This is a genomic window from Saccharibacillus sp. CPCC 101409, from assembly GCF_030518235.1.
Taxonomy (GTDB): Bacteria; Bacillota; Bacilli; order Paenibacillales; family Paenibacillaceae; genus Saccharibacillus.
Genome location: NZ_JAULSA010000005.1, coordinates 1 through 115,343, shown reverse-complemented (window position 1 = coordinate 115,343; position 115,343 = coordinate 1). Strand labels below are relative to the sequence as shown.

The following is a 115,343-nucleotide window of genomic DNA, read 5'->3' as shown; positions in this document are numbered from 1 at the left end:
TCAAGATGTTTCTGGGGAGTATCGTAGGGGCCGACAAAGTCAACGTTCTGGTTGCTTCGAAGCTGAACTTCGATCAGGTGAACGCGACGGAAAATACGTATACGCCGGTCGATGCGGATAATATGAAGGGGATCGAGATCAGCGTTCAGGACGTTCAGGAGAGTTATACGGGAGCGGCCGATCCAAGCAGCGGGGTAGCCGGAACGGGTACCGAATCCGTGCCGACGTATCCCGGAGATACGACCTCGGGACAAACCAGCTCCGAAAGTTCCAACAAGATCGTCAACTATCAAGTTAACCAGATTACGAAACAAATCGTGCAAAGCCCATATATCGTGAAGGATTTAACCATTAACGTTGCGATTGAACCGGCTGACGGAGCTACTACCGTCGATGAAAATGTTGAAGGCAATATTAAAACCATTCTGGCTAATATTATCGGGGCTTCCCTTGCCGATTCCGGTACGACATACAACCAAACGCAGCTTCTGGCAAAAGTGTCGATCATCTCTTCGACGCCTGCGGCAGCGACAGCAGCGGCGGATACCGGAATATCGAGAACGCTGCTCTGGGGCATTATCGCAGCGGCGGTCCTGATCGTGGCGGCTCTGGTATTCGTTATCCTGCGCCGGAGAAGAAATGCGAGAGAAGACGAACTGCTTGAAGAAATGGCGCTGCCGATTGCGGCGGAAATGCCGTCGATCAATCTGGATACCGTTAGTGGAGAAAGTCAGATGCGGAAACAGCTCGAATCGCTGGCCAAGAAGAAACCGGATGAATTCGTCAACTTGCTGCGCACATGGCTAGCCGATGAATAGGAGTGAACAAGTGTGGCCAAAGCAAGCGCGCAATCTTTAAGCGGAAGACAAAAAGCCGCAATCCTGCTGATCTCGCTCGGACCGGAAGTATCGGCACAGATCTTCAAACATCTAAGAGATGAAGAAATCGAGCAGCTGACGCTGGAAATCGCAAACGTACGCAAAGTGGACAGCTCCGAAAAAGATACCGTGCTGGCCGAATTTCATCAAATTTGCCTGGCGCAGGAATATATTTCGCAGGGCGGGATCAATTACGCCAAAGAGATTTTGCAGAAAGCGCTCGGCGAACAAAAAGCGCTTGAAGTGATCAACCGCCTGACGGCAACCCTTCAAGTCCGGCCGTTCGACTTTGCGCGCAAAGCCGACCCGGGTCAAATCCTTAACTTTATCCAGAACGAGAATCCGCAGACGATCGCTCTGGTTCTTTCTTATCTCCAGTTCGAACAGGCTTCGACTATTCTTTCCTCTCTTCCGCAGGACAAGCAGGCCGAGGTGGCGCGCAGAATTGCCATGATGGACAGCACTTCGCCGGAGGTCATCGCCCAGGTCGAACGGGTGCTGGAACAGAAACTCTCTTCGACCGTCACCCAGGATTTTGCGACGGCGGGCGGCATCGAATCGATCGTGTCGATCCTGAACGGGGTCGACCGCGGTACGGAACGCACCATCCTGGATTCGCTGGAAATTCAGGACCCGGAACTGGCGGAAGAAATCAAGAAAAGAATGTTTGTGTTCGAAGATATCGTCAATATCGACGATCGTTCCATTCAGCGTATTATCCGCGATCTGGAGAACGCGGACCTGCAGTTGGCGCTCAAAGTGGCCAGCGAGGAAGTGCGCGAAGTCGTATTCAAGAATATGTCGAAACGGATGGCCGAAACGTTCCGCGAAGAAATGGAGTTTATGGGTCCCGTGCGGCTGCGCGACGTAGAAGAAGCGCAAACCCGCATCGTAACGATCATCCGCAAGCTGGAAGAAGCGGGTGAAATCATAATCGCCCGCGGCGGAGGAGACGATATCATTGTCTAATCTCATTAAATCTTCGCAGTACGTACCGAAAGAAGAATTCGTAAAGCTGAACCTTCACCGCCATTACGCGGCGCAGAGAGGGGAAGCGGAATCCGAAGAAGAATTCCGGGTCCCTTCGGTCGATCAGCAGACCGTGCAGCTTAAAGACGAAATGATTAAAGATGCCGCAGAGTTCGCCGACCTGCAAATCCGCGAAGCGGCCGATCAGGCGGAACGCATGCTGGAGGAAGCTCAGCAGCAGATCGAACTGTGGTGGCAGGAACGGCGAGAACAAGACGAGAATCTGGTTGAAGCGGTCAAATCTCAGGGATTTCGCGAAGGGTACGAAGAAGGTCGGATTCAAGCCGAAGCCGAGCTTGCTGTGAAGATCGAGCAGACCGCCGAAGAAGCGGGAACTTTGATTCAAGAAGCGACCCGGTCGAAAGAAGACATTATCCAGGAAGCCGAGCCGTTTCTGGTCGACCTCAGCTTGGCCATCGCCGAGAAGATCGTCGACCGCAAGCTGGCCGAAGACGAAGCGCTGGCGCTTGAACTGATTCGCAAAACGCTGGCGAGAAAACGCGAGCAGGGAACGATCGCGCTCTGCATAGCCCCTTCCCAGTACGCTCTGGTCAACTCGGCGCGCGAAGAGCTTGCCATGTCAATCGACTCCCAGGCCGAACTTCAAATCCTGCCCGATGCGACCGTCAAAGACCGCGGCTGCGTAATCCGTTCCAACTTCGGAAGCGTGGACGCAAGAATCGATACCCAGCTGGCCGAGATCAAACGCGAGCTGCTTCGACTGGCGCTGCACGACGATATGCCGGGCAGTTGATACACACCGCACGCAGCTCCTAGTCCTCCAGGATTCCAATAGGAATTTTGGTAGGCTGCCTGGTGTTTTTTTAATTGAGAAATAGCACTTTTTAGCCTTAGTGGTTTTTTTATAACCGTGTAGAATAATAAATGTAAAGAGCAGCAAGAGAAAAGGAGGCGGCGGCGGTGAAAGAAATTCGGGTCGACAAGTACCTGGATCAGCTCAGGCAGATCGATCCGATTCGAGTAAACGGCAAGGTCACTCAGGTGGTCGGGCTGATGATCGAGTCGGAAGGGCCGGATGCAAGTATCGGCGAAGTCTGCTACATCTACCCAACCAAGACCGCTCCTCCGCTGCAGGCCGAAGTCGTCGGCTTCCGGGACAACAAAGTCCTGCTGATGCCGCTGGGCGAACTGCAGTCGATCGGACCCGGCTGCGATGTCGTCGGCACAGGCAAACCGCTGACCGTACAGGTCGGATCGGAACTGCTCGGCAAAGTGCTCGACGGGCTGGGACGCCCGCTCGACGGTTCGATGCTTCCGGCCAGGATGGCCCACGCTTCAACCTTCAACACGCCGAGCAATCCGCTGCAGCGGCCCCGCGTACACGATCCGATCAGCGTAGGCGTCAGAGCGATCGACGGTCTGCTGACGATCGGCAAAGGACAGCGCGTCGGCATCTTTGCCGGCTCGGGCGTCGGCAAGAGCACGCTGATGGGCATGATCGCCAGAAACACATCGGCGGATATCAACGTTATCGCGCTGATCGGCGAACGGGGCCGCGAAGTACTGGACTTCATCGAACGCGATCTTGGTCCCGAAGGTCTTGCACGCTCGGTCGTGATCGTCGCCACCTCCGACCAGCCCGCGCTGGTGCGGATTAAGGGGGCGCTGATCGCCACCAGCATCGCCGAGTACTACCGCGACCGGGGAATGAACGTCATGATGATGATGGACTCGGTTACCCGGTACGCGATGGCGCAGCGCGAAGTCGGCCTGGCGGTCGGCGAACCGCCGGCGATGAGAGGGTACACGCCTTCGGTGTTCGCCAGCATGCCGAAGCTGCTGGAGCGTGCGGGTACGGGGCCGAACGGTTCGATCACCGCTTTCTACACGGTACTCGTCGACGGCGACGATATGAACGAGCCGATCGCCGATACGGTCCGCGGCATCCTGGACGGGCACATTGTCCTGAACCGTGGTATCGCGAACCGGGGTCACTTCCCGGCGATCGACGTACTGGCGAGCATCAGCCGGGTCATGAAAGATATTTCGCCCGAGATTCAGACGGATGCGGCCAACAACTTGAAGCGGCTGCTTTCGGTTTACAAAGAATCGGAAGACCTGATTAATATCGGCGCTTATCAGCGGGGATCGAGCCCCGAGATCGACGAAGCGATCGAGAACATTCAGCGCATTTGGGACTTCACCAAACAGAAAGTCGACGAGAAGACGACGCTGAACGAAACGATAGAACGTTTAATTCAAGAATTTGCGAGGAGCTGACATAGGGAATGTTGAAATTCAACTATGCATTTCAAAAAGTTGTGGATCTGAAAACAAGCGAGAAAAATCATGCCGAAATGCACCTTTCCTCGGCGCTTGGCGTTCTGCAGGCGGAAGAGCAGACGCTGGGACAGCTGTTTTCCAGCAAAGATGCCGCAGTCGATTCCATTCAGGACCAAACGGTAAATGCGGTTTCAGCTTCCCAGCTCCAGCAAATGCAGGACTACATTCAATATATCGACCAATGCATTTTGAAAAAGCGTCAGGATATTCAAACGGCGCAGGTAAAAGTCGAAGAAAAGAAAGAGCATTTGACGACAAAAATGCTGGATGAAAAAGTATGGCTGCAGGCGCGCGGCAAAGCGCTGGAAGGATTCCAAAAAGAAGAACTGCAGCGCGAACAAGGCGAACTCGACGAAATGGCCACGGTTCGCTACGCGGCTTCCCGCGTCCAGTAAGCGGGATTCGAGAAAGAAAGGAGGCCAAAGCGCGTGGCAAAAGCCCAGGCCGATATCGAGATGAATTTGGAAGAAGAATCGGGCAGCAAAACGGGCAGGATCCTGTTGTTCGCGGCGCCGATCCTGTTCACGGTGGTGCTGGTCGGCGTGCTGCTGACCCTGCTCAATCCGGGGACGCGAAACAATGTGCTGGAGACCGCCAATAAAATACCGGTCGTCGGTTCGCTGCTTCCGAAACCCACTTATACGCCGGCGCAGCAGGCGGAGCGGAAAAAAGAAGAGCAAAGCAAAAGCGCGGACGCCACGATCAAAGAGTTGAAAACGCAGCTGGCGCAAAAAAATACCGAACTCAAAACGGCCCAGAAATCCCAGACCGATGCGCAGACGCAGGCCGACAGTCTCAAAAAAGAGCTGGAGAAAGCCAAAACCGACCAGACGGCGGCCGCAACCGCCGCCGCGGACGACGCGGAGAAGAAAGCGGCCGAGGAAGGACCTAGCAAACAGGTCAAACAATTGGCTCAAACCTATGGAAGCATGAGCGCAAGCAAAGCGGCTCCTATTCTTGAGACGATGACGGACGAGCAAATCGCGATGGTTCTGAATGCGATGGGCAACGACCAGAAATCGTCGATCCTGCAAAAGATGACGGCGGATCGGGCGGCCAACGTATCGCTGATGATCAAAAACGCGAAATCGGCGGCGGCGCTTGAAGCGGCGGCCGACAAAGCCGGAGCGGCCGCTACAGCCACTGCGAGTTCGTCTTCCCAAACGACTTCGCTTTCCACCGGCAATTCGCTTAATCAGGATCAGCTCAGCCAAACGTTCTCGTCGATGGATGCTTCCAACGCGGCGGCGCTGCTGCTGCAGATGGCAACGACCAACCAGGCAAAAGTGCTGACGATTCTGAAATCGGTCGACGATTCGACCCGCTCAAACATTTTGTCGCAGATGGCAAGTTCGGACAGCGCCGCGACAGCGGTGCTGGCGAATAAGCTGATCGGCAGCTGAACTTACTTGAAAGGAGGTGAAACATAAAGAATGGGAATGGTTATTCAAGGCATGATGGCAAGCGGCGCGGCTCCGGCAGGTAAAGGGGCGGTCGTGGCGGCAGGCGGAGCGACGGCAATCTTCGGTCAATCTTTGCAGCAGCTGATGGGCGCGGCTCCGGCCGTTCAAACCGAAGGCGAGGCGGGAGCGGCTTCCGTACCGGCCAATCCTCTTTTGAGCGCTTTGCAGCAGCTGGTCGCGGCGGCGGAGCAAACAACCGACGACAGCGCGGCTCCTGCCGAAACGGAACAACTGGACGCCAAACTGGACGAGCTGCTCAAACAGTTCGATTCGCTGGACGACGCGCTTGCCGAAAACCCGCAGTTGGCTTCCATGCTGCAAAGCTGGATTCAGCAGGCGCAGGCTTTGTTGAGCGGCGGATCCGCGCAGGAAGACGGCGGCGAAGCGGCGGGACAGGAGCAGACGGCGGAAACTCCGGCAATCGAAGCACTGGCCTCCAATCCGGCTACGTTGAAGTTCGCGCTGCAGGATACCGTATCGCAATTGATTCAACTGCAAAAGTCGGCCGATACCGGCAGCGGTATGAAAGTTCAGGCTCAGCAGATGCTGATGGCGCTTGAACAAACAACGGAAGAAGGCGTGCAGCAAACCGGCGTTCAGACTTCTTCGGTCGTAAAACAGAATACCGAGCAGAACCCGGCGCTGATCGTTCAAACGCAGCAGGATGAAAAAGGCACGGTCAAAGGCGAAACGGCCTCGGCCCGCGGCGCGGCAACCGCTCAAAGCGAAACTGCGGCGGGATCGAGTATCGCGGCAGCCAAAACCGCTGAATCGGGCGGTAAACAGTCCGGTTCGGATACGAACCGCGATGGCGATCGGGCATCTGATCCGGTACCTGACGATATTCGTCCACAGCCCATTGTAACGGCGGGCGAACTCGCTCTTCGAGCGGGAAGCGCAGCTCCGGCCAAAGCGGCGGAAGCGGTACCGGTGCATAAATTCGCGCAGGAAGTGCAAAACCTCGTGGTAGACAAGCTGGAGATTTTGCAGAAGCAGGGCTTCACGGAAGCAAAGATCTCGCTGACGCCGGATCATCTGGGTAAAGTCGATATCCGCATTACGATGCACGGCGGACAGCTGGTCGCACAGTTCGTAACCGAACATGCGGCAGCCAAAGATATGCTCGAACAACAGATGTCGCAGCTCAGAGGAACGCTTCAAGGACAGGGATTGACGGTCGAGAAGCTGGAAGTCAGCCAGAACTCGCAGCTTCAATCGCAAATGTTCCAAAACGGCGGTCAAGCCGGCAGCGGACAGCAGCAGGGGAAACGGTCGCGGGCAAGAGAAGAGTCCAATGACGACGCGCTGCTTACGGCGGAACTCGGCGAAGAATTGAGTCAATGGATTCGTCAAAAAGCGGCGGCTCAATCCGGAAGCTCGTTTATCGCGGAAGCTTAAATGAAGAAAGGAGGTCGGGAATATGGCAAACGAAAGCGTTTCGACATCGAATATATGGCCGAACTACTCGACTCAAAACGTGCAAAAAGCGGCGGCAAAAAGCAGCACCGAATCGTCTACGATGGGCAAAGAACAGTTTCTGACCATTCTGGTCGCCCAGCTTAAAAACCAGGATCCGCTGTCTCCGATGGACAATTCGCAGTTCACGGCGCAAATGGCGCAGTTCTCCTCGCTGGAACAGTTGATGAACATGTCGGCCCAATTGACTCAGATGAACAGCTCGATGGGAACCGCTTCGCAGCTGATCGGTCAGAAAATCACCTGGTACGACGGCGATACAAGCAATTACCTGACCGGGAATGTATCTTCCGTTCTTCAGAAAGACGGCAAAATGTACGCGGCGGTAGGCGATTATCTGGTCGCAACTTCGGATATCACTATGGTGGAACCGGCTTCGGCGGGCGCAACCGCGTCCGCAGCTTCGATCAGCCAAACAGCCGCAGCGGCCGATACGGCCAAAACGGACTCCGGCAAATCGACGGAAACAGCGGAATCGGCAGGTGCGGTCGAAGAGAAAACGGCGGCGCAGAGCAGTACGCAAGCAGCGGCTGCGGCAGACGACACAGCGGCCGATACTCAACCTTCCGCGAAGGAGGAAACAGCGGAACCGGCAGTCGATAACGGAGGTGCGCAATGAGCGAACCGATCCGCATAGGCCAGCTTTATCCGGCCAAACTTCCTCCCGCGGCTGCAAGAAATACCTCTTCCAATGTCACGACGACGGACAGCTTTCAGTCCGTGCTCGAAGACAAGCTGCTGAAGTTCAGCGGACATGCCTCCAAACGGCTTGAACAACGAGGGATTCAGCTGAATACCGATCAGCTTCGCAAGATCGGCAGCGCCATCGACAAAGCGGCGGCCAAAGGCTCCAAAGAATCGCTTGTACTCATGCAGGACATGGCTTTAATCGTCAATGTTCGCAACCGAACCGTCGTGACGGCGATGGACGGAAGCTCCATGAAAGACAATGTGTTTACGCAAATCGACAGTGCCGTCATTGTTTCCTAGTACTACCGGCCGGACCGATAGGAAGCCGGGTTGCCGTGGACCGCTTGAAACGGCAAAAAATAGCACTTTTTAGCCTAGGGTTTTTTGAGAAAGTCCCGTAAAATAAAGTTATGCAAAATCTAATGAGCGAAATCATAGGAGGAATCATTCAATGTTAAGATCCATGTATTCGGGCGTGTCGGGCATGAAAGGCTTCCAAACGAAACTCGACGTAATCGGCAACAACATCGCCAATGTCAACACGGTCGGATTCAAATCTTCGCGAGTGATGTTCAAAGATATCCTGAGCCAGAGCGCCTCGAGCGCGACGGCTCCGGTGGATCAGACTTCGGGCGGTTCCAATGCAAAGCAAATCGGCTTGGGCGTTTCCATCGGTTCGATTGACACGATGCACCTGCCGGGCAGCGCAATGACGACCAACAACCCGACGGATATGCGGATCGACGGCGACGGATTTTTCGCGGTAGGACTTACGCCTGATGGAACCGCGGTAGGTGATGCGTTTCTGACCCGCGCGGGAGACTTCCATGTCGACGGTCAGGGCAGCCTGGTGACTTCGGACGGAATGTACGTACTGAATACCGAAGGGGCGGCAATTACGATTCCGACAGGTTCGACATTCGGTATCGGCAGCAACGGAGTTGTATCTATCAAGAGCGCGGACGGCGAAGTTTCGACGGATAATACGCTGGCTCGTGTCGTGGTTCGCAACCCGGAAGGTCTTGAGAAAGCAGGCGGCAATCTGTATCGTGTAGGACTGAACGCGATGCCGGCTGGAGAAACAATTGCGTTTGAAGCAGGAGACGGCAACGCCGGAGCCGGCGCCATCGTAACCGGCCAGCTCGAAATGTCCAACGTCGACCTGACCAGCGAATTCACGGAAATGATTACCGCGCAGCGCGGCTTCCAGGCCAACTCGAGAATCATCACCACTTCCGACGAAATGCTGCAAGAAGTCGTCAACCTGAAACGTTAATCGTAATGAATAGCAGCGGAAGAGAGAGCCGAGCGGCCTCTTTTCCGCTAACTTTACGGGAGGGTATCCATGATTCCAGTGACACGCTTAAACGGTTCGCCTCTGTGGCTTAACGCGCTGCAGATCGAAATGGTTGAAGAAACGCCGGACACTTACGTCACGCTGGTCAACGGCAAGCGGATGATCGTGCTTGAGAAAGCCGCGGAGGTTGTCGGGCTGATGACTGAATATTATGCCGCAATCGGCCTGCACAGCGCTTCGGTGAAAGTGCAGCATACGGGGGAAGAAGAATGAAGAAACTGCTGCCATGGATCATTACGATGTTCCTGGCTATCACGCTGATCGTTGTCGCCGTGTTCCTTGTACTCGGGGGGGGCCACAGCAAAGACGCGAATGCCGCTGCGGGAAAAGAAGAAACGAAGCAGGAAGTGAAAAAACTGACCGCCAAGCAGATCGTGGCGCAAAGTTCCGACATGACCGGGATCAAAACCAATTTGTCCGACCCTTCCTATATCGTGCAGATCGACTTCTCGTTCCAGCTCGACAGCGCGAAAACGAAAGCGGAATTCGATGAAATCAAAGATATCACGATCAAGCCGATCGTTCTGATGACGCTGGCGAGCACGACGCCGGAAAGTGTCAGCACCGCAAAAGGCAAAACGCAGCTGAATACGAAGCTTAAAAATCTGATCAACAAGGCGCTGCCGGAAGGCGAGGTCGTGGACGTCAGTATCACCAACTTCCTGCTGGCAAGCATTTGACGGCGTACAAGCGCCGTCCGCGCATTAATCGGGCCGCGAGCGATAACGCGGCCGTGTCTATGGGAGGGAGGTGAAAGGCTTGGTCGATGTATTATCCCAGAACGAAATCGACGCTCTGTTAGCCGCGCTCTCGTCGGGCGAAATGGACGCGGAAGAACTTAAAAAAGAAGAAACGCAGCGCAAAATCCGTTCATACGACTTCAAAAGAGCGGTTCGTTTTTCGAAAGATCATATTCGAAGCCTTACCCGGATTCACGAGAACTTTGCCCGCTATTTGACGACTTATTTCTCCGCCCAGCTTCGCACCTTCGTTCAAATCAGCGTTGTGCAGGTCGAGCAGCTTCCTTACGACGAATTCATCCGCTCCATTCCGAAAATGACCGTTCTGAACATTTTCGAAGCGGAGCCGCTGGAAGGTCGGATGGTGCTGGAAGTCCATCCGAATATCGCGTATGCGATGGTGGACCGGATGCTGGGAGGCAGCGGGACGGCCCCGGTCAAACCGGGAGCGCTAACCGAGATCGAAACGATGATTATGGAACGGATATTCAGCCGGGCGCTGGACAACCTACAGGAAGCTTGGAAAACGGTCTACGATATTTCGCCGAGAATGGAAGCGCTGGAGACCAATCCGCAGTTTATGCAGATCGTATCGCCGAACGAAACGATCGCGCTGATCTCGCTGAGCACCAAAATCGGCGAAACGAGCGGAATGATCAATCTGTGTATTCCCCACGTGGTCATCGAGCCGATCATGTCCAAGTTGTCCGTCCATCACTGGTTCGTTTCGCAGAAAAAAGCGCGTGCTCCCGAGGAACTCGAAGCACTGCGCGAACGGGTCAATCGCGCCGAGCTTCCGGTTATTGCCGAGCTCGGCGAATCGCAGTTGACCATCCGCGAATTTCTCAGCCTGGCGCCGGGCGATGTGGTTACGCTCAATAAAGCCACGGAAGACGGGCTGGCCATCCGGGTTGGCGAAAGACTGAAATTCATCGGCAGCCCAGGCATGATCAAAGACCGGGTAGCCGTGCAAATCGACGAGATCGTCAATGAAGGAGTTGAGGAATTTGACGAGTAAAGATTATTTGTCCCAGGAAGAGATCGACGCGCTGCTCAGACAGTCCGCTTCGGACGACGAAGAGCCGGCGGCGGCCGCTTCAAGCGGAAACATCGACGATTTCCTGACCCCGCTCGAACAGGATGCGCTGGGCGAAATCGGAAATATCACGTTCGGCAGCGCCGCGACGGCATTGTCCACGCTGCTTGGCCGAAAAGTCGATATTACGACACCCAAAGTTTCCGTGATCACAAGAAGCGAGTTCGAATCCGAATTTCCGAAACCCCACGTCGCCGTGCACGTCAATTACGTCGACGGTTTTCAAGGAATCAATTCCCTCGTAATCAAGACGAGAGACGCGCAGATCATCGCCGACCTGATGCTTGGCGGGGAAGGGGATCCTCAGGACGAAGAGCTGAACGAAATCCATATCAGCGCCGTGCAGGAAGCCATGAACCAGATGATGGGTTCTTCCGCGACGTCCATGTCCACCATCTTCAATCGCTTTGTCAACATATCGCCTCCGGCTATCGATATCCTCGATGTCAGCAACGGAGACGGAGTCAGCAATCTTCCGGTTGAGGAAACCCTGATCAAAGTGTCGTTCCGCCTCCTGATCGGAGATTTGATTGATTCAACCATCATGCAGCTGATTACGATCGATTTCGCCAAAAATATGGTCGGCATGCTGCTGGGAGGCGGGCCGGAGGAAGAAGCTCCGCAGGCCGCCGAGCCGGCTCCGCAGCCGCAGGCTCAGGAAACGCCTCAGCAGCCGGCTCAAACGCCGCCTCCGCAGGCGCAGACGCCGCCCGTTCAGAACAATCCTTACCCGGACCCTTATGCCGCTCAGCAGCAGGGAATGCCGCCATACGGAGCTCCGATGCAGCAGCCTCCGAACGGCTATCCGGGATACGGCGCTCCGGGCCAGCCGGACTACGGCATGCCTTATCCGGGATACGGCCAGATGCCGATGCAGCAGCAGCCTCCGCAGCCGAATCATTTCGGAACGGCGCCGGGACGCGACGTAAACGTACAGCCTGTGCAATTCGGCAATCTGCAGGGGAACGGCTATGCGGCCGGCGGCGAAAATAATTTGGGATTATTGATGGACATTCCCCTCAAAGTAACCGTAGAATTAGGAAGGACCCAAAAGCAGATTAAAGATATTTTGGAATTGTCCCAGGGTTCCATTGTCGAGCTGGACAAGCTTGCGGGCGAGCCGGTCGACATCCTGGTCAACAACAAATTGATCGCCAAGGGCGAAGTTGTCGTCATCGACGAAAACTTCGGTGTGCGCGTGACGGATATCGTCAGCCAGTGGGACCGGATTCAAAACTTACAATAACGTAAATCGACAGGGAGGATTTTTAATCAATGGCAAACCGTATTCTTATCGTGGACGATGCAGCTTTTATGCGGATGATGATCAGAGATATTCTGACAAAAAACGGCTTCGAGGTCGTGGGGGAAGCTCAGGACGGCTCGCAGGCTATCGAAAAATTCAAGGAGCTTAAACCGGATCTGATCACGATGGATATCACCATGCCGGAAATGGACGGAATCGCGGCTTTGAAAGAAATCAAAAAAATCGACGCCGGCGCGAAAGTGATTATGTGCTCCGCCATGGGACAACAGGCGATGGTTATCGACGCCATTCAGGCCGGAGCCAAAGACTTTATCGTCAAACCGTTCCAATCGGACCGCGTGGTCGAAGCCATCAACAAGACGCTCGGCGCGTAAGAACGGGGATGCGCCCATGCTTTTAATGAACGAAGGTCGGCCGGACTTCGCGGCGAATACCGGCGCGTATTCTTACCTGGTATGGGTCATCTTCGTCCTGATCGCGATTGTGGCCCTGATCGTTTTTTTGATCCGGTATCTCGGTAAAAAAAATCGGGGCTGGTTCGGGGGCCGCTCCGTCCGGACGCTCGGCGGAGTCGGGCTCGGCCAAAACAAATCGCTGCAAATCGTCGAAATCGGCGGAAGCGTTTATCTGATCGGCGTAGGCGAGAATATTTCGCTGATCGATAAAATCTCCGAAGCCGGGGAGGTGGAAAAGCTGATCGAGGCGCTGGAGCAAGGCGATGCCGGCCCGAACATCTCTTTGCCCGCCTGGGCGGAGAAATTGACATCCAGATTCCGAAGCGGCGGCGCTTCTTCCGAAGCGGAAGAACTTGAGTCGGCTTCGTTCCAGGAATTGTTCGAAACGCGTTTGCGCGAGGCGTCGGAACGTCGGCGCAAAGTCGACGATCTGCTGGAAAAAGAAGAATCTGCTGACCGATCGAGGGAACCATGAAAAAAAAGTTGATTATTGCTTTTGCGTTCCTGATCGTCGTTTTGTCCATCCATGTGCTGCCGCAGGTTCATGCGGCCGGCACGGACAATCCCATACCGAATATCGATATTCAGGTAGGCGGAGACGATTCGAGCGGAGCGCCCGCAACAAGCACCCTGTCGGTACTTCTATTGATCAGCGTGCTCAGCATCGCGCCGGCTCTGCTGGTGCTGATGACGAGCTTCACCCGCATCGTTATTGTGCTCAGTTTCGTCAGAACGTCGCTCGGTACGCAGCAGATGCCGCCGAATCAGGTGCTCGTGGGACTGGCGCTTTTTTTGACGCTTTTTATCATGTCCCCGACGTTGTCGACGATCAACGATACGGCGCTCCAGCCTTATATCCGCGGCGAAATGACGCAGATGGAAGCGTTGGACGAAGCGTCCGTGCCGATCAAGGAATTTATGTTCAAGCATACCCGGGAAAAAGACCTGCTGCTGTTTATGGATTATACCGGCGCGGAGAAACCGGATACCTTCGAAGATATTCCGCTGACCGTGATGGTTCCGGCTTATGCGATCAGCGAATTGAAAACGGCGTTTCAAATGGGATTCATGATTTATATTCCGTTTCTGGTGATCGATATCGTCGTATCCAGCACTCTGATGGCGATGGGGATGATGATGCTTCCGCCAACCGTAATTTCGCTGCCGTTCAAGATTCTGCTGTTCGTGCTCGTCGACGGCTGGTATCTGGTCGTCAAGTCGCTGCTGCTCAGCTTCGGGTCGGGATAGCTTCGGCACCTTGGATAATCGGGAGGAGAAACGCATGGATGCGAATTTCATTATCGGTCTTGCGGGACAGGCTATCTACGTTGTGCTGAAAGCCAGCGCGCCGATGCTGGTCCTCGGACTCGTCGTCGGCCTGCTCGTCAGTATTTTTCAGGCGACGACGCAGATCCAGGAACAGACGCTTGCGTTTGTGCCGAAGATCGTGGCCGTGATGCTGTCGATTCTCGTTTTCGGACCCTGGATTCTGAATACGCTGGTCGACTTTACGTACAATATTTTAAACAATCTTTACCGGTATGTCGGATAAGGCGGTTCGCAGATGACAACGCTCATGCAGGCTTTTCCGGTATTTATGCTGATCTTCTGTCGGGTAACTTCTTTTTTTGTGGTGGCGCCGCTGATTTCTTCGCGGAACGTACCCAACAATTTCAAGATCGGCCTGGCGAGCTTTGTCGCAATCCTGATCTATCTGAGTTACGGCACCAATCAAAGCGTCGCTTTCGACGGCGGCTATATTCTGCTGATCGTGCGGGAGGTTCTGATCGGGCTTATGCTCGGCTATATCGCTTACCTGATCATTACGGCGATTCAAACCGCGGGAGCCATCATGGATATCCAGATCGGCTTCGGGATGGCGACGGTATTCGATCCGACGACCGGGGCGGTTACGCCGCTTACGGGTAATTTCAAATACATGATCGCGATGCTGCTGTTTCTGGCCATGAACGGTCATCACAGACTGCTGGACGCGATTGTATACAGCTATAATTGGGTACCGTTGGACAATGAGCTGTTTGCGCGGATCTACGACGGAAGCGTTTCGGAATTTGTGCTGAAGTCGCTGGCGGCTTCTTTTCTCGTCGCTTTTCAAATGGCCGCACCGATTATGGTGTCGCTGTTTCTGACCGACGTCGGTCTCGGTTTTCTGGCAAAGACCGCTCCGCAGTTCAATATATTTGTTATCGGCATTCCGATCAAGATTATTGTAGGCCTGATTCTTCTTTTGATGCTGATGCCGAGCCTGACATATATTTTCGACCATTTGTTTTCCCTGATGGCCGAGTCGATGCAGGGGTTGCTGGGAACGATAGGCAGCCGGCCGAAGTAAGACGGACAGCGAAAGGAGCCGGGAGCAGTGGAGCTGAGGCACAAACTCGACCTGCAGATGTTCGCAGGCGAGAAAACGGAAAAAGCGAGTCCGAAGAAACGCCAGGACAGCCGAAAAAAAGGGCAGGTAGCCAAAAGCCAGGAACTGCCCGGGGCCGCGGTGCTGATTGTATCGGTGGCGATTTTGATGGCTTTCGGCAGCAATTTTCTCAAAACGATTATTCAACTGTTTACGGATGTTTTTATCAATCGCATGAACATGGATATCACAACGGCAAACGTGATGAATATGATGACGCAGTATATGGCGCAAATCATGTTGATGCTGGCTCCCGTTTTCGGCGCCGCCGTGCTGATTGCCGTTATTGCCAACTTCGGCCAGTTTGGCCTGATGTTCGTTTCCGAAGGACTCAAGCCGAAGTTCAGCAAGCTTAACCCGATCAAAGGTTTTAAAAATATTTTTTCGATGCGTTCCCTGGTCGAATTTTTGAAATCGATTCTGAAAATGACGGTAATCGGTTTTTTGGTTTATACGACGCTTAAAGCCCAACTGGGCGAGATCGCCAAACTTCACTCCATGACCGCGGAAGAGATTTTCCATTTTGCGTCTTCCGTTACGGTATCGCTCGGAATCAAGATCGGCGCGGCTCTGCTGCTGCTGGGCGTGTTCGATTATATGTACCAGAAGTACGAATTCGAAAAAGGCATTCGGATGTCCAAGCAGGACTTGAAAGACGAATACAAAAAAGCGGAAGGCGATCCGATGATCAAAGGCAAGATTCGCGAACGTCAGCGCCGGATGGCGATGCAGAGAATGATGCAGGACGTTCCGGGCGCCGATGTGATCATCACCAACCCGACGCATTACGCGGTAGCGCTCAAATACGACGGAGACCGCATGCAGGCTCCGGAAGTGGTGGCGAAGGGGCAGGATTTTCTCGCGCTGCGCATTCGGGAGATCGCCAAAAACAACGGCGTCATGATTATGGAAAACAAGCCTCTGGCACGCGCGCTGTTCGCCCAGGCCGAGATCGGGGATACCGTTCCCGGAGATCTGTTCCAGGCGGTGGCCGAAGTGCTGGCTTACGTATACAAGCTTAAAGGGAAAGTGAAGTAAACGAGCGCGGAGGGATGAGAAGATGAAGAAAACGGACATAGTGGTTCTTGCCGGGGTACTCGGAATCATCCTGATGATGATTCTGCCGATTCCCACCTGGCTGCTCGATATCCTGATCGTCATCAATATTTCGGTCGCGATGCTGATTATGCTGCTGGCGATGAGCACCAAAGAAGCGCTGCAGTTTTCGATCTTTCCGGCGCTGCTGCTCATCACCACGCTGTTCCGGTTGTCGCTCAATATTTCGACCACCAAGCTTATTCTCGGCAAAGCCGACGCGGGTTCCGTTGTCGAGACGTTCGGAGCGTTCGTGGCCGGCGGCGAAATCGCGATTGGATTTATTATCTTCCTGATTCTGGTCGCTGTCCAGTTTATCGTTATCGTCAAAGGTTCGGAACGCGTAGCCGAAGTAGGAGCGCGCTTTACGCTCGACGCGATGCCCGGCAAACAGATGAGCATCGACGCCGATCTGAACGCCGGCCTGATCAATGAGCAGCAGGCGCGGGAAAGACGTTCGAAAATCGAGCGCGAAGCGGACTTCTACGGCGCCATGGACGGGGCGAGCAAATTCGTTAAAGGCGACGCGATCGCCAGTATCATCCTTTTGATTATCAACCTGGTCGGCGGTTTTATTATCGGGATGACCATCCACGGCATGGACTTCGGAACCGCGCTTTCGACTTACTCGATCCTGACGATCGGGGACGGCCTGGTCAGCCAGATTCCGGCGCTGCTGATCTCGACCGCTTCGGGTCTGATCGTAACGCGCGCCACCTCGGAAGGCAATCTGGCCGACGATGTGGTCGGTCAACTCTTTGCTTTTCCAAAGCTGCTTTATATCGTAGCGGGCGCTATCGCCCTTCTGGGCATCCTGACTCCGATTCACTGGTTCTCGACGCTGCCGCTGGCGGGACTGCTGTTCTTCTCGGCGCGCCGCATGCAGACCAATCTCAACAAACAGCAGATTTCGGAAGAACTGCAGGAAGAAGAACAGCAGATCGAAGAAGTCCGCAGTCCCGAGAGCGTGGTCAGCCTGCTGCAAATCGACCCGATCGAATTCGAGTTTGGCTACGGCCTTATTCCGCTGGCGGATATGCAGCAGGGCGGCGATCTGCTCGACCGGATCATTATGATTCGCAGGCAGTGCGCGCTCGAATTGGGACTGGTCGTGCCGGTCATCCGGATTCGCGACAATATCCAGCTCAGGCCGAACGAATACGTGATCAAGATCAAAGGAAACGTCGTCGGCCGCGGCGAGCTGCTGCTGAATCATTATCTGGCGATGAGTCCGGGCTTCGACGACGAAAGTATTACCGGCATCGAAACGATGGAACCTGCTTTCGGGCTGCCCGCGCTGTGGATCGACGAGGCGACCAAAGAACGGGCCGAGCTGTCGGGCTATACCGTGGTCGATCCGCCGTCCGTCGTGGCGACGCACTTGACCGAACTCGTCAAGCGCCATGCGCACGAGCTGCTCGGCCGTCAGGAAACCCGCGCGCTGATCGACAACCTCAAAGAAACGTATCCGGTGCTGGTGGACGAGCTGATGCCTTCGATCCTGAATATCGGCGATATCCAAAAAGTACTGGTCAAGCTGCTCAAAGAAAAAATTTCGATTCGCGATATGGTATCGATCTTCGAGACCCTGGCCGATTACGGCACGTACACGAAAGATCCCGATATTCTGACCGAATACGTCCGTCAGGCGCTGTCCCGTCAGATTACCCAGCAGTTCACCCAGCAGGGCGAAACGATGAGGGTAATCACCGTCGGGCCGAATCTGGAACGGAAAATCGCGGAAAGCGTGCAGCAGACCGAGCAGGGCAGCTATCTGGCGCTCGATCCCGTATCGACGCAGACCGTGTACCAGAAGCTGACCGAACAGGTCAACCGATCCATCCAGTCCGGACAGCAGCCGATTCTGCTCGCTTCGCCGACAATCCGCATGTATATGCGCCAGATTATCGAGCGCACCATGCAGGATATTCCGGTGCTGTCGTACAGCGAGCTTGAACCGAGTGTTGAAATTCAAAGTGTCGGAGTGGTGAACTTATGATTGTCAAACGATATGTCGTCGAGACCATGATCGAAGCCATGCAAAAAATCCGGACCGATCTCGGATCGGACGCGGTAATCCTCAGTACCAAAGAAACGAAAGTTGGCGGATTGTTCGGCATGTTCGGCAAAAAAAAGCTGGAGGTCGTCGCCGCGCTGGAAACCGAAAAAAAAGAGAAAGAGCAGGTTCGGGTTCCCGCCGCTCAAGCGGCCGCATCGGGTCCCGTACCGGCTGCGGTTATTCCCCGCAGCGCCGGCGCCGGCGCTTACCGCAGAGCAAGTGCAGCCTCCAATCCGCAGCAAACGGAATCGGCTCCGACCGCTTCCGGCACGCCAGTCGAAGCCAAATCCGGGACGGAACGGAAATCTGTGCCGGGACTTGAGACCCCATCTGTAAAACCTGAGGCCCAATCTTCCGATAACTCCTCTAACGGGAGCGTGCGCCCTCCGCTGGCTCGCCAGCCGGAGCCCGCTGCCGAAGAAACCGATTACAGCAGCCAGTCCGAACAGCAGCGGCGGCTCGAACGCAGTATCCGCGAGCATCAGCAGGCCGCCGGGCCTCAGGCGCGGGAAGAACGTTTGTACGAAGAACTCCGTCAGATGCGCCTGATGATCGACAAGCTGTCCCGGCAAAGCGACGAAGTAGAGCCTCTTCCCGAAGAACTCGATCGTTTGCTCGGACGCCTGCGTAAGCAGCAGCTGGACGAAGAACTGATCGAAGAATGGCTGAGAACGATCCGCAGCCCGGAAGGCGGCCCGTTCTCTCCGAATTGCGCGGAAGAACTCAGAAACGAGATCGTCCGCTTTGCGCTTGAACGGGAAGGCGGAGGCATCGACCCGCAAACGCGGGTGGTTTACGTAGCCGGACCGACGGGAGTCGGCAAGACGACGACGATCGCCAAACTTGCGGCCGAGCAAATGTTCAAGCACAAACGGAAAGTCGGCCTGATTACGGCCGACACGTACCGCATTTCCGCCGTCGAGCAGCTTCGCACCTACGCATCCATCCTGAACGTTCCGCTGGAAGTCGTGCAGTCGCCAGGCGATCTGCAGCGCGCCTTTAACAAACTGGAAAGCTGCGATCTGATCCTGATGGATACCGCGGGACGGAATTACCGGAACGAACTGCTTGTCTCCGAGCTTCAGACTCTGATCTCGCCCGTGGAAAGCAGCGAAACTTACCTCGTGCTGAGCTTGACGTCCAAGCTGACGGACATGGCCGAGATCACCGAGAATTTCAATCATTACCGCCTGGACAAAATCATTTTCACCAAGGCGGACGAGACCGGAAGCTTCGGCAGCATCTTTAGCTTGCTCTATCGCTATCCGCTCAAGTATTCTTACATCACGAACGGACAAAACGTGCCGGACGACCTGCTGCTTCCCGGCGGGAACCTGCTCGTCGACGTTCTGCTGGGAGAGCGAAAGTTATGAGTGATCAGGCCGCGGCGCTCAGAGAAATGATTTCTTCGCTCCGCACCGAGCGCACGGAGCCGACCGCCACGAACGACCGCGGCGGAACATCCGGGGGAACAGCCCGGATCGTCGCGGTGACCAGCGGAAAAGGCGGCGTGGGCAAGTCCAATTTCACGCTCAATTTTGCCCTGGAACTGCAGAAGCTGGGACGCAAGGTGCTGGTATTCGACGCCGATATCGGCATGGCCAATATCGATGTGCTGATGGGGGTACGCTCGCAGTACAACCTGATTCACCTGCTAAAGCGCGAAAAAAGCCTGACGGAAATTATCCAGACCGGACCCAATTCGCTGCCGTTTATCGCCGGAGGATCGGGTTTTACGGAATTGTTTTCGCTGTCGGAAGACGATCTGCTGTACTTTACCAAGCAGATCGAAGAAATCGCGCATGAAATGGATGTGATCCTGTTCGATACGGGAGCGGGTTTGTCGAAAGAGACGATCCGCTTTATCACCGCTTCGGACGAGTGCATCGTGGTGACGACGCCGGAACCGACGGCGATTACCGACGCTTACGCGCTGGTGAAAGTCGTGCACGACATGGAAGACGCGGCTTCGTTCCGGCTGGTCGTCAATCGGGCCTCCGACCGGCGCGAAGCGCAGCAGACCTCGGACAAGATCCGGCTGGTCGCCGAGAAATTTTTACATCTCGACATTCCGGTGCTCGGTTATGTAAGCGACGATCCCCACGTGAGCCAGGCGGTCAAGAAACAGACGCCTTTTTCTATCCGTTTTCCAAACAGTCAGGCTTCGAAAGACATCCAAGAACTGGCGTTTCGCTATACGCAGAATTCGCTGCAGGTTCAAGCCGATTCGCCGAAAGGGATCAAACGCTTTATACGCAGATTATTAAACCGGTGAAACTGATTATTCTGGAGCAGGACAGGAGTTGAAGGTTATGACGCCTTACCGCGTGCTTGTAGTCGACGATTCGGGCTTTATGCGCAAGATCGTATCGGACCTGATCGAACGGGACGTTTCGTTCACCGTGGTGGATACCGCCAAGAACGGGCTCGAAGCCGTCGAGAAAATTATGAAATTGAAACCGGATATCGTCACGATGGATGTGGAGATGCCCGAGATGAACGGCCTGGAATCGCTCAAAATCATTATGCGCCAGTACCCGCTGCCCGTCATTATGCTGTCGGGCATCAACGAAGAAGGCATGCGCGAAACGATCATGGCGCTCGAAGCCGGCGCTTTCGACTTTATCCGCAAACCGTCCGCGTCCAGTTCGCAGGACATCGAAGCGGTCGGCGAAGCGCTGCTGCGGCAACTGCACGCGGCCGTGCACGATTCCGCCTGGGGCAAGCAGAAGTCGGCGGCGCAGCAGCCGAAACCGGGCGATCCCGCCGCTTCGGCGGCATCGCCCGCGGCGGACTCTCCGCCGCAGGAAACAGCGAAGCCGCCGGGCGCCGCCGATCCGGCGGCTTCTCCGGCCAGAACCCCGCGCCCCGCGGAGCCGCGGCCGAAGACCGACGCCGCGCCTCCGGCCGCGCGGCCCCGCCGGGAAGACGCGGCTTCGCCTGCCGCGCCGAAGACCCCGGCGCCCGCGCCTGCGACGCCGAAAACCGGCGGCGCGGCTTCCGTGCCCGCCCCGCGTCCGTCTTCGACGCCGGACAAGAAGCCGGCGTCCCCGGCAGCGGGCCGCCCTTCGGCGGCTCCGGCTTTCACGCCGGCGCCTCAGACCCGGCCGGAGCCCGCACCGGCTCCGGCCAGAAAGCCCGCGGCTTCCGCGCCGAAAAGCGAACCCGCCGCGGAGCGCAGACCCGCCGCCGGCACGCCGGCGCCGGTATCCCGCCCGCTCGCGGGCGGCGACAGCATCGATCAGATCGTCGCTGTCGGCTGCTCGACCGGCGGACCGCGCGCGCTGAAGGAACTGCTGGAGAATATCCCGGCTTCGTTCCCGGCTCCGATCGTCATCGTGCAGCATATGCCGCCGAAGTTCACCCACTCGCTGGCGCAGCGGCTCAACACGCTGAGTCCGCTCGAAGTGGTGGAAGCGCAGCACGGCATGCAGCTGCGCAAGGGCACCGCGTATATCGCTCCGGGCGCTTATCACCTGCTGATCAAGCGCACCGGCGACGGCCGCTATATGATCGAACTGTCCGATGCACCGCCGCAGAACGGGCATAAGCCTTCCGTCGGCGCCATGTTCGATTCGATCCTGCCGCTGAACGAAGTTCGCCGGCACGCGGTCATTATGACCGGCATGGGCAGCGACGGCGCCAAAGAAATGAAAAAATTGTACGATTCGGGAATTTCCACCACGATTGCAGAAAGCGAAGAGACCTGCGTGGTTTACGGGATGCCTCGTTCGGCTGCCGAATTAAACTGTGTCATGCACCTGCTTCCTCTGCCGCAAATTGCAACGAAATTAAACCAGGTCGTCAAATCTTAACTGCACTTTAATGGAGGAGGTGTCTCGCAATGGACATGAACCAGTATTTATCCATGTTTATTGATGAGTCGAATGATCATCTGCAGTCGTTAAACGAAAAAATGCTGGAACTCGAAGGCAGCCCGGAAGACATCGGTATCGTTCAGGTCATCTTTCGCTCGGCGCATACGCTGAAAGGGATGGCGGCGACCATGGGCTTCGAAGATCTGGCCGCGCTGACCCACCAGATGGAAAACGTGCTCGATCTCGTGCGCAACGACAAGCTTAAAATGCAAAATTTTATTTTCGACACGCTGTTCAAAAGCCTCGACGCGCTCGAAGCGATGGTGCAGGATATCACGCAGGGCGGCGAAGGCAAAGCCGACGTTTCCTCGATCGTCGCTTCGCTCCAGGCGATCGTGCGCGGCGAAGCGCCTGCCGGCGAAGCTGCGGCTCCCGCTCCCGCAGCCGCGTCTTCTACGCCGGCTGCGGCGCCTCAGCAGCCGGCGCCGTCCGCCGATCCTTCCGGGCCGGCAATGTCCAAGGAACAGATCCAACTGGACGAATTCCAGCATTCCATCCTGGAGCAGTCGCTTACGGCAGGACATCGCGTACTGTATATCGAAGTCTCCATCAGGGAAGACTGCCAGCTGAAAGCGGCCCGGGCCTATATGGTCTTCGATCTGCTGGAACGCAGCGGCGAAGTCGTCAAATCCCACCCGAGCGTTCAGGATATCGAACAGGAGAAATTCGACCGCAGCTTCTCGCTGTACTTCATTACCGAGAAAGATCCGGAGCAGCTGCGCACCATGATCCTCAACCTGTCCGAGATCGAGGACGCCAAGCTGGCTTCGATCGATGCCGATACGCTGAAACAGCTGGCGGCGGAGATCGAAACGGAAGAAACCGAAGAAGCGCCGGCGGCTGTCGATAGCGCCGCCCCGGCGCCGGAAGCGGCGTCGCCCGCAGCTCCCGAGGCGGCAGCCCCCTCCGACAAGCCGGCCGCCGCGGCGAAGAAAGTGGTGGCTGCGCCGTCGCGGACGATCCGCGTCGATATCGAGCGTCTCGATGTGCTAATGAACCTGTTCAGCGAACTGCTGATCGACCGCGTTCGCCTGGAACAGCTGGCGACCGAGATCAAAAGCCAGGAACTGACCGAATCGGTCGAGCACATGGGCCGCGTCAGCAGCGATCTGCAGAATATCGTCATGAAGCTGCGGATGGTCGCGATCGACACCGTGTTCAACCGCTTTCCGCGCATGGTGCGCGACCTGGCCAAGTCGCTCGGCAAAAAGCTCGATCTGGTGATCACGGGCGCCGAGACCGAACTCGACCGGACCGTTATCGACGAGATCGGCGATCCGCTCGTCCATCTGCTGCGCAACTCGGTCGACCACGGCGTCGAATCGATCGCGGACCGGATCGCGGCGGGCAAGCCGGAGACCGGCACGGTCAACCTGCGCGCTTTCCACAGCGGCAACCACGTCTTTATCGAGATCCAGGACGACGGCCGCGGCATCGACCGCGACAAAGTGCTGGCTTCCGCGATCAAGAAAGGCGTCGTGACCGAGGACGAAGCGCGTTCGATGAGCGACGAGCAGGTGTACCAGCTGCTGTTCGCTCCGGGCTTCAGCACGGCCGAGAAGATCTCCGACATTTCCGGCCGCGGCGTCGGACTGGACGTCGTCAAATCGAAGATCGCGACGCTCGGCGGCCATGTCGCCGTTACGTCGAAGCTCGGCGAAGGCACGCTCTTCTCCGTGCAGCTTCCGCTCACCCTGTCGATCATCTCCGCAATGATGATTCGCCTTGGCGCCGAAAAGTACGCAATTCCGCTGTCGTCCATCGTCGAGACCGGCATCATCCGCAAAGAACAGATCCGCAACGTGCACGGCAGCAAGCTCATTCCGTATCGCGACGCGCACATTCCGCTCATGTCGCTCAGCCGTTTCTTCGATACTCCGAGCTACAGCGAAGACAGCGAGGACGAAACGGAAATCGTCGTGATTCGCAAAGGAGACCGCCTGGCGGCGCTGGCTATCGATTCGTTTATCGGCCAGAGCGAAATCGTCATCAAAAACCTTGGCAAATATTTGCCGCAGGTTCAGGGCATTTCCGGCGCGACCATACTCGGGGACGGTCAAGTGGCCTTGATTCTCGATCCGAACGCGCTTATCAAATGATCGGGGCTGAGAACAAGGCCCAATAAAGGGGGATTTTTTGTGGCAGAACAAATTAAGGTAATCGTGTTTGCTTTGGGTAATGAAGAGTACGGCATCGACGTCGACAAAGTGCGTACGATCGAACGCATGATGCCGATTACCCGCGTGCCCAAAACGTATTCGTTCATCAAAGGCGTGATCAACCTGCGCGGCGTCGTTATTCCGGTGATCGACCTGCGCGGACGCTTCAATCTGGAAGAGACCGATTACACCGACCAGACGCGGATCATTATCGTCGCCGTCGGCGAAATGGAAGTCGGCTTTATCGTCGACGCGGCCAACGACGTCGTCGATCTGGACCGCGACGATATCGACTCGCCGCCCGAAGTGGTCGGCGGCGTCAAAGCGAAGTATCTGGACGGCGTGGCCAAGGTCGGCGAAGACCGTCTGCTGATCATGTTGAATCTGGCGGAAGTGCTGAACCGGGGTGAAGTTGCGCATCTCGAACAGTTAGAGGACTAAATCATGGAGATCTTTTCGAAGCTGGAAGGATTCAAACTCGACGTCCTGAAAGAAGTCGGCAATATCGGCGCGGGCCACGCGGCTACGGCGCTGTCGCAGCTGCTTAACAAACCGATCGACATGGCGGTTCCGAAAGTGCAGATTCTTCCGTTCGAAGACATCGCGGAGAAAGTGGGAGGCGCGGAGAAAATCGTGCTCACCGTCTTTTTCCGGGTGGAAGGCGACGCGCCGGGCAATCTGTTCTATATCATGGCGCCGGAAGCGGGCAAGTCCCTGCTGCAGCGGCTCGGCGCTTTTGTGCCGACCGAAGGCCTGGAGTTGACGGAGATGGAACAGTCGGCGCTCGGGGAGATCGGCAATATCCTGGCCGGCTCTTATCTGTCTTCGCTGGCGGATTTCACCAATCTGGCGATGTCTCCGACCGTGCCGGCGCTGGCGCTGGACATGGCGGGGGCGATTCTCAGCTACGGCATGATCCAATTCGGCGAAATGGGCGATGCGGCTCTGCTGATCGATACGACTTTTGTGCAAGGAAACGATGAGGTGGAGGGGCAGTTTTTCCTCATTCCGGACCCGGAATCGTTTGACAAAATTTTTACCGCGCTGGGAGTTCCGCTTGATAATGATTGAGGGACAAAATCTGGTTAAAGTCGGTATGGCCGATCTGAACGTAGTCGGGGATTCCGGAATTCTTCGTACAACGGGACTTGGTTCCTGCGTCGGCCTTACGCTTTACGATCCGCAGCTCAAAGTGGCGGGAATGGCGCACGTGATGCTTCCTTCGTCGGAAATCGCGCGCGAAAGCCAGATGAATATCGCCAAATACGCCGATACCGCCCTGCCGGTTCTGGTAGATAAACTGGTCGGGATGGGGGCGTCCAAACGCCGCCTGGTAGCAAAAATGGCCGGCGGAGCGCAGATGTTTGCGTTCGCCGGCAGCGGCGACACGATGCGTATCGGTCCCCGGAATGTTGAATCCTGCAAAGAAATGCTGAAAAAACTCGGTATTTCGCTGCTGGCGGAGGATACGGGAGCCAATTACGGCCGAACGATCGAAATCAGTTCGGAAACCGGTATTTTGACTATACGCAGCGTTCAAAAAGGGGTAAAGGAATTGTAGCTGATGAAGGGAACCATACGAATCAATCTGATATTCGCTTTGATCGGATTTGTGGTTACGTTTTTGTTCGCATTCCGCAACAATCTCCCCGTGACCAGCTTGATCCGGGGAGGGATCGGAGCATTCGTCTGGTTTCTTCTGGCGTTTCTTTTTCGCATCGTGCTCGGTGCCCTGGAGCCGCTGCCCAAAGAAAATGCGGCCAGCGGCTCTTCCGCGCCGAACTCGCGTTTGGACGGGGAAGGGGATTTGAGAGGAGCGAAGCTCGATATGGTAACGCCCGACGAGAGCGACGAGCTGAACGATTTGTTGAAGCCGGATGCGGATAAGACTCGGATGACCGAAGAGCGAATGGCCGAAGGGTTCACTCCGTTGAATCCGCCCAAACTGGTATCAAACAAAGAAAGAGATCCCGAGGAACTGGCGAAAGCCGTACGTCATCTTACGGAGGATGAAGGAGGGAGATAACGATGGAGGAACGCAAATCCGGTCAGTTGAACCATTTGGATCTTTGGATCCGCTGGAAAGAGCAAAACGACGTCGAAGCCAAGAAGAAACTGATCGAGAATCACTTATCCATTGTCGATTACGTCTCTTCACGGCTTGCGGTGGGACTCCCGAAAAACGTATCCAAGGACGACCTGGCAAGCAATGGAGTAATGGGGCTGATCGACGCTATCGAGAAGTTCGACTACCAAAGAGGACTTCAGTTCGAAACCTATGCTTCCTGGCGGGTGCGGGGAGCGATTCTGGACGGGCTGCGCCAGGGGGACTGGGTGCCGCGTTCGGTTCGTGAAAAAGCCAAAAAAATCGAAGACGCTTACCAGAAGCTGGAGCAGGAAAATCTGCGCGTCGCTTCCGATCTGGAAATGAGCCAATTCCTGGGCGTGTCCGAAAAAGAATTTCAGCAGATGCTGCAGGACGTGTCGGTCATGTCGCTCGTTTCGCTGGAAGATCCGATCCGGGAAGAAGAATCGGAAACGCGGATGTCGGTCATGGTGGACGAGAAAGCCAAAAATCCGGATCATAAGATCAACGAGTTTTACTTGAAAGAAGCGCTGGCCAAAGGCATTGAAAAGCTGACCGAAAAAGAACGGATCGTCGTTTCCCTGCTTTACTACGAAGATCTGTCGCTCAGCGAAATCGCCGAGGTCATGTCGCTGTCGCCGTCCAGAATTTCGCAGCTGCATTCCAAAGCGATCCTGCGCCTTAGGGGGGCGCTCGACAAGCAGAAAAGTCTGCTTATGCAGGACCGCTAATCGTCGAGAAACGGGAGAAGCACCGATCCGATTGACAGCAAAAGGGGAAAGAGGGGTTGTCCGTGATTGAGCATGTGGCTTTGGACCGGCACCTGGCCGTAACGTTCGAAGCATCCAAAATGTCGGCGCGTCTGCGTTTTACCAAACCCGAAGAAGGGTTTGCGTGCACGGAAGAAGCATTGAAGCGGTTTTTGCAGGATCACGACGTGCGTTTCGGCCTGCTTGACGATGCGATTCGCCAATTCGTCGCTTCGCCGGAACGCTTTTTTTTCGAAGAAGTCGAGATTGCCAGGGGGACGCCGGCGATCGACGGAAAGAACGGCACGATCGAGTTCATGTTCGACAAAGACGACGAAGCCCGCCCGATGGAGAAAGAAGACGGCCGGGTGGATTACAAAGAACTGATCCGGCTCAAAAATGTCGGCAAAGGTCAGCTGCTGGCGCGGCGCCATCCGGCGGAACCGGGAACGCCCGGCAAGGCGGTGACGGGAGAAGAAGTGCCGTTCAAAGCAGGCAAGGAAGCCCGTTTCAAGATCGGCAAAAACGTCGTGACGGACGAACGGCATACCTCTTTGTATGCGACGATCGAAGGCATGGTCAGCCAGACGGACAACGGCAAGATCAATGTATTTAACGTGTACGAAGTGCACGGGGACGTCGATTACGGCAGCGGCAACGTCGATTTTGTCGGCACGGTCGTTATCCGGGGCAGCGTACTCCCGGGATTTCGCGTCAAAGCGGCCGGAGACATCCGCGTCCAGGGCGGCGTGGAAGGCGCGGAATTGTTCGCGGACGGCTCGATCGAGATCGCCGGCGGCATTATCGGATACCATAAAGGCATCGTCAAAGCCGGCGCCAACGTCAAAAGCTCGTTTATCCAGGACGGCAATGTGGAAGCGGGCGGCGACGTCATCGTTTCGCAAAGTATTATGCACTCGGAAGTGCGCGCCGGCCAAAACGTTGTTTGCAGCGGAACCAAAGGCCTGATTGTCGGGGGGAACGTACAAGCGGGGGACGGCGTCACGGCCCGTACGATCGGAAACACGATGGCAACGGCGACCTCGATCGAAGTCGGCGTGCTGCCGCATCTTCGCAACGAACTGGCGGATCTACATAAAAGAATGCGGGAGACCGCCGAAACCATGCAAAAAACGACCCAGGCGCTTGCGCTGCTCGACCAGATGGCGCTTGCGGGCAATCTTGCTCCGGACAAAGTGGCGCTGCGTCTGAAGCTGAGCGTAACCAAGCGCCAGCAGGATCACGATCGCTCCGAAGTCAAAGAGCGGATTTTCGAGATCGAGCAGGTGCTCGAAGACACGGAGCGCGCCAAAGTGGTCGTATCCGGAACGATCTACAGCGGGGCCAAGATCGTAATCGGGCGCTATACCAAGTTTTTGAAAGAACAGGCTTCGCGCGTCACGTTCCGGTATGCCGAAGGGGATATCGTCATGTCGGTCAACCGCTAAACCACGACTTGCCCGCATTCGATCGGTATCGCCATCTTAACGGATCAGGGGAGTGATTCCAGTTATGAAAGCGTTGGAGGTACAATTGGCGGTTCATCGCGCTCCGGAAACAAGCCGCATGCAGCACGACCAGATGCAGCGGCCGCTGATCGATCAGGCGCAGCTTGCGGGACAGTCCGCGCTGGAAAACGAGCGGGCGCGCCATCGAAGCGCGCCGGCCGCGGAAGCGGCGGAAGCCGAAATCCGCAAACAGCAGGATTCCCGGCAGGAGTCGGGCGGACAGGGGAGCGGCGGCAAACGGTCGGAAGAAACGCAGCACGAACATCACGAAGCGGCTCCGCACCCTTTTAAGGGCAAACATCTCGATCTGTCGCTGTAAGAAAGGATAAGGACATGAATGACGCATGGTTTTACGTCGTGCTGCTCGGGGCCGCGGCCGTCGTATACGCCTTTTTGATTCCCAAACCAAAAGGCGGCGGCGCACCGGCTCCCGGCGGCGACAACCGGGTTGTCCGGGAAGTCGAGCAGACGCTTGAGCAGTATATGGCCGAAATGGAAAAAGAAAACGACGACCTGGTCAATCTGCTGGTGCAAATCCGCCAGGAAACCGGAGCCAAGCAGCTGGCGCTCCAGGAGCAGGTTGCGGAGATGCGCGGCCGTCTGGCCGATATGGAGCGCACGTCCGGCAAGCACGAAGCCCGCATCGAGCAGCTTTCTTCCGCCGAACCTCCCGTTTCGGCTTCTTCGGCTCCGCAGGAATCCGCGCGCCGCTTGAGGGACGAACTGATCGAGTCGGCGGCGGAACGCGAGCCCGAAGACAAAGCGGAACCGACCGATTCCGTTCGCGGCCGCTACCCGCAGCTGTTCGACATGCATGAACGGGGCCGTTCGATCGACGCCATCGCCAAAGCGACGGGCATGCAGCGCGGAGAGATTCAGCTTATTCTGCGGCTGGCGAAGAGGGAGGACGTCTAGTGTTTAAAAATCGTTCTTTTATGCTCGGTCTCGGCATCGGCATCATCGCCGGGGCGCTGCTGCTTCAGCTGATGCTGCTGGCGCAAAGCGGCCGTCAGGATCTGCCCGGATCGGCGGAAGAGCCGGCGGCGCGGCAGCAGACCGGAGCCGACGGCGCGGATTCGCCGCAGCAGGGGGAAGAAGCGGGCGCAGATGCCGAAGCGGCGCAGGGCGCCGACTCGCCCGCGAAGCCGCAGTCCGAACCGGCGGACAATCCCGACAAGCCGAAGACGCCGGCCGTCACGGAACCGACGTCGGAGGAACCGGACGCGCCGTCTTCGCCCGAACCTTCCGCACCGGCGGCCCCCGATAAGCCCGAGGAGTCCGTCAAGCCCGCGGAAGCGGACGGCTCGGAGGACTCGCAGCAGCCGGAAGAGCCCGACGCTCCGGCCGCCTCCGGCGATGTGGAACCGCAGCGCTCGGATGCCGCGCAGTCGTCCCGGATTTCGTTCGAGATCCGCAGCGGCATGAATCTTCAAGCCGTATCCAAAGCGCTGCAGGATGCCGGCATCGTCAAAGACGCCGACGAATTTCAGCGCCAGGCGGACGCTGCGGGCGTCTCGTCCCGGCTGCAAATCGGCGATTTCTCGTTTGCGCCCGGCCAGTCCTATGCGGATATTATCAGCGAACTTTCGACGCCGACGAACGAATAAACAAAGCGAAAAAGATCGGCTCAGAGCCGCGGTTCCGGCAGACGGATCGCGGCTTTGCCGCGCGCCGCGAGCATTGTTCGACGCAGGCTGCCGTGATTTCGACCGCTTTGCCGTCGGCGCTTGCTTGCAAAATATTGAGCGTCGGGGATTGCACCGGGCATTCGATTATGATAAACTAAACAACGGTGTTAAAACACACGCCGATTAATTCTGCGGAAGGTGCTTCGCCCAGGGCGGAGTCTCCACGGGAAATGATTTCGGCGGAGGTACATCAAAAAAACCAAACCCATAGGAGGTGTATGGAGAATGGCAGTTATCTCCATGAAACAGCTTCTCGAAGCTGGCGTACACTTCGGTCACCAAACTCGTCGTTGGAACCCGAAGATGGACCGTTACATTTTTACCGAAAGAAACGGGATTTACATTATCGACCTGCAAAAAACGGTCAAGAAAGTCGACGAAGCGTACAACTTCGTTAAAAACCTGGCCGGCGACGGCGGTACGATCCTGTTCGTAGGCACCAAGAAACAAGCTCAGGATTCCGTGAAAGAAGAAGCGGAACGCTGCGGCATGTACTTCATCAACCAACGTTGGCTCGGCGGCACGCTGACCAACTTCCAAACGATCCAAAAACGGATCGACCGTCTGAAAAAGCTGGAGCTTTGGGAAGAAGACGGCACTTTCGAAGTGCTGCCTAAGAAAGAAGTTATCCTGCTCCGCAAAGAGAAAGATCGTCTCGAGAAGTTCCTGGGCGGCATCAAGAACATGAAGAAACTGCCTAGCGCACTCTTCATTATCGATCCGCGCAAAGAGCGTATCGCGGTTGCGGAAGCTCGCAAGCTGAACATTCCGATCGTCGGCATCGTCGATACGAACTGCGATCCGGACGAAATCGACTACGTCATTCCGGGCAACGACGACGCGATCCGCGCCGTTAAACTGCTGACCGGCAAAATGGCGGAAGCCGTTATCGAAGCAAACCAAGGCGAACAAACGACTGCCTAAGTTCCGGATCGCCGGAAACGGCGTCTGACAGAAGCAGAGTTTAAAAGAAGAGGGTGGTTGGTGGTGAATAGCCTCTTAACCGCCCTTTTTTTAGGGATAAAAGCATAAAACCATACTTAATCTTTGGAGGGAATCAACAATGGCAGTAAATGCGAGCGCAGTAAAAGAACTTCGTGAAAGAACGGGCGCAGGAATGCTCGATTGCAAAAAAGCGCTGGAAGAAACAAACGGCGATATCGACAAAGCGGTAGACGTACTGCGCGAAAAAGGCCTGTCCGCAGCAGCGAACAAAGCCGGCCGCGCCGCTACCGAAGGTACGGTTGAATCGTACATCCACGCAGGAGGCCGGATCGGCGTTCTGGTTGAAATCAACTGCGAAACGGACTTTGTCGGCAAAACCGACCAGTTCAAAAGCTTCGCGCGCGATATCGCGATGCACATCGCCGCTGCGAGCCCGCTCTTCGTTCGCCGCGAAGAAGTTCCGACCGAATCGCTCGAAAAGGAAAAAGAAATCCTGAGAGCTCAGGCGCTGAACGAAGGCAAACCGGAAAAAATCGTCGACAAAATGGTCGAAGGCCGCATCAACAAATACTACGAAGAAAACTGTCTGCTTGAGCAGTCGTTCGTTAAAGACCCGGACAAAACGATTTCGCAGCTGCTGAACGAAAAAATCAGCACGATCGGCGAAAACATTTCCATCCGCCGTTTTGCCCGCTTCGAGCTGGGCGAAGGCCTGGAGAAAAAAGTCGATAACTTCGTCGAAGAAGTTATGGCTCAAGTCAAGTAATTTCGAAACAGGTCATTATAGATCAATCACAGCTTCTGCGTATGGGGGGAACACTTGGTGTTCCTTCTTTTTTAACCGGGGTTCTTCCCATGCTCAGGCGGCGGAAAAAAGCGGAGGGTAAAATTGATGCAGCCTGCATTTAAGCGAGTGGTACTCAAAGTCAGCGGCGAGTCGCTTGCGGGACAGAACGGATACGGAATCGACGGATTGACCATTACGGACATTGCCGAGCAAATCAAGGAAGTCGTGCAGTTGGGCGTCGAAGTCGCGGTCGTTTGCGGCGGCGGCAACATCTGGCGCGGCATCGCCGGAAGCGCAAGCGGGATCGACCGCTCGACGGCGGATTATATGGGCATGCTGGCGACCGTGATGAACTCTCTGGCGCTGCAGGACGCGCTGGAATCGATCAATGTGCCCACGCGTGTACAGACATCGATCGCCATGCAGCAGATCGCCGAGCCTTACATCCGACGCAGAGCGATTCGCCACCTGGAAAAAGGCCGTGTCGTAATCTTTGCCGCCGGAACGGGCAATCCGTTCTTCTCGACCGATACGACGGCCGCGCTGCGCGCTGCGGAGATCGAAGCGGAAGTGATCCTGATGGCGAAGAACAAAGTGGACGGCGTATATTCGGCCGACCCGTTCGTCGACAGCACCGCCGAAAAGTACGAACAGCTGACCTACCTGGAAGTGCTGAACCGCAACCTGGGCGTCATGGACTCTACCGCTTCTTCCCTGTGCATGGACAACAATATTCCGCTGATCGTGTTCGCCATTACCGAAAAAGGCAACATCAAAAGAGTCGTTCTCGGTGAAAAGATCGGAACGCTCGTCAAAGGGAGTGTAGACTAATGCCTCAAGCCGTGAAAAAGAATGCGGAAGAACGCATGAACAAAGCGATTCAAGCCCTCCAGCGCGATCTGAGCACCCTGCGCGCGGGACGCGCGGTTCCGGCCCTGCTGGACCGCATCCAGGTCGAATACTACGGAGCGCAGACTCCGCTTAACCAGCTGGCCAACATCAATACGCCGGATACCCGGACGTTGATGATCCAGCCTTGGGACAAGTCTTCGCTGGCCGATATCGAACGCGCGATCCAAAAGTCCGATCTCGGACTGTCCCCGTCCAACGACGGCAACGCGATTCGCCTGGTCATTCCGGCGCTGACGGAAGAACGCCGCTCGGAACTCGTCAAGCTGACGAAGAAATTCGGCGAAGAAGGCAAAGTGGCGATCCGCAATATCCGCCGGGATGCGAACGACGACATCAAAAAGATGGAAAAAGGCGAAATCTCCGAAGACGAATCCCGTGGTCATCAGGAAGACATCCAAAAACTCACGGATAAATATATCGCGGAAGTCGACAAAGTGATCGCTGTAAAAGAAAAAGAGATTATGGAAGTTTAAGACCCCGCGACCCCTCCGATACAAGGTGGGGTTGTGTCTTTTTTCGGGCGGCCGCGGGGAGCTGAAGGCATGGAGGAGAAAACATGATCAATCGGTTTCGCTCATGGATCGGTCCGAAAGAGCGCGAGAACGCTGACGGGCCGGCGGAGCCGTCCGCGGAAAACGTGCCGCAGCATATCGCGATCATCATGGACGGCAACGGACGCTGGGCCAAGAAGCTCGGCATGCCCCGAATCGTCGGGCACCAGAGCGGGATGAAAGCGGTCAAGCGCGCCACGATCGCCGCGGACGAAATGGGCGTGCGCTACCTGACTTTGTACGCTTTCTCCACCGAGAACTGGAGCAGGCCCAAAGAAGAAGTCGACTTTCTGATGCGGCTGCCGCAGGAATTCCTCAAGCTTGAGCTTGAAGAGCTGATTCAGAAAAACGTTCAGGTGCGCATGATGGGTAATATGGAAAACCTGCCCGAGCATACGCTGAAAGCGATGCGTGAAGCGACCCGGAAAACGCAGCAAAACACCGGGCTGGTGCTGAACTTTGCGCTGAACTACGGAGGAAGGCGCGAACTCGTCGAAGGCATTCGTGAGATCGGGCGCCGGATCGAAGCCGGGGAACTGCGCGCGGAGGACGTGGATCAGGAACTGATTGCCGCGCATCTGCAAAGCGGCGGACTGCCCGATCCGGATCTGCTGATTCGAACGAGCGGCGAACTGCGCATCAGCAACTTCATGCTGTGGCAGATCGCTTACAGCGAGCTTTGGTTCACGGACGCTTACTGGCCGGAGTTCGGCAGGGAACACCTTAGAGAAGCGGTAGCCGAATACCAGCGCCGAACGCGGCGGTATGGCGGTTTGAAGTGACGGCCGGCTGCCGGAGTTCGATAAAACCCGGTGGATACGGCGGTTTGAAATAGCGGCGCTGCCCGGACGGAGGATGAAACGGTGAAACAGCGAATTATAACCGGCGTCGTAGCCGGCGTGTTGTTCTTGGGACTGTGCGTACTGGGCGGCTTCGGATACCCGACGCTGATTATGCTGATGGCGCTTGTCGGATATTACGAATTTGCCAAAATGGGCACGGGAGCTCCTTTTCGCGCGGAAGCCTGGATCGGCTATGCCGGCGTAGCGTACCTGACGTTTCCGTGGCAGACATTCGGATTGCATTTTCCGATGCCGCCGCAGAGCGTATTCTGGCTGCTGCTTTTGCTGCTGCTGTGCGCGACGGTCCTGTCCAAAAACGAAATCAATATCAAGCAGACTTCGCTGCTGTTCCTCGGCATCGTATACGTCGGCTTCGGTTTTTATTATATTGCCGCTTCGCGCGAGACGCCGGACGGACACGGGCTGTTCTGGACGTTCCTGCTGCTGCTCAGCATTTGGGGCAGCGACGCGGGCGCTTATTTTACGGGAAAAGCGTTCGGCAGACGCAAACTCTGGCCGGCAATCAGTCCCAATAAAACGATCGAAGGCGCTGTCGGCGGTCTGCTGATCGCCGTCGTGATCGCGCTGGGCTTCTCGCTGGCCGATCCGGAGCTGCTGCACCCCATGCGCGCGATCGTGCTGGGACTTGCCGCGTCGATCGTCGGGCAGATGGGCGATCTGATCCAGTCCGCCTACAAACGCGTCTACGGAATCAAAGATTCCGGCAGTATTCTTCCGGGACACGGAGGCATTCTGGACCGATGCGACAGCTGGCTCGCGGTATTCCCTATCGTACATATCTTGTTTTTGCTTCCTTACTGAGTGTGAGGCGGCCGTAGGGAAGATCGGGAAGGAGAGAAACAAACGATGACAAAAAAAATAGCGCTGCTCGGTTCGACCGGTTCGATCGGCACGCAAACGCTCCAGGTCGTGGACGAACACCCCGAATTGTTTCAAATCGAGGCGCTTGCGGCGGGCGGCAACACGGATTTGCTGCTGGAGCAGATTCGCCGCTTCAAGCCGGTCAAAGTATCGGTGGCGTCGCGCGAAGCGGCGGATCGGCTGAAAACGCAGGTTCCGGCCGGCACGCAGGTGTACTTCGGCGACGAAGGGCTGGTCGAGATCGCGGCGGGTACCGACGCGGATACGGTTGTGACGGCCGTAACCGGCAGCATGGGGCTGCCGGCGACGCTGGCGGCGATCGACGCGGGCAAAACGATCGCGCTCGCCAACAAAGAAACGTTGGTGACGGCGGGACATCTGGTTACGCGCCGGGCGGCGGAAAAAGGCGTGGCTATCCTGCCCGTGGACAGCGAGCACTCCGCGATTTTTCAATGCTTGAACGGAGAAAAGATCGATCAGCTGCTCGGCATTACGCTGACGGCTTCCGGCGGTTCGTTCCGCGATCTCGACCGGAAGCAGCTTGAACGCGTAACCGTGGAAGACGCGCTCAAACACCCGAACTGGTCGATGGGCGCCAAGATTACGATCGATTCGGCCACTATGGTCAACAAAGGCCTGGAAGTCATCGAAGCCCGCTGGCTGTTCGGTTTGGAGTACGAGCAAATTTCGGTACTGCTGCATCCCGAGAGCATTGTCCATTCGTTCGTCGAATTCCGGGATACGGGCATTATCGCCCAGCTCGGCAATCCGGATATGCGGGTTCCGATCCAATATGCGCTTACCTACCCGGACCGGATGTCTTTGAACGCCAAGCGATTGTCGCTGGCCGAAGTCGGGAGATTGAATTTCCGGGAAATGGATTTTGACCGCTTCCCTTGTTTAAGAATGGCCTACGAGTGTGGTAAAATGGGAGGAACCGCTCCGACCGCTTTCAACGCGGCGAACGAAGCGGCAGTCGCCCGTTTTTTGCGGCGTGAAATTTCGTTCCTGCAGATCGAAGAAACGCTGGAAAACGTGATGAATCGGCATACCCCGTCGGCGGACCCGGATTTGGAAAGTATCCGCGAGGTCGACGCCTGGGCGCGCCGCGCCGCGTTCGAACAGGCATAAGCTCCGGGCTTGAACAACAGGGAGGATCAGACCAAATATGATGACACTTCAGGTAATCGTGCTGACCGTGCTGATGTTTTTTATCGTCGTTACGGTGCACGAATGGGGACACTATTACTTTGCCAAACGCGCGGGCATTCTGGTGCGCGAGTTTGCGATCGGCTTCGGTCCCAAGCTGTTTTCTTATAAACGAGACGAAACGCTGTTCACCCTGCGGATGCTTCCGCTGGGCGGGTACGCGCGCATGGCCGGCGAAGATCCGGAGCTCGACCCGATCCAGCCGGGCCAAACGATCGCCGTCCGTCTCGCGGATGGCGGCGCCGTCAAGAAAATCTATCTCGATCAGCTCGACAACCGCAGGAATGTCATGATCGGCGAGATCGAATGGATCGACCTGGAAGACCGGATGCAGCTTCGCCTGAACGTGGACGGCGAGACGCAGCATCTGGACGTGGACCGCAAAGCGGATATCGTCATGCGCGGCCAGGAACTTCAAGTTGCGCCCAAAGACCGGCAGTTCCGCAGCAAAAGCGTCGGCAAGCGCGCGCTGGCGATCTTCGCCGGTCCGCTGATGAACTTTGTGCTGGCGTTCGTCCTGTTCCTGATTTACGTACAGGTATCGGGCGTGCCGGACGAGAACGCAAACGCGGTCAAAGTGTCGAGCATCGTTCCCGATTCGCCGGCGAAAGCTGCGGGGCTTCAAGAAGGCGATATCGTCAATTCGATCGACGGTACTGCCGTAGGACGCGATCTGCAAAAAGTCACAAGCCTGATCGGCGCGGCCGACGGGTCGGAAGTGGAAATGAACGTGACGCGCGGAAGCGAGTCGCTGAATATCCCCGTCACGCCCAAGCTCACCAAGCAAAAAGACGGAAGCGAAGTGCTCCAGGTAGGCGTCGGGCTCGGTCCGATTACCCGCCACGCTTCGATCGGGGAATCGTTCGCTTTTGCGGGGGATGCGTTCAAAAGCGGCAGCACCGCTATTCTCGACGCGCTGCGCAAGCTGGTATTCGAACGCTTCGATATCAATCAGCTGGCCGGTCCGGTCGGCACGCTTCAGTACACCGGCGAAGTCGCCAGCGAAGGCATCGACCAGATGATTCTGTGGACGGCGATGGTCAGCATCAACCTCGGGATCTTCAACCTGCTTCCGATTCCGATGCTCGACGGCAGCCGGCTGATCTTCCTGGCGATCGAAGCGGTGCGCAGACGGCCGATCGATCCGAACAAAGAAGGCATCGTGCATTTCGTCGGTTTCGCGCTGATCTTCCTGCTGATGATCGCCGTGACCTACAACGATATTTTGCGCATTATCAACAGCTGATTCACAGCGGTTAAGAACCGGCCGCGCCGCCCTGGGAGGCGGCGGAAACGGTTCGCTCGATAAACGGAGGGAATCTCATGGCAAGCGATCAGGAAAAACAGGGCAAGCAAAAACAAGAGAATCAGAAACAGGATAAACAGTTCGTGACCGAAATTACGCCGCAGAGCGAAGATTTCTCGCGCTGGTATATCGACGTGATCAAAAAAGCGGAGCTGATGGATTACGCGCCGGTGCGCGGCTGCATCGTGTTCCGTCCGGACGGCTATGCGATCTGGGAAAATATCCAGCAGGAAATGGACCGCCGGTTCAAAGAAACGGGACACCGCAACGCGTACTTCCCGATGCTGATTCCCGAAAGTTTTTTCCAAAAAGAAAAAGAGCATATCGAAGGCTTCAACCCGGAGCTTCCGTTCGTAACCGAAGCGGGCGGCGATATCCTCGAAGAACGCCTCGCGGTGCGTCCGACGTCGGAAACGATGTTCGGCCATATGTATTCCAAATGGATCAAGTCCTATCGCGACCTGCCGGTGCTGATCAATCAGTGGGCGAACGTCATGCGCTGGGAAAAGCGCACGATGCCGTTCCTGCGCACAAGCGAATTCCTGTGGCAGGAGGGCCATACGGCGCACGAGGACGAGCAGGGCGCGCGCGAAGAAACGATGCGCATGCTCGAATTGTATCGCGATTTCGTCGAAGACTTCCTGGCGCTGCCGGTGATCATGGGACAGAAAACGCCGTCCGAGAAATTTGCGGGCGCCGTGGATACGTTCTCGATCGAAGCGATGATGAAAGACGGCAAAGCGGTGCAGGCGGGAACGTCTCACTATATGGGGACGAATTTCGCCAAAGCCTTCGAAATCCAGTACCTGAACCGCGACAACGAGCTTGAGCTGACCCATACGACTTCGTGGGGCACCAGCACGCGCCTGATCGGTTCGATGATCATGGCGCACGGCGACGACCGCGGCCTAGTTATTCCTCCGAAGGTTGCGCCGACGCAGGTCATGATCGTGCCGATCGGTCCTCCGAAAACGCGCGATGTCGTGATCGAGCGCGCCGACGCCCTGTTCGCCGAGCTCAAAGCCGCCGGCCTTCGCGTGGGCATGGACGACCGCGCGGACGTGCGTCCGGGCTGGAAGTTCAACGAGTACGAAATGCGCGGCGTGCCGGTCCGTATCGAGATCGGACCGCGCGATATCGAAAACGGTGTCTGCCTGCTGGCTTCGCGCCTCGGCGGAGACAAGCTGACGGTGCAGCTGGACAATGTCGTGAGCGAAGTGCAAAGCCTGCTGGACGACGTGCAAAAAGGCATTTTCCAACGCGCGCTGGAATTCCGCGACAGCCACTTCCATCCCGTCGACAATCTCGACGAAATGAAAGCCCAGATGGAGGAGAAAAGAGGTTTCTTCCTGGCAGGATGGTGCGGCAGCGAAGCGTGCGAAGATACCGTCAAGGAAGAAACCGGAGCAGGCAGCCGGAACATTCCGTTCAATCCGCAGGAAGAGAAACAGACCTGCGTCGCCTGCGGGGAAGCGGCCAAGCACACGGTCGTATTCGCCAAAGCGTATTGATCGGCAAGAAGACAGGACCGGAGTGAAGCTTCCGGCGGCGGGAATGCAGCGGGCCCGCCGCGGAAGCTCTTCGCTTTTTTAGAATCAAAGGGGGACAGAACATGAGTGAAACGGCGGAGCGCAGACAGCGGCTGGAACTGCTGATGAAGCAGGCCGGGATGCCGGCAAGTGCCGCGGACCCTTATTTCAACGACGGATATATCGACCGGGTAGAGATCAGCCGCTCGAACCGGGACTGGAAGATCGTTCTGGCGAAGGATACGCTGGTGCCGGCCGCGATTTACCGCACGTTCTGCCTGCAAATCCAGGAGAAGCTCGGGCATATCGCCAAGATACGCTTCTTGTTTCAATACAGCGGAGAAGGACGCGAAAGCGAGATCGTGGACGAATACTGGAAAATGTTTATCGAATGGGCGCAGCGCGAAATCCCTTCGGTCAACGGCTGGATGGCGAGAGCGCAGGCCGTAACGGAAGGATCGCACACCACCGTGTCGTTTACCGATGCGACGTCGCTGGAAATGGCGCGCAAACGCAATATAGACCGGGCCCTGACCGATTTTTACGATAAATATTTCGGTCTCAAGCTTCAGGTAAAACTGAATATTGGAGCGGGCGAAGACGCGGCGCAGGCGGCCAAAGCCCAGTTCGAGGAAATGCGCCGGCGCGACGAGCTGGCGGCGATCGAGAAAATGATGGCCGAGATCGACGAAGAAGTCAGCGCGGGCGCAGACAGCGAAAACGACGAAAATATCAAGCTGCAGATCGGCTACGATATCCGCGACGACGCCACTCCGCTGCAGAACGTTCAGGACGAAGAAAAGAAAGTGACGATCCAGGGCATTATTTTCGGCCTCGACAGCAAAGAACTGCGCAACGGCAGCACGCTGTTCACCTACTATCTGACCGATTACAGCGACTCGCTGCAGATGAAGATGTTCGCCAAGAACAAAGAAGACCTCAAAGTGATGAGCCTGCTCGCCAACGGCAAATGGGTCAAAGCGAGAGGACGCGTCGAGTTGGACCGCTTTATGCAGGTGCCGGAACTCGTGATGATCCCTTCCGACCTGACCGAAGTCAAATCGCCTCCGGTGCGGATGGACAAAGCGGACGAGAAGCGGGTGGAATTCCATCTGCATACCAAACTCAGCACGATGGACGCGGTCTGCTCGATCGAAGAATACGTCAAAAGAGCGGCAAAATGGGGACACAAAGCGATCGCGGTCACCGACCACGGCGGCGTGCAGTGCTATCCGGACGCGGCGAAAGCCGCCAAGAAAAACGGCATCAAAATGATTTACGGCCTTGAAGCGAACGTCGTCAACGACGCGGTGGCGGTCGTGGAGCGTCCGCGCGACGAAGAATTGAAATCGGCCGTTTACGTCGTATTCGATATCGAGACCACCGGTCTGTCGATTACGCAAAACAAGATTATCGAAATCGCGGCGGTCAAAATGCAGGACGGCAAAGAGCTCGACCGGTATTCGACGTTCGTCGATCCGCACGAGCGCATCCCCTACCATATCCAGCAGCTTACCAATATTACCGACGACATGGTGCGCGGCGCGCCGGAGATCGACAGCGTGATTCGCGAATTCGTACAGTTTGCCGGGGACGCGATTCTCGTTGCGCACAACGCGCGGTTCGATATGGGCTTTATCCAGGCGACGCTCAAAGGTTTCGACCTGCCCGAGCTGGAGAATCCGGCGCTCGATACGCTGGAACTCGCCCGGCTGCTGCATCCGACGATGAAAAACCACCGGCTCAATACGCTGGCTACCAAATATAAAGTCGCGCTCGAAAGCCATCACCGCGCCATCGACGATACGATCGCGCTGGGCGGCATTCTGACCGGACTGATCGACGAAGCGGTCAAAGAGCGCAATCTGAAAAACCTGAGCCGGCTGAACGATTTCGTCGGCAAAGATCTGTCCAACGCGCGGCCGTTTCACTGCGGCATCTACGCGCTGAACGAGGTGGGCAAAAAAAATCTGTACAGGCTCGTTTCCATGTCGCATACGGAGTACTTCAAAAGAGTTCCGTGCATTCCGAAGTCCAAGCTCGAAAATATGCGCGAAGGACTGCTGATCCTGTCGGGCTGCGAAAAAGGCGAATTCTTCGAAGCCGTGCTGAACAAAACGGTCGAAGAAGCGGAAGACGTGGCGCAGTTTTACGATATTCTGGAGATCCAGCCGCTGACCATGTACATGCACCTGGTGGATAAAGGACTGGTCGGCAGCGCCGAAGAACTCAAGATCGCGGTCGAGAAAGTGTGCAAGCTCGGCGACAAGCTCAACAAGCCGGTCGTCGCGACCGGCAACGTGCATTATCTCGACCAGCGCGACAAGCTGTTCCGCGATATTACGATTCACGGCATCACCGGCTTCAGCCCGCTCAAAGACCAGAACAAGCCCGACGCGCATCTGCGCACGACAGAGGAAATGCTGGAGGAATTCAAGTTCCTGGGCGAAGCCAAAGCCAAAGAAGTGGTTGTGACCAACACGTCCGAACTGGCCGACCGCTTCGAGGAAATCAAGCTGTTTCCGTCCGAGCTGTATACGCCGGTGATCGAAGGCGCCGACCAGGAGATCCGCGACACCTGCTACAATACGGCCAAAGAGATGTACGGGGACGAACTGCCCGAGGTGATTATCGCCCGTCTGGAAAAAGAACTGGAGCCGATTATCAAATACGGTTTCTCCGCCAACTATCTGATTTCCGAACGGCTCGTCAAAAAGTCCAACAGCGACGGTTATCTGGTCGGCTCGCGGGGTTCGGTCGGCTCGTCCGTCGTCGCCATGTTCCTCGGAATCTCCGAGGTTAACCCGCTGCCGCCGCATTACATCTGCCGGAATTCGGAATGCAAGCACAGCGAGTGGTTCCTGGACGGCAGCGTGCGCAGCGGATTCGATATGCCGAACAAAACATGCCCGGACTGCGGCTCGACCATGCTGGGCGAAGGACACGATATTCCGTTCGAGACGTTCCTGGGCTTCAAAGGCGACAAAGTCCCCGATATCGACTTGAACTTCTCGGGCGAATACCAGCCCCAGGCGCATAATTTCACCAAAATCATGTTCGGTCCGGACAATGTGTTCCGGGCGGGTACGATCGGCACCGTAGCCGAGAAAACGGCGTTCGGCTTTGCGAAAAAGTACGAGGAAGAGCATCAGAAGCGCTGGCGCGCGGCCGAACTTAACCGCCTGGCCGCCGGCTGTACCGGCGTCAAGCGCAGCACCGGCCAGCACCCGGGCGGGATCGTCGTGCTGCCGGACTATATGGAGATCGAGGATATCACCCCGGTCCAGTACCCGGCCGACGACACAAGCGCGGAGTGGAAAACGACCCACTTCGATTATCACGCTTTCGACGAAAACCTGCTTAAACTCGATATTCTGGGGCATGACGATCCGACCATGATGCGGATGCTCCAGGATCTCACCGGCGTCGATCCGACGACGATTCCGATGAACGATCCGAAAGTTATGAGCATGTTCAACTCGACGGACGCCCTCGGCGTACGGCCCGATCAGATCCGCACGCCGGTCGCGACTTACGGCGTGCCGGAGATGGGCACAAAGTTCGTGCGACAGATGCTGATCGAAGCAAAGCCGTCCAGCTTCGCCGACCTGCTGCAAATTTCGGGTCTTTCGCACGGAACGGGCGTCTGGCTCGGCAATGCCGACCAGCTGATCAAGAACGGCACCTGCAACATCAAGACCGTGATCGGCTGCCGCGACGATATCATGCTGTTCCTGATCTACAAAGCGGGCATGGACGCGGGACTCGCGTTCAAGATTACGGAAAGCGTGCGGAAGGGCAAAGGGCTGACGCAAGAGTGGATCGACGAGATGAAGCGCTGCAAAGTGCCGAACTGGTATATCGATTCCTGCCTGAAGATCCAGTACATGTTCCCGAAAGCGCACGCCGCGGCTTACGTGATCTCGGCCGTTCGGACCGCTTACTTCAAGCTGTATCACCCGATCGAGTATTACGCGACGTACTTCTCCGTACGCGCGGCCGACTTCGAGATCGAATTGTTCTGCCAGGGTTACGAAGCGATCGGGCGCAAGATCGTCGAGATCGAGCAGAAAGGTTTCCAGGCGCTGCCGAAAGAAAAAGCGATGCTGCCGATCCTGGAGATGGCGCTCGAAATGACGGCCCGCGGCTTTACGTTCAAATCGATCGATCTGTACCGGTCCGACGCGACCAAGTTTATCGTCGACGGCGACAGCCTGATCTTCCCGTTCGCGGCGCTGGGCGGTCTCGGCGATAACGCGGCGAAAGGCGTGGCCGCGGCGCGCGACCACGGCGAGTTCCTCTCGATCGAAGATTTCCAGCAGAAATCGAAAGCGTCCAAAACGATCGTGGAGCTGCTCGGACAGCTCGGCTGTTTCCGCGGTCTGCCGGAAAGCAATCAGCTTTCGCTGTTCTAAAGCCGCTTCGCGGCGCGATTGTAAAGCGCGCATACTTGTCACTATAATGAGATTATGCTATAATTGGTACAGGAATTTGGAGTTACACACAGTAGGCGATAGACCTTTGCGTAGAGAGTGGGGCGACCCACTCTTTACTTTTGGGCTCATATCCCCTGCGCCGCCCATGCGGACGGAACTTGACAACGCTTGGAGGGTGAATGCTTGAGCACACCGAAGATCAAAACAACCGTGGAACAGATGATCGAGCCTTATCTGGCCGAACATGGATTCGAACTCGTCGACGTGGAATACGTCAAGGAAGGCAGCAGCTATTTCCTGCGGGTCTATGTGGACAAAGAAGGCGGAATCGATATCGACGACTGCGGGCAAATCAGCGAGTACATGAGCCAGAAACTGGACGAGAACGATCCGATCGACGAAGCGTACTTCCTGGAAGTATCGTCGCCGGGAGCTGAGCGTCCGCTGAAGAAAGCGGAAGACGTGCTGAAGGCGGTCGGCAAAGACGTTTTCGTAACGACTTACGAGCCGATCGGGGGATCGAAAGAATTCGAAGGCAAGCTGCTGTCGTTCGACGACGAGGAACTTGTTATCGCGTTCGGCAAGAAGCAGGCGGCTGTGCCTTACGACAAAGTCGCCAGCGCCAGGCTGGCCATTATTTTCTAATATAGATAGTCTTGAAAGGGGGAGCGTTAGGCAAATGAGTACGGATTTCATTGAAGCTTTGAACGAGCTGGAGCGTGACAGAGGAATCAGCAAAGAGGTGCTTTTCGAAGCGATTGAAGCGGCGCTGATCTCCAGTTACAAACGCAATTTCAACACGGCTCAGAATGTGCGGGTGGATATGAACCGCAATACCGGGGTAATCAAAGTGTATGCGCGCAAACTGGTGGCGGAGGAAGTTCTCGATTCGAGAACCGAAATCTCGCTGGAAGGCGCCCACGAGATCAACCCGCATCTGCAGATCGACGATATCGCGGAGATCGAAGTAACGCCCCGCGACTTCGGGCGCATCGCCGCCCAAACGGCGAAGCAGGTCGTAACGCAGCGCATCCGCGAAGCGGAACGCGGCTTGATCTACAATGCTTTCGTCGACAAAACGGAAGATATCGTAACGGGCACCGTGCAGCGCATGGATACCCGCAATCTGTATGTCGACCTCGGCAAGATCGAAGCCGCGCTGCCGCTGACCGAATTGATGCCGGGTGAGAAATTCGCGCACAACGAGCGGATCAAAGGGTATATTACCAAAGTCGAGAATACGACCAAGGGACCGCAGATCATTCTGTCCCGGACGCATCCGGGGCTGCTCAAGCGTTTGTTCGAGCTCGAAGTGCCGGAGATCTTCGACGGCGTCGTCGAGATCAAATCGGTCGCTCGCGAAGCGGGCTTCCGCTCCAAGATCGCCGTGTACTCCCGTAACCCGGAAGTCGATCCGGTCGGTTCGTGCGTCGGCCCCAAAGGCGTTCGCGTGCAAACGATCGTAAACGAGCTGCGCGGCGAAAAGATCGACATCGTGAACTACTCCGAGAGCGTGGAAGACTATGTGGCAAACGCCCTCAGCCCTTCCAAAGTGCTCGAAGTGGAAGTGTTCGAAGCCGAGAAGATGGCCCGCGTCATCGTGCCGGATTACCAGCTCTCGCTTGCGATCGGGATCAAAGGCCAGAACGCGCGCCTCGCGGCGAAGCTGACCGGCTGGAAGATCGACATCAAGAGCGAAACGCAGGCCGAGGAAGAATTCGGCAGAGAGCGCACGTACGACGGCGAACTGCCGCAGGACTCGGTGTCCATCGACTAACCGTCGGTTCCGAAGAGAGCGGGAGGTCCACACATGAAAAAGAAAAAAATTCCGCTGCGCAAGTGCGTGGCAAGCCAGGAAATGCTGCCCAAAAAGGAGCTGATCCGCGTCGTCCGCACGCCGGACGGGGAAGTTCAGATCGACCTTACGGGCAAAAAATCCGGCAGAGGCGCTTATCTGCGCGCGGATGCGGAGTGCTTTAAGCTCGCTCAGAAGAACAAAGCGCTCGACCGCGCGCTCAAGCAGCCGGTACCGGCCGAAATTTACGAACAGCTTGCCCGGGACTTTATCCGGGTTGAACAACAATTCCGTGAAATACAGGAGAGAGAAACAGACGATGAATAATGAGCTTTCGGGACTGGGGCTGGCCATGCGCGCCGGAAAGATGGTTACCGGGGACGAAATGGTTATTAAAGCCATTCGGTCGCGCGAAGCCAAGTTGGTCGTACTGGCCGGTGACGCCTCGTCCAATACCCGGAAAAAGTTTCAAGACAAGTGCGGAACGTACGGCGTTCCCCTGCTTATCGGTTTCGACCGCGAGCGTATCGGCGCCAGCATCGGCAAGCCGGAACGGCTCGTACTCGCATTGACGGACCAGGGGTTGGCCGACATGTTCCGCAGGAAACTGGGGACTACGTCGGAGGTGGAGTATATTGAGTAAACCAGAGAACAAAGTTCGGGTCTATGAATACGCCAAGTCGCTCGACATGAGCAGTAAAGAAATCATTACCATTTTGAAAAGACTCGAAATGCCGGTTAACAATCACATGAGCGTGATGGAACCGGAAGCGATCGGCAAAGTGGAACAATTTTTTCGGAACATCAAGTCGAATGCCTCCAAACCGGCATCTCCAAGCAGCAAGCCGCAATCGAACGGCGATCCACAAACAAAAATTTCACAAGAAAAGCAGGTAGGTATGAATAATAAACCTCAAACCCAAAACAGCAGTCAGTCGCAAAGTCAAGGCGGTAACCGTCCTCAGGGCAACCGCAGTTCTTCGGTAGGCGGAGGACAAAATCGTCCGCAAAGCGGCGGCGCAAGCCGTCCTCAATCGAGCGGACAAGGCCAGCGCCCTTCGGGCGGCGGCCAAGGAGGCCAGGGCGGCAATCGCAGCGGCGGCCAATCCGGACAAGGTCAGCGTCCTTCGGGCGGCGGCGGATCTTCGCAGCCGCGCAGTGGCGGTTCTTCCACGCAATCGCGCGGCGGATCTTCCGCAGGCGGCAGCAGCTATGGCGGCGGAAGCCGCAGCGGCGGCCAGGGAGGCCAAGGCGGTAATCGCGGCGGCGGCCAAGGCGGCCGTCCGGGTCAGCGCTCGGGCAGCGGCAAAGGCGGATTCCGCGGCGGCAACGGCGGCGGACGCGGAGGCAGAGGCGGACGCAGTCAGCAGCCGCCAAGAGAAAAAATCGACAATACACCGAAGAAAATTATCGTGCGCGGCACGATGACGGTCGGCGATACGGCCAAACTGCTGCACAAAGACGCTTCGGAAGTCATCAAGAAGCTGATTATGCTCGGCGTCATGGCGACAATCAACCAGGAGCTCGATCTGGAAACGATCCAGCTGCTGGCGGGCGATTTCGGCGTCGAAGTCGAAATCAAGATTCCGGTCGAAGACGACCGCTTCGAGACGCTTGAAGAGAACGACGAAGAAGCCGATCTCAAGGAACGTCCTCCGGTCGTAACAATCATGGGTCACGTCGACCACGGTAAAACGACGCTGCTCGACGCGATTCGTTCGACCAATGTGACCGGCGGCGAAGCCGGCGGCATCACGCAGCACATCGGCGCTTACCAGGTCGAAATCAACAGCAAAAAAATTACGTTCCTGGACACCCCGGGTCACGAAGCGTTTACCGCCATGCGTGCCCGCGGCGCACAGGTTACCGATATGACGATTATCGTCGTGGCGGCCGACGACGGCGTTATGCCGCAGACGGTCGAAGCGGTCAACCATGCCAAAGCGGCGAACCTGCCGATTATCGTAGCTGTCAACAAGATCGACAAGCCGGGTTCCGATCCGGACCGCGTCAAACAGGAACTGACCGAATACGGTCTTGTACCGGAAGAGTGGGGCGGCGACACGATCTTCGTCAACGTATCCGCGAAGCAAAGAATGGGGCTCGAAGGCCTGCTGGAGATGATTCTGCTCGTAGCGGAAGTCAACGACTACAAAGCCAACCCGGACAAGCGCGCCCGCGGTACGGTCATCGAAGCCGAACTGGACAAAGGACGCGGACCGGTCGCGCGGATTCTCGTGCAGCACGGTACGCTCAAAGTCGGCGACGCTTTCGTAGCCGGCAACTGTTTCGGCCGCGTTCGGGCGATGGTCAACGACAAAGGCCGCCGACTGAAAGAAGCGGGCCCGTCGACTCCGGTCGAAATCACGGGTCTGACGGAAGTGCCGCAGGCCGGCGATCCGTTCATGGTCTTCGAAGACGAGCGCAAAGCACGCAGTATCGCCGATAAGAGAGCGATCACGCAGCGCGAATCCGATATGGGCGCGAATACCCGCGTGACGCTGGACGATCTGTTCAAGCATATCAAAGACGGCGAGATCAAAGACCTCAACGTGATCATCAAAGGCGACGTGCAGGGTTCGGTCGAAGCGCTCAAAGGCTCGCTCGCGAAGATCGAAGTCGAAGGCGTTCGCGTCAAGATTATCCACAGCGGCGCCGGCGCGATCAACGAATCCGATATCATCCTGGCGGCGGCTTCCAACGCCATCGTCATCGGCTTCAACGTTCGTCCGGATAACCAGGCGGCGCAGACAGCCGAGCAGGAGAAAGTCGATATCCGCCTGCACCGCGTTATTTACAACGCCATCGAGGAAATCGAACAAGCCATGAAAGGCATGCTCGATCCGATTTACAAAGAAACGGTCATCGGCCAGGCCGAAGTCCGCAATACGTTCAAAGTCAGCAAAGTCGGCGTGATCGCCGGTTCCATGGTTATCCAGGGCAAGATCGCCCGCAACGCGGAAGCGCGCCTGATCCGCGGCGGCATCGTCGTTTACGAAGGCAAGATCGATTCGCTCAAGCGTTTCAAAGACGACGCCAAAGAAGTGGCGCAGGGCTACGAGTGCGGTATTACGCTCGACTACAACGATATCCGGGAAGGCGATATTATCGAAGCCTTCGTTATGGAAGCCGTCGAGCGCTAAAAGTGGGGTGAAAACAAATGGCGAAGATTAGAGTCGGCCGGGTTGCCGAAGAAATCAAAAAGGAACTCAGTCAGCTGATCCAAAGCGAACTGAAAGATCCCCGCATCGGGTTCGTCACCGTCACCGACGTAGAGGTGACGGGCGACCTGTCCGAGGCTAACGTATATCTGAGCATTTTCGGAGACGACGAACAGAAGCAGCAGTCGCTGGCCGGTATTTCCAAAGCGACGGGTTTCCTGCGCAGCGAGATCGGCAAGCGGATTCGTCTGCGGCATACGCCGGCCTTGCTGTTCCATATCGATCAATCGATCGAATACGGCAACAAGATTGACGTTCTGCTCGGTCAGATCAAGAAAGAAGAACCAGGCGACAGCAAAAAAGGAGACGGCGATGCAGACGTATGAGCAGGAATTAATCGAGGCGCGGCGATTTATCGAGCGGCACGATGACTTCCTGGTCGTGGCGCATGTACAGCCCGACGGAGACGCAGTCAGTTCTACCCTTGCGGTGGGCTGGCTTCTCTCGCGTTTGGGCAAAACCTTCACCATGATCAACGAAGGGCCGATTCCGCAGCGGATGACGTATATGGACGGAGCGGGGCAGATCCTGGACATGAGTCTGACGGAGCGAAGCCGCACCTACGGAAACGTGATCTGCGTGGACTGCGCGGACTTCAAACGGGTCGGTCTGGTATCGCAGTGGATGGAGGACGGGGCGAATATGCTCAATATCGACCATCATCCGACCAACGACCGCTACGGTACGCAGACGCTCATCAAAGCCGACGCGGCCGCAACGGCCGAGATTTTGTACGACCTGGTCTCTTTGTTCGAGCTGGGCTGGGACCGCAATATCGCGGAGATGCTGTATACGGGGATTCTGACCGATACGGGCGGTTTCCGCTATTCCAACACATCGCCCAAAGTGATGCAGATTGCTTCGCATCTGTTGGAACTGGGCGTAAACGGGCCGGAGCTTGCGGAATCGCTGCTGGAGCAGCTGACCAAACCGCAGTTCGACGTGCTGACGCTTGCGCTGGGAACCCTGCAAATGTCCGGCGACGGCAAAGTGGCTTGGGTGCACGTCACGCCGGAGCATATGGCGCAGACGGGAGCGGCCAACGAAGACCTCGAAGGCATCGTCAACTATCCGCGCAATATCCAGGGCGTCGAAGTCGGCGTACTGTTCAAAGTCATTAACGGCAGCGCGGTGAAAGCCAGCATGCGTTCCGCGGGCAAAGTCGACGTCGCGGCCGTCGCGGCCGAATTCGGCGGCGGCGGTCACGTGCGCGCGGCCGGCTGCCGGCTGGAAGGCCCGCTCGAAGACGCAGCCCGCGCCGTGATCGAAAGGATCAAACAATCGCTATGAATGAATTCGACGGCGTACTGCCGGTATACAAGCCCGCGGGCATGACGTCGCACGATGTCGTGGCCAAATGCCGCAGGCTGCTTAAAATGAAGCGGATCGGTCATACCGGCACGCTCGACCCTTCCGTAACCGGCGTGCTTCCGCTTTGTCTGGGACGCGCCACGCGGATGGTCGAATACTTGCAGGAAATGCCGAAAGAATACCGGGCCGTGCTGAAGCTGGGCATCGCGACGGACACCGAGGATCTGACCGGAACGGTCGTGGAGCGGATGGACGTCGTCGAAGTCCGCGAGGAACGGATGCGCGAGGTTCTTGAAGAATTCCGCGGTCCGATCATGCAGACGCCGCCGATGTATTCGGCGGTCAAAGTGGACGGCAAGCGGTTGTACGAGCTTGCTCGCGAAGGCAAAACGGTCGAGCGCAAAGCGCGGCAGGTAAGTATCCACGAACTGGAATTGACCGGATTTGAAAGCTTGGACCAGCCGGAAGCATCGCTGCGCGTACTGTGCTCCAAAGGCACGTATATCCGCACGCTTTGCGTCGATATCGGAGCCAGGCTCGGCGTTCCTTCGGCGATGGCCGAGTTGAAGCGCACCCTGTCGGCCGGCATCGGCGTGGACCGCTGCCTGACGTTCGAGGAGATCGAGCGGCGGATGGAAGAAGGCACGCTTGAAGAAGCGCTGCTGCGCGCCGACAAAGCGGCTTCGCATATGCCGGAGCATGTCGTGGACGAGCGGAAGCTGGAAAACGCGCTTCGCGGACAGAAGCTTCCGGCCTGGGCCGTGCTTCCGTCCGCGGAAGGCGCGCAGGAACAGTTCAGGCTGTACGCGCCGGACGATCGGTTTATCGGAATATACAAATGGGACGAAGAAGCCGGGAAGATCGTTCCGGTCAAAGTGTTTCTTCCCTAACGGGAACGCGACCGGAGCGGCGCGGCCATTCGGCGGAAAATGCAGGTGATTGAAGAGTGAAGACGGTAACGTTAACTTATCCTTTGACCTCGATGAAGGACAAAGTCCAGGTCCGGCCCCAGGTCATGGCGATCGGCCAGTTCGACGGGCTCCATCTCGGACACGCCAGCGTCATCCGGCGGGCAATCGAGCTCGGCCGCAGCAGCGGGCTTCCGGTTGCGGTGCTGACGTTTCATCCCCATCCGAAAGACGTGATGGGCAAAGGCGATTACGAAGGTTATCTGACCCCGCTGCGCGATAAAGAAAAAATTCTCGCGGAGATGGGCGTCGATTATTTGTACGTCGGCGAGTTTACGCCCGAGTTCTCCAAAGTATCGCCGGCCGACTTTGTCGGCAATGTGCTGGTTCCCCTGGAAGTCGATACGGCCGTGGTCGGATTCGATTTCCGGTTCGGTTATCTCGGCGAAGGCACGGCCGAAGCGATCGGGCCGCTCAGCGGCGGCGCAATCAAAGTGGAAACGATAGCTCCGTTTCTGCTCGAAGGCGAAAAAGTCGGCAGCTCGGGCATCCGCGCCGCGCTCAAAACGGGCGACGCGGAGAAAGCCGGGCGCTGGCTCGGCCGTCCGTATCGCGTAAAAGGAACGGTCGTCGGCGGCGACAAGCGCGGACGGACCATCGGCTTCCCGACGGCGAACGTCGACTTGTCCGGCCATTACGTCACGCCGGCCAAAGGCGTCTACGCCGTACGGTTCGGGCTGGGCGAAAACGTGCTGGGCGGCGTGATGAACGTCGGCGTCAAGCCGACTTTTACCGACGGCAGCGTCAAGCCCACGTTCGAGACTCATCTGTTCGACTTCGACCGCAGCATTTACGGGGAAGAAGTCTGGATGGATTTCGTCCGCTATATCCGTCCGGAACGCAAATTTTCGGGCATCGACGAGCTGGTGGAGCAGATCGCGAAAGACGCGGACGAAGCCCGCAATATTTTAAAAGGCTGATCCCGTATTTTTTAACGGACATACGGTTTACTTTTAAGTGAACGTTTGCTATACTGATTTACGTTGCTTGCATGAGTGCAAGCGGCTTAACCGTGGCTTGGTTTCCGGCTTTCACCGGCCGCTACGAGGCTTTTGGGGATATTTCAACGAAATTAGGAGGTGAATAGGATGGCAGTAACACAAGAACGTAAACAGCAACTGATCGAGGAGCACAGAACTCACGAATCCGATACCGGATCTCCGGAAGTTCAAGTCGCTATCCTGACGGAAAACATCACGAACCTGACAGACCACCTGCGTACGCACAAGAAAGATCACCACTCGCGCCGCGGTCTTCTGAAAATGGTCGGACAACGCCGCAGATTGTTGGCTTACCTGAAGAACAACGACGTTAGACGTTATAGCGCACTGATCGAAAAGCTCGGCCTGCGTCGCTAAAATTAAACAGTCTTGCACAAGCAGCCTGGTTGTGAACCGTATGGTCTTTTTTGGAGCCGACGGCAGCAGCCGGGTTGTTTTTGTAACCGGGATTTTCCATAAATCCTTATATAGCCACATACGAAGACGATCCGAGGAGGAGTTTCATGGAACAGCAAGTAGAAATGCAGCTGGGGGGGCGTACCCTGACGCTGAAGACCGGCCGTCTGGCCAAACAGGCCAACGCCGCGGTTATGGTCCATTACGGGGAAACGGTCGTGCTGTGCACCGTGACCGCCTCCACACAGCCGAAAGACCTCGACTTTTTCCCGCTTACCGTAAACTATGAAGAAAGAATGTATTCGGTCGGCAAGATTCCCGGAGGCTTTATCAAGCGCGAAGGGCGTCCGAGCGAAAAAGCGATTCTCGCCAGCCGTTTGACCGACCGTCCGATCCGCCCTCTGTTCCCGGAAGGTTTCCGCAACGATGTGCAGATCCAAAATATTGTCATGAGCGTGGACCAGGACAACGAGCCGCAAATCGCGGCGATGATCGGGACTTCCGCGGCGCTCAGCATTTCCGATGTTCCGTTTGACGGACCGATCGGCGGCGTAGCCGTCGGACGCGTAGACGGGCAATTCGTCGTGAATCCGACGCTCGCCCAGCAGGACGCAAGCGATCTGTACCTCGTCGTGGCCGGCACCAAAGAAGCCATCATGATGGTCGAAGCCGAAGCGAACGAAGTACCGGAAGAAGTCATGCTCGAAGCGATCATGTTCGGACACGACGCGGTCAAAGAAATCGTCGCTTCCATCGAGCAGCTGGTCGAAAAAGCCGGCAAGCCGAAAATGGCAGTCAAACTGCATGCCGTCGACGCCGAAGTGAACGAAGCGGTTCGCGCCTTCGCCGGAGATCGTCTGGTCGAAGCGGTGCGCATTGCCGAGAAGCATGCGCGTCAGGACGCGATCGACGCCGTGAACGACGAAACGGTCGCCAACTTTGCGGAGCAGTATCTGGAAACGCCGGACAAACTGGACGACGTCAAAGAAATTCTGCACGATATCGTCAAAGAAGAAGTCCGCCGCCTGATCACGCACGACAAAGTGCGTCCGGACGGACGCGGACTCGCCGAGATTCGCCCGATCAGCTCCGATGTGGCGCTGCTGCCGCGCGTTCACGGTTCGGGTCTGTTCACCCGCGGACAAACGCAGGCGCTCAGCATTTGTACGCTTGGCGTACTGGGCGATTCGCAAATGCTCGACGGCGTCGCTCCGGAAGATACCAAGCGGTTTATGCATCACTACAACTTCCCTCCGTTCAGCGTGGGCGAAGCCCGTCCGCTGAGAGCGCCGGGACGCCGCGAGATCGGACACGGAGCGCTCGGCGAGCGCGCCCTGATGAAGGTTATCCCTTCGGAAACGGAATTCCCGTACACGATCCGTCTGGTATCCGAAGTGTTGGAATCGAACGGTTCCACGTCGCAGGCGAGCATCTGCGCCAGCACGCTGGCGATGATGGACGCGGGCGTACCGCTGAAAGCGCCGGTTGCCGGCGTGGCGATGGGCCTGATCAAAGACGGGGAACATGTTTCCATCTTGTCGGACATCCAGGGTATGGAAGATCATCTCGGCGATATGGACTTCAAAGTGGCGGGTACCAAAGAAGGCGTAACGGCGATCCAGATGGATATCAAGATCGACGGCATCAGCCGCGAGATCCTGTCCGAAGCGCTGACCCAGGCGCGCGAAGGCCGCATGCACATCCTTGAACAGATGCTGCAGGCGATCCAGGAGCCGAGAACGAGACTGTCGAAATACGCGCCGAAGATCATGATCATCAACATCAAGCCGGAGAAGATCCGCGACGTTATCGGAGCGGGCGGCAAGATTATCAACAAGATCATCGAAGAAACCGGCGTCAAGATCGATATCGAACAGGACGGCCGCGTCTTTATCGCTTCGTCCGACGAAGACATGAACAACAAAGCCTCCGAGATCATTCAAAATATCGTGCGCGAAGTTGCGGTCGGAGAAGTTTACGAAGGCACCGTAAGACGGATCGAGAAATTCGGCGCGTTCGTCGAACTGATTCCGGGCAAAGACGGCCTCGTGCATATTTCGCAGCTGGCTGCGGAACGCGTCGGCAAAGTCGAAGACGTTGTGGCGGTCGGCGACAAGCTGAAAGTCAAAGTCACCGAAATCGACGCGCAGGGCAGAGTCAATCTGTCGCATAAAATCCTGCTGAGCGAAGGAACGCCTTCGAAGGCTTAAGCCTTTTACCGACAATCGATAAACGAAAAAGAGACAGAATGATGTTCTGGCTCTTTTTTTGTGCCCGGCTCGGCAAGCCGACAAACCGATCGGTTGAGCGCGCTGCGGAAATTTGCTAGGATAGAGTTTGCACGTTCAATACCACATTCACGATTATCCGGGCGCACAGGAGGGAACAACGCTTTGGAAAAATATACGCTGGGCAACGGGCTCAGAGTCGTAGCCGAGCATATCCCCGGCTCGCGCTCCGTCTCGTTCGGCATCTGGGTCAAAAACGGCTCGCGCAACGAGACGCAGGCAAACAACGGCGTTTCTCATTTTATCGAGCATATGCTGTTCAAAGGAACGGAACGCTACGACGCCCGGGCGATCGCGGAGCAGTTCGACGCGATCGGCGGCAACGTCAACGCTTTTACATCCAAGGAATATACTAGCTATTACGCCAAGGTGCTGGACGAGCATCTGCCGATCGCGATGGATATCCTGTCCGATATGTTTTTTAATTCGGCGTTCGATCCCGAAGAGCTGGCGCGCGAGAAAAACGTTATTTTCGAAGAAATTTCGATGTATCTCGACGATCCGGACGATCTTGTGCACGACCTGATCGTCGAAGCCGCTTACGAAGGCCATCCGCTGGCCATGCCGATTCTCGGCACGGAAGATCATCTGGCGGCGATGACGTCCGACGATCTTAAAAGCTTTTTGCGCGAAAATTACACAGCCGACAATACGATCGTGGCGATCGCCGGCAATCTGGTCGGCGATGTGCGGGCATTGATCGAGCAGCACTTCGGCGCATTCGACCGCAGAGGCGAAGAATCGCCGATCGTCGCGCCGAACTTCGGCGGCGGGCTGGTGTACCGCAAAAAGAAAACCGAGCAGAACCATATCTGCCTGGCGTTCCAGGGCTTCGCGTACGACGATCCCCGGCAGTATGCGATGGCGCTGCTCAACAATGCGATCGGCGGAGGGATGAGCTCGAAGCTGTTCCAGGAAATCCGGGAAAAGCGCGGGCTGGCCTACTCCGTATATTCGTATCACAGCGCGCATGCCGACAGCGGATACTTTACGATCTATGCGGGCACCGCGCCCAAGCAGACGGCCGAAGTGCTCAAGCTGACGCAGGAAGTGCTGCGGGAGACCGCGGCGAACGGCCTGAGCGAAGCGGAGATCCATAAAGGCAAACAGCAGCTCAAAGGAAGCCTGATTATGGGGCTCGAAGGCAGCGGAAGCCGGATGAACCGGCTGGGCAAGAACGAGCTGATGCTCGGACGCCACGAAACGATCGACGAAACGATCGCCAAGATCGAGCGGGTGACCGAAGCCGATGTGCGTCTAGCGCTGGATCACTTGTTTGCAGAACCGTTCGCGGTCGCCATGGTCGGCAATTCCGACCGGGCGATCAGCGCATTAAGGAGAGATGAACTTGTCCCATCTGGTGCAAATTAAACGCTTTGCCGGCAACGAAGATCTGGCGCTGCCGCGCAAAATGACCGAACAAGCGGCGGGCTACGACCTGCAGGCGGCGGTGATCGAGCCGATCGTGCTCCAGCCGATGCAGCGCGCGCTCGTGCCGACGGGCATCGCCGTCGCCATGCCGGGCGGACTGGAAGCGCAGATCCGCCCGCGCAGCGGACTGGCGTTCAAACACGGCATTACCTGCCTGAACTCGCCGGGCACGATCGACGCGGATTACCGCGGAGAGATCAAAGTGCTGCTGATCAATCTGGGCCAGGAGCCGTTTGCCATCGCGCGCGGGGAACGGATCGCGCAGATGGTGTTCCAGGAAGTGCCGGAGACGTTGCTCGCCGAAGTCGAGGAGCTGTCCGAGACGGTCAGAGGCGCCGGGGGCTTCGGTCACACCGGTAAATAAGGAACCGTCCGACCGGCGTTTTACGCGTTCGGAAATTTGTCCCGGGGCTTCTTCGACACGAAGAAGTGCCGGGCTTTTTTTGCTTTCGCCTTGCTGACATCCCGCGTGAACGTCTTGCTTTTTAACCCGATACAAACTATGATATTCACAATGCGAACCTTGATGTTTAGCGATTTTGCCCCATATAAAGGAGAGACAAGCCAGATGTCGAATCAAACGTTTAACGTAGCCGTCGTCGGCGCAACCGGCGCTGTCGGCGAACAAATTCTCAGACTGCTCGAAGAGCGGAATTTCCCCATCAAGTCCCTGAAGCTGCTTTCGTCCGCGAGAAGCGCGGGAACCAAGCTGAAGTTCAAGGGCGGGGAAGTCACGGTCGAAGAAGCGAAGCCGGAAAGCTTCGAAGGCGTGGAGATCGCCCTGTTCAGCGCCGGCGGAGACGTGAGCAAAGCGCTTGTGCCGGAAGCGATCAAGCGCGGCACCGTGTGCATCGACAATACGAGCGCGTTCCGTATGGACCCTACCGCTCCGCTCGTCGTGCCGGAAGTCAACGCGGAGAAAATCTTCGAGCACAACGGCGTGATCGCGAATCCGAACTGCTCGACGATCCAGATGGTCGCCGCGTTGAAGCCGCTGCAGGACCGCTACGGCCTTAAACGGATTATCGTTTCGACGTATCAGGCGGTATCCGGCTCGGGTGCCAAAGCGATTGCCGAATTGAACCGCCAGACCAAAGCGATCGTGGAAGGACAGCCGGTCAATCCGGACGTGCTGCCCGTATCTTCGCTGCCGGTCAAGCACCAGATCGCGTTCAACGCCGTGCCCCAGATCGACAAGTTCATGGACAACGGCTTTACGTACGAAGAAATGAAAATGGTCAACGAAACGAAAAAAATCATGGGCGACGAGTCGATTCAGGTAACCGCGACCTGCGTGCGCATTCCGGTCGTTTACGGCCACTCGGAATCGGTGTATGTCGAGCTCGGTTCGGAGTACGATCTGCAGGAAGTGCGTTCTCTGCTGGAGAATGCGCCGGGCATCACGGTCGTCGACGATCCGGCCAACCAGGCGTATCCGCTGGCGACCGACGCGGCCGGCAAAAACGACGTGTTCGTCGGCCGTCTGCGCCGCGATCTGGATTCGCCGACCGGTCTGAACCTGTGGATCGTCTCGGACAATCTGCTCAAGGGCGCGGCATGGAACGCTGTGCAGATCGCGGAAGTCATTGCGGCCCGTACGCCGCAGCAGGCCTAACGAAAGGAAGAGAACATGGCTATTCGGGTTCAGAAATTCGGCGGGACGTCGCTTTCCTCGGAAGATGCGAGAGAGCACGTCGTCCGTCATATCCGGCGCGAGCTGGACGCGGGGTATCAGCTGGTCGTCGTCGTTTCGGCGATGGGACGCGTGGGCGATCCTTACGCGACCGACACGCTGCTCGGCTGGGCGGCGCAAACGAGCGGCAAAGCGCTGCCGACCAAAGAACGGGATCTGCTGATGGGCTGCGGGGAAATCATCTCCGCGGCTACTCTTTGCGGCATCCTGCACCAGGAAGGCATCGACGCGACCGTGCTGACGGGCGCGCAGGCCGGCTTCATGACGGACAGCCATTTCGGCAACGCGCGCATCCTGGAGATGCGTCCGGAGCGGGTGCTGCGCGAGCTGCAGGACCACAGCGTCGTCATCGTGACCGGCTTCCAGGGACAAAACGAATACGGCGATCTCACCACGCTGGGCAGAGGCGGCAGCGATACGTCGGCGACCGCGCTCGGCGCGGCGCTGCACGCGGAGATCGTCGATATCTATACGGACGTCAACGGTATTCTGACGGCCGATCCGCGGCTGGTGGAAGACGCCAAGCCGCTTGAAGTGGTCAGCTACACCGAAATTTGCAATATGGCGTACCAGGGAGCGAAGGTCATTCATCCGCGCGCCGTGGAGATCGCCATGCAGGCGCAGATCCCGGTGCGGGTACGCTCGACGTTTTCCGAAGAAGAAGGCACGCTGGTCACGCATCCGGAGAATTTTGCGGACGTGGCGGCCGGGGTCGTCGACCGCTTCGTGACGGGGATCGCCTACGTAAGCAACGTAACGCAGATTACGGTCGAGCAGCCGGACCCGAGCGGCCAGCTGTCGTTGAACGTATTCAAAGCGATGGCGGAGAACGCGATCAGCGTCGACTTTATCAACGTGACGCCGGTCGGAGCCGTGTACACGGTATTCGACTCCGAAGGAGAGCGGGCGCTGGCCGCGCTGCGCGCGATCGGCTACGAGCCGCGCGCGCTGAACGGCTGCGCCAAAGTCTCGGTTATCGGCGGCGGCATCAACGGCGTGCCGGGCATCATGTCGCATATCGTCGAAGCGCTGACGCTGCAAAACGTGCAGATTCTGCAGTCCGCCGACTCCAATACCACGATCTGGGTGCTGGTGAAGAAAGAAGACATGGTCAAAGCGCTTAAAGCGCTGCATCAACGCTTCGAACTGCATCGCTAAGAGATCGTATTCGGATATCGTAACGTTTAAAGCCGTGCAACGAAGCGCGAAGAAGGAGAGAATGGAAAATGGATTTCGGACGACTGATAACCGCCATGGTCACTCCTTTCGACGGGCAGGGGGAAGTCGCGTGGGACCGGGTCGCGCCGCTGATCGACAGACTGATCGACGTGCAGAAGACCGAATCGATCGTCGTGTTCGGCACGACGGGTGAATCGCCCACGCTGACCGACGAAGAAAAAATCCGGCTGCTGGAACTAGCGGTGAAGCACGCGGCCGGACGCTGTAGAATTATCGCCGGCACGGGCAGCAACGATACCCGCCACAGCGTCGAATTGTCGCAGGCCGCGGAGGCAGCCGGCGCCGACGGGCTGCTGCTCGTCGTGCCGTATTACAACCGGCCGAACCAGGCCGGATTGTACGCGCATTTCTCGGCGGTCGCCGAAGCGACGACGCTGCCGATTATGCTGTACAACGTGCCGAGCCGCACGGCGTCGAACCTGGAAGGCGCGACCACGCTCAAGCTGGCGCAGCTTCCGAACGTGGTCGCCGTCAAGGAATGCGCGCCGGCCGATCAGGTCGCGTATATCGCGTCGCGCGCGCCGGAAGGATTTCGCATTTACTCCGGCGACGACGCGGCTTCGCTGCCCGCGCTGTCCGTTGGAGCTTACGGCATCGTCAGCGTAGCCAGCCATGTGGTCGGCGCGCGCATGGGAGAGATGCTCGCCGCGCACGCGAAGGGGAACGCCGCCGAAGCGACGCGGATCTACCATTCGCTGCTGCCGGTGTTCAAAGGATTGTTCGCTTGTCCGCATCCGGTGCCGAATCCGGTCGCGGTCAAGTACGCGCTGACGCTTCAGGGATTCGAAGCCGGCGGCGTAAGACTGCCGCTGGTCGACGCGACGGACGAGGAGAAAACCTATATTCGAGCATTTATGCGGCAGTTTCTATAAATGGGCAATATTGTCCGCCGTACTGCGCAAAAGCGCCGTTTCCCCAAGGAAACGGCGCTTTTTTGCTTGCCGGAAAATGGCTGTAGGGCGGGCTTTTTCAACACCGGCAGGCGGCGGTTAAGGGAATGACAGGGCTTACGACTTGTATTTTTGGTTTTTGTTCATGTATAATAGACGCAAGTGACTGGGTGCGGGTTAATAGAAAAACAACACGAACCATATTTGACGGAAGGTTCGTGCATCGGCTTGATCGGATGGATTCGGGCGGCTTTTGCGTATAAAAAGCCCTCTCGAAAAACGACCGGTGAAAGTCTTTGTTCGAGCTATGCTAAAAACCGGAAAAATAGCAAACGTCCAACTTTTATAGAAAAAACTACATTTATTTTTTAGGAGGTTTATGTATCTTGGCAAAAAAAAATAACAGCGCAGACAAACTGACGATTTTCGCTCTGGGCGGAGTAGGCGAAATCGGTAAAAACATGTATGTCGTTCAATACGGCAACGACATCGTGGTCGTGGATGCCGGATTGAAGTTCCCGGAAGAAGACATGCTCGGCATCGATATCGTTATTCCGGACATCAGCTACCTGACCGAGAATCGCGATAAAGTCAGAGGCATCATTATCACGCACGGTCACGAAGACCATATCGGCGGCCTGCCTTACGTAATGAAACACCTGAACGTTCCGCTGTACGCGACCAAGCTGACGCTCGGCCTGATCGAGAACAAACTGCGCGAAGCGAACCTGCTGGGCGAAACGAAGCGGATTCTGATCAACGCCGATTCCGAACTCAAGCTGGGCAGTACGCTGACGGCGACGTTCTTCAAAACGAACCACAGTATCCCGGATTCCGTCGGGGTTTGCATCGAAACGCCGGAAGGCAACGTCGTCCACACGGGCGACTTCAAGTTCGACCATACGCCGGTCAACGATCAGTTTGCGGACCTGCAGCGCATGGCCGAAATCGGACAAAAAGGCGTTTTGGCTTTGCTGTCGGACAGCACGAACGCGGAAAAACCGGGCTTCACCCCTTCGGAACGCAGCGTCGGCGTCGTGCTGGAAGACATCTTCCGCAAAGCCCGCCAGCGCGTGGTCGTCGCGACTTTCGCATCCAACGTGCACCGGATTCAGCAGGTGGTCAACGCCGCCGACGCGACCGGACGCAAGATTGTCGTAATCGGACGCAGCATGGTCAACGTGGTCTCGATCGCTTCTGAACTGGGTTATCTCGAGATTCCGGAAGGCATGATTATCGAGCCCGAAGAAGTCAACCGTCTCGGCGCGGACCGCGTCGCGATTCTGTGCACCGGCAGCCAGGGCGAGCCGATGTCGGCGCTGACCCGCATGGCGCGCTCGACGCACCGTAAAGTGGAGATCCTTCCGGGCGATACGGTCATCATCGCGGCTACCCCGGTACCGGGCAACGAGAAATACGTCGGCCGCACGATCGACGCGCTGTTCCGCCTCGGCGCGGAAGTGATCTACAGCGGATCGAACAAAGGCGTGCACGTATCCGGTCACGGTTCGCAGGAAGAACTGAAGCTGATGCTGAACCTGATGCGTCCGAAGTTCTTTATCCCGATCCACGGCGAATACCGCATGCTGCGCAAGCACGCGCAGCTGGGCGAATCCGTCGGCGTCGATCCGGACAACATCTTTATGATCGATATCGGCGATACCGTCGAAATTCAGGACGGACAAGCGCGCAAAGCCGGCAAAGTACCTTCCGGCAATGTGCTGATCGACGGACTGGGCGTCGGCGACGTGGGCAATATCGTCCTGCGCGACCGCAAGCTGCTGTCGCAGGACGGCATCCTGGTCGTGGTCGTAACGCTGAGCAAGCAGGACGGACGGATCGTTTCCGGTCCGGACATCATCTCCCGCGGCTTCGTGTACGTACGCGAATCCGAAGGACTGCTCGACGAAGCGAACCGGGTCGTCACGAGCACTCTGCAGCGCCTGATGAGCGAGAACGTCAACGAGTGGGCTTCGCTGAAATCCGGCGTCAAAGACTCGCTGGGACGTTTCCTGTTCGAACAGACCCGCCGCCGTCCGATGATTCTGCCGATTATTATGGAAGTTTGATTTTAAACGAATCCTACAATTGAACCAAAGCGCCTCTTTTCCCAACGGACTTTTGACGGTCCCGTCGGGAAAGAGGCTTTTTCGTTTGTCCGGCGGCGGAAACCGGCGGAGCGGTTTTTTTATGCCTTTTGGCGAACTTATGTGCTATTATGGGGAGAGTGCAGCGAAACGCAGGAGGGATATAATTGGCTCAGAAAAAAGGCGGAACGACCCGCTCCCGCAAGAGCGGCGCGGGCAATCGTTCGGGCGCCGGAAAGAAGAAAAAGAAAGCGACGCTGGCCAGCGCTTTGAAATATGAAATTTACGGCATCGTGCTGATTACGCTGTCGGTGATCGGGCTGTCCGGACAGGCGGTTATCGGCCGGCTGCTGTCGGCGGGCTTCGGCCTGCTGCTCGGTAAAGCGTATGCGCTGATCCCGCTGCTCGGTATCTATGCCGGACTGTACCTGATGATCCGGCGCGGCCTGCCTTACGGCTGGAGTCCGCGCAAATCGGGTCTGCTGCTGCTGGGAATCGCGCTGGTGCTGATCCTGTCGATCGGGGAAATGCAAAACCATCCGCAGCTTTCCGGGCAGATAAGCGCTTCGGGCATTCTGACCGCCGCGCAGAGCGATCTGCACCGCGGGCTGGTGATGCCCGACGGGCCGATGAGCGAAACGACGCCGTTTCTGCGGCCGATCGGAGGCGGTTATCTGGGCGCGCTGATGCTGTCGCTGCTGTTCCTGATGGTCGGTCTGACCGGCGCGAAGCTGGCCGCGGGGGTGCTGCTTGCAATCGGCGTCATGCTGGCGGCGCAGATGTCTTACGTGGAGCTGATGAGCCTGCTGCGGCGCAAAGCGGGCACCGCGGTGCGCGACGCCGGAGCGCGCATGAAAGAAGAGCGCAGAGCGGCGGAGCAGAGAAGGCTTGAGGCCGAAGAGGAGGCCGAAGCGCGCGCGCAGGAAAAAGAGGAAGCCGCCGAGCGCAAACGGGCGGCGCTGCCGCAGGGCGACGACGGGGAAGACGAGCCGCGCGAACGGGGCGCGGGACTGCTCGGTCGGCGGCGTAAAGCGGCCGCCGCGCCGGTGGAGGCGCTTGAACCGCCCGAAGAGCGGGCGGAGGAGCGCTTCAAGGTCACCGGCGTGTACCGCGTGCCGAGCGAGCTGCGCGGCCGCGGCGGGGAAGAAGCGCCAGCGGCGGGCGAAGCCGCGGCCGGGGAATCGCAGAGAGGCGAATCCGCTGCGTCTCCGGCGGCCGCCGAGCCGCAGCGGCCGGGCCCGATCATCCGGGACTTCTTCGAGCATATCCGCTCGGAGAGAGGCCGCGAAGCCGGCGCCGCGGCTTCCGCATCGGCGTCCGCCGCCCCGTCCGACGACGGCGACGATTTCGAAGACGCCGCCGCTCCGGCGTTCGCTCCGGACGGAGGCCTCGCCGCCGCGAACGCCGGCGGCGCGCTCAATGCCGGCGCCGTTCTTACAGGCTCCGCCGCCGGGACGGAAGTGCTGCCGGAAGGCGATCCGTCCATCCCGGCCGCCGCTGGCGAACTGCTTGAAGTCCGGGAAGGCGAGACGATCAAGCCGCCGCCCAAGCCTTACAAGCTGCCGCCGCTCGGGCTGCTGGCGATGCCCAAGGAAGACGATAACGCTTCGGCCAACCAGGCCGATTACATGCAGACGGCGCGCAAGCTGGAGACGACGCTGGAAAGCTTCGGCGTCCGGGCGAGAGTGCTCGAAGTGGTGCGCGGTCCCGCCGTTACGCGCTACGAGATCCAGCCGGACGTGGGCGTCAAAGTCAGCCGGGTCGTCGGCCTGACCGACGATATCGCGCTGGCGCTGGCGGCGAAAGATATCCGGATGGAAGCGCCGATTCCGGGCAAATCCGCGATCGGCATCGAAGTGCCGAACAACGAAGTCTCGATGGTGACGATGCGCGAAGTGATGGATACGTCCGTTTTTGCCGACGCCGCTTCCAAACTGACCGTCGCGTTCGGGCGGGACATCTCGGGGCAGACCATCGTCGGCAACCTGGCGAGAATGCCCCATCTGCTGGTCGCGGGAGCGACCGGCTCGGGCAAATCGGTCTGCATCAACGGCATTATCGCCAGCATCCTGTACAAAGCGAAGCCGGACGAAGTCAAGTTCCTGATGGTCGATCCGAAGATGGTCGAGCTGAACGTCTACAACGGCATTCCGCATCTGCTGGCGCCGGTCGTGACCGATCCGCGCCGCGCTTCGCTGGCGCTCAAGAAGATCGTGGTCGAGATGGAGAAGCGGTACGAATTGTTCTCCAAATCGTCCACGCGCAATATCGAAGGCTACAATACGCTGATGAAAGACAATCCGTCGGCGATTCTGCCGTATATCGTCGTGATCGTCGACGAGCTCGCCGACTTGATGATGGTCGCGGCCGGCGACGTGGAAGACGCGATCGCGCGGCTTGCGCAGATGGCGCGGGCGGCGGGCATCCACCTGATTATCGCGACCCAGCGGCCGTCGGTCGACGTCATTACCGGCGTGATCAAAGCCAATATCCCTTCGCGGATCGCCTTCGGCGTATCGTCGCAGGTCGACTCGCGCACGATCCTCGATATGGGCGGCGCGGAGAAGCTGCTCGGCCGCGGCGATATGCTGTTTATGCCGATGGGCGCGTCCAAGCCGGTGCGGGTGCAGGGCGCTTTCCTGAGCGACAACGAAGTCGAGGAGATCGTCGCTTACTGCAGCGGCCAGGCCGAAGCGGAATACGACAATTCGATCGTCCCGGAAGTCGAGGAAAGCGGCAGCGAGCCGGAAGAGATCGTCGACGAGCTGTACGATCAGGCGGTGCAGATCGTGGTCGAAGCCAAGCAGGCGTCCGTTTCGCTGCTTCAGCGGCGAATGAGAGTGGGCTACACGCGCGCAGCGCGGCTGGTCGACTCGATGGAGGCGCGAGGCATCGTCGGTCCGTACGAAGGCAGCAAGCCGCGCGAGGTGCTGATTTCGATCGAGCAGCTCCAGGCGAGCCGGGCGGCCAATTCCTGATCGGCGTGCGCCGCGGGCGATCCCGGCGACTATACTTTTACCGAATTCCGTTCGGCTGCACCGCGACGCGCCGCGTCCGCCGCAGCCGAACGGAATTTTTTTCGCGCGGGCGGCACGGATTTCGTTTCGACTCCGGTTCGTCCGCCGTACCCCGCCCCGGTTGATTCCCGTCTCGGCGGTGGTATAGAATAAGCAGGAATGGTTAGAGAAGTAGAGAAAGTCCATATCGAGCGGAATCCGCCGAAAGCCTAAGGAGTGATGACAATTGACTACCCCTGGATTTGAACGGGCAGCGGAAGGCCGGATTCGGATTCACGTGCTGCCGACCAAGCGTTTCAAAACGTTCGCCGTTTCCTTATATGCCGGAGCCCCGCTGCGCGAAGAAACCGTGACGCCGATCGCCTTGACTCCGTTCGTGCTCCGCCGGGGCAGCGCCTCTTATCCGGAAACGATTCAGTTCCGCGAGCGGCTGGAAGAGCTGTACGGCGCGGGATTCGGTTTCGACGTGTACAAGCGCGACGACAGCCAGATCGTGCAGTTCCGCATGGATACGATCAACGACGCTTTTGTGGGCACGGACGAATCTCTGCTGGAAAGCTCGCTGGCGTTCCTCGGCGAAACGCTGACCCGTCCGGCGCTGGAAAGCGGCGTATTCAAAAGCAAATTCGTCGACGCCGAACGCGACAACGTGCGCAAAAAGCTCGACGCCATCATCAACAACAAAGCCCGCTATGCCGGCGCTCGCTGCGTCGAAGAGATGTTTGCGGGCGAATCGTACCGGCTGAACGCGCTGGGCAAACGGGAAGCGCTGGAAGAACTGAACGCAGCCGCCCTGCACGAGTCCTACCGCAAATGGCTGTCGGAAGCGTCGCTGGATCTGTACGTGGTCGGCGATACGACGCTGGAAGAAGTGCGCGGCATCGTGAGCCGTTCTTTCGACGTCGCAGGTCCCGGACACAATCCGCACGAATATGCAAAAAGCGCCAAAAACGAAGGGGTCGGCAATCCGCGCATCGTCAAAGAAGCGATGGATGTGGCCCAGGGCAAACTGAATATCGGCTTCAAAACGTCGATCGACTACACGGACGACCGCTATGCGGCGGCGCTCGTTTACAACGGCGTGCTGGGCGGCTATCCGCATTCCAAGCTGTTCCAGAACGTACGCGAAAAAGCGAGCCTGGCCTATTACGCGTCGTCGCAGTACGAGCCTCATAAAGCGTTCGGCACGATCCAGTCGGGAATCGAGATCGCGAATTACGACCGCGCGCTGGACATTATCCGCGTGCAGCTCGATGCGATGAAAAGCGGCGAAATTACCGAAACCGAACTGAGCCAGACCAAAGCCATGCTGGGCAACGATCTGCGCGAAACCCGCGATTCGGCATTCCAGATGATCCAGCACGACTTCGGCGGCCGGCTGTCCGGACGGCAGCGCGCGGTATCCGAACTGCTGGAGCAGGTGGAGCATATGACGGCCGAGCAGGTGGCGGACGCGGCGGCGACGTTCCGGCTCGACACTATTTACTTTTTGACCGGAAAAGGGGGGGAATAACGATGGAAAGCATCCGTTACGAGCATCTGCAGGAGACGCTGTATTATGAAAAACTGGACAACGGCCTGAGCGTCTACGTGCTGCCGAAGGAAGGCTTCCAGAAAACGTACGCGACGTTCTCGACGAATTACGGCTCGGTGGACAACCGTTTCCGCGTAGCCGGTCAGGACGAACACCGCGTGCCGGACGGCATCGCCCATTTCCTGGAGCACAAAGTATTCGAAGAACCGGACGGCGACGTCTTCCTGAAGTTTTCGACGCAGGGCGCTTCGTCCAACGCGTTTACAAGCTTCGATCAGACCGTGTACCTGTTCTCGGCTACCGAGAAGATCGAAGAAAATCTGGAAACGCTCGTCAACTTCGTGCAGAATCCGTATTTTACGGACGAGAACGTCGAGAAAGAAAAAGGCATCATCGGCCAGGAAATCCAGATGTACCGGGACAATCCCGATTGGCGCGTCTACTACGGGCTGATCGAAGCGCTGTACAGCGTGCATCCGGTGCATATCGATATCGCGGGCACCATCGAATCGATTAGCGAGATCACCAAAGAAACGCTGTATGCGTGCTACAATACCTTCTATCATCCGAGCAATATGCTGCTGTTCGTCGTCGGCGGCGTCGATCCGCAGCGCGTCATCGATCAGGTGCGCCGCAACCAGTCCGCCAAAAATTACGGGCCGCAGGCCGAAATCGAACGCTACTTCGACGCGGAGCCGGAAAAAGTAGCGCAGGAGCGCAAAGAACTGAATCTGCCGGTATCGCTGCCCAAATGCTTGTTCGGATTCAAAGAATCCGCGCCCAACGTAGACGGACCGGAACTGGTCAAGCTGGACCTGACGACCGAGATCATGCTGGAACTGCTGCTCGGCAGCAGCACGCCGCTGTACCAGAAGCTGTACGACGAAGCGCTGATTACGGACGGCTTCGGCGGGGATTACCGGGCGACGCCGGAATACGCGTTTTCGGTCATCGGCGGCGATACGCGCGATCCGGAGCTGCTGGTGCAGCGTATCCGCGAAGAAGCGGAGCGTTTGTCGCAATCGGGCTTCGACGCGGCGGCGTTCGAGCGCACCCGCAAAAAGAAGATCGGCAATTATCTGCGCATGCTGAATTCGCCGGAAAATATCGCGCACGAGTTTACCCGTTACAAATTCCGCGGCGGCGACCTGTTTGCCGTGCTTGAACTTTACGAGCAAATCACGCTGGACGAAGTGAATGCGCGTCTGCGCGAGCATATCCGCTGGGACCGCTGCTCCGTTTCGGTCGTGCGGGGCGCATGACGCGCGGCGGTGCGGGAAGCGGCGGTCCGGTTCGGCGCGTACCGCGCGAAACGGCGGTGCTCGTGACCGGCGCGTCCGGGGGAATCGGTTCGGCGATCGCCGAACGGTTCGCCGCGGACGGCTGCCGGGTGGCGCTGCATTATTCGGCGTCGGCGGAAGCGGTGCGCGCGGCCGCCGACCGCTGCGCTTCGCTCGGCGCGGCGCAGGTGCTGACCGCGCGCGCCGATGTGCGCAGCCGGGCGGAGGTGCTGCGGATGCGCGAAGAGCTGAAAGCGGCCGGCTTTGTGCCGGACGTGCTGGTCAACAACGCGGGAGTCGCGCATTACGGCATGCTGTGCGACGTCACGGACGAAGAATGGGACCGGGTCATGGACGTGAACCTCAAAGGCACCTTTTTGTGCACGCAGGCTTTTATGGAAGACATGGTTTCGCGAAAATACGGGCGGATTATCAATATCTCGTCCGTCTGGGGATTGACCGGCGCTTCGTGCGAGGCGGTCTATTCGGCGGCCAAGGGAGGAATCAACGCCTTTACCAAGGCGCTTGCCAAAGAACTCGCCCTGTCGGGCGTTTCGGTAAATGCGGTGGCTCCCGGAGCCGTGCGGACGGCGATGCTGGACGCTCTCGATTCCGGGGATCTGGAGGCGCTGGCGGAAGAAATTCCGGCGGGGCGCCTCGGCGAACCTTACGAAATTGCGGAATCCGTGCGCTTTTTGGCGCAGCCGGAATCCGGTTATCTGACGGGACAGATTCTGAGTCCGAACGGAGGCTGGGTCACTTGAGCCGGCGGCGATCCGGAAGCGGGAGCCCGGTTTCGAAGCGCGCGAAGGCGTCAAAGATTAAGAATCTGTTTCTTGCGTTTAAACGTCATTTTTAATATCATTAGACGAAGGTCACGACGAAAGTCGAAGTCAAGCGATTGCGGAATCGCGCCGGACACGGAAGAGAGATGGGCTATGGAAACCAAACAATGGTATATGGAGTATCGCATACATAAGAATCGGCCGGGCCTGCTCGGGGACATCGCGTCGATTCTGGGGATGCTGGAAGTCAACATTTTGACCATCAACGGGGTTGAAGGCCGCACCCGCGGTATGCTGCTCGAAACGAACGACGACGAGAAAATCCAACTGCTCGGAGCGATGCTCAAAAAGGTCGACAGCGTAACGGTGACGGCACTGCGCCCGCCGAAGCTCGTCGACATTTTGGCGGTGCGCCACGGGCGTTATATCGAGCGCGATTCGGACGACCGCAAAACGTTCCGGTTTACGCGCGACGAACTGGGTCTGCTGGTCGATTTCCTCGGCGAGCTGTTCAAGCGCGAAGGCAACCAAGTGATCGGGCTGCGCGGCATGCCGCGTGTCGGGAAGACCGAATCGATCATCGCCGGCAGCGTCTGCGCCATGAAGCACTGGACGTTCGTGTCGTCGACGCTGCTGCGCCAGACGGTCCGCAGCCAGCTGTCGGAAGACGAAATGAACCCGAACAACGTGTTTATCATCGACGGCATCGTCAGCACGATCCGCTCGAACGAAAAGCATTACCAGCTGCTCGGCGAGATCATGAATATGCCGTGCACCAAAGTGATCGAACATCCGGATATTTTTATGCGCGAATCCGAGTACGACCACTCGCAGTTCGACATGATTATCGAGCTGCGCAGCACGCCGGACGAGGAGATCGTTTACGATACGTTCGCCACAAGCTATACCGACGACATCTAAGCAGAGCGCGATCCGGGCTTAAGCCCGGCGCGCCTCAATACCACGAGGAGGGATGAGCGGAATGTCCGATCTGGGACAGCAGTTAAAAGACGCCCGCACGCAAAAAGGGCTGTCGCTTGAAGATGTACAGGAAATGACCAAGATCCGCAAACGTTATCTGGAGGCGATCGAGCAGGGGGATTTCAAAGTCCTGCCGGGCAGCTTCTATGTGCGGGCCTTCATCAAGACGTATGCGGAGGCGGTGGGACTCGATCCCGAAGTCCTGCTGGAAAGCCATCCCAAAGATGTGCCGGCGGCCGAACCGGAAAGCGTAATGGAACCGGTGCTGACCAAGCGCTCGGCCCGGAATGCGGAGCGCGGAGGCGCGGCGGGACGCGGCGAAGGCAGCAAAGGATTGTCCACGGCTCTGATGTGGACGTTCCCGATCCTGATTCTGATTATCGTGGCGATCGTGTATATCAACAGCACGAAAGGTAACGACACGACCGCGGGCGACGACCAGAAGCCGGATACGGCGGCAACGACCAAGCCGGCGGACAACGCCGGAACGGCCAAAGACAACGAAGAACCGACCGGAACGACCGGCGGAGGAACGCAGGACGCCGGTACGTCGGACGGCGACGAGCAAACGCCTGAAGAAACCGATCCTGCGGCATCGACGCCGGGCGAAGTGACGCCTCCGGACGAATCGACGAACGGCCAGGACGCCGAGGAGACGGACAGCGGCACCGCCGCGGGCGGCGAAACGGACAACGGCGCGAACGCCGAAGAAACGCAGCCGGGAACTCCCGGCGACGGAACCGGCGCGGGAGATGCCGAGAACGGCGAAACCGATACGGAAGAGCCGGGAACCGGACAGGAAAACACGACGGGTTCGACGATCGTCACGCAGGCCGGCCAACAGGGCAAAACGACCGTTTATCAAGTACAACCCACATCCGGCGGCACGGCAAAAATCACGATCGCCGCGACCGGCATGAGCTGGCTGGAAGTTTACCGCGGCAGCACGAGCGGAGAACGCCTGTATTACCAGAACACGGAAGCCGGCGAGAACATGTCGTTCGATATCGATTCGCAGGGCTTGTATATCAAATCGGGCTACTCGCCGGTAACGGCTATCACGATCGACGGACAGCCGATTACGGACGGCAAAACGACGTCCCGGTTCCAGATCAACCTGGTCAACTAAACGCGCAGCGGAAAGGAAGAGGAACAGTGGCTTCGGAAAATTCGATGGATATCGTGTCCAAAATGGACATGCAGGAACTCAAAAACGCAATCGATCAGGCGGAGCGCGAAATCTCCAGCCGATTCGACTTTAAGGACAGCAAGACCAGCTTCGAACTCGACAAGGATTCGCTGACGATTCACTCGGACGACGAGTATAAGCTCGGCGCCGTGATCGACGTGCTGCAATCCAAAATGATCAAGCGGGGCGTTCCGTTCAAGAACCTCGATTTTGGCAAAGTGGAATCGGCTTCGCTGAACACCGTGCGCCAGAAACTCGGTTTGAAATCGGGTATCGAGTCGGATAGCTCGAAGAAGATCAATACGTTGATCCGCGACTCCAAGCTCAAAGTGAAAAGCCAGATTCAAGGCGACCAGATTCGCGTAACGGGCAAAAGCAGGGACGATCTGCAGGCCGTGATGAAGCTGCTGCGCGAAGCCGATCTGCCGATCGAGCTTCAGTTCACCAACTTCAAATAAGTCGAATCATTCGAAAAAGAGCTTCTTTCCGTTTTGCGGAAAGAGGCGCTTTTTTGTATACGGACGCCCCGGTAATCGCCGCGGCTGCGCGAAATGCAGGGAAATCGGCGCGATGGGGGCGGCATTTTGCCGTTTTGACACGAAAACTTTCGGATATTATACTTGTAAGGTTGAAGTCGGAACTACAAGAATCGGAACTTACCCGGAAGGAATGGATGGATCATGAATCTTCCCAATCGCATCACCCTGAGCCGCATCGTGCTCATCCCGGTCATGATGGTGTTCCTGCTGGCCGACCTGCCGTTCCTGCCCGATCCGCTCGTCTGGGGCGGGGTGGAGCTGAGCTGGGGCCAGCTTATCGCCTGCATCATCTTTATCGCGGCCTCGTGCACGGACGGCATCGACGGCTATATCGCGCGCAGCCGCAACCTGGTCACGAACCTCGGCAAGCTGCTGGACCCGCTGGCCGACAAGCTGCTCGTTTCCGCGGCGTTTATCTCGCTCGTGCAGCTCGACAAATTGGCGGCCTGGATCGCCATCGTGATTATCAGCCGCGAGTTCGCCGTGACCGGTCTGCGCCAGATCGCGCTGCTCGACGGAGCCGTCATGGCCGCCGGAGCCGGCGGCAAGATCAAGACGGTACTTCAGATCGTCGCGATCGCTCTGCTGCTGCTGAACAACCTTCCGTTCGAGATCTGGGGCATCCCGGCCGACACCGTCTTCGTCTGGGCCGCCCTGGTCGCCACCGTCTATTCCGGAGTCGATTACTTTTGGCGTAACCGTAAATTGCTTAGAGAGTCCTAGAGTTCTCCTAGGACTCCGGTTAGCTAAGCAAATTACGAACCGTAGATTGCTTAGAGAGTCCCGGGGCTCCGCCCATCCTCCTCAATCCTGAAAGAAGGAGCGTGAATCTTAAAAATGAAAGCTGAGATTATTGCAGTAGGAACAGAGATTCTGCTCGGTCAAATCGTCAACACAAACGCCCAGTACCTGTCGCAGGAACTGGCGGCTATCGGAATCGACGTTTACTTCCAGACCGTCGTGGGAGACAACGAAAAGCGCCTCCAGGAAGCGATCCGTCTCGCGCAAAGCCGCGCGGACGTGCTGGTCTTCTCCGGCGGGATCGGACCGACGCAGGACGATCTGACCAAAGACGCGATTGCCGGTCTGCTGGGCCGCGAGCTGCGCACCGATCGTCCGGCCATGGACAAGATCACCGAATTCTTTGCCGATCGCGGCATCGAAATGACCGATAACAACAAGCGTCAGGCGCTCGTTATCGAAGGCAGCACGCCGCTGCCCAATTCGACCGGCCTGGCCGTAGGCGTCGCGATCAGCGACGGCGACCATCATTATATCGTGCTGCCGGGTCCTCCGAGCGAATTGAAGCCGATGTTCGAGCACGAAGCGAAGCCCTGGCTGCTGCATCAGGTGCTGACGGACGAGATGCCGATTTACTCGCGAATCCTCAAGTTTGCCGGCATCGGCGAGTCGGCGCTCGAAGACAAACTGCTCGATCTGATCGACGCCCAGACCGATCCTACGATCGCGCCTTACGCCAAAGAAGGCGAAGTCGCCATCCGGCTGTCCACCAAAGCGAAAGACATCCAGGAGGCCAACGGCAGGCTGACGGTGCTCGAAACGCAGATCCAGAGCCGCCTGGCCGAGCATATGTACGCGAGCGAGGACGTGCCGATCGAAGAGACCGTCGTCAAAATGATGGCCGACCTGGGACTGACTGTCAGCGCGGCGGAAAGCTGTACCGGCGGAATGGTTATGCAGAGCCTGACCACGGTTCCCGGAAGCGCCTCCATGCTGATGGGCGGCATCGTCTGCTACTCCAACGAGATGAAAGAAAAGCTGCTGAACGTGCCGCACGATTATCTTGAAGGCGCCGACGCGCCCGGAGCGGTCAGCCGCGAAGTGGCCGAAGTGCTGGCCGAGCAGGTCCGGATGATTACCGACAGCGACTTCGGTCTTTCGGTTACGGGCGTAGCCGGCCCCGGCTATTCCGAACGCAAGCCGGTGGGCCTGGTCTATATCGGCATAGCCGAGCGCGGAGGCAAGACCGAGGTGTTCGAACTGCGCATCAAAGGCAACCGGGATACGATCCGCAAACGTTCGACCAAGACCCTGTTGTACCGCTTGTGGCGCAGGCTCGTACAGGCGGAAAAACAAGACTGAAACGCCGCCAAAAAGCCGCGTTTTGTTTGACCTTGACTGACGATTTTGGTATAATGAACATACGGAAGAACCGCGGCGATACCTGAGACTCGCTCGCGGTTTTTTTATGGACATTAAAGGGTTTTTTTAAGAAAAGGAGGTTTGCCGGCGCACGAACGAACGTTTTGGAGCAATTAAAAAAATGCGAATATATGTTCGAAAAAAGCTTGGCAAACCCGTCGAAAAGCGGTATGATAGATGTAAGGAACAGGTACAAACCAATACGAAAAAAGGGTGTGGATATATTGTCAGATCGTCGTGCTGCGCTGGATATGGCGCTTCGTCAAATAGAGAAACAATTCGGAAAAGGGTCCGTTATGAAGCTGGGCGAATCGACCCATATGAACGTCGAAGTCGTACCGAGCGGATCGATCGCTCTGGACGTCGCGCTCGGAACGGGCGGCATGCCTCGCGGCCGGATTATCGAAATCTACGGACCGGAATCGTCGGGTAAAACGACCGTCGCTCTGCACGCCGTGGCCGAAGTACAGAAAGCGGGCGGACAGGCTGCGTTTATCGACGCCGAGCACGCGCTCGATCCTAATTACGCTCGCAAACTGGGCGTCAATGTCGACGAACTGCTGCTGTCGCAGCCGGATACGGGCGAACAAGGCCTGGAAATCGCAGAAGCGCTCGTACGAAGCGGAGCTGTAGATATTATCGTTGTCGACTCCGTAGCGGCGCTTGTGCCGAAAGCGGAAATCGAAGGCGAAATGGGCGACTCGCACGTAGGTCTTCAAGCTCGCCTGATGTCGCAGGCGCTGCGCAAGCTTTCCGGCGCAATCAGCAAATCCAAGACGATTGCGATCTTTATCAACCAGCTTCGCGAAAAAATCGGCGTTATGTTCGGCAACCCGGAAACCACTCCGGGCGGACGCGCGCTCAAATTCTATTCGACCGTGCGTCTCGACGTGCGCCGGATCGAATCCATTAAGATGGGCAACGACGTTGTCGGCAACCGTACGCGGATCAAAGTCGTCAAGAACAAAGTGGCTCCTCCGTTCAAACAGGCGGAAGTGGATATCATGTACGGCGAAGGCATTTCCAAAGAAGGCAGCCTGATCGATATGGGTACCGATCTGGATATCGTCGACAAGAGCGGCGCGTGGTATTCCTATGCCGGAGAACGTCTGGGTCAAGGGCGCGAGAATGCCAAGCAGTTCCTGAAAGAGAATACGGAAATTTCTCGCACCATCGAAACCAAGATCCGCGAAGCGAGCAATCTTACGACTGCCGTTCCGGCTCCGAGCGAAGCGGACAAAAAGGCGGAAGATCAGGAAGAACAAGAACTGCTTGAACTTGAATAACAGCAAAGTCTGACCGGAGTTTTTCTTCGGCTAACCGAATAATACGCAGATACCCCGGTCGATTATGGTCGGGGTTCTTGTTATGAGAAGGGAACTTTATCCATGAATCAATTCGGAAGATCCAGATCAAACGGGAAAAATTCATACAAATCGGGATTCCATCAAGAAAAACGCGAAGATCCGATGCATGAAATCGAAGTGCTTCCGGATGGGGAGCCGCAGGAGATCACGGCCGTGGAGCTGCTGCAGCGGCCGCGGGGACGCTATCGGATCTATTTCGGAGATCCTTTCGTTACGGTGCATGAATCGACGATGGTCCGCTACGGCATGACCAAAGGAAGCTTTTTCAATAAAACGTCGCTGCGGGAGATTATAAGCGACAACGAACGCCAGATCGCTTACGCGGAAGCTTTGAATTATTTGAGTTTCCGGCCGCGCACTTCGGGAGAAGTGGAAAAGCGGCTGCTGGAAAAAGAAATCGATCCGCATGCCGCCGCCGCGGTGGTGCAGCGGCTTGCATCCGAAAACCTGATCGACGATCAGCTGTATGCGAAGGAATGGGCCCGCCAGCGCGTGACCAATCGTAAAAAAGGCAAAGTATGGGTGCGTCAGGAGCTTAAACAAAAAGGGATCGATCAGGAATTGATTCAGGAAGCGCTGGACGAAGTCGGCGACGAAGACGAGCTAAGCAGCGCGGTCGACACCGCATCCAAGAAATGGCGGACGACCAAGGGCGAAGTCTGGGAACGCAAACGAAAAACGTTGGCTTTTTTGATGCGCCGCGGCTTCTCGTCCGATATCTCCCGCAAAGCGCTGGAAGCGGTGCTGCAAAGCGACGGAGCAGACGCGGACGACCTCGGCACGGAGTTCGATTGAAACGCTTTACAGCCTTCAGCAGCAAATTTGGCAATAGCTTGACAATAACTTTTGACCAAGACTACAATAAATGAGGAACGTCATCCGGCAAAGAGCCGTTTTCCTTCCAAAAACGAGCTTTTTCGCGGCTGCGTTCTGTCTAACCGAATCTCCCCCGCCCGACCAAGGCGGGATCGGCAACCGGTTCGCTTTTAACCGTCTTGCCTTATGGGAACGGCTGCCGCCGCTCCTTGAATGGACGAATGAGGGTATGAAAACCAAATGGCTTTATCCCGAGGAATACCTTGGAGGAACCAACGAGGAGGTGAGCAGAAATGATGGATTTCTGGGTCGCGATTCTCGTTGCAGTCGTAGCCTTATTCTTAGGGTTCGCGATCGGATATTTTATTCGCAAATCTCTTGCTGAAGCTAAGATTTCCAGTGCGGAACAGGCCGCGGAACAAATCGTACAAAATGCGAAAAAAGACGCGGAAGCACTGAAAAAAGAAACGGTTCTGGAAGCCAAAGACGAAGTGCACCGGATCAGAACCGAAGCTGAAAAAGACATTCGTGAACGTCGGAATGAAAATCAACGACTAGAGAGACGATTGTTGCAGAAAGAAGAGTCGCTGGATAAAAAATTGGAATCGCTTGAACGTAAAGAAGAACAGGTGGCTAACAAAGAGAAACGCATTGAAGAAACGAAACAGCAGATCGAAAAAACGCTTGCGCAGCAGTTGGCCGAGTTGGAACGCATTTCCAACCTGACCACCGACGACGCAAGAAGCATCATCTTGAGCAGCGTGGAGCAGGAAACGCGCCACGAAGCCGCACAAATGATGAAAGACATCGAGACGCAGGCCAAGGAAGAAGCGGACCGCAAAGCCCGGGAGATTATCTCGCTCTCGATTCAGCGCTGCGCCGCCGATCATGTGGCCGAGACGACGGTATCCGTTGTCACTCTGCCGAACGAAGAAATGAAAGGCCGGATCATCGGCCGCGAAGGACGCAACATCCGCGCGCTGGAGACGCTGACCGGGATCGACCTGATCATCGACGATACGCCGGAAGCGGTTATCCTGTCCGGTTTCGATCCGATCCGCCGCGAGATTGCCCGTACGGCGCTTGAGAAGCTGGTTGCCGACGGACGCATCCACCCGGCGCGGATCGAGGAAATGGTCGAAAAATCGCGCAAGGAAGTCGACGAACGGATTCGCGAGTACGGCGAACAGGCGACGTTCGAAGTCGGAGCGCACGGGCTGCACCCGGATCTGATCAAGATCCTGGGCCGTCTGCGCTTCCGTACCAGCTACGGACAGAATGTGCTCAAGCACTCGATGGAAGTCGCTTACCTGGCCGGCCTGATGGCCGGAGAACTCGGACAGGACGTTGTTCTGGCGAGACGCGCGGGTTTGCTGCACGATATCGGCAAAGCGCTCGACCACGAAGTGGAAGGTTCCCATGTCGAAATCGGCGTGGAACTGGCTAAAAAGTACAAAGAGCATCCGGTTGTCATCAACAGTATCGCTTCGCACCACGGCGATGTCGAAGCCACTTCGATTATCGCGATGCTGGTTGGAGCGGCGGACGCTTTGTCCGCGGCGAGACCGGGAGCGCGGCGCGAAACGCTCGAAACGTATATTCGCAGACTCGAAAAGCTGGAAGAGATTTCCGAGTCGTTCGAAGGCGTCGAAAAGTCGTTTGCGATCCAGGCGGGACGGGAAGTTCGCGTTATGGTTCAGCCCGATCGTGTCGGCGATGCCGAAAGCTTCAAACTGGCTCGGGACATCACCAAGAAGATCGAGAACGAACTCGATTATCCGGGACATATCAAAGTTACCGTCATTCGCGAAACGCGGGCGGTCGAATACGCAAAGTAACGGATCACGAAGAAACGGCTGCTTTTCCTTCACGGGACGGAGCGGCCGTTTCTTCGTGTATTGCAGCGCGCAGCGTAAAGCATTTTCGCTGCAAAGGCTTGCGCAACAGAAGGAGAGAAAACCATGAAACTGATCTTTATCGGCGATATCGTCGGCAGTCCGGGCCGCCGGGCCGTCAAAGAGTCGCTGCCTTACCTGAAATCGAAATACAACCCGCATATCGTGATCGCCAACGCGGAAAATGCGGCTTCCGGCCGCGGTATTACGCACAGCATCGCCAGACAGCTGTTCGAACAGGGCATTCACGGCATTACGATGGGCAATCATACCTGGGACAACAAAGAAATTTTCGAGTTTATCGACGACGAGCCGCGCATGGTCCGGCCGGCGAACTTTCCGCCCGGAACGCCGGGACGCGGTTATACGGTAATCAAGGCGGGAGGCAAAGAGCTGGCTCTCGTCAATTTGCAGGGACGCACGTTTCTGCCGGCGATCGACTGCCCGTTCCGCGCCGCCGACGAGATCGTCGACGAGCTGCGCCGCAAATACAGCTGCATCCTCGTCGATTTCCACGCCGAAGCCACCTCGGAGAAGATCGCGATGGGCTGGCATCTGGACGGACGCGCTTCGCTTGTCGTCGGCACGCATACGCATGTGCAGAGCAACGACGACCGCATCCTGCCGGGCGGGACGGCTTATCTGACCGATGCCGGCATGGTCGGGCCGCGCGACGGCATTCTCGGCATGCAGCAGGAAGGCGTATTGTACCGTTTCCGCACCCAGCTTCCGTCGCGCTTTAACGTGGACGAAGACGGCAAATGGCATTTCCACGCGGTTTATGTCGAGATCGACGAAGCCGACGGCAGAGCCAAGAAAATCGAGAAAATTCGTATGATGGAAGACGAATGGCGCATGGAATAGACAGCAGGCTCGGAAATATATCTTATATTTTGTCGGCTTCCCCCGAAAAAGAAGGAATTTGAACGTTTAGCGCGAATCATAACAGGAGTATATATTGACATAAGCATCTATTTCACTGCTTCTTCCTGTACAACGCCGCACTACCGTTTACTACTTCTTCCCAGGGAGGTACCTGCTCATGGATGTATTAAAAGTTTCTGCCAAGTCGAACCCCAATTCCGTTGCCGGCGCGCTTGCAGGAGTTCTACGCGAGCAAGGAGCCGCCGAGCTTCAGGCGATCGGGGCGGGAGCGCTTAACCAAGCGGTCAAAGCAGTCGCTATTGCCAGAGGATTCGTAGCGCCCGGAGGAGTCGATCTGATCTGCATTCCGGCTTTCACCGATGTGGTGATCGACGGAGAGGAACGAACGGCTATCAAGTTAATTGTGGAACCGAGGTAGTGGAGCCTGGAAGAGCATAGAGGGGATGGGAAAAAGACGATTTTGCAGGCCGCTGGGGCGGCGCGAAATCGTCTTTTTCCGCTGTAATGGTGACCGGGTTGTGACAGTCCTTTTTTTTTGACGGTGAAGGTGTATAATAGGAAATGCGCGGGTATTTTTAAAAATATTCGATAGTGATCGACGCAAATCAGGATAGAGACAATGAAGAGGAGTGACTCGCAAATGAGCAAAATCGTATCTGTCGGCGTGTCCGCACGTCACATCCATCTCTCCCAGGAACATGTTGAAAAATTGTTTGGACAAGGATACCAACTTACCGAAATGAAACCTTTGTCGCAGCCGGGCCAATTCGCCGCGAACGAAACGGTTGAAGTGATCGGTTCCAAAGGCACGTTCCCTAAAGTTCGCATCCTGGGTCCGGTTCGTCCTTCGACTCAACTGGAAATCTCGCAAACCGATTCGTTCGCCCTGGGCGTTAAAGCTCCGGTACGCGAATCCGGCAAAACGGAAGGCACGCCGGGCATCACAATCAAAGGACCGGCCGGCGAAGTGACCATCGAAGAAGGCGTAATCGTAGCCGCTCGCCATATTCACTTCCATACGTCCGATGCCGAAAAGTGGAATATCCAGGACAAGCAGCTGCTGAAAGTCCGCTTCGGCGGCGATCGCGGCGTCGTGTTCGAAAATGTCATCGCCCGCGTCTCCGATTCGTTCGCGCTCGATATGCATATCGACACCGACGAAGCGAACGCCGTACTGGCGAAGACCGGCGACACAGCCGAAATCATCGACTGATTCGTTCGATTCGTTAGCGATCGACGCCTTGGATAAGCAAACGGAATCGTCCTTCGGGGCGGTTCCGTTTTTTGCGCTTTTGACGCGGAATCCCCGGGAGTGGAAAAGAAATGGAACGAAGCGGAACAGTATGATATAATTTTTTACCGTATAAGATAATAAAAGCGGGTACAGGGCGGCCGGATCGAAACGCATCGGCGGTACAGATTGAGTGCTAAGGGTGGTTAAGCGATGACGAACAATACCAAAGACTATTCCAAATATTTCGACTTTTCGAATGCCAAAATATTAAGCGAAGACGAAGAAAGTACAAGGGTGCGCATCAACGGCCGCGAGATCCAGATCAAGTCGCAGCCGGATTATCGCGAAGGCAAACGCCGGGGCAAAGAAAGCATCGCCGTGCATACCGATTTTTCGATTCCCGAGGATATGGAAAACTTCGGCGAAGGCAAGCGGTACCACGTTCAGACTTACGGCTGCCAGATGAACGAGCACGATTCCGAAACGATCAAGGGACTGTTGGAGCAGATGGGGTATACCGGCACCGAAGACCGTACGCAAGCGGATATCATCCTGCTGAATACGTGCGCGATCCGAGAGAATGCGGAAGACCGGGTATTCGGCGAACTGGGGCATTTGAAAGTGCTCAAAACGGAACGTCCGGGGCTGATGATCGGCGTATGCGGTTGTATGTCCCAGGAAGAAGGCGTCGTCAATCGGATTCTGCAAAAGCACGGATTTGTCGATATGATCTTCGGTACGCACAATGTGCATCGTCTGCCGCATCTGATCCGCGAAGCGGTGTTCGGCAAAGAAATGGTGGTCGAGGTGTGGTCCAAAGAAGGCGACATTATCGAGAACCTGCCCAAGAAACGCGAAGGCATGCGGGCCTGGGTCAATATCATGTACGGCTGCGACAAATTCTGCACCTACTGCATCGTGCCTTATACGCGGGGCAAAGAGCGCAGCCGGCGTCCGGAAGACGTGATCGCGGAAGTGCGCGAGCTGGCCCGCCAGGGCTTCAAAGAGATTACGCTGCTAGGGCAGAACGTCAATGCTTACGGCAAAGACTTTGAAGATCTCGATTATCGCTTCGGCGATCTGATGGAAGATATGTCGAAGATCGACGTCCCGCGCGTCCGGTTTACGACGTCGCATCCGCGCGACTTCGACGATCGTCTGATACAGGTGCTGGGCGGCGGCGGCAATCTGGTCGAGCATATCCACCTGCCGGTGCAGTCGGGCAGCAGCGCCGTGTTGAAAAAAATGAGCCGCAAATATACGCGCGAGCATTATCTGGAACTGGCGGCGAAGATTCGCAAAGTCGTGCCGGACGCGGTGCTGACCACGGATATTATCGTCGGTTTCCCCGGCGAAAGCGACGAACAGTTCGAAGAAACGCTGTCGCTTGTGCGCGAAGTCGGCTACGATTCGGCGTATACGTTTATCTACTCGCCGCGCGAAGGAACGCCGGCCGCTTCGATGGCGGACGACATCCCGATGGAAGTCAAGAAGCGGCGTCTGGCGGCGCTGAACGCGCTGATCAAAGAGCAGAGCCGTAGAGGCAACGAGGCGCTTACGGGACGGACCGTCGAAGTGCTGGTCGAAGGCGAAAGCAAGAACAACGCTTCCGTCCTGGCCGGACGCACGCGCGGCAACAAGCTGGTGCATTTCGAAGGCGGTCCGGAGCTTGTCGGCACATTCGTGCAGGTCAAGATTAACGATGCAAAAAGCTGGTACGTTAAAGGCGACCTGGTCGAAACCCCGGTTTTTGCGGGCTGAACGGGAAACGCCGGACAAACGAAAAATAGCAATACAACATAAAGGAGGGGTTACGATGCAGCACGGCGAAACAGAAAGATCGAACGGGATTGGAGCGGCCGGAGCGGCGCTCCCCCTCTACAGCCGGGAAGATATTTTGCGCAAGACCCGCGAGCTGGCCGGACAGATTTCTTTTAGCGAGGAAGTGCGGACGTTCCAGCAGGCGGAGCGCCAGATCCAGGGACACGAACGGATTCAAACGCTGATCTCCACGATCAAAAAGAAGCAAAAAGAAATCGTGGCGTTCGAAGCGATGAAAAACGTTAAAATGGCGTCCATGATCGAAGAAGAGCTGCGGCAGCTGCAGGAAGAACTGGACGGCATTCCGATCGTGGCCGATTACCAGCAGGGACAGGTCGAGATCAACGATCTGCTGCAAATGGTGATTTCGGCGATTCACGACACCGTTTCCGAGAAGATTACCGTGGAAAAAGGCGCGGACAGCCCGCCTTCGTCCTGCGGTTGAACATAGCGGTGGAAGCCGGGAAGGCGCGGACGAACCTGGCCGCGCCTTTTCCTTAACCGGAAACGCCGTCAGGCTTTGAAAGCACGCAAAGACACAGGGGAGAGGATCAGGCGATGCCAAACGAATTCATCGCGCGCGAGCCCGATGCTTCGGCGCTGCCGGAGGAGCTGCTGCGCGCGGGCGATCCGCTCGGGTGGCGAATCGAAACGTATCTGAACGAAGCCGAGTGGTGGACGCTTCGCCAGGACGGCCGCTGCCTGGCTTTGCTCGGCTGCTTGCGGCTGGGCGCCGAAGAAGCGGAGGTAGTCAACGCGGCCGCCGATCCGTCCTGCGATTCCGGCGAAGCGCCGGGAGTCTCGCCGCTGATCCGGCTGCTGGAAGAAGTGCGCGCGGAAGCGGAGCGCTCCGGCATCCGCCGGCTAACCGCTTATGCCGGCAGTTGGGAACTCGGCCGGCTGAACGATTACCAGCGGGCGGGCTTTCGGCTGATTGCCGTGGAGCCGGATTATTACGCGGCGACCGGACTAAGGACAGGGAGCGGAGGAATCCCGCGCCGGGACCGGGTGATGCTGGAATGGCTGCCGCCTTCGGCGGCAGACTCTTCGCCTTCGCGAAGCGGTTCGCACTCTTCGGCCGAAGCCCGCGAGGCGGAGCGCTTCGGCGGCGCCGAAATCCGCCGGGTCGAACTGCGCGACAGCCGGCCGCTTGCGGCGATGAAGAAGCGGCTCGACCGCGAAACGACTTCCATGCTGTACGAGTCGGGGGAGCGCCGACTTACGGAAGGCGAACAGCTCGAACAGGTTCGCGCGATGCTGCGCAGCGCTAATTCGCTGCTGCTTGTGGCGGAATCCGGCGGCGAGGTGGTCGGTTACCTCGAAGCCATGGGCGGCAAAGTCAGGCGCAACCAGCATACGGTGTATATCGTGATCGGCATCCTCGAAGCCTATACCGGGCGCGGACTCGGCCGCCGGATGTTTCAAGAGATGTTCGATTGGGCGGCGCGGCGCCATGTGCTGCGCGCGGAACTGACGGTGCAGGCGCCGAATCAGCGCGCTTACCGGCTGTACCGTTCGCTGGGCTTCCAGCTGGAAGGCATCATGCGCGGAGCGCTGATCGTGGAAGGCGAACCGGTCGATCTGTATCAGATGGGCTGCGACCTGCGGATAATCCGGCAGCGCGGGGTTGACAAATAAATCGAGTGTGTCATAATGATAATATCATATTCGAAACTTGAATGACCCGTTTTATATTACATGCTGCGATGGTGGTGCCGATGAACGAACGAGACGAACAAACCAAGTACGACGCGAAGAAGTACCGGACGCCGGACGGGGCGCCGGCCGATATCGTCATGTTTACCCTGACCAAGCGGGAGCGCAAGACCGTGACCAAGACGCTTCCGCTGCGCGAGCTGCGCGTGATGCTGATCCGGCGCCGCGCCTGGCCGTTTGCCGGCAAGTGGGCGCTGCCCGGCGGCTTCTCGCGCGACGACGAATCGCTCTATGAGACGGCAATGCGCGAACTGAAAGAAGAAACGGGCGTAGTCGGCCGCCATCTGGAGTACCTGAGCGTTTACAGCCAGCCGGGCCGGGACCCGCGGGGCTGGATCATTTCCCACGCTTTCTTCGCGCTGGTCGAAGAAGAAGTGCTGGAGAAGCGCCAGGCTGCCGACGATGCCGAAGAAGTGGGATTGTTCACGATCGAAGAAGCGCTCGACGAACTGGATCTGGGCTTCGACCACCGCAATATTATCGAGGACGCTTATCGGCGCATCCAGGAGAAGATGCTCCAGACGACGATCGCGCGCAAGTTTTTGCCGCAGGCTTTTACGCTGAGCGAACTGTACCAGGTGATCAAAGCGGTCGTGCCGGACTTCGAAGAGCCGAACTTTATCCGCAAGATTACGTCCACCCGGAGCCGCAAAGGCATTCTCGAAGAAGTCCGCGACGAACAGGGCCAGCCCGTCAGCTCCAATCAGTATTCGCAGCGGCCGGCCCAGCTGTACCGTTTCCTGGACAATGTGCCGCGGCTGTCGATCTATTCCTGACAGGAGGAATCGCGATGAAAGCTTTGATAGTGATCGATTATACGAACGATTTTGTGGACGGAAGCCTGCCCGTGGGCGAGCCCGGCATCGCGATCGAAGACCGCATCGTCCGGCTGACCGAAAGTTTTGCGGACGCGGGCGAGTATACGGTGATGGCGGTCGATCTGCACGAAGAAGGCGATCCGTATCATCCCGAGACGGCTTTGTTTCCGCCGCACAATATTCGCGGCACGAAGGGCCGGGAGCTGTACGGGAGACTCAAAGACGCGTACGAGAGCCGGAAGGCGTCGATCGTGTGGATGGACAAAACGCGCTACAGCGCTTTTGCCGGAACCGACCTGGCCCTCCGTCTGCGCGAACGCGGTATCCTGGAAGTGCATCTGATCGGCGTTTGCACCGATATCTGCGTGCTGCACACCGCGGTCGACGCTTACAACCTGGGCTTCAAGATCGTGGTGCACGAAGACGCGGTGGCGAGCTTTAACGCTCAGGGACATCAGTGGGCGCTCGGCCATTTTACCGGCAGTCTGGGCGCGCAGGTCGTATCGAGCTGAACAAGCTTGTTTGAAGCTTGGCCGCTTGGTCCAAATACAATAGGATGAATGCAAAAGCGCGGGTCAAAAACGGAATTACCGGTCGGCTGTGCGGACGCACAAGGCGAGTACAGCCGATTTTTTGCTGCCGCAATGGAGGAGGAGACAGTATGGAGACGTCAGGAATGGCTTTACATACCGACAAATATCAAATCAATATGATGTACGCCCACTGGGCAAACGGAACGCACAAGCACCGGGCGGTGTTCGAAGCTTACTTCCGTTCGCTTCCGTTCGGCAACGGCTATGCGGTTTACGCGGGGTTGGAGCGGATTGCCAACTACGTATCGAACCTGCGTTTCCATGAAGACGATATCCGCTATCTGTCCGAGCAGGAAGAGAATTACGATCCGCGTTTCCTCGAAGAACTGCGCACGTTCCGTTTCACGGGCGATATTCATTCGATGCGCGAAGGCGCGATCGTTTTCCCCAACGAGCCGCTTGTGCGGGTGGAAGGCACCATTTTCGAAGCCCAGCTTGTCGAGACGGCGCTGCTCAACTTCATGAACTTCCAGACGCTGATCGCGACCAAAGCGGCGCGTATCAAGCAGGCGGCCGACGGCGATACGCTGCTGGAATTCGGCACGCGGCGCGCGCAGGAAGCGGACGCTGCGGTATGGGGAGCGCGGGCGGCTTACGTCTCCGGTTTCCACGCGACCTCCAATATGATGGCCGGCAAACGCTTCGGCATTCCGACCAAAGGCACGCACGCGCATTCCTGGGTGCAAAGTTTCACGAGCGAACAGGAAGCTTTCGATAAATACGCCGAAGTGCTGCCGGACGGCTCGACGCTGCTCGTCGATACGTTCGATACGCTGCGCAGCGGGGTGCCGAACGCGATTCGTACCGCGAAGAAGCTGGAAGAGCGCGGCAAACGGCTAAACTCGATCCGGCTGGACAGCGGGGACCTCGCGTATCTGTCGATCGAAGCGCGCAAGATGCTGGACGAAGCCGGCCTGGATTACGTCAAGATCGTCGCTTCCAACGACCTGGACGAGAACACGATTACCGAGCTGAAAACGCAGGACGCGCGCATCGATATCTGGGGCGTGGGCACGCAGCTGATTACGGCGCACGACCAGCCTTCGCTGGGCGGCGTGTACAAGCTGGTAGAGCGCGAAGTGGACGGAACGATGCAGCCGACGATCAAGATCTCGGCCAATCCGGAAAAAGTAACCACGCCGGGCAAAAAAGACATTTACCGCATTATCGACAAAGGAACGGGCAAAGCGGTGGCGGACTATCTGTGCTTCACGGACGAGGACGAACCGCGCACGGGCCAGCGGCTCAAGCTGTTCAATCCGCTGCACACGTATATCCGCCGCTATGTGAAGAATTACGAAGCCGAAAGCATGCTGGTGCCGGTATTCGAAAACGGAAAACTGGTGTACGAGTTGCCCACCCTGGACGAAGTGCGCGACTATCACGCCTCCCAGCTCGATCTGTTCTGGCCGCAGTACCTGCGCAAGCTGAATCCGGAAATTTATCGCGTCAATATCAGCGAGAAAGCCTGGAACCTCAAGCAGAGCCTGATCGACAAGTATATGGAAGAGACGGAAGAACCGCAGGAGAATTAAGCGGCCAAGCGTTATGTCGGATTGAAAAAGCAAGCGGAGTTCCCCCGGGAACTCCGCTTTTTGTCGCGCGTCCGCGGGCCGGATTGGGGCGGGAGAACCCGCCTGGCGAACAAATCCGGATAGCTGCCGCGAAAACAATTGTGATATTTGTTACAGTGACACTGCATGTAAATTGTTAAATTTAAAATAAAATACGGAGGGGGAACAAGTGTGGCAATACTGCCTGAAGTGAACGGACTCGGCTTTTTTGAAATCCGTTTGGAGTCGATCGGGGGACTCGGAGCGAACCTGGCCGGCAAGATGCTGGCCGAAGCCGGGATTGTCGGAGCAGGAATGGACGGAGTCAGTTTCTCGTCGTACGGCTCGGAGAAAAAAGGATCGCCGGTCAAGGCGCATATCCGTTTCTGCGAGATGGGTACGCCGATTCGCGATACATCGCCGATCGCACATCCGCATGTGATCGGTATTTTTCATGAAGCGCTGCTGAAATCGGGGGCGGCGTCGGGCGTTCGGCCGGGCGGCATCGTGCTGGTGAACTCCGCGCGCGGCGCTCAGCGGCTTCAGGAAGAAACGGGCCTGGCCGGCTGCATGATCGCCGTGCTCGACGCGACCCGCATTGCGATGGAAGAAAAAAACAAAGTCAATATGGCGATGCTCGGCGGACTGTTCCGCCTGTGCGGATTCCTGGACCCGGAATTTATGAAAGACGTCATCGCCAAATCGCTCGGCAAGAAGTATCCGCAGGCGGTCGAACTGGCCGTCAGAGCGTTCGAGCGCGGATATACGGAAGTCGAATTCCTCGATGTTTCCGGTCTGCCGGCCGCCGAAGCGCCGGTCGCGGCGAACGAAAGCGTGCTCGGCTATCTGAATCAGCCTGCGGGCGGGATGGTCGTGACGCCGGGCAGCACGCTGCTCAAAGATCTGAGTATTTCGCGTTCGGGCATGCTGCCGGCGTTCGATCAAGCTTCCTGCATCAACTGCGCGCAGTGCGATACGGCCTGCCCGGACCTATGCTTCGTCTGGGAAGAACAGCCGGACAAGCGCGGCCGGATGCAGATGGTGCTGCAGGGTATCGATTATCAATACTGCAAAGGCTGTCTGAAATGCGTCGAAGCGTGTCCGACCGATTCGCTGTCGCGCATGCTCGAACAAGAAGGTTACGCCGCTTCGCACCGCGTGCCGCAGCGTTTCGATTTCGTCAACGCCTGATCATAGACGACCGGAAAGGAAGAAAAAACAATGGCAATCGATTATTCCAAAGAAGTCCGTCCGGGCCGCGTCAAGCAGCGCATGGTCTATGAATCGGGCAACGAAATGGCCGCTTACGCCGCGCACCAGATCGACTATCATATCATGGGTTATTTCCCGATCTCGCCTTCGACCGAAGTGGCGCAGCATCTGGATCTGATGAAAACGGAAGGCAAGCACGGTATCCGGCTTGTGCCTTCCGACGGCGAGCACAGCTCGGCGGGCATCTGCTACGGCGCTTCGACCGGCGGCGGCCGCGTCTTCAACGCGACCAGCGCGCAGGGCTATTTGTACATGCTGGAGCAGATGCCCGTGCAGTCCGGCACGCGTTTCCCGATGGTGCTCAACCTGGTCTGCCGCTCGGTCTCGGGCCCGCTCAATATCCACGGCGACCATTCCGACCTGTACTTCGCTTTGAATACCGGCTGGCCGATTCTGATGTGCCGCGATCCTCAGGCGGTCTACGATATGAACCTGATCGCGCTCAAGCTGGCCGAGGACCCGGAAGTGCGCCTGCCGGTCATGGTCGCTTACGACGGCTACTTCACGTCGCACCAGAAGCGCCGCGTGCAGACGATCGAAGAACGTTCGGACGTAATGGCCTTCGTCGGCGAGAAGCCGCCGGAAGGCTTCCTGAACGCGCTCGACCGCGAACATCCGGTCACGATCGGACCTTACATGAACGAAGCCGACTATATCAACAACCGCTACCAGATGTCGCAGGCGATGTACGGAGCCGAAGCCGTATTCGAACGCATCGCGGGGGAATACAAAGAACTGACCGGCCGCGAATATCCGGTGCTCGATCAGTACCGGATGGAAGACGCCGAAGTCGCGGTGTTCGTGATGAACTCCGCGTCCGAGACGATCAAAGACGTTGTGGACGAACTGCGTTCGCAGGGGATCAAAGCCGGTTCGATCGCGCCGAATATGATCCGTCCGTTCCCGCAGCGCCGGATCGCCGAAGCGCTGAAACACGTTCGCGCGATCACGGTCGGCGACCGCGCCGATTCCTGCGGCGCGCACGGCGGCAACATGCTGAACGAGATCAAAGCCGCGCTGTTCACGCACGGCAACCGCGATACGCAGGTCGTTGGCCGCGTATATGGACTCGGCGGCAAAGAATTCAACGCCGAAGACGGCCGGCACTTCTTCGAGCTGGCGCTCGAAGCGGCGCGGCAAAGCGCGGTTCCGGTGCCGTTCGACTTCTACGGCCACACGCCGGGCAATCCGGCCAAAGCGCCGCAGCGCCTGCTCAAGCCGCTGAACTTCGACGACCTGAAGACCGGGCTGATTACCGTGACGCCGAATGCGGAAACGGGCAAGCTGGCGGTCAAGATTCCGCCGCTGCGCTCGCTGACCAAGAAACCGAAGCGTCTGGCGCCGGGACACGGCGCGTGCCCGGGCTGCGGCATTTTCTCCGGCCTCGAATTGTTCTTCAAAGGCATCGAAGGCGATATCGTGACGCTGTTCCATACCGGCTGCGCGATGGTGACGACAACCGGTTATCCGCATTCTTCGCACAAAGCGACGTATCTGCACAATCTGTTCCAGAACGGAGCGGCGACGCTGTCGGGCCTGGTCGAAATGTTCTGGGAACGCAAACGCCGCGGCGAGTTCGAAGGCATGGGACTGCAGGAAGACTTTACCTTCGTCATGGTCACGGGCGACGGCGGCATGGATATCGGCATGGGGCCGGCCATCGGCGCCGCGCTGAGAGGCCACCGCATGATTATCGTCGAATACGATAACGAAGGCTATATGAATACCGGCGCGCAGCTTTCGTATTCCACGCCGCTCGGCCACCGCACTTCGACGTCGGGCGTCGGCAAAGCGCAGCAGGGCAAATCGTTCCACCACAAAGACACCGCTCAGATTATGGCGGCGACCGGTATTCCTTACGTGTTTACCGGCAGCGAAGCGTTCCCTCAGGATCTGGTGAAGAAAGCGGCCAAAGCGCAGTGGTACGCACAGAACGAAGGACTGGTCTACGGCAAGATTCTGATCGCCTGCCCGCTGAACTGGTTGTCCCCGGACGATCAGGGCGCGGTGATCGTCGACGCCGCCGTGAATTCGAACTTCTTCCCGCTGTACGAAGTGGAACGCGGCATTACCAGCCTGACGTACAATCCGGAAGAGAAAAACAAAAAAGTGCCGGCGTCGGACTGGCTGAAACGGATGGGCAAGACCCGCCATCTGCTGAAGCCGGAGAACGAAGAAGCGCTGCGCGCGTTCGAGCAGGAAGTCGAACGCCGCTGGAACCGGTTGAAAGCGAAGCACGAACATCCCGATCTGTAAATCGGGAGTACACGCAGTCGATCCGCGTTTTCCATACCGATTGCAGGCGGCCGGGAGTTTCCGGCCGCCTTTGCTGCGCCGCCCCGGACTGGCATCGGAAAAGCGATTGGAGTACGATGGACAGGGAAACCCGGTCGGGATCGGGGAATGAACGAGAAGCAACGAAAAAGAAGCATGGGAGGAGAAACGGCATGAGTGAACAATTCCGCGCGTTTTGGCTGGAGGAGAATGACGGAAAGGTAAGCGGCTCCGTCAAACAGATCGGAACGGAAGATCTGCCGCAGGGCGAGGTGCTTGTCCGCGTGCATTACTCGGACGTCAATTACAAAGACGGACTCGCCAGCGTCAAAGAAAGCCGGATCGTCCGGGAATATCCGTTTATTCCCGGGATCGATCTGGCCGGCGAAGTCGTCGCTTCCGACGACGAGCGCTTTGCGGCGGGCGATGGGGTGCTGTGCACCGGTTACGGCCTGGGCGTATCGCATTTCGGCGGTTACAGCGAGCTGGCGCGCGTGCCGGCCGACTGGCTGATCAAGCTGCCGGAAAGCTTGACTGCGCGGGAAGCGATGATTATCGGCACAGCCGGCTTTACGGCCGGCATGTCGGTGGAAGCGATTCTCGGCGCGGGCGTCACGCCGGCAGACGGTCCGGTGCTTGTGACCGGCGCCACGGGCGGCGTCGGCAGCGTCGCTGTCGCGATTCTGGCGAAGCTCGGCTTTGAAGTGACGGCGAGCAGCGGCAAAGAGCGGGAGTGGGAGCTGCTGAAGAAACTGGGCGCGGCGCATACCATTTCGCGCGAAGAAGCGCAGGCCCCGTCCAAAGGGCCGCTCGGCAAAGGGCTCTGGTCCGCGATCGTCGACCCGGTCGGCGGCGCGGGTACCGGCGAGCGGCTCAAAGCGATCCGCTATCGCGGCGTGCTGGCCCTGTCCGGCCTGACGGGCGGCGGAGACTTCGGCACCAGCGTCCATCCGTTTATTCTGCGCGGCGTAACGCTGGCCGGTATCGATTCCGTGCAGTGTCCGCTGCCGCTGCGATTGGAGATCTGGAACAAGCTCGCTTCGGATTGGAAGCCGGATGCCGTATTCGAGCAGGCCGTGAGCGAACTTGGCCTGGAACAGCTTCCCGATGCGCTGAGCCGCATCCTGGAAGGCCGCGCGGTCGGCCGCCAACTGGTGCGGGTCGGCCGTTAACGCCTCCGGAGTCCGAAAGCCTTGCGGTCCGATCTTGATTGCGGTAAACTCAAAGATCGAACAAGAATCGCCTGGTTCAGGGCGAAGGCAAACGGAGGAATTCATCATGTCATCCGATGTACCGGTATATTTATTGTCCGGCTTTCTCGGCAGCGGCAAAACGACGCTGCTGCAGCGGCTGGTTGCGTATTGGCAAGAAATCGGGCTCAGGCCCGGCGTTATTATCAACGAACTGGGCGAAGTCAATCTGGACGGGCTGCTGGTCGAAGCCGAAGTGCCGCTGGCCGAGCTGCTCGGCGGCTGTATCTGCTGCTCGGTACGCGACGATCTGGCGGGCGAACTGGCTGCTCTGGTGCAGCGCGACCGTCCCGACGTCGTCGTGATCGAAGCGACCGGAGCGGCGAATCCGATCGACCTGCTCGACGCCGCGACCGAAACGGCGATGTACGCCGGCATCGATCTGCGGGGCTTGATTACCGTGGCGGACGCCGCTCACCTGCTGGAGATGCACCGCAGCCGCGGCGGAAAGACCTATGCGCTGATGCAGGACCAGCTGCGCTGCGCTTCCGCCGTGATCCTCAACAAGGTCGACCGGGTAAGCGAACAAGAAGCGGACGAGCTGGAAGCGGCGATCCGGGGTTGGAACGCTTATGCGCCGATCGTGCGCAGCGTTCGCTGCGAAACGGAACTTGAGCCGCTGCTCGGCACGGCGTTTGCGCCGGAACAAGCGGAAGCCGGGAAGCTGACCAAAACGCCGGCCGGCTTCGCCATGCTGGGTTCGGGGCACGAGCATGTCACTTCGTATACGCACCGCTTTCGCGGACCGGTCGACAGCCGGCGTTTCGAAGCGCTGATCGCCGGGCTGCCGCGCGAGATTTACCGGGCCAAAGGACTGCTGACTTTTTCCGATACGGCCAGCCGTTTTTTGTTCCAGTATGCGTTTCGCGAGCTGGACTTTATCAAAGTTACGCCTCAGGGCGATCTGCGGGATATGGCTGTGTTTATCGGCGAACACTTCTCGGCATCCGAACTGCGCAAACGGTTGGAAGAGCTGGAAACGGAACCGGAGTCCGCACCGGAAGAAAGTTAGCATTTGCAGGCGGTCGTCTCGTAAGGGGTTTCATTTTTGTCGTCTTTCGGGTAAAGAACAGACAAGGAAGCAAACAAACTCTATCCATACACCTGGGAGGAACCCGATATGACGGTTACTACATATAAAGAATGTATCGACGCCTGCATCCGCTGCATGAACGTCTGCAACGTAAGTTACGTTTCGAGTCTGAAAGGACTGGAGATTGTCGAACTTCGCGAATGTCTGCGTCTTTACCGCGAATGCGCCGACCTGTGCGGTTTCGCCGTGCAGGCGATGACCCGCAACAGCCCGTTCGCGGCCGAGATCTGCGAACTGGTTGCAAAAGCGTGCGACGCCTGCGCCGACGAGTGCGCGAAGCACCCTCACGAGCACTGCCAGGATTGCGTCCGCGTCTGCCGCGAGTGCGCGTCCGTCTGCCGCAGCGTGCTGGTTGCCGCTTAAGCGCCAGGACCTTATCGTTCAAAGCTTATCGATTTCTCAGACACGAACAGACCCTTGAACGCTCAGGCGTTGGAGGGTTTGTTTTTTTTGTCAAAAGATAGAGGTTGGAATAAGAGGAATATTGGTTCTATCATTGTCTTATGCAGGCGGTCCGAATGGTTTAAAAGCTCAAATAAACGCAATTGCTTTTAAACGGAAATGAATTCTTCTTTTGGTCATGGACAATATATACGTCAAACAGACAGCATCAAAAGGATTGTTCTTTTAAGGCGGCCAGTGAAAAAGATCTTGCCTAACTCCTCGTGTACCCCTTATAATGACAAACAGATTAATCGGAACAGTCCATGAACGGGAAAGTAGTCGAAAACGAAAACGGGATCAGCGAGCCGGGGCGGTGGAAGCCGGCGCCGTGTTTTGGACGAAGCGCACCCGGGAGACGGCGGTTCGAACGAGTTCGCGCAGAAGCGCGAGCTCCGCGTAGAACCGCCCGGCCAAGACGCCGTTATCGTCTTTCGAGGGGCCGCCGCCCGTTTTCCGATGTGAACACGAAGCGCCGGCTACAAGAGTGGTACCGCGGGAACGACAAGCTCTCGTCTCTTTTTGGAGACGGGGGCTTTTTGTCGTGGTCTGTCCGGTTAGCCGAGAACGATAGAGGGGGAAATGAAATGATGATCAAACAAATCGCCGCCAAGCTGGATGAGCTGCTGGAGTGGGAAGATGGAACGGCCGAGCCGCTGCTGGAACTGCCGCCGGACGCGCAGCTGGGAGATTTCGCGTTTCCGTGTTTCAGTCTGGCGAAAACGCTGCGCCGCGCGCCGCAGCAGATCGCCGCGGATCTTGCTCAGCGTTTCGAAGCGGACGGAGTTCAAACCTCGGCCAGCGGACCGTATTTGAACTTTAAGCTGGATCGCGGCCGGTATGCGCCTCAACTGGCGGAGGAAGCCAAAGTCGGACGACCTTCGTCGATCGGGGACGGCCGCCGGGTGGTCATCGATATGTCGTCGCCGAATATTGCCAAGCCGTTCGGCGTCGGCCATCTGCGCTCGACGGTGATCGGCGCGGCGCTGTACCGGATGTACGAGGCTGCCGGCTGCCGGCCGATCAGCGTCAACCATCTCGGGGACTGGGGTACCCAGTTCGGCAAACAGATCACGGCGTATAAACGCTGGGGCAGCGAAGAGCGGTTGAACCGGGCGCCGATCCGCGAATCGCTCGATCTGTATGTTCGCTTTCACGACGAAGCGGAACGCGACGACACCCTGGAACCCGAAGCGCGCGATTGGTTCCGGCGGCTTGAAGCCGGCGACGACGAAGCCGTCCGGCTGTGGCGTTACTTTGTCGAAGTCAGTCTGGCCGAGTTCAACCGGATGTACGACCGTCTGGGCGTTTCGTTCGACAAAGTGCTCGGCGAAAGCTTCTACAACGACAAAATGGGCGCGGTGGTGAAAGAACTGCGCGAGAAAGGGCTGCTCGAAGAAAGCGACGGCGCGCAGGTGGTCCGGCTGGACGACGAAGAGATGCCGCCGTGCCTGATCCTCAAATCGGACGGCACCACCATTTATCCGACGCGCGATCTGGCGACCGCCCTTTACCGCCACGACGTGTTGGGCGCGGAAGAACTGCTGTACGTCGTCGGCGCTGAGCAGTCGCTGCATTTTCGCCAGGTGTTCGCCGTGCTGCGCAAAATGGAACGGGAATGGGCTTCCTCCTGCAGTCATATCCCGTTCGGATTGATGAAATTCGAAGGCAAGAAAATGTCCACGCGGCGGGGCAAAGTCGTGTTCCTCGAAGAGGTGCTGGACGAAGCCGTCGCCCGCGCTTCATCCATTATCGAAAACAAAAATCCGCAGCTTGCGAATCGCGAAGCGGTGGCGGAAGCCGTCGGTATCGGCGCTATCATCTTCGGCGACCTCAAAAACAACCGGATCGGCGAGATCGATTTCTCGCTCGAAGAAGCCGTGCAATTCGAAGGCGAGACCGGGCCTTACGTGCAGTACACCCATGCCCGGTCGCGCAGCGTGCTGCGCCGGGCCGCAGAAGCCTCAGGCGCCGTTTCTTTCGCCGAAGCTTCGGCCGATTACGAATGGAACCAAACGTCGTGGGAGCTGCTGAAGCGGCTCGGCGACTTCGAAGCCGAGCTTCGCCGCGGCATCCAACGTAGCGAGCCTTCCGTCATCGCCCGCTACGCCCTGGATCTGGCCAAGCTGTTCAACCGCTTCTATCACCACAATAAAGTGCTGACGGACTCGCCGAACGAGCGCGCCGTACGCCTGGAACTGACTCTCCTGACGGCCGATCGCCTGAAATGGACGCTCGACCTGCTAGGCATCCGCTCGCCGGAGGAAATTTAAGCGCAGCCGCTATTCATCGTCCATGTTTGTTCTTCATGTTCCGCAGAGCGGACATCCATTCAGCCTTTAACAGGCTTTTCATGTTCCGCAAAGCGGACATCTCTTCAATCTCTTGAAAGGGTTTGAATTTGGTCTCGGCTTTGCAAGCCGCGGGAGCGAAATATTGAATCCGAACGACATTTGGCTTTCCCTTCCCTTCGAATTCCGTGATTCGAAGGCAGAAAACAACCGGAGAGAGGATTCAATATTGAGCGGATTTTATTATTTTAACGCGCCAAAGTGTAGGTTTCCGTAGGATTGTGTAGGTGAAGCTTAAGATGAGCTTAAAATGTCACGATACCTTACAAACGGAAAGGATTTTACACATGAGCACGACAAAAGGGCAGTCCTCTCTTTTCAGACGCAAAGCGATCAAAGAAGGCCCGAGCAATCTGAAGCGCGTGCTCGGTCCGCTCGATCTGACCACGCTCGGCGTCGGCGCCATTATCGGAACGGGCATCTTCGTTCTGACGGGCGTCGCGGCCGCCAAGTATGCGGGTCCCGGCCTGGTATTGTCGTTTCTGCTGGCGGGCATTATCTGTGCGTTCGCTGCGCTGTGTTACTCGGAGTTCGCTTCTTCCGTGCCGGCTTCCGGCAGCGCCTACACGTACAGCTATACCACGTTCGGCGAATTGATCGCCTGGATACTCGGCTGGGATTTGATTCTCGAATACGGCTTTGCCAGCGCGGCGGTCGCAAGCGGCTGGTCCGGCTACTTCCAGAGTCTGCTGTCCGGAATCGGCATTCAGCTGCCGCATGCGCTGACCGGAGCGTTCAACCCGGATAAAGGGACATATGTCGATATTACGGCGGTGCTGATTACGCTGATTATCGCCACGCTGCTGACCCGCGGGGTCAAAGAAGCGACCCGGGCGAACGGCATCATGGTCGGCATCAAACTGCTGGTGGTGCTGATTTTTATCGGCGTCGGCGTATTCTACGTCAAGCCGGACAACTGGCATCCGTTCCTGCCGTTCGGTTTCGGCGGCGTGACCGCGGGCGCGGCGACTGTCTTCTTCGCTTACATCGGGTTCGACGCCGTATCGACGGCGGCCGAAGAAGTCAAAGAGCCGCAGCGCAATCTGCCGATCGGCATCATCGCGTCGCTGGCGATCTGTACCGTGCTTTATATCGTAGTTTCGCTTATTCTGACCGGTATCGTCCCTTACAACCTGCTGAACGTCAGCGACCCGGTCGCGTTTGCGCTGGAATTCGTCAATATGAACGGGATCGCCTGGATCATCTCGCTCGGAGCGATTACCGGCATTACAACCGTGCTGCTGGTGATGATGTACGGCCAGACCCGTCTGCTGTACTCCATGTCGCGGGACGGCCTGCTGTCTCCGACGTTCTCCAAAGTCAGCGGCAAAAGCGGGACGCCGGCGGCCGGCACCTGGATCTCGGCGGTCGTGATCGCGTTCTTCGCCGGTCTGATCCCGCTCGACCATCTGGCCGAGCTGACCAATATCGGCACGCTGTTCGCTTTTACCGTGGTCAGCATCGGCGTGATCGTGCTGCGCCGCAGCCAGCCGGACCTGCAGCGCGGATTCCGCGTTCCGCTCGTGCCGCTGATTCCGATCCTGAGCGCGGTCGGCTGCGTATATCTGATGTTCCAGCTCAAAGCCTTGACCTGGTACACGTTCCTGATCTGGCTGGTGATCGGCCTGGCCGTATACTTCTCGTACGGACGCCGCCACAGCCTGCTGCACCCGGAAAATGTATTGAAAAAATATTAAGACCGACTGCAATCCCGAACCCCCTGACGGCACTAGGCCGCAGGGGGTTTTTAATAGACCGAAATCGAAATTCTAAAAAATGCTGCAACCTTTTGGAGAACCCCTGCGTCTGGGAGACTGAGAACAAGAAAATTGAAGAGGTGATCATGATGAAAAAAACAATTAAAGCTTGTGCGGCGCTGGTCATGGCCGGTTCGTTCGCTTTTGCCGCTTCGGCATCCGCATTCAGCGACATCAAAGATACGAGCGATGCCAAAATCGCTGCATCTTTGCAGGAACAGGGAATCATGAAAGGGGTCGGTTCCGACCGGTTCGCTCCGGCGCTCGATCTGACCAACGCTCAAGCCGTGCAGCTGATCGTCAGCGCTTTTGGCATCCAGAGCGACGGCGGCGCAGCTTTCAAACCGGGCGCTTCGTTCAACGAGAAAGCCTGGTACGCTTCGGCTTACAAAGCCGCTTCGCAAAACGGAATCCAAACCGTAACGACCAAAGATTCGGTCAGCGCCAAGATTACCCGCGAAGCGTTCGCCAGCCTGCTGCTGGAAGGCGTCAACACAACCGGCGATTACGCGACAACCAAGATGTACCTCGTATTCAAGGATGAAAAAGACTTTACAAGCAAACATGTGGGCGCCGTTCAGACTCTGGGCAACATGAAGATCATCTCGGCGGACGCAGACGGCAATTTCCGTCCTCAGGACCCGATTACCCGCATGGAAGCCGCTCAAATGGTGTATAATGCGATTGAGTTTATCGATCGCGTAAACAACCAGCCAAGCGAAGGAACGGAGGGACCCGAAGTGAGTGTAACGACGGCAACCGAATCGGATGGGCGCGTCAAAGCCACGCTGACCGTATCGCTTCCGAACCCGGGATACGGCCTCAAGATTTCGGACGTCAAGTACGAAGGCGACAAAGCGACGGTGGTTTACACCATCACGCAGCCCGATCCGGGCATGATGTATCCGCAGGTGATTACCGAAGCGACGGCTTCGACTTACCTGAACAAGGCTTATGCCGAAGTGACGGCCGAGCAGGCGGGCGGATCGACTGCGACCGACGCCAAGCTGCTGAAATAAGCCGGTCCATATCGATACGCCAAAAAGCGCTCCTCATTGCGAGGAGCGCTTTTTTTTGCCGAGTCGAGTTCGGGAGGACTGCCCGGAAAAAGCCGGCGCATATCCGGACGCGGCGCAGGAACGGATCAGTCGTTTCCGCCCGCTCCGCCGAAAGCGGCTCTGGCCCGGAAGCCGGAGTCCGGCGTGCCGGTCACCGGAGTGATCGAATCGCCGCCGCCCTGCTGCAGCTCGTACATCTGGTAATAACGGCCGCCGATGTCCATCAGCTCGTCGTGCGTGCCGCGTTCGACAATCTCGCCGCGGTGCAGGACGAGAATCTGGTCGGCGCTGCGAATCGTGGACAGGCGGTGCGCGATGACGAAAGTCGTCCGGCCTTTTTTCAGTACGCCCAGAGCCGACTGGATCAGCGCTTCGGTTTCCGTATCGATATTGGCTGTCGCTTCGTCGAGGATCAGGATCGCCGGATCGAACGCGAGCGCGCGGGCGAACGAGATCAGCTGGCGCTGCCCCGCGGACAGCGTACTGCCTTTTTCCACCACCGGTTCGTCGAAGCCGCCCGGCAGGTCGGCCAGAATCTTGTCCGCGCCGACTTCGCGCAGCGCACGGTCGACGCGTTCGCGGGTAATCCGCTCGTCGCCCAAACTGACGTTCGAAGCGATCGTACCGGTGAACAGATAAGGGTCCTGCAGCACAATGCCCATATGCCGGCGAATCCACTGCTTCGGCAGATCGCGGACGCTCTGGCCGTCGATCGAGATGCGCCCTTTTTGCGGATCGTAGAAACGGAACAGCAAATTGATGATCGAGCTTTTGCCGGAGCCCGTATGCCCGACGAGAGCGACTGTTTGTCCCTGCGCCGCTTCGAACGAAATATTTTTCAGGACGAAGTCTTTTTTATAAGCAAACGAAACGTCTTCGAATACCACATTGCCTTTGTAGCGCGGCATCTCGCCGTCGGTGACGGCTTCGCCCGGTTCGTCCAGCAGCTCGAACACGCGGCCGGCCGACACCATGGCGGAATCGAGCGAAGCCAGCTGGTTGACCATGCCGGTGATCGGCTGGAACAGCCGGCCGAGAATATCGACGAACGCGTACAGCGCGCCGAGCGTGATAATCGAGGTACCGTCGATCGTCGACGAACCGAAATACCAGATCACGACCGTAAACGAGAAATTCCGCAGCACGCCGACCAGATTGTGCGAAGTGAGCGAGTTGAGATTGACCATTTTGTTCTGATGCTTCATATAATCGCCGTTCAGCTCTTCGAATTCGTCGCGCGTCTGCTGCTCGCGGCGGAAGACGCGGATGATCGACATGCCCTGGATCGATTCGTTGATGATCGCGTTCAGCTCGCTGAGCCGGGAACGGATAATCGTGTTGTATTTGGTCGCCACTTTGCGGTACAAATAGATCCACAGCACGATAATCGGGACCACGAACAGCGAGACCGCCGCCAGGCGCGGGTCCAGAATGAACAGCGCCACATAAATGCCGGTGATATAGACGATGCCTGTCGTAAAGTTCGAGAGCACCGCGATAAACAGGTCTTTGACCGCTTCCGTATCGTTGGTGACGCGGGAGACGACTTTACCGGCCGGCAGATTGTCGAAAAAGTGGACCGGAAGCCGCTGGATATGCGCGTACAGATCGAGCCGCAGCTTCTGGATGACCCGGTTGGCCGAAGATTGCAGCCAGTAGGTTTTGCCGAATTCCATGACGATCGAGATCGCCAGAAACAGCAGGTACAGCAGAATCAGGCGCACGATGCCCGGAATCTCCGGTTCGTAGAAGTCGAACAGCTGCTGCTTGGTGAGCTGCGCGGCGGGATACGTATCCGTGCCGTTTGCCGTGACGATCGTCAGCGTGCCGTCGGCGAAGCTGCGGTCGCCCGCCGGCTGCGCAACGGGCCCGTCGACGAATACGAAGCCGCGTCCGACCTGGAGAATGCGCACTTCGCGGCCTTTCGTTTCGTTTTCCGCAAAGCGGTCGCCGCGCTTGAAAGTCGCACCGTCGTACGCGACGGAATCGCCGCCGGTGTCCTCCGTTTCGTAAAACGGATTCTCGATGCCCATCATATGGTCGTCGATCATCATTTTGGCGATAAACGGACTGGCGAGCTCGGCGCCGACGCCGATGGCAAGCGCGATAATCGCGACGATAAACGTGCTTTTGGCGGTCAGTGCGTACTGGAACAGCCGCCTGGTAATCGTTTTGTTTTGCAGGGAGCCGGTATCCGGCTGCTGCGGATTATTAGTTGTCATGATTCGGCTGCGCCTCCTCGGAGGAGAGATTCGATTCCACCTGCTGCCGTTCGTACTGCTCGGCGTACCAGCCGCCCAGCGCGACCAGTTCGCTATGCGTGCCTTCTTCGACGATGCGTCCTTTTTCGAGCACGACGATATGGTCGGCATGTTCGACGGCGGACAGGCGGTGAGTGGAGATCAGCGTCGTTTTGCCGGCGCGTTTCTCGCGGATATTCGTAATAATGCGGGCTTCGGTGCGGGCGTCGACGGCGGACAGCGCATCGTCCAGAATCAGGATCTCCGGCTCGGCGATAAACGCCCGGGCCAGCGATACGCGCTGCTTCTGGCCGCCCGACAGCGATACGCCGCGTTCGCCGACGCGGGTCTCGAGACCGTCTGACAGCGTTTCGAGATCGCCTTCGAACGCGGCCGTGCGAATCGATTCCATAATGTCGTCGTCGCTCGCGTCGTGCTTACCGTAGCGGATATTTTCGCGCACGCTTTTGGAGAACAGGATTTGTTCCTGCGGCACATAGCCGATCCAGCCGTGCAGCCGGTCTTTGGCGATATCTTCGATCGACTGTCCCGCCAGCAGCAGATCGCCCGAGCCCGTCGGATATTCGTGCAGCAGCTGCTTGAGCAGCGTCGATTTGCCGCTGCCCGTGCGGCCGACCACGCCGAGCGTTTGTCCGGCATGGAGCTTCAAGTCGATCTGTTCCAGATTGTCGACGACCGAAGTCGGGTAGCGGAACGTGACGTCGCGGAATTCGATCGAATCCGGAGCGGATACGTTCGCGGGCTGCTCCGGATCTTGGATATCGGCTTTGGTAAACAGCACTTCGTTGACCCGGTCGAGCGAAGCCCCGCCGCGCTGCATAATATTGATCAGCTCGCCGATCGCGAACATCGGCCAGATCATCATGCCCAGATACATATTGAACGTGACCAGGTCGCCGAGCGTAAGCTCGCTGCGGAAGACGAGGTAGATGCCGTACGCAAGGCCGATCAGATAGCTGAGACCGACGCACAGCCGGATAAACGGTTCGAAGATCGCGTCGACGCGAGCCACCGCCAGGTTTTTGCGGTATACGTCGTTGGTAATATCCGCGAAGCGCTTCTCGTCGAGACGTTCCTGCACATAGGCGCGAATCACGCGCACGCCCGCTACCGACTCCAGCACCTGGTCGTTCATATCGCCGAACGAGTCCTGCGCGACCGTATAGCGCTGGTGGATGATCTTACCGTAGATACTCATGCCGATCGCGATAAACGGCAGCGGAATCAGCGCGGCGAGCGTCAGCTTCCAACTGACGATAAAGCCCATGGCCAGCAGCACCGTGAGCAGGAACACGGTGGAGTCGGTGAGCGTCAGCATGCCGAATCCGGCCGTCATGGCGACGGCGCGCAGGTCGTTCGTCGCGCGGGCCATCAGGTCGCCGGTCCGGTTCCGCTCGAAGAACGGAGGAGTCATGCGCAGCAGATGCGCCATAAAACGGCTGCGCAGCAGCCGTTCGACGACGTTGGAGCCGCCGAACAGCTGGCGCATCCATATGTACGTAATGCCGTACATCACAGCCAGCAGTCCGAGGATGCCGCCGATATACATCCAGAGGCGCTGCGAAGTAATCAAACCTCCGGCAATATCGTCGACCGCGGTCCCGATCAACCTAGGAGGAAGCAGTTCGATAAAGCCGACAATAATCAGGAAAAAGACCCCGATCGCATAACGCCTTTTTTCACGGCTGAAAAACCAGCCCAAGTTGCGAAGGACGGAAAACATTCCATCACTTCCTTTCTTCTTCAGATGGATTTACCAGGGCGAGTTTTGAGACATGCCCTAATCATTTTTACGAAAAAAACCGCAAAAAAAGCATATCGCGCAGCGATATGCTTGAAACCGATTCATATGGCGTACGAGGGCGAAGCCCACCGACGCCTTATTCGTGTACCGGGGCGGACGATCAGGCCTGGAGCAGGCGCAATCCGCAGTCCGGGAAACGCCAGACGGGAGCTTCAACGATATTCGGTTGGGAAAGGGCGCGCTGCGTCGAATGATGGCCTTTGAAGCGGACGGCAAAGCTTTCCTTGAACGTAAACATCGAATTCACTCCTTTCTGCTGGTGATGATCGTAAAATGATCTCGTATGCTCCCGATTGTAGCATCGAATTTTTGAGGAAGTCAACGAAAAAGTTTTAGAATATGAAAAAAATGTGAATGCACGGTGTACGGCGGGAGGCGGGAAGAGAGCGGTTTCCCGGACGATCCGTTTGTTCCGCGCGTCGTTCTGCGTTATGATAAAACGGTAAACGGAAGCGGCCGGAAGCACGATCCGTCCCGATCTTTCGAAGAAATCTGCGCAGCCGCGCGAAGGAGGACGAACCCTGATGAGAATCAACGTTTCGCCGGAGGCGGCCGGATGGTACAAAAAGGAACTGGAGCTGGGCAGCGGCGATTATATCCGCTTCTACGCCCGGTACAGCAATACCAGCGAGATCCATCCCGGCTTTTCTCTGGGCATCGCGACGGTGGAGCCCGAGAATCCCGCGCTGACCCAATCGTCCGAAGGCATCACGTTTTACATGGAGGAACGGGATCAGTGGTATCTCGACGGCTACCGCTTGAACGTGACTTATTTGCCGGAACACGACGATATTGTGTACGCCTACGAGCCCGAACAATAAGCGGCCCGGGCAAAACGGCGCATCCAAAAAAAGACGAACATCCGGAATTCCCGGTTGTTCGTCTTTTTGCATATCCACCCGGTCAAGCGGCGGCGCGCGATGTGCGGGACAGCCGCTTGGTCCGGTTAAAGCTGGGCGGTTCCTTCGAGCGCGAATTCGAAATCGTCGATATCGAATACCTGCACCGGCACGGCGGCGGAAATAATGCGCTGAATCATTTCGAGCTGATCGGTCAGCACGGGCGCTTCTTCTTTCAGCGCCGACAGCAGCACTTCCGTTTCGATCGGATCGAACAGCTCGCCGTAATGCGCGTTGTCCACCGCATTTACGATCGTGAGCTTCACCATGTCGCCGAGCAGGATCGGCGAACTTTTCGCCCACGGAATCGACAGCGCCTTCTGAATTTTTTTCTTGTTCAGCGGCTCTTCGAAGTAAGCGATCAATTCTTTGACTTTTTCTTTGACGTAGTGGTCGTCTCCGGGCTCGTTCATCAGCGGCTCGGAACCTTCTTCGAATTCGTAAAGTTCCAGTACGGTCGTGTAAGGAACGATATATTCGACCGGACGGTTCGCCGAGAGCAATTGCCCGTAGATGGCGACCATGACGGCTTCAATGACGAATCGTTGAGACATAAGCAGCGGTCCTCCTAGCGGCCGGCCGATCCGTTTTGTTTCGGCCCTGCCAAATCCTCGTTATGAGGGAAGTATAGCACATGACGACGGCGAAAACAGCTTTTTACAGACGGTTTTGGCTTTTGGAAGCCCTCTGCGCGATATGTTCGGCAATGACCCCGCCGTGCTTTCGTCCGCTCTCGATAAATACTTCGTTGGCGTTGCGCCCCGAAGCGATAACGCCCGCCACATACAAACCGGGAACGCCGGTCTCCATCGTATCGGGATTGAACACGGGCTTGTCCAGATCGTCGGACATCTGCGCGCCGGCTTCGGTCAGCAGCTTGCGGTCCGGCCGGAATCCGGTCATCGCCAGCACGAAATCGTTGCGGATGCGGTTTTTCTGCTCCGGTCCGCGCACGATCACGTAATCTTCGCCGATTTCGGTCAGCTGCGAGCCGAGGTGCAGCGTGATTTTGCCTTTTTCCACCATGCTCTCGAACAGCGGACGCACCCAAGGTTTGATATGCTGCGAGATTTCGGTCCGGCGGTAGATCATATCGATTTTCGCGCCGACCCGGATCAATTCCAGCGCCGCGTCGACCGCGGAGTTGCTGCCGCCGACGATCGCCACGTTCATTCCGGCGTAAGGATGGGCTTCCCGGAAGTAATGGGTTACTTTTTCCTTGTCTTCGCCGGGAATGCCCAGCTCGTTCGGATGGTCGAAATAGCCGGTCGAGATGACCACGCTGCCGGCTTCGTATTCGCGCTCGTTGCCCGCGCGGTCGCGGGTGCTCACCCGGAAAGACCCGTCGGGCTGCGGACGCACCGACAGCGCTTCCTCGTAGGAAGAAATGCGCAGATCGTGATGCTTGGATACTTTGCGGTAGTAAGCGAGCGCTTCGTGACGGAAAGGCTTTTCATTCGGCGACGTGAACGGCACGCCTCCGATCTCCAACAATTCGGCCGTACTGAAAAACTGCATATTCGTCGGATACAGGTAAATCGAATGCACCACATTATGCTTTTCGATGATCCGGACCGACAGCCCGCGGCGTCCGCATTCGATCGCGGCGGACAATCCGCACGGGCCGGCGCCGATAATCAAAACGTCTTCTTTTTCCATTTCTTTGTTCGTTCCTCCTCGGTTATTCGCGCTGCTTGCGCATACTGCCGATTTTCCCGGCAAAACGCGGCTTTCTCTTTATTATCGCGCAAACGTCCGGCATCGCGCAAACTCTGCGGATTCGTTTTTTTGAAAAAAGAAGTTGACAACCTTTTCGCCTCTCCGCTAGAATGTGGGCAAATGCCGACGAAGGAGGAGATAACAATGCGCAAACTTAATTCGATTGTCCCTAGATGTCGCAGTCTCTCCTCCGCGTCCGGCGAAACGAACGGAATAAGCGGCGGCTTGTAACGCTTCAGGCGGCGATCGGCGAATGGTCCGATCGTGCTCGAGCGCTGCTGCCGCGGCGCGTTCGTCCGCATAGACGGACACGCCGATCCGGCAAATGCGGGCAGCCCGCCGTTTCAGTCGAAACGGTCCCGGGCGCCGCAGCCGGAACAGCCGGGGAGAGACCTCCCCGGCTTTTTTGCGCGCTTTTTTCGGCGGGCTCCGGGGAGAATGTCGGATGGGCGAGCAGGCCTTGCCCGCGCTGCACAGCAAATCTAATTTCCCCGGAGGCATACATGAACGAAACGACAAATCAAATAAAGAATGAAATCAAGAACGAAGCCGCACGTTTTCCACACAATTTCGGCTGGAACGACGACTGGCAAAAAGTCTGGGAAGCAGCAGACTTGGATCGCACCGGCTGGACGCCCGTGCGAATGACGGCGGATTTCGGCCAGCAGTTCAAAGTCGCGACGGAGTACGGCGAATACACGGCCGAGAGCAGCGGCAAACTGCGTCATCAGGCCGAAGAAGGCCGCGATCTGCCGGCCGTCGGAGACTGGCTTGCGGCGGAGCTGCTGCCGGGCGAGCGCAGAGCGCGGATTCACGCCGTGCTGCCCCGCGGCAGCAAGATTTCCCGCAAAGCGGCCGGAGCGCCGGTGCGCGAACAAATTATCGCCACCAATGTCGATACGCTGTTTATCGTCAGCTCGCTGAACGGCGACTTGAACGTCCGCCGGATCGAACGCTATCTGATCATGGCCTGGAACTCGGGCACCCGGCCCGTGATCCTGCTGAGCAAAGCCGATCTGTGCGACCGCGATACGCGCGTCGCGGCGGAATCCGACATCGGCCGCGCCGCTCCGGGCGTGCCGGTGCACGCCGTCAGCGCTCAAACGGGCGAAGGAATGGACGAGCTTGCCGTTTACCTCGGCGAAGGGCAAAGCTGCGCGCTGACCGGCACGTCCGGCTGCGGCAAATCCACGATAACGAATGCGCTGGCCGGACTGGATGTACAGCGGACAAGCGAGATTCGCGAAGGCGACAGCCGCGGCCGGCATACGACGACGCACCGCCAGATGTTCGTTCTGCCGGGCGGCGGGGTGCTGATCGACACGCCCGGGATGCGCGAGCTCCAGCCGTGGGAAGACGAAGAAGACGGTCTGGCGGGCACCTTTGCGGATATTGAGAGCTTGTCCGGCGGCTGCCGCTTCCGCGACTGCACGCACAGCGGGGAAGAAGGCTGCGCGGTGCGGTCGGCGATCGAAGACGGAGAACTGGAAGCCGGCCGGTTGAACAGCTATCGGAAAACGCAGCGCGAGCTTGCTTTTTTGGAACGCAAAGAAAAAAGCCGTCCTTCGTCCGGCCGCGCTGATGGAAGCAAGCGGGATCGGAAAGAGCGGCGCAATAAAGACTGGATGAAGGACGAATAAGTCCGGTATTTTCTTGAAGGATTACTGCCTGTACTCGACTGCGCCCGGAACGTTTCAGTAAGCGGACGGCGCGAGCGCCTTTTTAAAAGAGGATGCCGCGCCGTCCGCTTCTTTGCGCTGCGCGGAGCGGGGAGCGGCGGCGGACCCGGACGTCCGGCGGACGTTCTCGGAAGAAGCGGGAGCGGCGGATTCGCCGCTTTGCCGCGCCTGCTTGAATTCGGCGATCGACTCCAGGAAACGGTCGAACAGCGGATTGCTGTCGGACGGTCCCGGCGCCGCTTCGGGATGGAACTGTACCGAGAAAGCGGGCGCGGTTTTGTGCTTCAAGCCTTCGACGCTGCCGTCGTTATTGTTGATATGCGTAATTTCGAGTTCGGTACCGTCCAGACTTTCGTCCAGAACGGTGTAGCTGTGATTCTGCGACGTGATCAGGCAGCGGCCCGAAGCCACTTCTTTGACGGGATGGTTCGCGCCCCGGTGTCCGAATTTGAGCTTGGTCGTATCTGCGCCGCATGCCAGTGCGAACAGCTGGTGCCCGAGGCAGATGCCGAACAGCGGCAGCTGTCCGATCAGCTCGCGCACCGTTTCGATTGCCTGCGGAACGTCTTTGGGATCGCCGGGGCCGTTGGACAGCAGTACGCCGTCCGGATTGAAGCGGCGGATATCCGCGGCGGTCGAATCGTGGGGAACGACGACCACGTCGCAGCCTCTGTCGTTCAGTTCGCGCACGATGCCCGTTTTGCTGCCGTAGTCGACGACCACGATACGCTCGCGCGTACCCGGACTGCGGTAGGCGCGGGGAGTCGAGACGAGGCTGACCTGGTTGCGGGGGGCACGGGCTGCCTGCAGGATTTCCAGCAGTTCTTCCGGCGCGGCCGCGCCCGTCGTAATGAGTCCGCGCAGCGTGCCGTGATTGCGCAGACGGCGCGTCAGCATGCGGGTATCGATATCGGCGATGCCGGGAATCTCGTATTCTTTGAGGAGCGTGCCAAGATCCGTTTCCGAACGCCAATTGCTCGGAGCGGTCTCGTAGCGGCGGACGGCGAAGCCCTGGATCCAAGGGCGGATCGCTTCGAAGTCTTCGCGGTTGACGCCGTAGTTGCCGATCAGCGGCTGCGTCATCGTGACGATTTGTCCGCAGTAGGACGGATCGGACAGCACTTCCTGATAGCCCGTGATGCCCGTATTGAATACGACTTCGCCGGTGGTTTGTTTATCGCTGCCGAACGACTTTCCTTCGAACAGCGTGCCGTCTTCCAAGATCAGTCTGGCTTTCATATCGTTTCCCTCCCCAGGATACTCTCTGCTCTATATGATAAAACCCGATCGCGAGGCTGCTTGAATAACGTAAAAAACTTCTCGAATTTTCTTTAATTAAATATACATCATTAAGAATAATTATGCAAACTATTCGATTAAAAAAGCGGGCAGCTCCGCAGCTTGTCCCGCTTCGGGCGCTTTGCCCGGACCGATATTAATAAGCCAGTCTGGAATACACAACCCGGCTTTCCCTGCGAGTTTCGGATCGCGAAGGCTGAACGACCCGGCCCGCCGCCGTATCGATTTCAATGTAACGATCCTGCTCGCAGTCGTATTCGACGAGGAAATGATGCGTCGTGGCGCAGCCCGTGCACATCACGCGGCCTTCGAGCAGCAGCTTATCCGGTTCTTTGGACAGCAGCTGCATCAAAGCGACCGGACCGGCGATATAACGCGCGCCGTCGGCATCGAAAGTTCCGGTGCATTCGAACGTTCTCAAACAGCTCTGGCAGGTGCAGTTCTTTTTCAAAAACATGTCGCGCTCCTCCTTTTCGCCGGCAGTGGATAGAACAGGGCGGACGAATAAAATTTATTTGCGTTCCCGTGTTTTTTTACTTGACAAAATATTACCACGGGTTTTTTGATTGAAACTCTTTGCAAAAAAAATCGTTCTCCGCTGTGCCTATACGTGTATCGCTTGCCAAAACGGGTATTGATATAGGATGGACGACATCCCTACGAAACAGGAGTGAATAAAACCATGAAAACGAATACGGAAACAGGCTCCGGGGACCGGGTCCGTCTGGACCGGATCGACACCGATTACAGCAGCGCCAAGCGGCCTTCCGAGGACGACATCGAAGCGGAAAAGAAAAAATTGAGCCGTAAGCTCGAGCATCTTCAGGAAAAGCTGTTTGCCGGCCGGAACCGTTCCGTGCTGTTTATTTTCCAGGGTATGGACTGCAGCGGCAAAGACGGAACCATCAACCATGTGTTCTCGGCGGTGAATCCGCAGGGTGTGCAGATCCACAGCTTCAAAGCGCCGACCGACGAGGAACTCGGGCACGACTACTTGTGGAGAGCGCATCGCTACGTGCCGGAACGCGGCTATATCGCCGCTTTTAACCGCTCTTATTATGAAGACGTGCTGATTACCCGAGTACACGGAACCGTGGATGAAGACCGGGTTAAGAAGCGCTTCGGTCAGATTAACGATTTCGAGAAAATGCTGGCGGAAAACGGCGTCGAGATCGTCAAGATTTTTTTGCATATCTCCAAAAAGTTCCAGCTTGAAAAATTGATCGCCCGCATCGAGAATCCGCATAAGAACTGGAAATTCGATCCGAGCGACCTGGCCGAGCGCAAGCATTGGGACAAATACCAAGAGTGCTATGAAGACGTGCTGAGCGAATGCGCGAGCAAAAAGCTGCCTTGGCACATCGTGCCGGCCGACGATCGCGCCATGCGCGATCTGTCCGTGCTCAAGATCGCCGTCGATACGTTGGAAGGAATGGATCTGTCTTTCCCGCCGCCGGTGCCGGAACTGCAGGACCTGCTGCCCGAGCTGCACAAAGAACGCGACGCCGAAGCCGTAAAAGGCGATTAAACCGCGGTACCGACGGTTTTTGACAGAAAGGTAAAAAAGCGAAATAGCGGCTCGACTGGGCGGTTCGCCGTTCGACTGAAGGGTCGTTCGGCCGACCGGAGACGGGCGAAAAAGAAGCTGTCAAAAATTTAGCAAGGAAGCGGCCGAATAAATTGAACTTGCTAACAAAAAGCGGTACAATCGAGAAGTAAGCGCTTTGTTCACCATTTTGTAAAAAATCATGTATTATCGGAATCGGCTTTTGCAATCACAAGACGGAGGGTGGCAGCGATGACGAAACAATTTTCGAGCACGCATGAGCCATGGGAAAAGTACTATGGTCCTAACCTAGGATACGTACAGGAACAGTATGAACGCTATCTGGAGGATGCGGCTTCGGTCGAATCTTCTTACCGGGAGTTGTTCGAGCGCTTCGGCGCGCCGCCGCAGGATCGCGCGGCGCAGACGCCGCAAGCCAGCGCGGGAGCGACTGATTCGCAGTCGTTGAAGAAAGCGGTTGCAGCAAGCAAGCTGGTATGGAATATCCGTACCTACGGTCATCTGGCCGCCGATATCGATCCGATCGGGCTCGACGCCAGACCGGAAGTATCGTTCCTCAACCCGAGCGAAGTGGGCTTGACCGAGGAAGACCTGGCTTCCCTGCCGGCTTCCCTGATCTGGGAAGACGCGCCGGAGGGCGTCGCTACGGGACTCGACGCGATTCGCCGGCTGAAGCAGGTATATACCGGCACGACCGCCTACGAGTTCTCGCACGTGCACGACGAGAAAGAACGCGAATGGCTGAACGCCCAGGCCGAAAGCCACGGCGCGGCGGGCGAATTGTCCGACGAGGAACGCAAAGCGCTGCTGGAACGCCTGGTGCAGGTCGAGCAATTCGAAGAATTTTTGCACCGGACTTTTGTCGGCCAGAAACGCTTCTCTATTGAAGGAATCGATATGCTGGTGCCGGTTATGGACGAGCTGGTGCGCGGTTTCTCCAAAAGAGGCGCCGAACACGTATTGATGGGGATGGCGCACCGCGGACGGTTGAATGTGCTGGCTCACGTGCTGGGCAAACCGTACGGACGCATCTTCTCGGAATTCCATCACGCGCCGAATAAAGATCTTATGCCTTCGGAAGGCTCGATGGGCATCAACTTCGGCTGGACGGGCGACGTCAAGTATCACCTGGGCGAGAAACGGGAAATCGGCGAGCAGGGCAAAACGCGCCTGACGCTGGCCAACAACCCGAGTCACCTGGAGTACGTCGATCCGGTTGTCGAAGGATTCGCCAGAGCGGCCCAGGAAGACCGCAGCGAGCCGGGCTATCCGAAGCAGAACACCAACAATGCGGCTTCGATTCTGGTTCACGGCGACGCGGCGTTTCCGGGCGAAGGCGTTGTGGCGGAGACGCTCAACTTCAACCAGCTTCCGGGTTACCAGAACGGCGGGACGGTACATATCATCGCCAACAACCGGCTCGGCTTTACGACCGAAAGCGGCGATTCCCGTTCTACGCATTACGCGAGCGACCTGGCCAAAGGCTACGAAATTCCGATCGTGCACGTCAATGCGGACGATCCGGAAGCGTGCATCGCGGCCGCGCGCATGGCGTGCGAATACCGGACTACTTTCAAAAAGGATTTCCTGATCGATCTGATCGGCTACCGCCGCTACGGTCACAACGAAACGGACGATCCGGAAACGACGCAGCCGCTGATCTACAAAAAGGTCAGGGAGCACGGCACCGCTGCGACTATTTTTGCAAATAAATTGAATAAAAGCGGTTTGATTGGGGAGAACGGTCTTTCCGATATCCGCGGACGCATCACGGATTTGTTCAAAGAAGAGTACGAGCAGATGAAGAACGGAAAAGAAAGCGAAAGCCATCCGTTCCCGTTTGCTTCGAACATCGACGAAACGCCGCTCGAATCGGTAGTCACGGCCGTCGATTACGATACGCTCAAGACGATCAACGCCGAGCTGCTGAAGCGTCCGGAGACGTTCAATGTGTATCCGAAGCTGGAACGGATTCTCCAGCGCCGCGAGAACACGCTGAACGAAGGCGAGAAGGTCGATTGGGGACAGGCGGAAACGCTGGCGTTCGCTTCGATTCTGGCCGACGGCACGCCGATCCGCATCAGCGGACAGGACGCGGAACGCGCGACGTTCGCGCACCGGAACCTGGTGCTGCACGACGCGAAGACGGGGGAAACTTACTGCCCGCTGCATGCGCTGCCGCAGGCCAAAGCGTCGTTTGCAATCCACAACAGCCCGCTGTCCGAAGCGTCGGTAATCGGCTTCGAATACGGCTATAATGTATACGCTCCGCAGACCATGGTCATCTGGGAAGCGCAGTACGGAGACTTCGCGAACGCGGGGCAGGTCCTTATCGACCAGTTCGTGCTGCCAGGCCGTTCCAAGTGGGCGCAGAAATCGAGCCTGGTTCTGCTGCTGCCGCACGGCTACGAAGGACAGGGGCCGGAACACTCCAGTGCCAGACTGGAACGGTATCTGCAGTTGGCCGGCGAGAACAACTGCACGATCGTCAGTCTGACGAGCTCCGCGCAGTATTTCCATCTGCTGCGCCGCCAGGCCGCCATGACGAATCGCGAAGACGCCAAGCCGTTGATCGTGATGTCGCCGAAAAGCCTGATCCGGAATGCGCGCGTCGCTTCCGGAGCCGATGAATTCACGGAGGGCGGCTTCAGAGCCACCCTGCGGCAGCCGGGACTCGGCGAATCGCCGGACAAAGTCCGCCGCGTACTGCTGTGCAGCGGCAAAATCGCGGTCGAGCTCGAAGACGCCATTGCCAAAGAAGCGGACGCCGATTGGAGCTGGCTGCATATTTTGCGCGTCGAGCAGCTGTATCCGTTCCCGGCGAGAGAAGTGTCCGAGTTCTTCGGAAACTTCAAGAATCTCGAAGAGATTCAATGGGTTCAGGAAGAACCGCAGAACATGGGCGCCTGGCGTTATATCGACCCGAATATCCGGGCCGCCGCTCCAAAAGGCATTGAAGTCGTGTATACCGGCAGACCGGAACGTTCCAGCCCGGCAAGCGGCTACCAGCACGTTCACGTTTTCGAACAGCAGAAGATCATCCAAACGGCCCTGGGCCAGAATTCGACCAAAAAAACTCAAACGACTTTAGGGAGGTAGCGCCGTGAGCGACATTAAAGTACCTGAAATGGGAGAGTCCGTCACCGAAGGAACGATTCTGCGGTGGGTTGTCGCCGAAGGCGAAGCCGTACAGCAGGGCGACGTTCTATTGGAGCTTGAAACCGATAAAGTCAATTTGGAAGTAAGCGCGGAATCGAGCGGTTTGCTCGAAACCCGTCTGCGCCAGGAAGGCGACACCGTGCAGGTCGGCGAAGTTATCGGCCGCATCCGCACCGGCGACGCTGCGGGCTCGACGACCGGATCGGCATCCGGTTCGCTCGGCGAAGAACAGGCGCCTGCGCCTTCGGCTCCGCCGGCCGCACAGGGCGCTCCGGCAGCGGCGCTGCCGTCCAGTCCCAAATCCGCCGAAGCGGCGAGCCCGCCTCCGGCCGAAAGCGGCGACGCCGCGGCCAAAGCTTCGCCGGCCGCGCGCAAACTGGCGCGCGAACGCGGCGTCGAACTCGGCAGCGTGCCGACGGGCGATCCGATCGGCCGCGTATACCCGAACGACGTGAAGTCGTTCGCCGAAGGCGGCTCGGCCGCTCAAGGACAGCCGGCTCCGCAGCAGCCGGCGCCTCCGGCTTCGCAGCCCCCAGCTCCGCCGAAAGCGCCGGCGCAAGCACCGTCTGCCGCCGACCCGCTGAAGCCGGTCGAACGCCAGCGCATGTCGCGCCGCCGCCAGACGATCGCCAAACGTCTGGTCGAAGCGCAGCAGACCGCCGCGATGCTGACGACTTTCAACGAAGTCGATATGACGGCGATCCTGGATGTGCGCAAGCGCCGCAAAGACGCATTCAAACAGAAATACGAAGTAAACCTCGGTTTTATGTCTTTCTTCACCAAAGCGGTTGTCGGCGCGCTCAAAGCGTTCCCGGCCGTCAACGCGGAGATCGACGGAGACGATGTCGTCTATAAAAAGTTCTACGATATCGGTATTGCGGTTTCGGCGAAGGAAGGCCTGGTCGTTCCGGTCGTACGCGACGCCGATCGTCTCGGATTCGCCGAGATCGAACGCAAGATCGGCGAACTTGCCGGCAAAGCGCGCAGCAACCAGCTGGCGCTGTCCGATCTGCAGGGAGGCACGTTCACCATTACCAACGGCGGCGTATTCGGCTCGCTGCTCTCGACACCGATCCTGAACGCTCCGCAGGTGGGCATCCTCGGGATGCACAAGATCCAGCTGCGTCCGGTCGCAATCGACGAAGAGCGGATGGAGAACCGTCCGATGATGTATATCGCCCTGTCTTACGATCACCGTATCATCGACGGCTCTGAAGCCGTCAGCTTCCTGGTCAAAGTCAAAGAACTGCTCGAAGATCCGGAATCCCTGCTGATCGAAAGCTAAGAGTAAACGTTAAAAAAACCTCCTGTATTCCAATGGAATACAGGAGGTTTTTTTATTTTCCCAAAAGGTCAACGTTGCAGGGGGAGAAGTTCTCGGCACGAGCTAAAGCGGCTTGGGCGCCGCAAGTTTTCGGCTTCGATAATACCGGTAAAGATGCACAACCACAATTTTAACGACCATGTATACCGGAATGATAATCAAAATAGCAAGGAATCCGCCGATCACGCCGCTGCCGAGCAGCAGGAACACAGTCGTAAGCGGATGGATATCCAGAGCTGAACCGTAAATAACCGGAGAAAGCAGATTGTTGCGCAGCATCTGGCCCAGCACAATCACGACGATAATCCAGATGACCGAAGCCGGCGAGTCGATAAAGCCGACAATCACTACCGGCAGCGCGCCGAGATAGACGCCGATATACGGAATCATATCCGTAAAAATAATAAACAGTACCAGGAGAAGCGGATAAGGCACGCCTACGATCAGAAAGCCGATCAGATCGAAAACGCCGACGCAGGCAGCCAGCAGGACCCTGCCGACGATAAATCCGCTTAACGCCGTATCGATATCGACCGCCATGCCTCGCATCACGGGACGGTAACGGTAAGGCACTCCTTTAAGCAGGAAAGCATAACCTCTGCGATCGTCTTTGAGCATGAAATACAGGATCATCGGCACAGTTGAAACAACGAGGAAAATCCAGGCTACTACCGAAAGAGCGCTGCTCAAGTAATTGCTCACCGAGTTGATTACATTCTCCAGATAACCGGACAACTGCTGGGGAATATTCAAACCGACATCGATATCGTTGATTCGGGTTCCCCAGACTTCCTGTTCCTGTAAGCGCAGCAAAAGCAGTTGAAGCTGATTGGAGAAGTTCTGCGCCAGCTGAGGCAGATTGTTGGTGAAGCCGATAAACTGGTTGCGAAGAATCGGCCACACCCATAAAGAAAAGCCGACGATCACTCCGACCGCCACCGCGTATAGAAGAAGAATGGACCAGGGACGGCGAATCTTCCACTTGTCCAGGCGCCGGATAACGGGCCGGAACAGATAATATAGAAACAAAGCCAGCGCAATAGGGAAAAAGATCAGGCTGAAAGCCGCTTTAAGCGGCGCCAGAACAAATTGAAGCTTGGAGAGCAGAAACAAAATAAGCAGAACCAAAACGATATGTATGCAGGTGCGCGCAAACTTGTCTTTTTGAAACATGATTTCCTCCTTAGTCGTTTACTGATGAACGAAATTTTGAGATTTTTTAAAAAGAAAGCGTTTCAATTATAAGTTGAAAGCTTTATAAAAAGATGAGCGCGCTTTCCAATCGCAGGCGGAAAATATTCTTCGTTCATTATACCCCAAGTTTTCTACCCGCAATCGCAAAAGCCGGAAAAAGAATCAGTATATCGTGCGCTCAAAAAAATATAAATATAGGTTGCATTCGTTTTTAATAAGTGTTAACCTATAAACCTAGCCTGTTTGGTTGGCGCCAATCGCAAAGCGCTTGGAAAGCCGGCTTTACAGACAGTTTGTTCTTTGAAAACTGGATAGTGAAGAGGAGTTAGGAACGAAAAACGCTGACCCTTTGGGCAAAGCGATTTGAGTTCCCGCAACGAGCGATAATCTTTTGATTATGATCTCGTTGCGATAGAGAATAAAGGTTCTTGAGCAATCGAGAATCGCCACGTTTTAAACGAGCACATGGTGCTTTTCAAGTTCACAAGCTTCCAAACATCGCTTTGGTCCAAATTAGTGCCCTTAGGGGTCCGCATTTGGAGTCGCGATGCAAACGGAGTTTGCATTGGAGAGTTTGATCCTGGCTCAGGACGAACGCTGGCGGCATGCCTAATACATGCAAGTCGAGC

At 57.4% G+C, this 115,343-nt stretch carries 104 protein-coding genes and 1 rRNA gene (1 of these 105 running past the window's edge); 96 read left to right on the top strand and 9 right to left on the bottom strand.

Annotated elements, in window-relative coordinates:
* From fliF to QWJ34_RS12655, 90 genes are all read left to right on the top strand, one after another.
* Positions 1 to 818: the 3' portion of a flagellar basal-body MS-ring/collar protein FliF gene (gene fliF, locus QWJ34_RS13100; RefSeq protein ID WP_302728393.1), read on the top strand. The gene continues 766 nt to the left of window position 1, outside the view; only the last 818 of its 1,584 coding nucleotides appear in the window; its start codon lies beyond the left edge, outside the window; it ends in the stop codon at positions 816 to 818.
* A 12-nt stretch (positions 819 to 830) separates the two neighbouring features.
* Positions 831 to 1,847, top strand: a complete 1,017-nt coding sequence (fliG, locus tag QWJ34_RS13095; RefSeq protein WP_302728391.1) for a flagellar motor switch protein FliG — start codon at positions 831 to 833, stop codon at positions 1,845 to 1,847.
* Positions 1,840 to 2,661 (top strand): FliH/SctL family protein, encoded by an 822-nt coding sequence (locus QWJ34_RS13090; RefSeq protein ID WP_302728389.1) that lies wholly within the window; start codon positions 1,840 to 1,842, stop codon positions 2,659 to 2,661. The genes fliG and QWJ34_RS13090 overlap by 8 nt, the downstream gene beginning before the upstream one ends.
* Before the next feature lie 167 nt (positions 2,662 to 2,828).
* Entirely contained in the window at positions 2,829 to 4,148 is a 1,320-nt protein-coding gene (gene fliI / locus QWJ34_RS13085; RefSeq protein WP_302728388.1) for a flagellar protein export ATPase FliI, read from the top strand.
* Between the two features lie 11 nt (positions 4,149 to 4,159).
* On the top strand, positions 4,160 to 4,606 hold the full coding sequence (gene fliJ / locus QWJ34_RS13080) for a flagellar export protein FliJ (protein WP_302728802.1): 447 nt from the start codon (positions 4,160 to 4,162) through the stop codon (positions 4,604 to 4,606).
* A 33-nt stretch (positions 4,607 to 4,639) separates the two neighbouring features.
* The gene (locus QWJ34_RS13075) at positions 4,640 to 5,614 is read left to right on the top strand and encodes a MotE family protein (RefSeq protein WP_302728387.1); all 975 of its coding nucleotides are present in this window, start codon (positions 4,640 to 4,642) and stop codon (positions 5,612 to 5,614) included.
* Positions 5,615 to 5,644: 30 nt separating this feature from the next.
* Positions 5,645 to 7,072: a flagellar hook-length control protein FliK gene (locus tag QWJ34_RS13070; protein ID WP_302728386.1), complete on the top strand. Its 1,428-nt coding sequence runs from the start codon at positions 5,645 to 5,647 to the stop codon at positions 7,070 to 7,072.
* A 22-nt stretch (positions 7,073 to 7,094) separates the two neighbouring features.
* Positions 7,095 to 7,769: a flagellar hook capping FlgD N-terminal domain-containing protein gene (locus QWJ34_RS13065; protein ID WP_302728385.1), complete on the top strand. Its 675-nt coding sequence runs from the start codon at positions 7,095 to 7,097 to the stop codon at positions 7,767 to 7,769.
* A complete protein-coding gene (locus tag QWJ34_RS13060; RefSeq protein WP_302728384.1) occupies positions 7,766 to 8,140 on the top strand; it encodes a TIGR02530 family flagellar biosynthesis protein in 375 nt (124 codons plus the stop codon). Before QWJ34_RS13065 ends, QWJ34_RS13060 begins: the two co-directional genes overlap by 4 nt.
* Before the next feature lie 151 nt (positions 8,141 to 8,291).
* Positions 8,292 to 9,116: a flagellar hook-basal body complex protein gene (locus QWJ34_RS13055; protein WP_302728383.1), complete on the top strand. Its 825-nt coding sequence runs from the start codon at positions 8,292 to 8,294 to the stop codon at positions 9,114 to 9,116.
* Positions 9,117 to 9,185: 69 nt separating this feature from the next.
* Positions 9,186 to 9,410, top strand: coding sequence for a flagellar FlbD family protein (locus QWJ34_RS13050; RefSeq protein WP_302728381.1), 225 nt, complete (start codon positions 9,186 to 9,188; stop codon positions 9,408 to 9,410).
* The gene (locus tag QWJ34_RS13045) at positions 9,407 to 9,877 is read left to right on the top strand and encodes a flagellar basal body-associated FliL family protein (protein ID WP_302728379.1); all 471 of its coding nucleotides are present in this window, start codon (positions 9,407 to 9,409) and stop codon (positions 9,875 to 9,877) included. The genes QWJ34_RS13050 and QWJ34_RS13045 overlap by 4 nt, the downstream gene beginning before the upstream one ends.
* Before the next feature lie 79 nt (positions 9,878 to 9,956).
* Positions 9,957 to 10,955, top strand: a complete 999-nt coding sequence (gene fliM / locus QWJ34_RS13040; RefSeq protein WP_302728378.1) for a flagellar motor switch protein FliM — start codon at positions 9,957 to 9,959, stop codon at positions 10,953 to 10,955.
* Complete coding sequence (fliY, locus tag QWJ34_RS13035) at positions 10,945 to 12,279, top strand: flagellar motor switch phosphatase FliY (protein ID WP_302728377.1); 1,335 nt, start codon at positions 10,945 to 10,947, stop codon at positions 12,277 to 12,279. Before fliM ends, fliY begins: the two co-directional genes overlap by 11 nt.
* A gap of 29 nt (positions 12,280 to 12,308) precedes the next feature.
* Positions 12,309 to 12,674: a response regulator gene (locus QWJ34_RS13030; protein WP_302728376.1), complete on the top strand. Its 366-nt coding sequence runs from the start codon at positions 12,309 to 12,311 to the stop codon at positions 12,672 to 12,674.
* Positions 12,675 to 12,690: 16 nt separating this feature from the next.
* Positions 12,691 to 13,230, top strand: a complete 540-nt coding sequence (locus tag QWJ34_RS13025; RefSeq protein ID WP_302728374.1) for a flagellar biosynthetic protein FliO — start codon at positions 12,691 to 12,693, stop codon at positions 13,228 to 13,230.
* Positions 13,227 to 14,003 (top strand): flagellar type III secretion system pore protein FliP, encoded by a 777-nt coding sequence (gene fliP, locus QWJ34_RS13020; RefSeq protein WP_302728372.1) that lies wholly within the window; start codon positions 13,227 to 13,229, stop codon positions 14,001 to 14,003. The genes QWJ34_RS13025 and fliP overlap by 4 nt, the downstream gene beginning before the upstream one ends.
* A 34-nt stretch (positions 14,004 to 14,037) precedes the next feature.
* Positions 14,038 to 14,307, top strand: coding sequence for a flagellar biosynthesis protein FliQ (gene fliQ / locus QWJ34_RS13015; protein ID WP_302728370.1), 270 nt, complete (start codon positions 14,038 to 14,040; stop codon positions 14,305 to 14,307).
* Positions 14,308 to 14,319: 12 nt separating this feature from the next.
* The gene (fliR, locus tag QWJ34_RS13010) at positions 14,320 to 15,108 is read left to right on the top strand and encodes a flagellar biosynthetic protein FliR (RefSeq protein WP_302728369.1); all 789 of its coding nucleotides are present in this window, start codon (positions 14,320 to 14,322) and stop codon (positions 15,106 to 15,108) included.
* Between the two features lie 27 nt (positions 15,109 to 15,135).
* The gene (gene flhB, locus QWJ34_RS13005; protein ID WP_302728368.1) at positions 15,136 to 16,224 is read left to right on the top strand and encodes a flagellar biosynthesis protein FlhB; all 1,089 of its coding nucleotides are present in this window, start codon (positions 15,136 to 15,138) and stop codon (positions 16,222 to 16,224) included.
* A 22-nt stretch (positions 16,225 to 16,246) separates the two neighbouring features.
* A complete protein-coding gene (flhA, locus tag QWJ34_RS13000; protein ID WP_302728366.1) occupies positions 16,247 to 18,280 on the top strand; it encodes a flagellar biosynthesis protein FlhA in 2,034 nt (677 codons plus the stop codon).
* Positions 18,277 to 19,713, top strand: coding sequence for a flagellar biosynthesis GTPase FlhF (gene flhF / locus QWJ34_RS12995; RefSeq protein ID WP_302728364.1), 1,437 nt, complete (start codon positions 18,277 to 18,279; stop codon positions 19,711 to 19,713). Before flhA ends, flhF begins: the two co-directional genes overlap by 4 nt.
* On the top strand, positions 19,710 to 20,615 hold the full coding sequence (locus QWJ34_RS12990; RefSeq protein WP_302728362.1) for a MinD/ParA family protein: 906 nt from the start codon (positions 19,710 to 19,712) through the stop codon (positions 20,613 to 20,615). The genes flhF and QWJ34_RS12990 overlap by 4 nt, the downstream gene beginning before the upstream one ends.
* Positions 20,616 to 20,652: 37 nt before the next feature.
* Entirely contained in the window at positions 20,653 to 22,155 is a 1,503-nt protein-coding gene (locus QWJ34_RS12985; RefSeq protein ID WP_302728360.1) for a chemotaxis protein CheB, read from the top strand.
* A gap of 29 nt (positions 22,156 to 22,184) precedes the next feature.
* Positions 22,185 to 24,317 carry a chemotaxis protein CheA gene (locus tag QWJ34_RS12980; protein WP_302728358.1) on the top strand — a complete coding sequence of 711 codons (2,133 nt, stop codon included), beginning with the start codon at positions 22,185 to 22,187 and terminating at the stop codon, positions 24,315 to 24,317.
* Positions 24,318 to 24,356: 39 nt separating this feature from the next.
* A complete protein-coding gene (locus QWJ34_RS12975; protein WP_302728357.1) occupies positions 24,357 to 24,818 on the top strand; it encodes a chemotaxis protein CheW in 462 nt (153 codons plus the stop codon).
* Positions 24,819 to 24,821: 3 nt separating this feature from the next.
* Positions 24,822 to 25,448: a chemotaxis protein CheC gene (locus QWJ34_RS12970; RefSeq protein WP_302728355.1), complete on the top strand. Its 627-nt coding sequence runs from the start codon at positions 24,822 to 24,824 to the stop codon at positions 25,446 to 25,448.
* Positions 25,441 to 25,938, top strand: coding sequence for a chemotaxis protein CheD (locus tag QWJ34_RS12965; protein ID WP_302728354.1), 498 nt, complete (start codon positions 25,441 to 25,443; stop codon positions 25,936 to 25,938). Before QWJ34_RS12970 ends, QWJ34_RS12965 begins: the two co-directional genes overlap by 8 nt.
* Positions 25,939 to 26,403 carry a hypothetical protein gene (locus tag QWJ34_RS12960; protein WP_302728801.1) on the top strand — a complete coding sequence of 155 codons (465 nt, stop codon included), beginning with the start codon at positions 25,939 to 25,941 and terminating at the stop codon, positions 26,401 to 26,403. It begins immediately after the preceding gene.
* Between the two features lie 2 nt (positions 26,404 to 26,405).
* On the top strand, positions 26,406 to 27,194 hold the full coding sequence (locus QWJ34_RS12955) for a FliA/WhiG family RNA polymerase sigma factor (RefSeq protein WP_302728352.1): 789 nt from the start codon (positions 26,406 to 26,408) through the stop codon (positions 27,192 to 27,194).
* Between the two features lie 62 nt (positions 27,195 to 27,256).
* Positions 27,257 to 28,660, top strand: coding sequence for a flagellar assembly protein A (locus tag QWJ34_RS12950; RefSeq protein WP_302728350.1), 1,404 nt, complete (start codon positions 27,257 to 27,259; stop codon positions 28,658 to 28,660).
* Positions 28,661 to 28,724: 64 nt separating this feature from the next.
* Positions 28,725 to 29,039, top strand: a complete 315-nt coding sequence (locus tag QWJ34_RS12945; protein ID WP_302728348.1) for a hypothetical protein — start codon at positions 28,725 to 28,727, stop codon at positions 29,037 to 29,039.
* Between the two features lie 14 nt (positions 29,040 to 29,053).
* The gene (locus QWJ34_RS12940; protein ID WP_302728346.1) at positions 29,054 to 29,635 is read left to right on the top strand and encodes a hypothetical protein; all 582 of its coding nucleotides are present in this window, start codon (positions 29,054 to 29,056) and stop codon (positions 29,633 to 29,635) included.
* A complete protein-coding gene (locus QWJ34_RS12935; RefSeq protein ID WP_302728344.1) occupies positions 29,635 to 30,327 on the top strand; it encodes a hypothetical protein in 693 nt (230 codons plus the stop codon). Before QWJ34_RS12940 ends, QWJ34_RS12935 begins: the two co-directional genes overlap by 1 nt.
* 306 nt (positions 30,328 to 30,633) lie before the next feature.
* Positions 30,634 to 31,332 carry a 30S ribosomal protein S2 gene (gene rpsB / locus QWJ34_RS12930; protein ID WP_302728342.1) on the top strand — a complete coding sequence of 233 codons (699 nt, stop codon included), beginning with the start codon at positions 30,634 to 30,636 and terminating at the stop codon, positions 31,330 to 31,332.
* Positions 31,333 to 31,471: 139 nt separating this feature from the next.
* Positions 31,472 to 32,119 carry a translation elongation factor Ts gene (tsf, locus tag QWJ34_RS12925; RefSeq protein WP_302728340.1) on the top strand — a complete coding sequence of 216 codons (648 nt, stop codon included), beginning with the start codon at positions 31,472 to 31,474 and terminating at the stop codon, positions 32,117 to 32,119.
* Positions 32,120 to 32,242: 123 nt separating this feature from the next.
* Complete coding sequence (pyrH, locus tag QWJ34_RS12920) at positions 32,243 to 32,971, top strand: UMP kinase (RefSeq protein WP_302728339.1); 729 nt, start codon at positions 32,243 to 32,245, stop codon at positions 32,969 to 32,971.
* A complete protein-coding gene (frr, locus tag QWJ34_RS12915) occupies positions 32,971 to 33,525 on the top strand; it encodes a ribosome recycling factor (protein ID WP_302728337.1) in 555 nt (184 codons plus the stop codon). Before pyrH ends, frr begins: the two co-directional genes overlap by 1 nt.
* A gap of 83 nt (positions 33,526 to 33,608) precedes the next feature.
* Entirely contained in the window at positions 33,609 to 34,385 is a 777-nt protein-coding gene (locus QWJ34_RS12910; RefSeq protein ID WP_302728335.1) for an undecaprenyl pyrophosphate synthase, read from the top strand.
* A gap of 81 nt (positions 34,386 to 34,466) precedes the next feature.
* Complete coding sequence (locus QWJ34_RS12905) at positions 34,467 to 35,267, top strand: phosphatidate cytidylyltransferase (RefSeq protein WP_302728333.1); 801 nt, start codon at positions 34,467 to 34,469, stop codon at positions 35,265 to 35,267.
* A gap of 45 nt (positions 35,268 to 35,312) precedes the next feature.
* Positions 35,313 to 36,458, top strand: a complete 1,146-nt coding sequence (locus tag QWJ34_RS12900) for a 1-deoxy-D-xylulose-5-phosphate reductoisomerase (RefSeq protein ID WP_302728331.1) — start codon at positions 35,313 to 35,315, stop codon at positions 36,456 to 36,458.
* A 37-nt stretch (positions 36,459 to 36,495) separates the two neighbouring features.
* The gene (gene rseP / locus QWJ34_RS12895) at positions 36,496 to 37,782 is read left to right on the top strand and encodes an RIP metalloprotease RseP (RefSeq protein WP_302728329.1); all 1,287 of its coding nucleotides are present in this window, start codon (positions 36,496 to 36,498) and stop codon (positions 37,780 to 37,782) included.
* A 77-nt stretch (positions 37,783 to 37,859) separates the two neighbouring features.
* On the top strand, positions 37,860 to 39,353 hold the full coding sequence (proS, locus tag QWJ34_RS12890; RefSeq protein ID WP_302728328.1) for a proline--tRNA ligase: 1,494 nt from the start codon (positions 37,860 to 37,862) through the stop codon (positions 39,351 to 39,353).
* Positions 39,354 to 39,454: 101 nt separating this feature from the next.
* The gene (locus QWJ34_RS12885; protein ID WP_302728326.1) at positions 39,455 to 43,786 is read left to right on the top strand and encodes a PolC-type DNA polymerase III; all 4,332 of its coding nucleotides are present in this window, start codon (positions 39,455 to 39,457) and stop codon (positions 43,784 to 43,786) included.
* 204 nt (positions 43,787 to 43,990) lie between these two features.
* Positions 43,991 to 44,452, top strand: coding sequence for a ribosome maturation factor RimP (gene rimP / locus QWJ34_RS12880; protein ID WP_302728324.1), 462 nt, complete (start codon positions 43,991 to 43,993; stop codon positions 44,450 to 44,452).
* Between the two features lie 34 nt (positions 44,453 to 44,486).
* A complete protein-coding gene (gene nusA / locus QWJ34_RS12875; protein ID WP_302728322.1) occupies positions 44,487 to 45,584 on the top strand; it encodes a transcription termination factor NusA in 1,098 nt (365 codons plus the stop codon).
* Positions 45,585 to 45,617: 33 nt separating this feature from the next.
* Positions 45,618 to 45,929 (top strand): RNase P modulator RnpM, encoded by a 312-nt coding sequence (gene rnpM / locus QWJ34_RS12870; RefSeq protein WP_302728320.1) that lies wholly within the window; start codon positions 45,618 to 45,620, stop codon positions 45,927 to 45,929.
* Positions 45,922 to 46,245, top strand: a complete 324-nt coding sequence (locus tag QWJ34_RS12865; protein ID WP_302728318.1) for a L7Ae/L30e/S12e/Gadd45 family ribosomal protein — start codon at positions 45,922 to 45,924, stop codon at positions 46,243 to 46,245. Before rnpM ends, QWJ34_RS12865 begins: the two co-directional genes overlap by 8 nt.
* Positions 46,238 to 48,745 carry a translation initiation factor IF-2 gene (gene infB / locus QWJ34_RS12860; RefSeq protein ID WP_302728317.1) on the top strand — a complete coding sequence of 836 codons (2,508 nt, stop codon included), beginning with the start codon at positions 46,238 to 46,240 and terminating at the stop codon, positions 48,743 to 48,745. Before QWJ34_RS12865 ends, infB begins: the two co-directional genes overlap by 8 nt.
* Before the next feature lie 17 nt (positions 48,746 to 48,762).
* Positions 48,763 to 49,149 carry a 30S ribosome-binding factor RbfA gene (rbfA, locus tag QWJ34_RS12855; RefSeq protein WP_302728315.1) on the top strand — a complete coding sequence of 129 codons (387 nt, stop codon included), beginning with the start codon at positions 48,763 to 48,765 and terminating at the stop codon, positions 49,147 to 49,149.
* The gene (locus tag QWJ34_RS12850; protein WP_302728313.1) at positions 49,136 to 50,113 is read left to right on the top strand and encodes a DHH family phosphoesterase; all 978 of its coding nucleotides are present in this window, start codon (positions 49,136 to 49,138) and stop codon (positions 50,111 to 50,113) included. The genes rbfA and QWJ34_RS12850 overlap by 14 nt, the downstream gene beginning before the upstream one ends.
* Positions 50,110 to 51,024 carry a tRNA pseudouridine(55) synthase TruB gene (truB, locus tag QWJ34_RS12845; protein WP_302728311.1) on the top strand — a complete coding sequence of 305 codons (915 nt, stop codon included), beginning with the start codon at positions 50,110 to 50,112 and terminating at the stop codon, positions 51,022 to 51,024. The genes QWJ34_RS12850 and truB overlap by 4 nt, the downstream gene beginning before the upstream one ends.
* 56 nt (positions 51,025 to 51,080) lie before the next feature.
* Positions 51,081 to 52,022, top strand: a complete 942-nt coding sequence (locus QWJ34_RS12840; protein WP_302728310.1) for a bifunctional riboflavin kinase/FAD synthetase — start codon at positions 51,081 to 51,083, stop codon at positions 52,020 to 52,022.
* 168 nt (positions 52,023 to 52,190) lie between these two features.
* Entirely contained in the window at positions 52,191 to 52,460 is a 270-nt protein-coding gene (gene rpsO / locus QWJ34_RS12835; protein ID WP_302728309.1) for a 30S ribosomal protein S15, read from the top strand.
* 146 nt (positions 52,461 to 52,606) lie between these two features.
* A complete protein-coding gene (pnp, locus tag QWJ34_RS12830; protein WP_302728307.1) occupies positions 52,607 to 54,709 on the top strand; it encodes a polyribonucleotide nucleotidyltransferase in 2,103 nt (700 codons plus the stop codon).
* Between the two features lie 183 nt (positions 54,710 to 54,892).
* Positions 54,893 to 56,158, top strand: coding sequence for a M16 family metallopeptidase (locus tag QWJ34_RS12825; protein ID WP_302728306.1), 1,266 nt, complete (start codon positions 54,893 to 54,895; stop codon positions 56,156 to 56,158).
* Positions 56,136 to 56,582: a dUTP diphosphatase gene (gene dut, locus QWJ34_RS12820; RefSeq protein WP_302728305.1), complete on the top strand. Its 447-nt coding sequence runs from the start codon at positions 56,136 to 56,138 to the stop codon at positions 56,580 to 56,582. Before QWJ34_RS12825 ends, dut begins: the two co-directional genes overlap by 23 nt.
* 204 nt (positions 56,583 to 56,786) lie before the next feature.
* A complete protein-coding gene (locus QWJ34_RS12815; RefSeq protein WP_302728303.1) occupies positions 56,787 to 57,833 on the top strand; it encodes an aspartate-semialdehyde dehydrogenase in 1,047 nt (348 codons plus the stop codon).
* A 15-nt stretch (positions 57,834 to 57,848) separates the two neighbouring features.
* The gene (gene dapG, locus QWJ34_RS12810; RefSeq protein WP_302728301.1) at positions 57,849 to 59,069 is read left to right on the top strand and encodes an aspartate kinase; all 1,221 of its coding nucleotides are present in this window, start codon (positions 57,849 to 57,851) and stop codon (positions 59,067 to 59,069) included.
* 68 nt (positions 59,070 to 59,137) lie between these two features.
* Positions 59,138 to 60,022: a 4-hydroxy-tetrahydrodipicolinate synthase gene (gene dapA / locus QWJ34_RS12805; protein ID WP_302728299.1), complete on the top strand. Its 885-nt coding sequence runs from the start codon at positions 59,138 to 59,140 to the stop codon at positions 60,020 to 60,022.
* Positions 60,023 to 60,426: 404 nt separating this feature from the next.
* Positions 60,427 to 62,109, top strand: coding sequence for a ribonuclease J (locus QWJ34_RS12800; RefSeq protein ID WP_302728297.1), 1,683 nt, complete (start codon positions 60,427 to 60,429; stop codon positions 62,107 to 62,109).
* 185 nt (positions 62,110 to 62,294) lie between these two features.
* Positions 62,295 to 65,105 carry an FtsK/SpoIIIE family DNA translocase gene (locus QWJ34_RS12795; RefSeq protein WP_483314268.1) on the top strand — a complete coding sequence of 937 codons (2,811 nt, stop codon included), beginning with the start codon at positions 62,295 to 62,297 and terminating at the stop codon, positions 65,103 to 65,105.
* Between the two features lie 265 nt (positions 65,106 to 65,370).
* A complete protein-coding gene (yfmF, locus tag QWJ34_RS12790) occupies positions 65,371 to 66,657 on the top strand; it encodes an EF-P 5-aminopentanol modification-associated protein YfmF (RefSeq protein ID WP_302728296.1) in 1,287 nt (428 codons plus the stop codon).
* 2 nt (positions 66,658 to 66,659) lie between these two features.
* Positions 66,660 to 67,940 carry an EF-P 5-aminopentanol modification-associated protein YfmH gene (yfmH, locus tag QWJ34_RS12785; RefSeq protein ID WP_302728294.1) on the top strand — a complete coding sequence of 427 codons (1,281 nt, stop codon included), beginning with the start codon at positions 66,660 to 66,662 and terminating at the stop codon, positions 67,938 to 67,940.
* A complete protein-coding gene (gene ymfI, locus QWJ34_RS12780; protein WP_302728293.1) occupies positions 67,937 to 68,722 on the top strand; it encodes an elongation factor P 5-aminopentanone reductase in 786 nt (261 codons plus the stop codon). The genes yfmH and ymfI overlap by 4 nt, the downstream gene beginning before the upstream one ends.
* A 174-nt stretch (positions 68,723 to 68,896) precedes the next feature.
* Positions 68,897 to 69,664 (top strand): DUF3388 domain-containing protein, encoded by a 768-nt coding sequence (locus tag QWJ34_RS12775; RefSeq protein WP_302728291.1) that lies wholly within the window; start codon positions 68,897 to 68,899, stop codon positions 69,662 to 69,664.
* Positions 69,665 to 69,725: 61 nt separating this feature from the next.
* Positions 69,726 to 70,853, top strand: coding sequence for a RodZ domain-containing protein (locus tag QWJ34_RS12770; RefSeq protein WP_302728289.1), 1,128 nt, complete (start codon positions 69,726 to 69,728; stop codon positions 70,851 to 70,853).
* Between the two features lie 26 nt (positions 70,854 to 70,879).
* The gene (locus tag QWJ34_RS12765) at positions 70,880 to 71,371 is read left to right on the top strand and encodes a YajQ family cyclic di-GMP-binding protein (RefSeq protein ID WP_302728287.1); all 492 of its coding nucleotides are present in this window, start codon (positions 70,880 to 70,882) and stop codon (positions 71,369 to 71,371) included.
* Between the two features lie 222 nt (positions 71,372 to 71,593).
* Positions 71,594 to 72,175, top strand: a complete 582-nt coding sequence (gene pgsA, locus QWJ34_RS12760; protein WP_302728286.1) for a CDP-diacylglycerol--glycerol-3-phosphate 3-phosphatidyltransferase — start codon at positions 71,594 to 71,596, stop codon at positions 72,173 to 72,175.
* A 114-nt stretch (positions 72,176 to 72,289) separates the two neighbouring features.
* Positions 72,290 to 73,555: a competence/damage-inducible protein A gene (locus QWJ34_RS12755; protein WP_302728284.1), complete on the top strand. Its 1,266-nt coding sequence runs from the start codon at positions 72,290 to 72,292 to the stop codon at positions 73,553 to 73,555.
* 284 nt (positions 73,556 to 73,839) lie between these two features.
* A complete protein-coding gene (gene recA / locus QWJ34_RS12750; RefSeq protein WP_302728282.1) occupies positions 73,840 to 74,901 on the top strand; it encodes a recombinase RecA in 1,062 nt (353 codons plus the stop codon).
* 183 nt (positions 74,902 to 75,084) lie between these two features.
* Positions 75,085 to 75,777, top strand: a complete 693-nt coding sequence (locus QWJ34_RS12745; RefSeq protein ID WP_302728280.1) for a regulatory protein RecX — start codon at positions 75,085 to 75,087, stop codon at positions 75,775 to 75,777.
* Positions 75,778 to 76,091: 314 nt separating this feature from the next.
* Entirely contained in the window at positions 76,092 to 77,636 is a 1,545-nt protein-coding gene (rny, locus tag QWJ34_RS12740; RefSeq protein WP_483314267.1) for a ribonuclease Y, read from the top strand.
* 123 nt (positions 77,637 to 77,759) lie between these two features.
* Positions 77,760 to 78,557, top strand: coding sequence for a TIGR00282 family metallophosphoesterase (locus tag QWJ34_RS12735; RefSeq protein ID WP_302728278.1), 798 nt, complete (start codon positions 77,760 to 77,762; stop codon positions 78,555 to 78,557).
* A 178-nt stretch (positions 78,558 to 78,735) separates the two neighbouring features.
* A complete protein-coding gene (locus QWJ34_RS12730) occupies positions 78,736 to 78,996 on the top strand; it encodes a stage V sporulation protein S (RefSeq protein WP_018974962.1) in 261 nt (86 codons plus the stop codon).
* A gap of 222 nt (positions 78,997 to 79,218) precedes the next feature.
* On the top strand, positions 79,219 to 79,791 hold the full coding sequence (gene pduL / locus QWJ34_RS12725) for a phosphate propanoyltransferase (RefSeq protein ID WP_302728274.1): 573 nt from the start codon (positions 79,219 to 79,221) through the stop codon (positions 79,789 to 79,791).
* A 231-nt stretch (positions 79,792 to 80,022) separates the two neighbouring features.
* Complete coding sequence (gene miaB / locus QWJ34_RS12720) at positions 80,023 to 81,573, top strand: tRNA (N6-isopentenyl adenosine(37)-C2)-methylthiotransferase MiaB (protein ID WP_302728272.1); 1,551 nt, start codon at positions 80,023 to 80,025, stop codon at positions 81,571 to 81,573.
* A gap of 55 nt (positions 81,574 to 81,628) precedes the next feature.
* Entirely contained in the window at positions 81,629 to 82,078 is a 450-nt protein-coding gene (locus QWJ34_RS12715; protein ID WP_302728270.1) for a YlbF/YmcA family competence regulator, read from the top strand.
* 113 nt (positions 82,079 to 82,191) lie between these two features.
* The gene (locus QWJ34_RS12710; RefSeq protein WP_302728269.1) at positions 82,192 to 83,271 is read left to right on the top strand and encodes a GNAT family N-acetyltransferase; all 1,080 of its coding nucleotides are present in this window, start codon (positions 82,192 to 82,194) and stop codon (positions 83,269 to 83,271) included.
* 80 nt (positions 83,272 to 83,351) lie between these two features.
* A complete protein-coding gene (locus tag QWJ34_RS12705) occupies positions 83,352 to 84,125 on the top strand; it encodes an NUDIX domain-containing protein (RefSeq protein WP_302728268.1) in 774 nt (257 codons plus the stop codon).
* A 14-nt stretch (positions 84,126 to 84,139) separates the two neighbouring features.
* Positions 84,140 to 84,679: a cysteine hydrolase family protein gene (locus tag QWJ34_RS12700; protein ID WP_302728267.1), complete on the top strand. Its 540-nt coding sequence runs from the start codon at positions 84,140 to 84,142 to the stop codon at positions 84,677 to 84,679.
* A gap of 149 nt (positions 84,680 to 84,828) precedes the next feature.
* A complete protein-coding gene (locus QWJ34_RS12695; protein ID WP_302728266.1) occupies positions 84,829 to 86,295 on the top strand; it encodes a nicotinate phosphoribosyltransferase in 1,467 nt (488 codons plus the stop codon).
* Between the two features lie 210 nt (positions 86,296 to 86,505).
* The gene (locus tag QWJ34_RS12690; RefSeq protein ID WP_302728265.1) at positions 86,506 to 87,504 is read left to right on the top strand and encodes a 2-oxoacid:acceptor oxidoreductase family protein; all 999 of its coding nucleotides are present in this window, start codon (positions 86,506 to 86,508) and stop codon (positions 87,502 to 87,504) included.
* Positions 87,505 to 87,534: 30 nt separating this feature from the next.
* Complete coding sequence (locus QWJ34_RS12685; RefSeq protein WP_302728263.1) at positions 87,535 to 89,841, top strand: thiamine pyrophosphate-dependent enzyme; 2,307 nt, start codon at positions 87,535 to 87,537, stop codon at positions 89,839 to 89,841.
* A 191-nt stretch (positions 89,842 to 90,032) separates the two neighbouring features.
* Positions 90,033 to 91,031: an acrylyl-CoA reductase family protein gene (locus tag QWJ34_RS12680; protein ID WP_302728262.1), complete on the top strand. Its 999-nt coding sequence runs from the start codon at positions 90,033 to 90,035 to the stop codon at positions 91,029 to 91,031.
* 106 nt (positions 91,032 to 91,137) lie between these two features.
* Entirely contained in the window at positions 91,138 to 92,121 is a 984-nt protein-coding gene (locus QWJ34_RS12675) for a CobW family GTP-binding protein (RefSeq protein WP_302728261.1), read from the top strand.
* A gap of 108 nt (positions 92,122 to 92,229) precedes the next feature.
* Positions 92,230 to 92,565 (top strand): four-helix bundle copper-binding protein, encoded by a 336-nt coding sequence (locus QWJ34_RS12670; RefSeq protein WP_302728259.1) that lies wholly within the window; start codon positions 92,230 to 92,232, stop codon positions 92,563 to 92,565.
* Between the two features lie 665 nt (positions 92,566 to 93,230).
* Complete coding sequence (argS, locus tag QWJ34_RS12665; RefSeq protein WP_302728257.1) at positions 93,231 to 94,916, top strand: arginine--tRNA ligase; 1,686 nt, start codon at positions 93,231 to 93,233, stop codon at positions 94,914 to 94,916.
* Between the two features lie 365 nt (positions 94,917 to 95,281).
* Positions 95,282 to 96,691, top strand: a complete 1,410-nt coding sequence (bcaP, locus tag QWJ34_RS12660) for a branched-chain amino acid transporter BcaP (protein ID WP_302728255.1) — start codon at positions 95,282 to 95,284, stop codon at positions 96,689 to 96,691.
* A gap of 149 nt (positions 96,692 to 96,840) precedes the next feature.
* Positions 96,841 to 97,770 carry an S-layer homology domain-containing protein gene (locus QWJ34_RS12655; RefSeq protein WP_302728253.1) on the top strand — a complete coding sequence of 310 codons (930 nt, stop codon included), beginning with the start codon at positions 96,841 to 96,843 and terminating at the stop codon, positions 97,768 to 97,770.
* 125 nt (positions 97,771 to 97,895) lie between these two features.
* Here QWJ34_RS12655 and QWJ34_RS12650 read toward each other — a convergent pair whose 3' ends face one another.
* The 3 genes from QWJ34_RS12650 to QWJ34_RS12640 form a co-directional block, all read right to left on the bottom strand.
* Positions 97,896 to 100,031, bottom strand: a complete 2,136-nt coding sequence (locus QWJ34_RS12650) for an ABC transporter ATP-binding protein (protein ID WP_302728251.1) — start codon at positions 100,029 to 100,031, stop codon at positions 97,896 to 97,898.
* Positions 100,021 to 101,793 (bottom strand): ABC transporter ATP-binding protein, encoded by a 1,773-nt coding sequence (locus tag QWJ34_RS12645; RefSeq protein WP_302728249.1) that lies wholly within the window; start codon positions 101,791 to 101,793, stop codon positions 100,021 to 100,023. Before QWJ34_RS12645 ends, QWJ34_RS12650 begins: the two co-directional genes overlap by 11 nt.
* A gap of 181 nt (positions 101,794 to 101,974) precedes the next feature.
* Complete coding sequence (locus QWJ34_RS12640; protein WP_302728247.1) at positions 101,975 to 102,112, bottom strand: hypothetical protein; 138 nt, start codon at positions 102,110 to 102,112, stop codon at positions 101,975 to 101,977.
* Between the two features lie 286 nt (positions 102,113 to 102,398).
* Between QWJ34_RS12640 and QWJ34_RS12635 the strand changes: the two genes are divergently transcribed.
* On the top strand, positions 102,399 to 102,695 hold the full coding sequence (locus QWJ34_RS12635; protein WP_302728245.1) for a HesB/YadR/YfhF family protein: 297 nt from the start codon (positions 102,399 to 102,401) through the stop codon (positions 102,693 to 102,695).
* A 125-nt stretch (positions 102,696 to 102,820) separates the two neighbouring features.
* Here the strand turns inward: QWJ34_RS12635 and QWJ34_RS12630 are convergent, their stop codons facing one another.
* From QWJ34_RS12630 to QWJ34_RS12620, 3 genes are all read right to left on the bottom strand, one after another.
* Complete coding sequence (locus QWJ34_RS12630) at positions 102,821 to 103,327, bottom strand: ADP-heptose synthase (protein WP_302728243.1); 507 nt, start codon at positions 103,325 to 103,327, stop codon at positions 102,821 to 102,823.
* 103 nt (positions 103,328 to 103,430) lie between these two features.
* Positions 103,431 to 104,432: a YpdA family putative bacillithiol disulfide reductase gene (locus QWJ34_RS12625; protein WP_302728242.1), complete on the bottom strand. Its 1,002-nt coding sequence runs from the start codon at positions 104,430 to 104,432 to the stop codon at positions 103,431 to 103,433.
* Positions 104,411 to 104,794: a hypothetical protein gene (locus QWJ34_RS12620; protein WP_302728241.1), complete on the bottom strand. Its 384-nt coding sequence runs from the start codon at positions 104,792 to 104,794 to the stop codon at positions 104,411 to 104,413. Before QWJ34_RS12620 ends, QWJ34_RS12625 begins: the two co-directional genes overlap by 22 nt.
* Before the next feature lie 201 nt (positions 104,795 to 104,995).
* On the opposite strand from QWJ34_RS12620, the gene rsgA reads away from it, so the two are divergent.
* Positions 104,996 to 106,132 (top strand): ribosome small subunit-dependent GTPase A, encoded by a 1,137-nt coding sequence (gene rsgA, locus QWJ34_RS12615; protein WP_302728239.1) that lies wholly within the window; start codon positions 104,996 to 104,998, stop codon positions 106,130 to 106,132.
* A 54-nt stretch (positions 106,133 to 106,186) separates the two neighbouring features.
* On the opposite strand, the gene QWJ34_RS12610 is transcribed toward rsgA, so the two are convergent.
* Positions 106,187 to 107,410, bottom strand: a complete 1,224-nt coding sequence (locus QWJ34_RS12610) for a carbamoyl phosphate synthase small subunit (protein ID WP_302728238.1) — start codon at positions 107,408 to 107,410, stop codon at positions 106,187 to 106,189.
* A 196-nt stretch (positions 107,411 to 107,606) separates the two neighbouring features.
* Entirely contained in the window at positions 107,607 to 107,927 is a 321-nt protein-coding gene (locus QWJ34_RS12605) for a hypothetical protein (protein ID WP_302728236.1), read from the bottom strand.
* A 225-nt stretch (positions 107,928 to 108,152) separates the two neighbouring features.
* On the opposite strand from QWJ34_RS12605, the gene QWJ34_RS12600 reads away from it, so the two are divergent.
* The 3 genes from QWJ34_RS12600 to odhB all read left to right on the top strand — a co-directional run bounded on the left by QWJ34_RS12600 (position 108,153) and on the right by odhB (position 113,481).
* Positions 108,153 to 108,998, top strand: a complete 846-nt coding sequence (locus QWJ34_RS12600; protein ID WP_302728235.1) for a PPK2 family polyphosphate kinase — start codon at positions 108,153 to 108,155, stop codon at positions 108,996 to 108,998.
* A gap of 270 nt (positions 108,999 to 109,268) precedes the next feature.
* Positions 109,269 to 112,136 (top strand): 2-oxoglutarate dehydrogenase E1 component, encoded by a 2,868-nt coding sequence (locus tag QWJ34_RS12595; RefSeq protein WP_302728234.1) that lies wholly within the window; start codon positions 109,269 to 109,271, stop codon positions 112,134 to 112,136.
* Positions 112,137 to 112,140: 4 nt separating this feature from the next.
* The gene (odhB, locus tag QWJ34_RS12590) at positions 112,141 to 113,481 is read left to right on the top strand and encodes a 2-oxoglutarate dehydrogenase complex dihydrolipoyllysine-residue succinyltransferase (protein WP_302728232.1); all 1,341 of its coding nucleotides are present in this window, start codon (positions 112,141 to 112,143) and stop codon (positions 113,479 to 113,481) included.
* 102 nt (positions 113,482 to 113,583) lie between these two features.
* Here odhB and QWJ34_RS12585 read toward each other — a convergent pair whose 3' ends face one another.
* On the bottom strand, positions 113,584 to 114,693 hold the full coding sequence (locus QWJ34_RS12585; protein ID WP_302728230.1) for an AI-2E family transporter: 1,110 nt from the start codon (positions 114,691 to 114,693) through the stop codon (positions 113,584 to 113,586).
* Between the two features lie 583 nt (positions 114,694 to 115,276).
* On the opposite strand from QWJ34_RS12585, the gene QWJ34_RS12580 reads away from it, so the two are divergent.
* Positions 115,277 to 115,343: ribosomal RNA gene (locus QWJ34_RS12580) — 16S ribosomal RNA — on the top strand; the annotation flags it as partial.

Coding starts and splice junctions, on each gene's coding strand:
- QWJ34_RS13025 (WP_302728374.1), top strand. CDS start 12,691: ATGCTTTTAATGAACGAAGGTCGGCCGGACTTCGCGGCGAATACCGGC.
- QWJ34_RS12745 (WP_302728280.1), top strand. CDS start 75,085: ATGCATGAAATCGAAGTGCTTCCGGATGGGGAGCCGCAGGAGATCACG.
- QWJ34_RS12635 (WP_302728245.1), top strand. CDS start 102,399: ATGAGAATCAACGTTTCGCCGGAGGCGGCCGGATGGTACAAAAAGGAA.
- QWJ34_RS12645 (WP_302728249.1), bottom strand. CDS start 101,793: ATGTTTTCCGTCCTTCGCAACTTGGGCTGGTTTTTCAGCCGTGAAAAA.
- argS (WP_302728257.1), top strand. CDS start 93,231: ATGATGATCAAACAAATCGCCGCCAAGCTGGATGAGCTGCTGGAGTGG.
- QWJ34_RS12730 (WP_018974962.1), top strand. CDS start 78,736: ATGGATGTATTAAAAGTTTCTGCCAAGTCGAACCCCAATTCCGTTGCC.
- pgsA (WP_302728286.1), top strand. CDS start 71,594: ATGAATCTTCCCAATCGCATCACCCTGAGCCGCATCGTGCTCATCCCG.
- QWJ34_RS12620 (WP_302728241.1), bottom strand. CDS start 104,794: ATGCGGACGAACGCGCCGCGGCAGCAGCGCTCGAGCACGATCGGACCA.
- QWJ34_RS12640 (WP_302728247.1), bottom strand. CDS start 102,112: ATGTTTACGTTCAAGGAAAGCTTTGCCGTCCGCTTCAAAGGCCATCAT.
- QWJ34_RS12910 (WP_302728335.1), top strand. CDS start 33,609: ATGATCAATCGGTTTCGCTCATGGATCGGTCCGAAAGAGCGCGAGAAC.
- ymfI (WP_302728293.1), top strand. CDS start 67,937: ATGACGCGCGGCGGTGCGGGAAGCGGCGGTCCGGTTCGGCGCGTACCG.
- rpsB (WP_302728342.1), top strand. CDS start 30,634: ATGGCAGTTATCTCCATGAAACAGCTTCTCGAAGCTGGCGTACACTTC.
- QWJ34_RS12695 (WP_302728266.1), top strand. CDS start 84,829: ATGGAGACGTCAGGAATGGCTTTACATACCGACAAATATCAAATCAAT.
- dapG (WP_302728301.1), top strand. CDS start 57,849: ATGGCTATTCGGGTTCAGAAATTCGGCGGGACGTCGCTTTCCTCGGAA.
- QWJ34_RS12655 (WP_302728253.1), top strand. CDS start 96,841: ATGAAAAAAACAATTAAAGCTTGTGCGGCGCTGGTCATGGCCGGTTCG.
- QWJ34_RS12625 (WP_302728242.1), bottom strand. CDS start 104,432: ATGGAAAAAGAAGACGTTTTGATTATCGGCGCCGGCCCGTGCGGATTG.
- nusA (WP_302728322.1), top strand. CDS start 44,487: ATGAGTACGGATTTCATTGAAGCTTTGAACGAGCTGGAGCGTGACAGA.
- flhF (WP_302728364.1), top strand. CDS start 18,277: ATGATTGTCAAACGATATGTCGTCGAGACCATGATCGAAGCCATGCAA.
- QWJ34_RS12595 (WP_302728234.1), top strand. CDS start 109,269: ATGACGAAACAATTTTCGAGCACGCATGAGCCATGGGAAAAGTACTAT.
- QWJ34_RS12700 (WP_302728267.1), top strand. CDS start 84,140: ATGAAAGCTTTGATAGTGATCGATTATACGAACGATTTTGTGGACGGA.
- rpsO (WP_302728309.1), top strand. CDS start 52,191: ATGGCAGTAACACAAGAACGTAAACAGCAACTGATCGAGGAGCACAGA.
- QWJ34_RS12610 (WP_302728238.1), bottom strand. CDS start 107,410: ATGAAAGCCAGACTGATCTTGGAAGACGGCACGCTGTTCGAAGGAAAG.
- yfmH (WP_302728294.1), top strand. CDS start 66,660: ATGGAAAGCATCCGTTACGAGCATCTGCAGGAGACGCTGTATTATGAA.
- QWJ34_RS12865 (WP_302728318.1), top strand. CDS start 45,922: ATGAATAATGAGCTTTCGGGACTGGGGCTGGCCATGCGCGCCGGAAAG.
- frr (WP_302728337.1), top strand. CDS start 32,971: ATGCCTCAAGCCGTGAAAAAGAATGCGGAAGAACGCATGAACAAAGCG.
- rnpM (WP_302728320.1), top strand. CDS start 45,618: ATGAAAAAGAAAAAAATTCCGCTGCGCAAGTGCGTGGCAAGCCAGGAA.
- flhA (WP_302728366.1), top strand. CDS start 16,247: ATGAAGAAAACGGACATAGTGGTTCTTGCCGGGGTACTCGGAATCATC.
- QWJ34_RS12705 (WP_302728268.1), top strand. CDS start 83,352: ATGAACGAACGAGACGAACAAACCAAGTACGACGCGAAGAAGTACCGG.
- QWJ34_RS12715 (WP_302728270.1), top strand. CDS start 81,629: ATGCAGCACGGCGAAACAGAAAGATCGAACGGGATTGGAGCGGCCGGA.
- QWJ34_RS12940 (WP_302728346.1), top strand. CDS start 29,054: ATGAATGACGCATGGTTTTACGTCGTGCTGCTCGGGGCCGCGGCCGTC.
- QWJ34_RS12670 (WP_302728259.1), top strand. CDS start 92,230: ATGACGGTTACTACATATAAAGAATGTATCGACGCCTGCATCCGCTGC.
- QWJ34_RS13045 (WP_302728379.1), top strand. CDS start 9,407: ATGAAGAAACTGCTGCCATGGATCATTACGATGTTCCTGGCTATCACG.
- QWJ34_RS12850 (WP_302728313.1), top strand. CDS start 49,136: ATGCAGACGTATGAGCAGGAATTAATCGAGGCGCGGCGATTTATCGAG.
- QWJ34_RS12955 (WP_302728352.1), top strand. CDS start 26,406: ATGGAGGAACGCAAATCCGGTCAGTTGAACCATTTGGATCTTTGGATC.
- QWJ34_RS12945 (WP_302728348.1), top strand. CDS start 28,725: ATGAAAGCGTTGGAGGTACAATTGGCGGTTCATCGCGCTCCGGAAACA.
- QWJ34_RS12710 (WP_302728269.1), top strand. CDS start 82,192: ATGCCAAACGAATTCATCGCGCGCGAGCCCGATGCTTCGGCGCTGCCG.
- QWJ34_RS12980 (WP_302728358.1), top strand. CDS start 22,185: ATGGACATGAACCAGTATTTATCCATGTTTATTGATGAGTCGAATGAT.
- QWJ34_RS12755 (WP_302728284.1), top strand. CDS start 72,290: ATGAAAGCTGAGATTATTGCAGTAGGAACAGAGATTCTGCTCGGTCAA.
- fliR (WP_302728369.1), top strand. CDS start 14,320: ATGACAACGCTCATGCAGGCTTTTCCGGTATTTATGCTGATCTTCTGT.
- QWJ34_RS12650 (WP_302728251.1), bottom strand. CDS start 100,031: ATGACAACTAATAATCCGCAGCAGCCGGATACCGGCTCCCTGCAAAAC.
- rseP (WP_302728329.1), top strand. CDS start 36,496: ATGATGACACTTCAGGTAATCGTGCTGACCGTGCTGATGTTTTTTATC.
- QWJ34_RS12965 (WP_302728354.1), top strand. CDS start 25,441: ATGATTGAGGGACAAAATCTGGTTAAAGTCGGTATGGCCGATCTGAAC.
- fliQ (WP_302728370.1), top strand. CDS start 14,038: ATGGATGCGAATTTCATTATCGGTCTTGCGGGACAGGCTATCTACGTT.
- QWJ34_RS12600 (WP_302728235.1), top strand. CDS start 108,153: ATGAAAACGAATACGGAAACAGGCTCCGGGGACCGGGTCCGTCTGGAC.
- QWJ34_RS12900 (WP_302728331.1), top strand. CDS start 35,313: ATGACAAAAAAAATAGCGCTGCTCGGTTCGACCGGTTCGATCGGCACG.
- QWJ34_RS12970 (WP_302728355.1), top strand. CDS start 24,822: ATGGAGATCTTTTCGAAGCTGGAAGGATTCAAACTCGACGTCCTGAAA.
- QWJ34_RS13030 (WP_302728376.1), top strand. CDS start 12,309: ATGGCAAACCGTATTCTTATCGTGGACGATGCAGCTTTTATGCGGATG.
- rsgA (WP_302728239.1), top strand. CDS start 104,996: ATGAACGAAACGACAAATCAAATAAAGAATGAAATCAAGAACGAAGCC.
- QWJ34_RS12585 (WP_302728230.1), bottom strand. CDS start 114,693: ATGTTTCAAAAAGACAAGTTTGCGCGCACCTGCATACATATCGTTTTG.
- QWJ34_RS12680 (WP_302728262.1), top strand. CDS start 90,033: ATGAGTGAACAATTCCGCGCGTTTTGGCTGGAGGAGAATGACGGAAAG.
- QWJ34_RS12990 (WP_302728362.1), top strand. CDS start 19,710: ATGAGTGATCAGGCCGCGGCGCTCAGAGAAATGATTTCTTCGCTCCGC.
- pduL (WP_302728274.1), top strand. CDS start 79,219: ATGAGCAAAATCGTATCTGTCGGCGTGTCCGCACGTCACATCCATCTC.
- proS (WP_302728328.1), top strand. CDS start 37,860: ATGGCAAGCGATCAGGAAAAACAGGGCAAGCAAAAACAAGAGAATCAG.
- QWJ34_RS12685 (WP_302728263.1), top strand. CDS start 87,535: ATGGCAATCGATTATTCCAAAGAAGTCCGTCCGGGCCGCGTCAAGCAG.
- fliP (WP_302728372.1), top strand. CDS start 13,227: ATGAAAAAAAAGTTGATTATTGCTTTTGCGTTCCTGATCGTCGTTTTG.
- rbfA (WP_302728315.1), top strand. CDS start 48,763: ATGGCGAAGATTAGAGTCGGCCGGGTTGCCGAAGAAATCAAAAAGGAA.
- QWJ34_RS12675 (WP_302728261.1), top strand. CDS start 91,138: ATGTCATCCGATGTACCGGTATATTTATTGTCCGGCTTTCTCGGCAGC.
- QWJ34_RS13055 (WP_302728383.1), top strand. CDS start 8,292: ATGTTAAGATCCATGTATTCGGGCGTGTCGGGCATGAAAGGCTTCCAA.
- QWJ34_RS13050 (WP_302728381.1), top strand. CDS start 9,186: ATGATTCCAGTGACACGCTTAAACGGTTCGCCTCTGTGGCTTAACGCG.
- dapA (WP_302728299.1), top strand. CDS start 59,138: ATGGATTTCGGACGACTGATAACCGCCATGGTCACTCCTTTCGACGGG.
- QWJ34_RS12815 (WP_302728303.1), top strand. CDS start 56,787: ATGTCGAATCAAACGTTTAACGTAGCCGTCGTCGGCGCAACCGGCGCT.
- QWJ34_RS12885 (WP_302728326.1), top strand. CDS start 39,455: ATGAGTGAAACGGCGGAGCGCAGACAGCGGCTGGAACTGCTGATGAAG.
- QWJ34_RS13065 (WP_302728385.1), top strand. CDS start 7,095: ATGGCAAACGAAAGCGTTTCGACATCGAATATATGGCCGAACTACTCG.
- QWJ34_RS12735 (WP_302728278.1), top strand. CDS start 77,760: ATGAAACTGATCTTTATCGGCGATATCGTCGGCAGTCCGGGCCGCCGG.
- pnp (WP_302728307.1), top strand. CDS start 52,607: ATGGAACAGCAAGTAGAAATGCAGCTGGGGGGGCGTACCCTGACGCTG.
- bcaP (WP_302728255.1), top strand. CDS start 95,282: ATGAGCACGACAAAAGGGCAGTCCTCTCTTTTCAGACGCAAAGCGATC.
- QWJ34_RS13060 (WP_302728384.1), top strand. CDS start 7,766: ATGAGCGAACCGATCCGCATAGGCCAGCTTTATCCGGCCAAACTTCCT.
- miaB (WP_302728272.1), top strand. CDS start 80,023: ATGACGAACAATACCAAAGACTATTCCAAATATTTCGACTTTTCGAAT.
- QWJ34_RS12605 (WP_302728236.1), bottom strand. CDS start 107,927: ATGTTTTTGAAAAAGAACTGCACCTGCCAGAGCTGTTTGAGAACGTTC.
- truB (WP_302728311.1), top strand. CDS start 50,110: ATGAATGAATTCGACGGCGTACTGCCGGTATACAAGCCCGCGGGCATG.
- QWJ34_RS12630 (WP_302728243.1), bottom strand. CDS start 103,327: ATGTCTCAACGATTCGTCATTGAAGCCGTCATGGTCGCCATCTACGGG.
- QWJ34_RS12775 (WP_302728291.1), top strand. CDS start 68,897: ATGGAAACCAAACAATGGTATATGGAGTATCGCATACATAAGAATCGG.
- QWJ34_RS13070 (WP_302728386.1), top strand. CDS start 5,645: ATGGGAATGGTTATTCAAGGCATGATGGCAAGCGGCGCGGCTCCGGCA.
- rny (WP_483314267.1), top strand. CDS start 76,092: ATGATGGATTTCTGGGTCGCGATTCTCGTTGCAGTCGTAGCCTTATTC.
- QWJ34_RS12770 (WP_302728289.1), top strand. CDS start 69,726: ATGTCCGATCTGGGACAGCAGTTAAAAGACGCCCGCACGCAAAAAGGG.
- QWJ34_RS12985 (WP_302728360.1), top strand. CDS start 20,653: ATGACGCCTTACCGCGTGCTTGTAGTCGACGATTCGGGCTTTATGCGC.
- tsf (WP_302728340.1), top strand. CDS start 31,472: ATGGCAGTAAATGCGAGCGCAGTAAAAGAACTTCGTGAAAGAACGGGC.